This is a genomic window from Nocardiopsis ansamitocini, from assembly GCF_030268225.1.
Taxonomy (GTDB): domain Bacteria; phylum Actinomycetota; class Actinomycetes; order Streptosporangiales; family Streptosporangiaceae; genus Nocardiopsis_D; species Nocardiopsis_D ansamitocini.
Genome location: NZ_BSQG01000011.1, coordinates 1 through 99,123, shown reverse-complemented (window position 1 = coordinate 99,123; position 99,123 = coordinate 1). Strand labels below are relative to the sequence as shown.

Below are 99,123 nucleotides of genomic sequence, written 5' to 3'. Positions count from 1 at the left end.
AGGACCCCTATCAGCAGCCTTCGGGCGGTTATCCTGCTCAACCCTCCGGGCCCTACCCGGGGCAGGACCCCTACCAGCAGTCCTCCGGTGGTTATCCGAACCAGCCGTCCGGGCCGTATCCGGGCCAGGACCCCTATCAGCAGCCTTCGGGCGGTTATCCTGCTCAACCCTCCGGGCCCTACCCGGGGCAGGACCCCTACCAGCAGTCCTCCGGTGGTTATCCGAACCAGCCGTCCGGGCCGTATCCGGGGCAGGGCCCGGGTCAGCCGAACGGGCCGCAGTACCCGCCGCCGGGCCAGGGCCGGACCGGCATGTCGGGCTGCGCGATAGCCGCGATCGTGGGTGCGGTCCTCGTGGTGATCATCGGCGGATGCACCGTGGCGGCCGGGATGATGCTCTCGGGCGACACCGAGCCCACTCCGTCCCCGTCTCCGGTGGAGACCTCCGCGACACCCGTTGATCCGCCCTCTCCCGAGCCGGTCGAGACGGATTCGCCCTCCCCCGAGCCGGAACACACCTACGCCACCGACGCGCTCACCGAGTCGGTGTTCCTCCTCGCGGTCCGCAGCAACGAGTACGGCGCGTACTGGGAGGATGAGAGCGACGGCGACCTCGTCGACCGGGGCCACACCGTCTGCAGCCGGCTCGACGACGGCGACACGCTGACCCTCCTGGCCCTGGAGGCCATCGCGGAGGTCGGCGCGGACGAGGACGCCTCGGCCGCCCACGGTGCGCTGCTCGGCGCCGCGATCGTCAGCTACTGCCCCCAGCACGAGGACCAACTCGACAGCTTCGCCGAGTAGCCGGCCGTACGTTGCGGCCCCCTCGCCGTTCGGCAGGGGAGAAGACAGGGGAGGCAAACGGCGAGGAGCCGCCCTCGGGGGCCGCCGCAAGGCGTCCTCCCGTGAGCAGCCCCTCGAAAAGGAGTCCTGCGCGGTCAGTGCTCCGCGGCCTTCTCCGCGCCCGCGCCGGTGAGGGAGCGGACCTCCATCTCGGCCTGCTTCTTGTCGTTGCTCTCCTTGGAGAGCATCGTGCCCAGCCAACCGAGGAAGAAGGCCAGCGGGATGGACACCAGCCCCGGATTGGCCAAGGGGAACCAGGCGAAGTCCGCGTTCTTGAACATCGCGGTCTCCGAGCCCGACACCGCCGGCGAGAACACGATCAGGGTGATGGTGACGATGAGCCCGCCGTAGATGCTCCACAGCGCGCCCTGGGTGTTGAAGCGCTTCCAGAACAGCGTGTACAGGATCGTCGGCAGGTTCGCCGAGGCCGCCACCGCGAAGGCCAGCGCGACCAGGAAGGCGACGTTCTGTTCCTTGGCGAGGATGCCGCCGAGGACGGAGACCGCCCCGATCACCAGCGCGGTGATCCGGGCGACCCGGACCTCGCTGTTCTGGTTCTCGACCTTGCCCTTCTTGATGACGCTCGCGTAGACGTCGTGGGCGAACGACGCCGACGCCGTGATCGTCAGACCCGCGACCACCGCGAGGATGGTGGCGAAGGCCACCGCGGCGATGAACCCGAGCAGCAGCGGTCCGCCCAACGCGAGGGCCAGCAGCGGCGCGGCCGAGTTCACCCCGCCCGGCGCGTCGTTGATCTGCTCCGGACCCACCAGGGCACCCGCGCCGTAGCCCAGCACCAGGGTGAACAGGTAGAACAGGCCGATCAGCGCGATCGCCCACACCACCGAGCGGCGCGCGTCCTTGGCGGTGGGGACGGTGTAGAAGCGCATCAGCACGTGCGGAAGGCCGGCGGTGCCCAGCACCAGCGCGATGCCCAGGGACAGGAAGTTCAGCTTGGAGATCTCGTTCATGCCGTACTGGGCGCCCGGCGCCAGCAGTGCCTCTCCCTTGCCGCCTTCCTGCGCCACCGCGTCGGCGAGCACGCCGGAGAAGTCGAAGCCGTAGATGGCCAGCACCCACACGGTCATCGCGCCGGCGCCGGCGATGAGCAGTCCGGCCTTGATGATCTGCACCCAGGTGGTGCCCTTCATCCCGCCGATCAGCACGTAGAGGATCATCACGACGCCGACCGCGGCGATGATGGCGTTCTGGCCGGCTTCGCTGCGGATTCCCAGCAGCAGGTTGACCAGCGCACCGCCACCCGCCATCTGGGCCAGCAGGTAGAAGAAGGAGACCGCGAGGGTGGAGATGGCCGCCGCGGCGCGGATGGGCCGTTGGCGCATCCGGAAGGCCAGGACGTCGCCCATCGTGAACTTGGCGGTGTTGCGCATCAGCTCGGCCACGAGCAGGAGCGCCACCAGCCAGGCCACCAGGAAGCCGATGGAGTACAGGAAGCCGTCGTAGCCGTTGAGCGCGATCGCGCCGACGATGCCCAGGAACGACGCTGCCGACAGGTAGTCGCCGGCGATCGCCATGCCGTTCTGCGGTCCGCTGAAGGAGCGTCCGGCCGCGTAGTAGTCCGCGGCGGTCTTGGTGTTGCGGCTTGCCCGGAACACGATCACCAGGGTGATCAGGACGAACGCACCGAAGATGCTGAAGTTCAGGACCGGGTTGATCGCTTCCAGGCCCTGTGCGGAGTGCAGGGTCGCGCTCATTTGGCCCCCTCCTCGACCTGGTGCCGGATCTTGTCCGCGATCGGGTCGAGGCGGCGCCCGGCATAGCGCACGTAGAGCCCGGTGATGATGAACGTCGACACGAACTGCAGGAGCCCGAAGACGATGCCGATGTTGATGTTGCCGAACAGGGGAATCGCCATGAAGTCGTGCGCGTAGTCGGCGACCAGCACGTAGAGCAGGTACCACCCCAGGAAGAACGCGGTCATCGGGAACACGAAGACCCGTAGTCGGCGCCGCAGTTCCTGGAACTCCGGGCTCGCCTGCACCGCCTCCCAGTCCGGTTCGGGCCCCTGCCCGTCAGGGCGGCCGTTCTCGGTATCCGTCACCACAGACCTCCGCATCACGTCACATGTGTGTCGGGGGACACATGTGTTTCGCGACACATTAGGGAGGTCGGTGTTCGGTGGGCCAGGAGAACCGGTCCGAACGACGCCAGGCGCGACGAGCGGCTGACGAACGGCACCCGGGTCATGCCGAGCGGTCGTCCCCGGGCGGCTGGGGGGGATCCGCGGTCGGGCCGTGGGGAGGAGGCTCGTCGAGGTGGAGCCGCAGCATCGCCTTGCGGGCCCACGGAGAGGGACGCCCGAACAACGAGACCACCACCATCGTGGCGAACGCCAGCGGTACGGCCCACGGTGCGGGCTGGGTGATCAGGATGCCCTGCCAGCCGTCCACCTGCGGGCCGGCCAGCGCCAGCACGATCGCTCCGGAGGTGCCCAGGAGACCGGCGAGCATACCGCTCAGCGCCCCCGTCCTGGTCAGTCCCGACCACCAGATGCCCAGGACCAGCAGCGGACAAAACGTCGCCGCGGTGACAGTGAAACCCCAGGTCACCAACACTCCGGCATCCAAGCGTGCGGAGGGGAGCGCAAGCAGGACCATGGCCGCGGCGGCCAGCAGCACCGTGATGCGGACCCTGCGCAGCCCACCCGGTACCAGGTCGTGGGCGATCGCACCGGAGACCGCCAGCAGCAGGCCCAGCGAGGTGGCCAGGAACGCCGCGAACGCACCCGCGGTCAGGAGCGCGCTGAACGCGGTCCCGGCCCACCCGGTGTCCACCTGGGTGGGCAGCGCCACCACCACCGTGTCGGTGGTCCCCGACAGGTACAACTGCGGGACCAGCACGTGCCCCAACGCCCCGTAGACGCCGGGGAAAAGGTAGAACATCCCCAGCAGCGCCACCGTGATCGCCGCGGTGCGGCGCGCGGAACGTCCGTCCGGGCTGGTGTGGAAGCGCATCAGCACATGGGGCAGCCCCATCGTGCCCAGTACGGTGGCCGTCAGGATGGCCAGCGTCCCCAGTAACGGGTAACCGGCGTTGTTGGTGTTGAGCAGTGGGCGCTGCCACTCCTCGCCCCCCAACGGCGCGGCGCCGCGTACCGCGGGCACCTGTCCGCCCTTCTCGAAGACCAGGGTCTGACCTGCTTGGACGTCCAGTCGTCCCGGTGTCAGCACGCTCTCCTGCCCGTCCGAGGAACGCACGACCGTGGGCGTGTCCACCTCCAGGACCACGTCGACCTGGAAGGACACCGGGGTGTCGCGGTCGAACCGGGTGAACTCGACCGGGTGCACAGCGGAGTGGCGCACCTCCGGGCCCACCTGCGCCACCAACCAGATCGCCGGCACGATGAACAGCAGGAGTTTCACCACGAACTGGAATGCCTGCACATACGTGGCCGCACGCATCCCGCCCAGGGCGAGCGTCGCGCTGACCACGGTCCCCGAGATCACCACGCCCACCCAGTAGGGGGTGCTGCTCACCGCGCTCAGCACCAGGCCCGCGGTGCGGAACTGGGGCACCAGGTAGAGCACGCCGATCACCAGCACCACCAGCGCGCTGAGCCGCCGCAGTCCGGGAGAGGCCAGCCGCGCTTCGGCGAAGTCGGGCACCGTGAGCGCACCCGAGCGGCGCATCGGCGCGGCCACCAGGATGAGCATCGCGATATAGCCCGCCGTGAACCCCACCGGATACCACAGGGCACCCACGCCGTCCTTGACGATCAATCCCGCCACACCGAGGAACGACGCCGCCGACAGGTACTCACCCGAGACCGCAGCCGAGTTCAGCAGGGGCGACACGCGTCGGGAGGCGACCAGGAAGTCCGAGGTGGTGCGCATCGCGGCCACACCGCGCAACCCGATGAGCAGCGTCACCAGCACCAAGGGGGCGACCGCCATCAGCGCTACCATCAGCGCTCCTCGATCCGCTCGGCCCCGCGCAACTGCCACCAGGAGAGAAACGCCATCAAGGGATAGGGCAGCACCGCCAGCATCAACCAGGACACCGGCACACCGGCAAGACGCACACTGTCGAGTTCGGGCCAGGCCCAGAACACCAACGGCAGGCCCACCAGCAGGATCAGCACCAGAAGCAGGGAAACCGCGCCGAGCGCCCGCTGCCGGCGGTACAACTCCGCGGCCCGTTCGGCGTCGGTGGATTCGAGCCGGGGGACCCGCCAGCGCCCGCGGGCCCGACCACGCGAATGGGCGAGCCGGGTCTGTGGGCTGGTCACCGCCACGCGTCTGGCGCGGTTGGGCATCAGGCCGGCCGGTCGGGGCGTTCGAGTTCGCCGCGCTGGGCGGCCAGCAGCAGTTGTTCGCGCAGCTCGCGGGAGTGCCGACGGCTTACCGGCACGTCACCGAGGTCGGTGTGGGCCAGTAGCCCGCCCACCGAGTCGCTGCGCAACTCGCGCACCGCGTCCAACGCCAGCAGGTAACCGCGGTGAACCCGGACGAACCCGCTTCCTTCCCAGTACTCCTCCAGCCGGGAGATGGGCATCCGTACCAGGTGCGCCCCGCCGGGAGTGTGCAGTCGCACGTAGTCGCCGTTGGCTTCGACGTATTGGACATCGCCGCGTCGTACGTAACGGGTGCGTCCCGCCGTCTCCACCGGGAGGGCGGCCATGGCGTCGGGTACCCGTGCGGCCGGCCCGTTCTCGACCGGCGCCGCCACCAGCCGGGCCACCTTGGCGACCGCTGCCGACAACCGCTCGGCGGGCACCGGTTTGAGCAGGTAGTCCACCGCGCCGATGCCGAACGCATCGATCGCGTGCTCCTGGTGCGCCGTGACGAACACGATCTCGGGCCGCTCGGTCATCCTGGTCAACAGCGAGGCGAGCTCCATCCCGTTCAGGCCGGGCATGGAGATGTCCAGGAAAACCGCGTCGAAGCGGTCACCCTGGATGATGCGCAACGCACTCACCGGGTCCTCGGCGGGCACGACCTCGGCCACTTCGGGCACCTCGCGCAGCAGCCGGCACAGGTCGGCCAGCGCCAGCGGCGTGTCGTCCACGGCCAGGACGCGCAGTCCGCCACCCGTTGCTGTCATCACGGCATCACTCCCGGCTGGAATCTCGGTACGCGTACGACCACCCGGGTCCCGGCGTCCACCGCGGTCTGTACGACCAGGCCGTACCAGGCGCCGTAGACCTGACGCAGTCTGCGGTCCACGTTGGCCAGGCCGACGCTGTCGGGGCGGCCCTTCCCGGCGAGGATGGCCCTGGCCCGATCGGGCTCCATGCCAAGCCCGTCGTCCTCCACACTGATCACGCAATCGTTGCCTTCGGCCTGCCCGGCCACCTGCACCGTCCCGGCTCCCGAGCGCGGCTCGATGCCGTGCTTGATGGCGTTCTCCACCAGGGGTTGCAGCACGAGCACCGGAACAGCCACCCCCAGGACTTCCGGCGCGACCCTGACCTGCACGCGGAGCCGGTCGCCCAGCACGGCCCGCTGGAGGGCCAGGTAGGTCTCGATCGCCTGGAACTCGTCGGCGACCATCGTGTAGTCGCCGTGGCGCGCCAGGCTGTAGCGGGTGTAATCGGCGAAGTCGAGCATCAAGTCACGGGCGCGGTCGGGTTCTGAGCGGACCAGCGAGGCGATCACGGTCAACGCGTTGTAGACGAAGTGCGGTGAGATCTCCGCGCGCAGCGCCCGCAACTCCGCCTGGGCGGCCCGGTCCGCGGACTCCTCCAACAGGTAGCGCTCCAGCGCGTCGGCGACCCAGTCCGCGGCCTCGCGCACCGCCGAGGAGCGTGCGTCCCCGGCGGACACCATGACCCCGGCCAACTCGTCGCCGGCATGAACCGGGACCGCCAGCAACGGAGGTTTTCCCTGGGCGTACTCGGTGTGCAGCACGCTCTCGACCAGTGGTGCCACGGCGGCCTCGGCAGCGGGGCGCCCCGACCACACCAGGGCGCCCGACAGGTCGCCCAGCGCGACCCCGTCCACCCCCAGCAGCCGGCGCAGCCGACGGGCCGAGCAGCGGACGCCGGGACCGTTCAGGCCGTCCCTGAGCCCGTCCGCCACCGCACGTGCGGCACGCAGCGTCGCCATGGGTGCACCATGCGGAGTCGAGGAGCGCCACGATCGGTGCGGTCTGCCGCCTTTCGGGTGATCGGTGCGCGCCTGCATGGGTGTCCCAGCCTCGGGAATGTGATGAAGGAAATAGTAGATTGCGGGCTGCGGCACAGTGGGCCCGCGGTGACCGTTCGTCCCGTTCTGGGTGCCTTTTGTCGCGCATGGGGTACGCCTGATCGTGCCGGTCGTGTGCTGACGGCCTCTCGCGCCCTACGGTTGTCGTTACGGTATCGAGCATCACATATGTCGGGAGTTGACATGAGCAACGAGGTGTTGTCGAACCTGATGGGCGAGAGCGATTCCTTCCCCCCGGATCAGGACTTCGCCGCGCAGGCCAACGCCACCGCAGCGCTCTACGACGAGGCAGACGCGGACCGTGAAGAATTCTGGGCCTCCCAGGCGGGACGCCTGCACTGGGACACCAACTGGTCCCAGGTGCTGGACTGGTCGGACGCCCCCTTCGCCAAGTGGTTCGTCGGGGGCAGGCTGAACGTCGCCTACAACTGCGTGGACCGTCACGTCGACGACGGGCACGGCGACCAGGTCGCCATCCACTGGGTGGGCGAACCCGGGGACTCCCGCGACATCACCTACGCCCAGCTCAAGACCGACGTCTCCAAGGCTGCCAACGCCCTCGAATCGCTGGGGCTGCGCCCCGGCGACCGGGTGGCCATCCAGTTGCCGATGATCCCCGAGGCCATCGTCTCCATGCTGGCCTGCGCCCGGCTGGGCCTCACCCACAGTGTCGTGTTCGGCGGCTTCTCGCCCGCCGCGCTGCGCTCCCGGGTGGACGACGCAGCCGCTCGGCTGGTGATCACCTCCGACGGCCAGTACCGCCGCGGCAAGGCCGCCCCGATGAAGGAGAACATCGACGAGGCGCTGGCGGGCTCCGAATCGGTCGAGAAGGTCCTCGTCGTCAAGCGCACCGACACCGAGGTTCCCTGGACCGAGGGGCGCGACCTGTGGTGGCACGAGCTCGTCGACGCCCAGTCCGGCGAACACACCCCCCAGGCATTCGACTCCGAGCACCCGCTCTTCATCCTCTACACCTCGGGGACCACCGGGAAGCCCAAGGGCATCCTGCACACTTCCGGGGGATACCTGACCCAGGCCGCCTACACCCACAACGTGGTCTTCGACCACAAGCCGGGCAAGGACGTCTACTGGTGCACCGCCGACATCGGCTGGGTCACCGGGCACTCCTACATCGTCTACGGGCCCCTCGCCAACCGCGCCACCCAGGTCGTCTACGAGGGCACGCCCAACACCCCGCACGAGGGGCGGCATTGGGAGATCGTGCAGAAGTACAAGGTCTCCATCTACTACACCGCGCCCACCCTGATCCGCACCTTCATGAAGTGGGGTGCGCAGATTCCTCAGGGCTACGACCTCTCCAGCCTGCGCGTGCTCGGCTCTGTCGGAGAGCCCATCAACCCCGAGGCGTGGCTGTGGTACCGCGAGAACATCGGTGCCGGGAAGGCCCCGATCGTGGACACCTGGTGGCAGACCGAGACCGGCGCGATCATGATCTCTCCGCTGCCCGGGGTCACCGCCACCAAGCCCGGCTCCGCACAGAAGGCCCTCCCCGGCATCAGTGCCAAGGTCGTCGACGAGACCGCGACCGAGGTTGCGCACGGCTCAGGCGGTTACCTCGTCCTGGACAAGCCCTGGCCGGCGATGCTCCGCGGTATCTGGGGCGACGAGCAGCGTTTCCGCGACACCTACTGGTCCAGGTTCGCCGACGAGGGCTGCTACTTCGCCGGGGACGGCGCCAAGTACGACGCCGACGGCGACATCTGGCTGCTGGGCCGGGTGGACGACGTCATGAACGTCTCCGGGCACCGCATCTCCACCACCGAAGTGGAGTCCGCCCTGGTGTCGCACCCCAGCGTCGCCGAGGCAGCAGTGGTGGGCGCCTCCGACGAGACCACCGGCCAGGGAATCGTGGCCTTCGTGATCCTGCGCGGCAACGTCGTCGCGGACGAGGCGGGCAGCGAGGAGGCCATCGCGGCCCTGCGCAACCACGTCGCCAAGGAGATCGGCCCGATCGCCAAGCCCCGCCAGATCATGGTGGTGCCCGAGCTGCCCAAGACCCGATCGGGCAAGATCATGCGTCGGCTGCTGCGCGATGTCGCGGAGAACCGCGAGGTCGGAGACGTCACCACTCTGGCCGACTCCTCCGTCATGGGGCTGATTTCGGCCGGGCTCAAGGACGGCAAGTCCGCGGAGTAAAACTGCCGCCGCCCGGGAGCACAGGGGGCGTGTCGACCCGTAAGGGCGGCGCGCCCCCTGAGCGTTTTCACCAAACGTAGCCGGAAAAATGCTCTCTGTTTTCGGATCGCGTACAAAAACAATAAAAAGCCAACTATTGACAGCCAATGCCACACGAGTTCAGGCTTAGCTCGTGAACCTGTCAGACAGCTTGGTGTCAGGGTGACGTGCGCAAACGACCGGTCAGCGGATGCCGGCCGGCGGCCGACAGTCGTGACCTGAGAAGGAGTGTTCGCCGATGGAGCCAGGGTGGCCGCGATGCCGTCCATCGCGGCCACGCAAGCGATTTCTCTGAAGCAGGGAAACTTCATGGAAGCTCTGACCGAAGTGATCGAAGTGGTCAACAACCACTTCTGGACCTTTCTCGTCATCCCGGTGCTCGTCATCGTCGGCCTGTACTTCAGCGTGCGGTCCAAAATGGTGCAGGTCAGGATGCTGCCGCAGATGGTGCGCAGCATCGCGGCCAGTCCCGAGACCGCCCCTGACGGCAGGGCGTCGATCTCTTCCTTCCAGGCATTCGCGATCTCGGCCGCGGCCCGCGTGGGTACCGGAAACGTCGCCGGTGTCGCCATCGCCATCAGCCTCGGCGGACCGGGCGCGGTGCTGTGGATGTGGATCATCGGCCTCGTGATGGGCGCCGCCGCGTTCGTGGAGTCCACCCTCGCCCAGCTGTACAAGATCCGCGACAGCACGGGCTACCGAGGCGGTCCCGCCTACTACATGCAACACGGGCTCAACGCCCGCTGGCTCGGTGTCGTCTTCGCCGTCGTCATCATCTTCACGTTCGGCTTCGTGTTCAACATGGTCCAGGCGCACAGCATCACCTCGGCGCTCTCCACCTCCGTGGCCACGGCCAACGGCGGGACCGCCCCCTGGCTGGCCCCCCTCGTGGGCGTCCTGCTGGCGCTGCTGACCGGCGTCGTCGTCTTCGGCGGCGTGCGCCGCATCGCCGGCGTGGCCCAGACCGCCGTCCCCTTCATGGCGTTCATCTACCTGCTCATGGGCATCGTGGTTGTCGCGATGAACGTCGAGCGAGTGCCGTCGGTGTTCTCCGACATCGTCACCTCGGCGTTCGGCATCCGCGAGATCGGTGCGGCCGGGGTCGGGGCCGCGATCATGATGGGTATCCGACGCGGCCTGTTCTCCAACGAAGCGGGCATGGGTTCCGCGCCCAACGCCGGCGCGACCGCCGCGGTCAGCCATCCGGTCAAACAGGGCCTCGCCCAGACCCTCGGAATCTACTTCGACACCATGATCGTCTGCTCCATCACCGCGTTCATCATCCTGGTGTCCAACCCCGCCTACGGCGAAGGCGCCGGTGCGGAGCTGACCCAGACCGCGCTCCAGGCCAACCTGGGCACCTGGTCACTGCACCTGCTCACCTTCATCATCTTCCTGCTGGCCTTCACCTCAGTGCTGGGCAACTACTACTACGGCGAGTCCAACCTGGGCTTCCTGTCGGGCAACCCGCTCTACATCACCGTCTACCGCTTCCTCGTCCTCGTGATGATCTTCCTGGGCTCGGTGGCCTCCCTCGAACTGGTGTGGAGCCTGGCCGACGTGACGATGGGCGTCATGGCCATGATCAACCTGGCCGCCATCGTCCCGCTGGGGGGATTGGCGATGCGGCTGCTCAAGGATTTCAACGACCAGCGCCGCCAAGGGCTCGACCCCGTCTTCACCAGGGACCGCCTCCCCGGTGTCCGGGGAGTGCAGTGCTGGGAGCGCGAGCGTGTCCACCGAAACGACAAGACGGAGGAGACGGAGGAGACCGAGGCGGTCTGAGCCGCACCGGTGCTTCTCCCCGACCGGGCCGTGGAAACACCACGGGAACCCGCTCAGGGTCGGTTCAGGGGTAGGCCAGGGGCGTTCCCGATGTGATCTCCGGCCCTCAGAGGGCAGGCTTGGAACCATGAACGAGAACTTCGGCAAGAAGAGCTTCCGACGGAGCAAGAGCCAGCGCGTCCTGACCGGTGTGTGCGGCGGGATCGGCGCCTTCACCGGGGTGGACGCCAACATCGTCCGCCTCGCTTTCGCCGTCTTCACCCTCCTGGGCGGCAGCGGAATCCTGCTCTACCTCATCGCCTGGTTGCTGATGCCCGAGGAAGGCGCCCAGTCATCGGTCCTGGAGCACATCATCCGCAACTTCCAGGGCAAGGAGAGCAAGCTGTGACCTGGAGTCTGCGGGCACGGGGCGGGCGCGTCAGGCGCCTGCCCCGGGAGGTCCTGGAAAGGCTCGCACGATCGGGCGAGGGCGGCACGGGGACGGCCGACGAAGGAGAGCGGAGCCCGGGAAAGCCTACCCCCGGCCAGCACGGCGGGTCCGGGGGATAGCGCGCTACGCCTCGTTGACGCTTGGCTCCGGCCGGTGCATCAACTCGATGGTCCCGCGGGACAGCCGGGACCACGGCGCGATCAGCACCAACGCGCAGAGCGAGCCCAGAACGCCCGCCGTCACGATGACGGCCTGGATACCGACGACCCCCACCAGCAGGCTCGCAATCGCGATCCCGATGCCCTGTGCCACCTGCAGGCCGGCGGCGACCAGCCCGAACGCCAGCCCGCGGCCACCGGAGGGTACGCACAGCACGAAGGCCGCGTTGGCCACGAACTGGTAGGCCGCGGCCATCCCGGAGACGACCAACGCCACCACCATGACCCACAGCGGGGGCTGGACCAGCCAGACCAGCAACGGCAGCGATGCGATCATCGCAAGCGGCCCGATCATCCGCATCCGGGTCTGCGGACTGATCAGCCTGGTCAGGACGAGGCCGCCGAGCACGGCGCCGATCGACGGGCCCGCCATGATCAGGCCGGCCGCGGCCGTGCCACCGCCGATCTCCGCCGCCAGCGGGTTGGCCAGACCGTAGGGAATCATGTACAGCCCTGCCAGCCAGGCGAACAGCGACAGGGTCCGCAGGCGGGCGTCGCTGAAGACCAGACGCGTGCCCTCCTGGATGAGTACCAGCAGTCCGGGCCGCCTGTCGTCCTTGGCCTTGGCCGTCAGCGGAGGGTGCGCTCGCACCCCCACCAAAAGGATGAGCGCCGACAGCAGGAAGGCGAACCCGTTGTAGACGACGGCCGTTCCCGCGCCGACCATGACCATCACCGCGCCCCCGGCGACCAGGCCGACGAGAGTTCCTGCCTGCTGGGTCATCCCGATGATGGCCGACCCGGCCACATAGCGCTCGCCCTGGACGACCTCGGTCATGAGCGCAACCCGCGCCGCACCGTGCGGGATGGTCGGCATGATCGAACAGAAGAGCAGCACCCAGATACCCCACACGGGCATTCCCGGGATGCCGATGCACATCACCAAGCAGGCGCGGATCACGTCGCTGATCACCATGACCCGGCGCCGCGGGAAGAGGTCGGCAAGACCTGAGAGCAGAGGGCCGGCGATGATCGGCGGCAGGAAGGTCAGGGCCAGGGTCAGACCGGTCAGAAAAGCAGAGTCGGTCTGTTGGAAAACCAGTACCGTCACCACGATGTTGAGCAGGTAGTTGCCGGTCATCGACAGGGCGTGCGCCAACCACAGGGCCTGGAACTCCCGGACTCGCATCACATCGCGGTAGCTGCGGCGCCAGTCCGGTGAAGAGGCGTTTGGGGATTCGGTGTCGCTTTCGGGGGGTGTGGTTTCGTGTGCACCGTTGTTCTGGCGCGGGATTTCGAACTCGCGGCTGTCCGTACCCGGATCGCCCACCCTGACGGCCCCCTCGATTGTTTGCCCTGAAGTCACTCTCGGTTTCTGCTTGGTAACATAACGTTCCTGATCTGCGGCTGCTTACGCAAGCCGTTTGGTCAAATTCGTGTCTGAGTCGTTGTTATAGCTGGACGGCGACCGCTTTTGCGGTCATGATCTCCGCTCCCTTCCGGCCGACCGAGATCCACCGCCGTCCGGCCTCTTCGCCCCGGTCTCAGGCCCAGCCGAGCTCGTGCAGACGGTCGTCGTCGATCCCGAAGTGATGAGCGATCTCGTGCACGACAGTGATCCGAACCTCGTCCACCACCTCCTCCGCCGTCGTGCAGAACGCGCAGATCTCACGCCAATAGATGAAGATCTGGTCCGGCAGCACGCCTGCGTACCCGTCCCCCCGCTCGGTGAGCGGGATGCCCTCGTAGAGCCCCAGCAGACCGGGCACCGGGGGATCCTCGGAGACAGTGATCACGACGTTGTCGATATAGCGAGTCAGTTCTTGGGGAATGGTGTCGAGGGCGTCGGCGACTAGCTCCTCGAACCTGGCACGGGATATTTCGACCACGTCTCGTATTGTGCGGCATGAGGGCGCGCGCGAGCGGCGCCTCGGGGGTGTGGGGCCTGGTCGGCCCCGGGCCGACGGCTGCGAGGGCGGCGTCGGACTGGAAGGGAGATGCGGTGAAGGTGGGGGCGGTCCTGGCCAGGATCCGGTCGGCTGTGCGGCCCACGCGGGTACGCGCGCTTCTGCGCAGGGCCAGGGACGTGCGCCAGACCCGGACCTGGCAGGTCACCGCGGTGCTGGTCGCGACCCTGGCCGGTGGATGGATCGGCCTCTCCCTGGGAGGCCACGTCCTGACGCCCATCGGTCCCGCCGACGTCAACCTCAGCGTCAGCCCTTCACTGCGCGGGGAGACCGTCCTCAACGTCGCCCCCCTGGGAAAGCTGTCCTTCGAGACGCACGCCACCCCACTGCGCTTCGAGGCCACCATCGCCGAGATCCGGCTCGCCGCCGCCCAGGAACTGTTCGAGAACCCGGAGGCGATCAACCGGCTCGGCGCCAGCATCGGATCAGATCTCAAAAAAGGCGTCACCGCGTTGGCGGTCCAGACCGTGCTGTTCGCCATCGGCGGGGCGGCCGTCGTCGCGCTCCTGGTCTTCCGCGACTGGCGGCGGACCCTGTTCAGCGGCCTCACCGCCCTCGCCACGCTCCTGGGAGCGGCGGGGCTGAGTTACGCCACCTTCAACCCGGGAGCGATCGCCGAGCCTCGCTACACGGGCCTGCTGGCGGGCGCACCCCAGGTCGTCGGCAGCGCAGAGGACGTCATCAACCATTTCTCCGAGTACCAGACCCAGCTCGCGGGTCTCGTCGGCAACGTTTCACGGCTGTACGAGGTAACCGCCGCGCTGCCGGTCTACGACGACGGGGGCTCCACCATCCGGGTGCTGCACGTCTCCGACATCCACCTCAACCCGGCCGCCTGGAACGTCATCCGCTCGCTCACGGAGCAGTTCCAGGTGGATGTCATCGTCGATTCCGGGGACCTCACCGATCGGGGCAGCACCGCCGAGGACGTCTTCGCCGACGAGATCGCCGGGCTGGAGGCCCCTTACGTATGGGTGCGCGGCAGCCACGACTCGATGGGGACCCAGCGTGCGGTGCAGTCCCAGCCCAACGCCGTGGTCCTGGACGACGACATCGAGGAGGTCGCCGGACTGCGGTTCTACGGAGCGGGCGACCCACGCTTCACCCCCGACCGCGCCCTGGGCAACCCCACCAACGCCGAGGTGGTCAGGATCGGCTCCGAGCAGGCGCGCAGCATCGTCGACGCGGAGCCTCCCGTGGACGTGGCGGTCCTACACGATCCGCTCCAGGCGCGTGGCTTCAGCGGCGTGGTCCCGTTGGTGCTCGCAGGCCACGGCCACAATCGCCGCAGCGATGTCGAGGAGACCGGTACCCGGTTCTTCATCCAGGGGTCGACCGGCGGTGCCGGGCTGAGCAACCTCGATCGCGGGTCCGACACGCCCACGCCGTATGAGGCATCGGTGCTCTACTTCGACGCCGAGACCAAGCGTCTGCAGGCATGGGACGACGTCACCCTGGGCGGGCTGGGGCTGACCTCGGCCCAGATCGAGCGGCATATCGAGGAGGACCCGGATCGCCCCATCACCACGGCTACCGCGTCTCCCGCCCCCATCCCTTCCGACTCTCCGGAACCGTCCGGGTCGCCTTCGGGCGCACCTTCCCCCGCGGCCTCCCTCTCACCTGCGGGTTCGCCCCAGTGAGCGGGTTCGCGCAAACCACTTTGGCACTTGCCCCCAATCTCCCCTATAGTTAAGCCCGTCCCCGACGGCAGACGAAACCGGGAAATGACGATTAGTCGTCGTCGAGGCCCCCATCGTCCAGCGGCCTAGGACGCCGCCCTTTCAAGGCGGTAACGCGGGTTCGAATCCCGTTGGGGGTACTAGCTCGGTTCGAAGTACTGCTGAGGGTCTGGCAGAATAGAGAACAGAGCGAAGGACGCGAAACACCTGATAGAATCGGGTTAACGCGAACAAAGCGGAAAAAAAGAATAGCAAGGTCCTGTGGAGCAGCTTGGAGTGCTCGCCACCCTGTCAAGGTGGAGGCCGCGGGTTCAAATCCCGTCAGGACCGCTTGATACACCGTGTGGTGTACCTGAGGCCAGGTAGCTCAGTCGGTACGAGCGTCCGCCTGAAAAGCGGAAGGTCGCCGGTTCGACCCCGGCCCTGGCCACACAGAAGAACATGCGAAAAGCCCGAGACCATTGCGGTCTCGGGCTTTTTTGATGAGGGCGTGGTCAACCCGGGGTGTACCCGGTTTCCGGCAGAAGCAGCTCCGCTCCAGGGCCACGTGCCGCGGCGGGGCCGGCCCCAGTCTCTTGACGGCGGATACGGCATCACTGGCACCCTTCAGGGCGGATCGGTAAAGTCTCCCCCCACATCACGCCGACAGAAAAAGATGATGTGACTTCACCTGCTCTCTCCCCCGAAGCCAAAGCCGCTCTCCTGGAGCTGCGTCAGTGGCGAAGAACCCGACCGGTTGAGACCGCATCCGCAGAGGAACGCGCGCGGTCCCTCGACCAGGTGGTCGACATCTGTACTCGACTTGCCCGCTACGGACCCCCGGCCGTTCAGGAGCAGGTCCGAGCCGAAGCCGAGCGGCACCGCCGCGAAGCCCGGGCGCTCAGGGAAGAGGCAACGCTCCCGGACACATGAGCGGCGCTGTACCGGGCCCGGGGCAACGGTCGCCCAATGCGCCGGGGCCGCGTCTCGCGCCCACTGCCGACGACGAGTGGTCACGCCCGCTGAGCAGCGGTGACGGTTCGGGAGAAAAGCCGCCGTTCACCGGGAGGGCGAAGTGCTTGTGGCCGGGGGCGGCGAGAACGGCGGATATGCCGGGGCCGCCCGCTGGTGCTTTCCCTCGTCGGCCAGCGCGGCCCGGACCGTGGGGTAGACGGAGAGGCTGAGGTCCAGATTGGTGATGCGCAGGACCAGGGCCGTTTGGGCGGGGGGTTCGGCCAGGCGCAGCCGCACGCCCAGTTCGGAGGCGCGGTTCTGCGTGGTGACCAGGACCGAGAGGCCGGATGCGTCGCAGAACAGCACGCCGGACAGATCCAGGACCAGCAGTCCGGTGTCGGGGCGCAGGAGGTTCGCCAGACGTCTGCGCAGCGCCGGGGCGGTGCCGTTGTCGATCTCTCCTTCGATCCTGGCGACGGTGCGACCGGGGCGGCGCGTGACCGACAGCCGCGCCGTGCAGAAGTACCCGGTGCCCTTCGTGGATTCGAGGACCTTCACAGCGCTTCCCGAGGACGCGGTAGGGCCGACGAACCTCCGGTGGAGCCGTTGCTCCCCAGGTGTCCGCCTTCGGATTCCCATGCCGTCTCTTCTGCGGTCGCGGCGTCCCGGAGGCGGTTGACGTTGGCCAGGATGTCCGGTGCGTGGACGGTGTTGCCGTTCATGCCTGCCATGGCCGCGGCCGCGTGTGCGGTTGCCGGCTCGGTGGTGGCAGGAACGACCATCAGGTCGAGTCGGTCACCGGAGAGGGAGGTCGCGATCAACAGGTCGTGCGGAAAACCGGTGAACCAGAAGACGCGGACGGTGTGGCCGGCGACCTCCACAACCTTGGGGTGATCGTCCCAGTCGTCGGGGCCCACGAGGATGTGGGTGGTCGAATCGAGCCGGTCGTCCAGGGCGCGCACAAGGCCGGGGAGTTCGGTGTCCAGTCGGCGGGAGCGGGGCCACCAGCTTCCGTCCAACAGGGGCCGGTGCGATGTCGCCGGCTCCAGCCACAGCCTGGGGGCCGACGGTGCCGGCCCGGAGCCCGTTGACGTGTGTTCTGCGACTGTGCTGTTCACAGTGTTCCTCCCGTCGTCTGGAAATTGTCCGTGCAGGGACAGCTTCGCTGTGGTCGTCGACCAACGGGGGAAGAGAGACCAGTGGCCCGGAGGTTCTGGTCGGGGGCCTGGTGGCCGGTTGTGCGTGGGGGCGTCCGCGGGTGCGGGACCACGGTGGGAAGTCCTGCGACCGTGGAGCATGACGCCCCCTTCAAAGCGGATCGGTGCGGCGGGTCCCAGCCGGGGATCGCCGACGTCTCCTGTCTACTCCGACACTACGCTCATCGTCGCCTGATGAGGAGGTTTCCGCAGAACAGATCGTGTTTGTTGGGTCTGTAACAGGTGGGGCGGCGAACTGTTCGGACGAAACCGCCGCCCCACGGTCACGTGTCGTTCTTTGCGATCGTCCCGGTGTGGAGGGCGTGACCCTTGTGCCCGATCCACCGTCCCGGCCCTCTGAGCCCGGTCTCCCGGAAGAACTGGCGACCGCTGAGGAAGGCGATCCCGGGAGCTGCCAGCAGTCCCAGGAAGAGTAGGGCGCCGCTCGGTCGGCCGTCCGGTCCCGGGGCCAGGGCGAGGTAAGCGGTGACCGCGCAGCACAGGGCGGTCACGATGAGGAGTACCGCCCACATCGCGCGAAGGGCCCGGGTGCGGCTTGTGCTGAACAGTCGGTACTCCAGGGTCATCCCGCAGGTTCCGCACGTGGCCTCCGCCCGTGCCGTCCGTCCGGGCTCACGGGTGATGGGGATGGGCCAGATCTCTGGCTGCGGTAGGGCGACGGTCGGCCCCGGTCCGGAGGACACGGTATGGGCGAGGTGGTATCCGGGGTCGGGGCGCGTGGAACTGGGCATCGCGGTTCCTCGTTTCTTCGGGGGTGTCCACTGTCGTGGTCCCGGCTGCACCGCAGGCTGCTCCCGGGGCCCGACCGCGCGGTTCTCGTCGTGTCGTGTTTCAACGGCTCGTCCCCTACCCCGTTTCGGGCGTGGAATCCGAGTGCTGTCGACCTCCGGGAAACCCGGCCGAGTCGGCGCGGGCAGCGGTGGTCGTGTCCACCGGGACGCCGACGGTGCCGGTAGGGGCATGTACCGGTGCCGGACGGGCGTGGGGCGGCAGTGGTGCGGCGGGACCGTTGGCGGTCGGTGTCCACCAGTGGTGCGGGGTGTTTGCGCGTGCGGCTGTGGGGGGTGCTGCTCGCGTCCGTGGGCTAGTCGGGCAGCTGCTCGGAGATCTGGCCGATCCACGTCGTGACCTGGCTACGGTCGTAGCCGCGCAGCACCACGTCGAATGTCGTGTCCGCGGCCTCGGCACGGCCGAGCGGGGGGACGTCGGAGGCCGCGTCGACGGTGTCCTGGGCGCGCTGGACGAACTCGTCGACCTGGTTGCGGTCGTAGCCGCGCAGGACCACGTCGAAGCCCGGGGGCTCCCGTTTCGGGCGCGGCGCGGCTGGTTCTTCCTCGGTCGCGTGTGCGCCGGTGTTGGCGGCGAACCACGCTTCGACCTGGCCGCGGTCGAAACCGCGCAACACTACGTCGAACTCGATCCGGCCGTGGAGATAGTGCGCCCACTCGGAGGATTCGGCGGGTTCGTTGCTCCGGGAGTCCAGAACCGCGGCGACGGCGGTGGTGACCTGGTTGCGGTCGTAGCCGCGCAGCACCACGTCGAACTGCGGACTCTGCACGTCGTCCTGTTCAATGCTGACCATCTGCACCCTTTCCGGGTTTTTCGACAATCCAACCACGTCCCTGGCGACAGGCACCTGAGAGCAGGCGCCCGTCCCGTCCGCCATGCTGTCCTGGCCACAACCGGACGGTTGGAGGCGGTGGAGGCCGGAGCCGAATTCGCGGGCACCGGTCGGGAGGAGAGAGCCTTCGTGAGGGGGAGCAGGCGGTGGCGTGCCCGGCAACAGGAGCTCGGAGGTCAGTTCGAGAGGCAGAGGGGCATCGGACGGATACCCGGATGGTCGGGCTGCCTCGTCCTCCGGTGCACCGTGCTCGGTGCGGCGTCACGGTCCCCTGCGACTCCCAGACAGGCCGGTGGCCCCTCCGAGGCCGTCGTCATTTCCGGGTGGAGGCCCCACCGGGGCCGCGCTGCGAGCCGGTCCGGTCATTCGGCGGGGTCGTCGTCGCCCTGCTTCCCGGTCATCGCGGCGCCGAGCGCGATACCGATCCCTGCTCCGAGAGCGATCCCGATGCCGATGCTGTCCAGGGCGGTTCCCAGGGCGATCCCGATGGCCACCCCCAGGAGCATTCCGACGCCGAGCGCCTGGTTCTTCGCCATTTCGCCTGTTCTTTCTCGTAGCCGGCTTCCACCTGTCTCCGACGCCCTGACCAGCAGAACGGTTGCATCGAGGTTGCTCCGGGCCGGGCCAGCGGGCAGCATCGTGTCCAGACGACCGGTGGAGTAGGGGAAATTGAGCTATCGATATGCGACCGAGCGCGCCGACCACGGTGACCTGGCCGGTGGCCGGGTTCTCCGTTCGGCTCCCGGCTACCCCGGTTTCCCGGTGAGGCTGGCCTCGGAGCTGGCCCAGCGGGCCATGGCCCGCTTGCCGGAGCGCCCGCTGACGCTGTGGGACCCCTGCTGCGGGGGCGGCTACCTCGCCACGGTCACCGGTCTACTGCATCGTGCCCGCTTGGGGCGAGTGCTCGCTTCCGACATCTCTTCCGACGCTGTGGCGCTCGCGGGGGAGAACCTGGGGCTGCTGTCGGAGGAAGGGCTGGCCCGGCGTGCGACCCAGGCAAGGGAGCGGGCGGCCGCCTTCGACAAGCCCGGTTACCTGGCCACCGCCGAGAGTGCCGAGCGGTTGGCCCGCGACCTCGTGGAGCGCGGCGGTGATCTCGCACATACGGTGTTCGAGGCGGATGCCTTCGCTCCGCCGTCCCCCGGCGGGCCCGTGGACCTGGTCCTCACCGACGTGCCCTACGGCGACCTCACCCATTGGTCCGCGGTGCCGTCCGGTGCCGACCCCGTCACCGCGCTGTTGCGTGCGCTCGCCACCGTCCTGCCCGGTCACGCGGTCGTCGTCGTCACCGCCCGGACGCGCAAGATCGTCCTTCCCGAAGGCGTCGCCGCCCTGGAACGGATACGGGTGGGCAATCGGGCCGCGGTTCTGGTGCGCGCGGCGGAACTGCGGTGATCCCGGGCCGTGGGCGCGGTGGCCTTCCCGGGTGCCGTGTCAATGGTTGTCGAGGGCGGCGGGGGCAGGGGCGCGTCCGGTCCGTCGCGGTCGGGTCACCCCGGTCATACGCAAGCGGGCCGCGCGCAGGGTTTCCACGGTCAACGGGTAGTCGTACAGCAGCGTTTCGTAGTGCCCCAGGGTCTCCAGCACCGTCGTGAACGGGATGCCCCGGGGTTCCAGTACGTCGTGCATCCAGTGCAGGAACCGCACGAAGAGCTCGGTGTTGGCGACGTAGAGCGAAACGGCGAGGAAGTCCACGAGGTGCCCCAGGTCCTCGACGGTGCGGTCCCGGGCCTCTACCCGGTGGAGCCCCAGCTCCGGGTGGTCCTCTGTCAACCGCTGGACGGTTTGGGCGATCAGCTCGCCGCGGCGGCGCAGCAGACTGGCGTACTCCGAATGCGAAGGAAGCACCGTGGGGGAGGTGTGCACGTTGGTGCGGGGATGCACGCCCCGTTCCAGCACCTGGGCGGCCTCGCGGGCGCTTCCCGCCCAGGCGTCGGCGTCCAGCAGGCGGGCCCAGGTGTCGTCGGGACCGAAGCCCCGTCCGCCCACCAGTACCGGCAGGCCCATCCGCCGGCATGCCTGGATCATCCGGTGCGCTTTGGGCAGCCGGGTGGACAGCGAACAGCTCAGCGCGACGACCTGCGGATTGTGTTCCTGGAGGTAGGTGATGAGCCTTCCCTCCGGAACGCTCGTACCGAGAAAGGCCACCTCCCAGCCGCGCAGGCGCAGTACATCGGCCACCAAGCGGGCGGGGAGCGCGTGCCACTCGCCGTCCACGCAGGCCACGACGATCCGGCCGAGGCTGGGTGGCGGCACGCGCTGGTGCAGCACCTCGGCCACGAGTGTGTCGAGTACCCGTTCGCTCACGTGAGTGGCCGCGTGTTCACGGGCCACCGACCATTCGTTGGTCTGCCACAGCCAGCCCACGCTCAATTGTGCGGAAGCGATGACGTCCAACAGGATCGACTCGATCGGCCACCCTTGTGCCAGGGAGTCGCGCAACAGTGCGAGGGCTCCGGCCTCGTCGGCCTCGCCCAGGCGTTCCAGGTATCGCACGGAGAGCCGGCCGGCCTCGTCGAGTCCGTCCGATGGGTGAAGCGCTGCTCCCGAGGAGCTCAATGGGTCCCGTCCGCCTGGATGGCCAGGATCGCTATGTCGTCGTGCACACCGTCGCGCAGCCAGTCCCCGACGACCTGTTCGATTCGCTCGGCCACCGCGCCCGCGGGCATCCCGGCGCAGTCGGCCAACAGCGCGTGCAGACGTTCTTCGCCGAACATCTCCCGCTCCGGCAGGTCGTTGCGGGCCTCGGTCACACCGTCGCTGTACAGCAGCAGCATGTCGCCGGGGGCGAGCGTGAAGGAGGTGGTCGCGAACACGGCGTCGGGGATCGCGCCGACGATCATCCCGGGAACCGCGATCTCCTCCACGGTGGCGTCGGCGTGCAGCACCAGCGCCGGCAGATGTCCGCCGCCGGCCAGGACGACATCGAGCCCGCCGGAGCCGTTGTGGGTTGCCTGGCCGAGCGCCAGGGTGGTGAACCGTTCGTTCGCGTTGTCCACGAGGACCTGGTTGAGCATTTCCACGAGTGCGCGAGGTCGCCGCTCCACCAGTTTGAGGGCGTTCAGCGACTGGCGGACCAGGCCGGACAGCGCGGCGGCCTCGACGCCTTTGCCGCACACGTCGCCGAGGAGGAAGTCGATGCCTTCGGGCGAGGCGGAGACCTCGTAGTAGTCGCCGCCGATCAGTTCCGCGCCGAGCGCGCAACGGTACGCCGACCCCAGGGAAACACCGTGGGCCCGGGGCAGGGGGAGCGGGATCAGGCTCGCCCGCAGGGTCTCGGCGGTACGCGACTGGTAACGGTAGAGCAGGGCGGCGCTCACCGCGGCACCGACCCGGTCGCAGTACTCGCGCAACAGGCCGATGTCGTGGTCGTCGAAACCGGCGTGCCCGAACGCGCGGACGAACAGCATTGCTCCGATCACCCCGGTGCTGCCGTGCACCGGCAGTGCCACCATCGCCCCGGGAGGGGTGGAGGATTCGGGGAGCAGGTCGGCGGTGTCGCTGGGCCACGGCTCGGTCAGGGGTGCGTCACCGCTCAGTACCGCCGCCAGCCACTCCAGCCGGTCCGCTGCGCTCACGCGGAGGTGTCCCGAGGCCGGGGTGCTTGCGGTGTCCGAGGCGCTCCAGCGCGACCAGCCGACGCCGAAACCGGGTTCGACGGTGAAGTGCAGGCAGGTGGTGGCGATCTCGGGGACCGGGATCTGTACGGAGTGCTGCACGACGCGCTCGTACTGGAGGGAGGCGTTGAGGCGACGGGCGGACTCGCTCAGGAACTCCGCGCTCGGCGGTCCGGTCCGATGCGACTCGGAGGCCCGCAGGTACCAGGCGCTGCGTCCGCCGTTGAGGGGGCGCTGCCGTGCGGTCAGGGAAACGCCGTCGAGCACGCCGTGGAAGACGTCCGGGCCGCCGCTGAGGTGTCCCAGCAGGCTGCGGTGCACGTCGCCGCCGATGTGTACCGAGGGCAGCAGTTCCGGGGCGGTCCCGTGCAGGCTCTGCACCACTCCGCGCCGGTCGCACACAACGACCGCGTCGCTGACCCCCGACAGCACTTCGTTGAGGATGCGGGGGGCTACGGCTCCCAGACGGGCGTGGTCGACGCGTGGACCGATCGGGTCGACCGAGTCCCTGGCATGGCTCGGAGGAGTCGTCTTGGAAGAGTCGGAGTAGTTCATGTGCCTCCGTCACAATGGGGGTCGGAGCGCATCCGCCGGGCTGTGGCGCCGTCGGTGGGAACGGGGGACCGGGGCGGGCCGAGCACGACCGGGGCGTACCGCTGAGCGCGCCTGCCCGGTGGTGGCGACGATTAACATCGGACCGGGCACCGTTAGCAATCCGTTACTTTCTTGGAAGGTGTCGGTCGGCCCGGTTCGCCCCGGTCCCCTGTTGCTTCCCGTGTCCTTGCAGACCAACGGGGCTTGTGTGGCGGGTGGCGCGGAGGGGGTCGAGAGTCCGGCCGGTCGGTCCGGGGTGCCTATATCGGAGTGGCCGAAAATTGCCTTTTCGGGATAAGTGCGTATCGGGTTGTCAAGAGCGCAAGTAGGCTTTTTTCGGTGACTTTCGGTGATATTGAAGCGGAGACCCCTTGACCGCGCGGGAACGTGTCCGAAAGCTCGTCGATGCGCGCTGGTTCCAGTCGAGCATTATTACGCTCATCCTGGTCAACGGGGTCCTTCTTGGGGTCGAAACCTCGCCCGGGCTAATGGGCAGGCACGGCGATCTGTTGCACATGGTGGACTTTTTCGTCCTCGGGGTGTTCGTCGTCGAGCTGGCGCTGCGGATGTTCGCCTACCGCGGCGACTTCTTCCGTGATCCCTGGAACTGGTTCGATCTCATCATCGTGTGCATCGCCCTGCTGCCCACGTCCGGTCCTTTCGCGGTTCTTCGGGTGCTGCGCGTCCTTCGGGTACTGCGGTTGCTCTCCGTGATTCCCACTCTCAGACACGTCGTCGCGGGACTGCTGAAGGCACTGCCCGGGATGGCCTCGATCGCGCTGCTGGTGGCGCTCCTGCTCTATGTGGCGGCTGTGATGGCCACCCGGTTGTTCAGCGACATCTCGCCGGAGTACTTCGGTGACCTCGCGACTTCCCTGATCACGCTGTTTCAGATCATGACCGGTGACAGCTGGGGGGAGATCGCCAAGACGGTGACCGATTCGCATCCGCTCGCCTGGATCTTCTTCGTCGGCTACATCCTGGCGTCCACCTTCATCGCCCTCAACCTGTTCATCGCAGTCGCCGTCGAGGCGTTGGAGCACGAGTCCGAAGCCCATCCGCGCAAGAGGGCCGTTCGCGAGGCGGATCCCGAGGACCAACAGGACGCCATCCTCGCCGAACTGCGTGCGTTGCGCTCCGAGGTGGCCGAGCTGCGCCGGAGTGCGTGAGGCCCCGGAACCGTTCCCCGGAGCGGCGTCCGCCGCTCGCCCCGAATCTGACTTTTCGTGCGCGCGATGCGTCTACCTGCTGTTTTGCGTACCCTGATCGATTTGGTGCATGGCACCTCCCTCTTTCTGGAATACCCCTTGGGGGTATACGGTTGACTCGGATGAATGAGACGTCGCCGGGTGTTGCGCACAGAGAGGGTGAGGAAGCGTCATGAATGTCGCGGTCAGACTGGGGGTGTACGGGGTGGGGCTCGTCGTCGCGTTCGGCGGGGCGTTCGGAGCGGGTCGGCTGCTCGCTCCGGCGTTGCCCGCCGTCAGCACGAGTGAGCCCGCGCACCAGGGCTCCCACGTCGAGTCCGACACCGCGGGCGACAGTGGCGAGCACTCCGCAGCCGTGGGCCTCCAGACGGCTGTCGACGGCTACGCCCTCGACCTCGTCGGAGCTCCGGACACGGTCGGCGAATCAGCCCCGCTGCAAATCCGGATCACCGGTCCCGACGGCGCCCCCGTCACCGATTTCGCCGAGGTCCACGAGAAACGGCTCCACCTCGTCGTCGTCGCCAGGGACGGCACGGGCTACCAGCACCTGCACCCCGAACTCGATCCCTCCGGGGTCTGGAGCGTTGCGCTGACCCTGGAAGAGGCCGGCCCCTACCGTGTCTTCGCCGACTTCCGCCCGACCGGTCACGAAGGCCTCGTCCTGGGCGCCGACCTCGCCCTGCCGGGCGACTACCGGCCCGCATCCCGGCCCGAACCCGCTCCTACGACGCGCGTCGGCGATTACACCGTCGAACTGGACGGGGAACTGGCCACCGATGCCGAGAACACGCTTGCCTTCACCGTCAACCGCGACGGCGAGCCGGTCACCGACCTCCAGCCCCACCTGGGCGCCTACGGCCACCTGGTGGCCCTGCGCGTCGGGGACCTCGGCTATCTTCACGTCCACCCCGGCCCCGATGCCGATCCCGGACCGGAGATCGCGATGGCCGTGCAGGCCCCCTCTGCCGGCGACTACCTGCTCTACCTGGACTTCACGCACGAGAACAAGGTGCACACCGCGGAGTTCGTGGTGTCCGCCGACACAGAGGAGAGCCGATGAGCAGCGATTCTGCTACCCGGCAGCACCCCGCCACGCGGATCGAGTTGGCGATCGGCGGCATGACCTGTGCCTCCTGCGCCAACCGGATCGAACGCCGCCTCAACAAGCTCGACGGGGTGACCGCCAGCGTCAACTACGCCACCGAGAAGGCGAGCGTGCAGTACGGCGACGACATCACCCCCCGGGACCTGGTCACCCAGGTCGAGAAAGCCGGGTACACCGCCGAATTGCCCAGCCCGCCCGCTCCTGACACGGACGCCTCCGCTGCTGAGGACGACCCCACGCACGCGCTGCGTACCCGTGTCATCGTCAGCGCCGTCCTGAGCGTGCCCGTCATCGCCATGGCGATGGTGCCGGCCTGGCAGTTCACCTACTGGCAATGGGCGTCGCTCACCCTGGCCGCGCCCGTGCTGGTCTGGGGCGCGCTTCCCTTCCACATCGCCGCCTGGAAGAACCTCCGGCTCGGCGCGGCGACCATGGACACCCTGGTCTCCATGGGCACCATCGCGGCGTTCCTGTGGTCGCTGTACGCGCTCTTCCTGGGCACCGCGGGCGAGCCGGGAATGATCCACCCCTTCGAGTTCACCGTCGCCCGGACGGACGGCAGCGCCAACATCTACCTGGAGGTCGCCGCCGGCGTCACCACGTTCATCCTGCTCGGCCGCTACTTCGAGGTCCGTTCCAAGCGCAGGGCAGGGGCCGCGCTGCGCACCCTGCTCGAACTGGGGGCCAAAGAGGTCTCGGTTCTTCGCGGCGGCATCGAGGAACGGGTACCGGCGGATTCCCTGGTCGTCGGCGACCGTTTCGTGGTCCGTCCCGGCGAGAAGATCGCCACCGACGGCGTTGTCGAGGAGGGGACCTCGTCGATCGACATGAGCATGCTGACCGGTGAGTCGGTCCCGGTCGAGGCCGGTCCCGGTGCCACCGTCGCCGGTGCCACCGTCAATGCGGGCGGACGGCTCGTCGTGCGCGCGTCCAGGGTCGGTTCCGACACCCAGTTGGCGCAGATGGCCAAACTCGTCGAGGACGCCCAGAGCGGCAAGGCGGAGGTGCAGCGACTGGCCGACCGGGTGTCGGGCGTATTCGTGCCGGTGGTGATCGTCCTGGCCCTGGCCACCCTGGGTTTCTGGCTGGGGGTGGGAGGGTCGGCGGACGTCGCGTTCACCGCGGCTGTCGCGGTCCTCATCATCGCCTGCCCGTGCGCTTTGGGCCTGGCCACTCCCACCGCCCTGCTCGTGGGGACCGGGCGCGGTGCCCAACTGGGCATTCTCATCAAGGGCCCGGAAGTCCTGGAGACCACCCGCGGTATCGACACCGTGGTGCTGGACAAGACCGGCACCGTCACCACCGGGCAGATGACACTGGTCGACGTCCACGTCACCCGGGGAGAGACGGCCGAGGAGGTGCTGGCCCTGGCCGGCGCGGTGGAGAACGCCTCCGAGCACCCCATCGCCCGTGCCATCGCCCGGGCGGCGGTCGACCGTACGGGGGAACTGGGCCCGGTACAGGAGTTCGTCGGCATCGAGGGGCTGGGCGTGCGGGCAACGGTGCGCGGCCACGCCGTCGTCGCCGGCCGCGCCGCGTTGCTGGCGGAGTCGGGGCAGGAGCTGCCCGCGGACCTGGAGCGCGCGAAGGCCGAGGCCGAGGCCGCGGGGCGAACCGCCGTCGCGGTCGGTTGGGACGGTCGGGCCCGTGCCGTTCTCGTGGTCGCCGACGCCGTCAAGCCCACCAGCGCCGAGGCCGTGCGGAGGCTGCGTGCGCTGGGCCTCACCCCGATCCTGCTCACCGGCGACAACGAGGCCGTGGCACGTGCGGTGGCTGCTGAAGTGGGCATCGACGAGGTGATCGCCCAGGTTCTCCCCGCCGACAAGGTCGACGTGGTCAAGCGGCTGCGGTCCGAGGGCAGGACCGTGGCCATGGTGGGCGACGGTGTGAACGACGCGGCCGCGCTGGCCGAGGCCGATCTCGGACTGGCCATGGGCACCGGCACGGACGTCGCGATCGAGGCCGGTGACCTCGTCCTGGTCCGGGGCGACCTGCGCGCCGCGGCCGACGCGATCCGGTTGGCGCGGCGCACGCTCGCCACGATCAAGGGCAACTTGTTCTGGGCCTTCGCCTACAACGTCGCGGCTCTGCCGCTGGCTGCGGCCGGGCTGCTCAACCCGATGATCGCGGGCGCCGCCATGGCCTTCTCCAGCGTCTTCGTGGTCAGCAACAGCCTGCGGTTGAGGGGCTTCAAACCGATTGACCAGGGGGCCGGTCCTCGCCGGTGATCCAGGTGTAGACGGCCGCCGCAGTGGCCTCCACCGGGGTGCGCGTGGTGTCCAGCAGTGCCATCGGCGGGGCCATCTCCGCTGCGGCCTCGTCGATCCAGGCCGCGTAGTCGAGCATCTCCGCGATCCGGGGTTCGTCCCAGCCACGCCAGGCGGGGCGGACCCGCAGCCGCTCGGCCAGGACTTCGGGGTCGCAGGTCAACGACAGGTAGCGGATCTCGGAGAACAGTGCGCGTTCGGGCAATGGCTCGAACTCCGGGGGGACGACCGTTCCGCACAACACGGCCGGGCGCCCGCTCTGGTGGATCATCGAGATCATCCGCAGCCAGGTCGAGCGGAACAACCGGTGGTCGTCGGCCGGATCACGCAAGCCCCCCAGCCACAGGACGTCCTGTTCGAGGACGACGTAGCGGTCCGCCAGCCACGGCGTGAGCAACCGGGCGATGGTGGACTTGCCGGTGCCGCTGGGCCCGGTCACACAATGCAGGGGACGCCGAAGAAACGGCTGGCGGTGGCCGCAGTCGATGCAGCAGACCACCGGGCCGTCCGGATCCACGACGGGGATGTCGGTGCGCGCGCCGCAGCGCGCGCAGATCAACAGGTTCACGATCGGTCAGTCGAACAGGTTTTCCAGGAAGCCCTTGCGGCGGTTCTTGTGCCCGTAGGGCCGCGGGGAGTCGGAGTAACCGTAGCCGCCGCCCTTGTAGGGGCCGGGGGAGTCGGGGCGTCCGCGGTAGGGGCCGGGGGAGTCGGGCCGGTACCCCTGGGCCGCTCCGCCGTAGGGCGGGGGAGGGGGCGGCGTGTAGTGGCGCTGCTCGGCGGAGACGATCTGCTCCAGCTCGCCGGCGTCGAGGAAGATCCCACGACAGCGCTCGCACTGGTCGATGTGGATTCCCATGCGGTCAAAGGTACGCATGTGGTTCTGGCACTTGGGACAAATCACGGCGCCATCGTAGGGAGTCGGTTGTCGCCTCTGGTTAAGGATCGCGAAGTCCTCCCCGCCGTACCTCTTCGGCTGCCAAAGTCGCAGTTCACCGCCTAACTGCCGAGCCGTCGGACGGCTGCGGGCGGACGGCGTCCCGACTTCTGGGGCTCTTGTCATGCCTTGCGGCCTTTTACACTCCGATGGTGGCGTCGTCACAGCGCTGCCGCGCCCCCCGGCCTCCCAGTAGAGGAAATCATGAGTACTGAGCACCCCGAGCCGGACCTTCTCCTCGTCGGTCGGTACCGGCTGTCCCGGCTCATCGGCGAGGGCGGCATGGGGCGTGTCTGGGAGGGGACCGACGAGCTGCTGGACCGTCCGGTCGCCATCAAGGAACTCACCATCAACGAGCACCTGCCGCAGCAGGAGATCGAGATCCTGCGCACCAGGATGATGCGTGAGGCCCGAAGTGCGGCCCAGCTCAGCCACCCCTCGATCATCACCGTGTTCGACGTGGTCGAATACGAGGGCTTTCCGTGGATCGTGATGGAGCTGGTCCGGGGCAACTCGCTCAGCGAGATCATCAAGACGCGCGGCACGATCTCTCCCGCGCGTGCAGCGGGCATCGGTCTGCAGATGGTCTCCGCGCTTGCCGTCGCCCACCAGCGTGGCATCGTGCACCGCGACATCAAGCCCGGCAACGTCCTCGTCGCCAAGGGCGACCGTGCGGTTCTCACGGACTTCGGCATCGCGCGGCTCGAAGGTGCCAGCAGCCTCACCCGGACCGGGAACCTCCTTGGTTCCCCCAGCTACTTGGCGCCCGAACAGGCGCGTGGGGAGGCGGCCGCCCCCTACACCGACATGTGGTCGCTGGGCACCACGCTGTACGCGGCCCTGCACGGTTCCCCGCCGTTCCAGCGCAGCAGCCCGATGGCCACGCTCACCGCCGTGGTCACCGAGGACGTTCCGCCCGCGCTCGCCGCCGGTCCGCTGCGCCCCTTGCTGGAGGCGCTGCTGGACAAGAACCCGGGCAACCGTCCCACCGTCCACGAGGCAGCCGAGATCCTTCAGGAGGTGGTGCAGAGCACCCCCCGGGACGAACCCGAACCTCTGCCCGCCCCCGCCCCCGCCGCGGAACCCGTGACGTTCGAGCCGGCCGAGGCCACCACGGCCCTGCCGCTCCCGCCGCCGGAGCCCGAGCCGGTCGAGCCGACCACGTCCGCCAAGCCCGCCCGGCGAGGCGACGGCAGTCTGCGCACCACGGGGCTGCTGGTGCTCGTCCTGCTCGTGGTCGCCGGGGTCATCGCCGCGATCCTGTTCCTGGTGCCCGACGGCGGTTCCCCCGCCGTGCCCGAGGGCGCGGGGCTTCCCGGTACCGCCGGTTCGTCGGTGTCGGCCCCGGCCGACGCCTCCGGGGTGCCGCCGGAGGCCTCTGCGGGGGACGACGAGGGGTCCCCGCCCGCGAGTGCCGCTGGGGAGGAAGGGGAAGCCGAAGCGGAGCGGACGGCGGAGCCCGACGACGGCTACGACGGCCCCGAACTGGTGCGCCATGACGACCAGACCGGTTTCGCCGTCGACGTGCCCCGAGGCTGGGCACAGGAGCGCCGGGGAAGCGACGTCTTCTTCCGCAACCCCGACGGCGGTTACCTTCAGGTCGCCCAGGTGGACAACCCGCAGACCGATGCCCAGGACGACTGGGAGGAGTACGCGCCGATCGGTTCGCGCGGGTTCTCCGGTTATGAGGAGATCGGTATCGGCCGGGTGGACCTGGACGCCATGGACCGCTACGAGAGCGCTTCGGACTGGGAGTTCACCTTCAACGGCAACGGCGGTCGGATGCACGCCGTCAACCGCGGTTTCCACACCAAGGAGAAGGGCTATTCGCTGTTCCTGGTCCACCCCGACGACGACTGGGACACCGGTGCAAAGATGCTCGACGAGATGTCGCGGTCGTTCGAACCTGCGGCCTGATCCGGCCCTGGCCCGGCCTCGACACGGCCGGACCGGCCCTGCATGATGCGGACATGACCTCGCAGCCGACCCACACCTCCGGCACAGGCGGCCCCGCGACGCCCGCCGTGCGCCGCCCCTTGTTCACCGCGCAGCTCCAGGCGGCCGCGGACACGCTGGGAGTCCGGTTGGAGTGGCGCTCCGACTCCTGGATCGCCCGGTTGAGCGCAGAGGGGACGACCAGGTACGTCATCGGTTACCACTTCCCCGTCAACAACGCCGCCTCCGCCCAGCTCGCCGGGGACAAGGCGGCGTGCTCCCTGCTCCTCGCCGAGGCAGGGGTTCCGGCGGTTGCGCACCGCCTGCTGCGTTTCGCCCAGACCGAACCGGACGGGTTCCTGCTCCGAGCGCTGGGCGACGACCGCTTCCCGGTCGTGGTCAAACCCAACTCCGAGTGCGGTGGCAACGGTGTCGTCCGCGCTGGCGGTGTCGGGGAGCTCACCGCGGCATTGAGCCTTCTGCAGGAGCGTTACCGCTCGGTCGCGGTGTCGCCCTTCGAGGAGATCGCCGAGGAGTACCGGGTGGTCATGCTCGACGGGTCGGTGCGGCTCGTCTTCCGCAAGGTCCGCGACGAGGCGGCTGCGGCAGGGGAATGGCGCCACAACCTCGGTCTGGGGGCATACCCGGAGATCGTGGACGACCCCGGTGAGACGGCGCCGCTGGTGGAGATGGCGGGGCGGGCGATGTCCGCGCTGGACCTGCGGCTGGCGGCCGTGGACGTGGTCAGTACTCCGCGTGGGCTGCGGGTGTTGGAGGTCAACAGCATGATCACGTTGGAGCGCTTCAGTCGGTTCAGCCCCGAGTACGCCGAGCGTGCCTCCGCCGTCTACCTGGAATGCGTGCGCCACAGCTTCACCGCCGCCCCGTGAGCGGTGTCCGGTTCACGGAGGCGGCCGGGGCGGCGGGCACGCATCAGCGGTTGAGGTACTTCACCGACGCCTCCGCGTAGCGTTCGCGGACCCAAGGGCTGGCGGGGGCCTCGAAACACTTCGGGGGTGCCAACTGTTCGGTCCAGAGCGGCGGTGCGGTGTCGCCGTTCAGCACCCATGCCGCCTGGCGGGCCGCCCCGTCGGCAACGCGTTCACCGGGTTCCAGGGCGAGCACCGGTACCCCGAACACGCTGGGCGCGATCTGGCGTACCGCCTCTGAGCGAGCCGCCCCGCCGATCAGGCGTACCTTCTCCACCGCGACCCCTTGCGCGCTCAGCGCGTCCAGGCAGGCCGCCATACCGCACAGCATCCCTTCGACCGCGGCCCGCGCAAGGTTCTCCCGGGTGGAGTTGGCCAGGGTCAGCCCGTGCAGTGCACCGGAGGAATCGGGCAGGTTGGGGGTCCGCTCTCCCTCCAGGTAGGGGACGAACACCACTCCTTGCGCGCCGGCCGCGGCCTTCAGCGCCAGATTGCTGAGTTCGTCCAGGCTGACGCCGAGCATCCGCGCGGCAGCGTCCAGGACCCGGGCCGCGTTGAGGGTGCACACCAGGGGCAGGAACGCGCCGGTTGCGTCGGCGAACCCCGCCACGAGGCCGCTGGCGTCGTCGGCCTGCTGCGCCGAACGGGCGAAGACGGTGCCCGATGTCCCCAGCGAGACCACCACGTCGTCGCCGGCGGACAGGCCCAGGGAGGCCGCCGCGTTGTCGCCGGCGCCCGGTCCGATCATCGCGTCGCCGACACGTCCCACGGCTGCGACGGGGCCCGCCACCCGCGGCAGCAGGGCGTCGTGGCCCAAGGCCCGCTCCAGCAGGTCACGGCGGTACTGGTTGGTGCGCCCGTCGAAGTAGCCGGTCCCCGATGCGTCGGAGCGGTCGGTGACGAGGGCGGCGAGGTCGGTGGAGCCCGACAGCTTCCAGGTCAGCCAGTCGTGCGGCAGGCACACCGCGGTGGTCCTGGCCGCGGCTTCCGGCTCGTGTTCGGCCAGCCAGCGCAGCTTCGTGACGGTGAAGGAGGCCACCGGGACGCTGCCCACGGCCCCGGACCAGAACTCCGGGCCCAACTCGGTGACGAGGTCGGCGGCAGCTCCGGCCGAGCGGGTGTCGTTCCACAACAGTGCGGGGCGCACGACCCGGCCCTGCTCGTCGAGGCAGACCATGCCGTGCTGCTGGCCGGCGATGCTCACGGCGTCGACGTCCTCGATCCCGCCGGCCTCGGCCAGTGCTTCGCCCAGCGCGGTCCACCACAGTTCGGGGTCGACCTCGGTTCCGTCGGGGTGGTTCGCCCGCCCCTGGCGCACCAGCCGGCCGGTCTCGGCGTCGCGGATCACGACCTTGCAGGACTGGGTGGAGGAGTCCACCCCGGCAACCAGCGCCATGGCTCACCATTTCCATCGACGAGTGGGGGTCCGGCGCGCATCAACCTACCCCGCGTCGCGGACCGATTACGAGGGGCCGAACCACCCGTTTGTCTGCCTTTTCCGCCCGCCCAGGTCGGCGGGGGGATGCGCGGGCGGTGCCGCGCGGGGGCGGCGCGCACGCGGCCGTCAACCGACCAGGGTCCGCGCCGTGGCCGCGTCGGTCACCATGGTGGAGACCAGACCGCTGCGCAGCATCACCGCGACCGCCTCGGCCTTGCCCGGCCCGCCGGCCACCGCGATGACCTCCGGAACGGCACGCAGTTGATCGGCGCTGACGCCGATCAGCCGGTCTTCGAGATCGGTGCGTACCGAAGCTCCTTCGGCGTCGAACAGCCGGCCGGAGATCTCGGCGCGTACACCGAGGGCCCGGTACTCCTCGCGCAGTCGCGGACCGAGGCTCTGGTAGACCGTGGAGCTCTGTTCGTCCCAGCCGCCTATGGCCACGACCGCCTTGGTCAGCAGCGCGAAACGGGAGAGGGCGGACGCGATTCCGGGGTCCTCGCGCAGGGCCCGGGCGGTCGTGGCGTCGGGGACGATCAGCGGTGCGTAGATCGGGTAGGCCGTGCCCCCCGACAACTGGGCGGCGCGTCGGACGGTCTCCACCGAACCCTCGTCCCCAGTGCGGTGGGAGAAGACCCCGCCGAGTTGCACGGTCGTGCAGGGGGCGAGGCGGGTCAGTTCCGCTCCCATGACGTTGATGGTGCGTCCCCAGGCCAGACCGAGGACGTCGCCCTCCTCGACGATCTCCCCGAGAAGGTCGGCAGCCACGCTTCCCAGTTGCCGGTGGGTCTGGGCGGGGTCGTCGGAGCCGGCCACGACGATGGCGCGGTCCAGGCCGTAGGCGGCGCGCACCCGGTCGGAGAGGTCGGCGTCGATCTGGGCGGGCAGCTGGATGGAGATGCGCACGATGCCGCTCTCGCGGGCGATGTCCAGTGCGCGGGCCACCTTGAACCGGCTCAGCCCGAACTCGTCGGCGATCTCCACCTTGGAGCGTCCGTCGAGATAGAACCGGCGGGCGATCGTGGAGACCTGGATGATCTCCGCCGGGCCTTTGGCCTTGGCTTTCTCCGCTTTCTGGACGGGCTCGCCCGGGGGCTCGGGCCGCTGTGGATCAGTTGCGCTCATTTGTTAACCAAGCCGCTCATTCGTGAATCATACGTTGACATCGCGTTTCGGATGGGTTTTCAATGGCATTAATCATATGTGTGATCTACCGCTCATATGAGCGGATCTAGTCGGGAGTAGACGTGCGCGCAGCGATCATCCAGCAGCCCGGTTCCATCACGGTCGGCGAACGCCCCGACCCCTCGCCCGCACCCGACGGGGTGGTGCTGCGGGTGGGAGCCTGCGGCATCTGCGGTACCGACCTGCACATCGCGGACGGCGAGTTCCCGCCCAGCCCCTACCCGCTGGTGCCCGGGCACGAGTTCGCCGGCGAGGTCGTCGCGGTCGGCGAGCACGCGCCCGGCGACCTGCGCATCGGCGACCGAGTCGCGGTGGACCCGTCCCTCTTCTGCGGCCACTGCCCGTTCTGCCGGGCGGGGCGCGGCAACCTCTGCGCCAACTGGGGGGCCATCGGGGACACCGTGGACGGCGCCTTCGCCGAGTACGTCGCCGCTCCCGCGGTGAACTGCTACCGGATCCCCGAAGAGATGACCTACCGTCAGGCGGCGGTGATCGAACCGCTGTCCTGCGCGGTGCACGGTGTGCGCCGCATCGGGGTGCGGCCCGGAGAACGCTTCCTCCTGGTCGGCGCCGGGACCATGGGACTGCTCCTGCAACAACTGCTCCAGCGCGGCGGCGCCGATGTCACCATGGTGGACCGCAACCGCGACCGCCTCAAGCTCGCCGCGGAATTCGGCGCAACCGCGACCGCCACCGACGTCGCCGACCTGCACGACGAGCGCTTCGACGCGGCCGTCGACGTCACGGGTGCCCCGCCCGCGATCGAGGCCGCCTTCGGCGCGCTCCAGCGCGGCGGTCGCCTGCTCATCTTCGGAGTCGCCGCCGACGACGCGCGCGTGGACCTTTCCCCGTTCCGCATCTACAACGACGAGATCACCGTCGTGGGCTCGATGGCCGTGCTCCACAGCTACGGTGCCGCCCGCGACCTCCTCGCCTCAGGGCAGGTGAGTGCGGAACCGCTGCTCAGCCACGCCCTGCCCTTGGCCGAATTCCCCGCGGCGCTGGACCTCATGCGTTCCGGGGCCGGCGTGAAGGTCCAGGTCGTTCCGGGTTTCGCCGGCTGACCCGTACCGCCCGCCCCCTGGAAGAAGGAGTACCCGATGCGCACCACGCTGCGCTCGCTCGCCGCGCTGGGCACCGGAGCCGTGTTGCTCTCCGGCTGCGCAGGCGCCGGCGCGCTCTCCGCGGGATCGGACGGCACCACGCTGGTCGTCGCCATCGTCGCCAACCCGCAGATGCAGGACGCCATTTCGTTGCAGTCGGAGTTCGAGGCCGCCAACCCGGGCGTCTCGGTGAAGTTCGTCAGCCTGCCCGAGAACGAGGCCCGCGCCAAGATCACCACCTCGATCGCCACCGGCGGAGGCGAGTTCGACGCGGTCATGATCAGCAACTACGAGACCCGCCAATGGGCGGAGTTCGGCTGGCTGGAGAACCTCCAGCCCCGAATCGACGCCACCGAGGGCTACGACGACGCCGACTTCATCCCCTCCATCCGGGAGGACCTGTCCTACGAGGGCGACATGTACTCCGTCCCCTTCTACGGGGAGTCCTCCTTCGTCGCCTATCGCACCGACCTCTTTGACGAGGCCGGAGTGACGATGCCCGAGAATCCCACCTGGGAGGAGGTGGCGGCGCTCGCCGCCGAACTCGACGACCCGGAGGCGGGCGTGGCCGGCATCTGCCTGCGCGGGCTGTCGGGCTGGGGCGAGGTCCTGGCGCCCTTCAACAGCGTGCTCAACACCTTCGGCGGACGCTGGTACGACGAGGACTGGAACGCCCAACTCGACTCCCCGGAGTTTCGCGAGGCCGCGAACTTCTACGTGGACCTGGTCCGCGACCACGGCCAGGCCGGCGCGGCCAACAGCGGGTTCGGCGACTGCCTGAACCGCTACAGCCAGGGGCGGGCCGCCATGTTCTACGACTCCACCTCCATGGTCAGCACGGTCGAGGACGAGGCGTCCAGCACCGTCGTGGGCCGCAGCGCCTACGTCCCGGCCCCGGTGGCCAGGAGCGACTACGGCGGCTGGCTCTACGCCTGGTCCCTCGGGATCCCGGCCACGTCCGAGCACAAGGACGAGGCATGGGAGTTCCTGTCCTGGATGACCGACAAGGAGTACATCCGCACCGTCGGCGAGGAGTACGGCTGGCAGCGGGTCCCGCCGGGCAACCGGCTCTCCACGTTCAAGACACCCGAGTACCAGGATGTCGCCGCAGCCTACGCCGACCCCATGCTTCAGGGCATCGAGAACGCCGACCCCGAGAACCCGTCGGTCCGGCCGGTTCCCTACACCGGCATCGGCTTCCTGGCCATTCCCGAGTTCCAGGACCTGGGCACCCGGGTCAGCCAGCAGCTCAGCGCGGCCATCGCCGGACGCGTCACCGTCGACGAGGCGCTCGAGCAGAGCCAGCGCTACGCCCAGACCGTGGGCGACAGCTACCGGGAGGAAGGCCGATGAGCGCCGCGACCGACACGGAGCCCGCCCGGCGGACCCGCGCCACCCAGCGAGCCCAGGGCTGGGCGCTGCGTGCACCGCTGCTGCCCGCGCTGATCTTCACCATCCTGGTCACCCAGCTGCCGTTCCTGGTCACGATCTTCTACTCGCTCCAGTCCTGGAACCTGCTGCGCCCCGACTCCCAGACCTTCGTCGGCCTGGCCAACTACCTGGCGGTCTTCACCGACGCCCAGTTCCTCGGTGCGGCGCTCAACACCATCGTGTTCACGTCGGCCTGCGTCCTGGTCGCCATGGCGCTGGGCATCGGCCTGGCCCTGCTGCTGGACCGCAAGTTCCTCGGCCGCGGGGTGGCCAGAACCCTGCTGATCACGCCGTTCCTGATCATCCCGGTAGCCACCGCGCTGTTGTGGAAGACCACCATGTTCGATCCGGTCTTCGGCCTGATCGGGTTCGTCCTGACGCCGTTCGGACTGGGTGATGTGGACTGGGTGTCGCAGTATCCGATCGTCGCGGTGGTCACCGCCCTGGTCTGGCAGTGGACCCCGTTCATGATGCTGCTGGTGCTGGCCGGACTCCAGAGCCAGGGGCGCGACGTCATCGAGGCCGGGCAGGTGGACGGTGCGGGCCGGTGGCAGATGTTCGTCGGGATCACCCTGCCGCACCTGCGCCGCTACATCGAGCTGGGCGTGCTGCTGGGCTCGATCTACGTGGTCAACACCTTCGACACGATCTACATGATGACCCAGGGCGGTCCCGGTACGGCCAGCGCCAACCTGCCCTTCTACATCTACCAGCGGACCTTCCTCGGGTTCGACATCGGCCAGTCGGCGGCCATGGGCGTGGTCGTGGTCGTGGGCACCATCATCGTGGCCACGCTCGCACTGCGGCTCATCTTCCGCTCGTTCATGTTCGCACAGGAGGGGATCTCGTGACGACCGCCGCTCCCGCTCCGCCCACCGCGACGCCGGCCCGGAAGTCCGGTGCGTCCGCGCCGACCCCGGCCCGGCCGCGCCGCCGTGGCGGCCTGGGCCCAGCAGCTCTGACCATCCTGACGTGGGCGATCGCCCTGCTTTTCGTGTCCCCCGCGTTGTGGCTGGTGCTGACCGCCTTCAAGCAGGAGAGCGATGCGGCCACCGATCCGCCCACGTTCTTCTTCGAGCCGACCCTCGACCAGTTCCGTACGGTGTTCGCGTCGGACTTCCTGCCCTATCTGGGCAACTCCCTCGTCGCGACGTTGGTCTCCACCCTGCTGGTACTGCTGCTGGGGGTACCGGCCGCCTACGCGCTCTCCATCCGGCCGGTGAAGCGGACCCAGGACGTGCTGTTCTTCTTCATCTCCACCAAGATGCTGCCGGTGGTCGCGGTGGTGGTCCCGCTGTACGTGGCGGCCGCCCGACTCTCGATGCTGGACACCGTCTGGACCCTGGTCATCCTTTACACCGCCATGAACCTGCCCATCGCGGTGTGGATGCTGCGCTCCTTCTTCCTCGAGGTCCCCAAGGGCATCATCGAGGCGGCGCAACTGGAGGGGGCGGGGCTGCCCCGCGTGCTGTGGTCGGTCATGCTGCCGATCATGGCGCCAGGTGTCGCGGCGACCGCGCTTATTTGCATGATCTTCTCCTGGAACGAGTTCTTCTTCGCGGTGAACCTGACGGCTTCCCAAGCCGCCACCGTTCCGGTCTTCATGGTCGGTTTCATCACCAGCGAAGGACTGTTCTGGGCTCAGCTCGCCGCCGCTGCCACGCTGGCCTCGCTGCCCATCGTCGTCATCGGCTGGGTCGCCCAGCGCCAACTGGTACGCGGACTGTCCATGGGCGCGGTCAAGTAGGCCGCCCCGCCGGCAGGAGACCCCGCCGCCCTTCCACGCGGCGGGGTCTTCTCCGCTCGGGCGGGAGCGCACCGGAGAACCCGGGCCGGGGATGGAGCCGTCCCCCGGCTTTTATCCGCAAAGGTCCCTGAACAGGGGGATTCGTGGACGGATCGCGACGCTTCTCAGCCCCATATCGCAGTAATCGCCCATGCGGCGAAAAATGACCGAACGCGGCCATAATCGGTCACTCTGTGCAGTCAAACAGCCTGAGTTAGGGAAAGGTGGGTCCGTCCCCGGCCAAACGAACAGGATCTCCTCTCCTCTATGAATCAGAATGCCGAATCGTCTGTTTCAAAGGACCTCGACAGTCCCCTGCACCAGAACGCCGTTCCAATGCCCGACTTCTCCAAAGGGGGTGACCCCGCCGATTTCGTCGAAGGGCTGAGAGCGACGTTCGGCCCCCTCGCCCCCGTGCTGTTCGAGGATGACGTCGCGGCCTGGCTCGTCCTGGACTACGAGGCCCTCAGCCAAGTCCTGGGCGACCACGTCGACTTCCCCCGCGCTTCGGGAAAGTGGACCGAACAGGTCGAAGGCCGCTTCCGGCCCGGCATGGCCATCCACCCGATGTTCTCCGACCGGGGCGGGCTCAACGCCCTGTGCCTGGACGGCGCCAAACACGAACGCCGCCGCGAAGCGATCGACTGGGCACTGCGGGTCCTCACCCCCAAGCGTGTCACCACCGATGCCGCCCGGCTCGCCAACAACGCCATCGACGCCTTCAGCGAGCGCGGCCAGGCCGACCTCGTCGCGGACTTCGCAGCGGTCGTTCCCGGCCTCATCCTCAACCGCTGGTTCGGCATGACCGAGCAGGAGTTCGGCCAGGTCGTGCAGTCGATGACCGAGCAGTGGAACGCCGGAGCCGATTCGACCCAGGCCCAGCAGCGCCTGGTCAAGCACGGGACGAAGGTCGCCGCAGCCAAACGCGCCGCACTGGCCAAGGGCGAGGTGGGACCGCACGACGACCTGATCGCGGCACTCATCTCGGCACCACAGGGCCTGAGCGACATCGAAATCGCCTTTGACCTCGAACTGCTCATCGGCGCGGCCTTCGAGCCGGTCAAGAACCTGACCGCGAGCGTGCTGCGCCTGCTGCTCACCGACCACGCGGCCCGCGCCGAGGTCGCCTCGGCCTACACCCCGGTCGAGGCGGCGATCGACCAGGCCCTGTGGCGCGACCCCCCGATCGCGGCCATGCCCGGACGCTTCCCCACCAAGGACGTCGAGGTCGCCGGCCAGCCCGTGCGCGCAGGCGAGGGGCTCGTGCCCTGCTATCTCGCCGCCAACCGCGACCCCAAGCTGGGGAGCCATCAGCTCGACAGCGTCAACCAGGCGTACCTCTCGTTCGGCAAGGGCGTCCACGCCTGCCCGGCCCGCGACACCGGGCGCGGAATCGTCACCTCGGCGATCTGGGCGCTGCTCCGGCGTCTGCCCGACGTCCGGCTCGCCGTCCCCGCGGAGGAGATCACGCTCGGCCCGTCGTTGTACTCGCGCGGACCGCAGAGCCTTCCCGTCACCTTCACCCCCGTCACCCCCCGAGAAACCACTGGAGAACAGCAATGGGACGCCTCCCCTACGTCCTCGACACCCGCTCCCTCGACATCCAGGCCCAAGCCCGCGAGCTCCGAGAGCTCGGGCCGCTCGTCCCTGTTCAGCTTCCTTCAGGGGTGGTGGTCTGGGCGGTAACCGGCCATGCCGAGCTGGAGACCGTCCTCACCAGTCGGTCCTTCTCCCGTTCGTCGGACAACTGGCGGGCGCTTCAGGAGGGGGAGATCCCCGAGGACTGGCCGATGATGGGCAACGTCCTGCTGCGCAACATGCTCACCTCCGACAATCTCGACCATCGTCGGCTGCGCGGTCTCGTCGCCAAGGCGTTCACCCCCAGACGGATCGAGGAGATGGAACCGGCCATCGAGTCCATCGTCACCCGGCTGATCGAACAGCTGCGCGCCGCGGACGGTCCGGTCGACCTGCGGGCGGAGTTCGCGTTCCCGCTGCCGATGCTGGTGCTGTCGGAACTGTTCGGCATCGGCGAGCAGGACCGGCCCCGCCTGGTCGCCCTCGTACGCAAGGGGTTCGGGTCGGCGGTGATGACCCCGGAGGAGGGGGCCGCCTTCTACGGCGAGATCCATTCCGTGTTCAGCTCGCTCATCGAGGCCCGTCGGGCCGCGCCCACCGACGACCTCGCCTCCGCCCTCATCGCGGCGCGCGACGAGGGCGACCAGCTCACCGACGCCGAGTTGGTGGACATGCTGTTCCTGTTCGTGGCCGCGGGGTTCGAGACCACGGAGGGCGCGATCTGCAACACGGTTCGCGCACTGCTCACCCATCCCGAACAGCTCGAACTCGTCCGCAGCGGGAAGGTCGGCTGGGACGCGGTCGTGGAGGAGGTGCTGCGCTGGGACACCAGCCTGTTCACCCTGCCCTTCTCCTACGCGCTGGAGGACACCGACCTGGGCGGCGTGCACGTGGCCAAGGGCGACGCCATCCTCCTGTGCTACGGATCGGCCGGACGCGACGAGCAGCACCACGGCTCCGCCGCCGACACCTTCGACGTCACCCGGCCGCCTAGCCGCCATCTCGCCTTCGGTCGCGGACCGCACCATTGCATGGGCGCCCCGCTGGCGCGCAAGGAGATGACCATCGCGCTGCCCCGCCTCTTCGAGGAGTTCCCCGACCTGGCCCTGCACGGCGATCCCGCCCGCCTGGACCCGGTGGCCTCCATCATGACCAACACCGTCCAGACCCTTCCGGTCACCTACTCCCGCTAGCTCGCACCGGCTGGTCCCGCGCCCGCGCCACGGGCGCGGGACCAGCGGTCCGACTGGCAGCTACTCGGCGTTGAAGTGCCGGGACGCCCGATCGATGGCCGTCTCCACCCCGCCCACACGGTCGGCCAGCAGACCCACCGCGCCCACCGCGCGGGTCATCGGGTCGTCCTCGGCGCCGCCCAGGGCCTGCGCGCGCAGGAATCCGGCCTTCACCTCCGACCAGCGGGCCTGCTGCTCCGGGTCCAGCCGGCCGCGCAGCTCCGCCAGTTTCAACAGGTTGGCCTCCGCACCCGAGGCCAGGGTCTGCGCCTCGCCCAGGTAGTGGTCGTCGATCGCCGCCTCCAGCTCGGCGTCGTTCATCACGGGCACGATGCGCTCCGCCAGTTTGTTCATGTTGCGGTAGGAGCCCTGCAACTGGAACGGCGGCTCGGTCCGCGCGGAGTCGGCCTGTGCCGCAGAGGCGATGTAGGCCCGGTTGTTGGCCAGCACCACCTCTTGCACCCGCAACAGTTTGCGCAGTACCGAAAGGATCTGGTCCAGCTCCACCGAGGAGTAGGGGTGCGCCAGCCGGTCCGGGCGCACCCCCTCGTCCCCGCGGGCCAGCCGGACCAGAAGCCGTACGTCCTCGCGCTCTCGGGTGGACAACGGTGCCAGCACCGGGTTGGAGGTGAGCGCGTTCTCGATGTAACTCAACGCGAACAGTTCCTCCCGTCCGCTCAACACGTCGCCCAGGTTCCACACGTCGGCGCGGTTGGCGAGCATGTCGGGCACCCGGAAACGCTTGCCCGCCTCGGTGTAGGGGTTGCCGGCCATGCACACCGCGAAGCGTTTGCCCCGCAGGTCGTAGGTGCGGGTGCGCCCCTCCCAGACGCCTTCCATCCGGCGCTGGCCGTCGCACAGCGAGATGAACTTCTGCAGCAGCTCCGGTGAGGTGTGCTGGATGTCGTCCAGGTACAGCAGCACGTTGTTGCCGGCCTCCAAGGCGAAGGAGATCTTCTCGACCTCCTGGCGCGCCGTGGCGTTGGGCGCCTCGGCAGGGTCCACCGAGGTGACCGCATACCCCAGCGACGGTCCGTTCACCTTCACGAACACCAGGCCCAGCCGACTGGCCACGTACTCCATGAGCGTGGTCTTGCCGTAGCCGGGCGGGGAGATGAGCAACAGCAACCCCATCTGGTCGGTGCGCTTGGCGTCACCGGCCGCCCCCAACTGCTTGGCGAGATTGTCGCCGATCAGCGGCAGGTACACCTCGTCCAGCAACTGGTTGCGCACGAACGCGCTCAACACAGCGGGCTGGAACTCCTCCAGGCGCAACCGCGTCCGCTCAGCCGCCACCAACTCGTTGCGAAGCCGCTGGTAGGCACGGTAGGCCGGGACCCGTTCGGTGCGAAACGCCCGGGTGCGGGAGAGCGTCTCGTCCAACCGCAGCGCGATGCACCGCTCGTGCACACGAGGATGCGCGCCCAGCAGCCCCTCGGCCCGGGCACCCAGTGCACCCGTCTGCTCATGACGCTCCAGCGCGTCTCCGGTCAGCTGTACGGCCACGGCCTCGGCCAGGTCGACCTCTTCGCCCGGTTCGCCCTTGGCAGCCAGGTAGGCGCTCAACCACGCCTCCACCAGCTGATGCCGGGAGGCCAGGTCGGACTCCAGCGAGGCCAGGTCGGCCTCGTAGTCCCGCCGTGCTGCCGAGGACGCACCGCCCAATGCCCGGTCGAACCTTTCCAGCAGTGAACGGGCGCCGGTCCCGGTGGCGAACCCGGACGGGTCCGCGGCCAGCTCCTCGAACAGGTACTCGCCCGCCTGGGCGGTGTCGGAGCGGTAACCGGTCAGCGCTTGTGCGTCCAGGAACACCTCGACCGCCGCGGACAGTTCCGCGGACAGTTCCGCGATGGCGTTCGACCGGCCGAATCCGAACACCGCGCGGGCACGCGCCAGCGAGCGTGCCCGCACCGTCCACCCCTGCCTGACGGTTTCTTCGGTGCCGAACGCCCAGAACAGCTGGGCGGCGGCTCTGGCGCCGCGCGGGTAGCGCAGCAGCCCGGCCGAGGCGTGCAGGTCGAGCAGGACGGTCAGGATCACGGTGGCGTCATGGTCGTGCACACCCCGCTCGTAGCCTTCGTCGTAGCGGGATTCAGCGGCCCGACGCACCACCGCCGCCAGTTCGCCGCTCGCGGCGGCCTCGTGCAGTGCCGCGAGGTCGTGCTCGCCCTCTCCTGCCTCGGCGTCGGCCAGGACGGAGGCGGCCAGGAACTCCGCCCGGTAGACCTCGGGGGTCTCCGAGACGAGGTGCTGCTCCCAGAACGGCCGGGTCGCGTCGAAGCCCTCCGCTCGTACCGGCGACCGGTAGTCGGTCCCGGTGATGGTGAAGGCCATGCGCCCGTTGTGCGGGACCAGCGTGAGGTCCAGGGGCTGGGTGTTGACGGCGAAGCGGTGGCTGCCCAGGCGGATCGCCTCCCCACCGTCGGTGAACAGGTCGAGCTGGTCACGCAGTGCCCGCCCGGCCTCCTGGCGAGCCGACTTGATCCGCCCCTCGATCTCCTCGGCACGTACCTGGTCGCCGAGCGCGCGCAGTTCACCGGCCGTCGAACGCAGCTTGGCCACCATCGCGTCGGAGGCGAAGTAGGTGTTCACCTCGTCGATGGACCCCAGGCCCGCGACCCGGCGGCCCACGCTGCCCAGGATGCGTTCGGCGGACTCCGCGAGCCGGTCGGCCCGGCGGGTGCGCTCGTCCAGCAGGGCCTGCTTGCGCGCGGAGAACGCCTCGTAGACGTCCTCGCGTTTGGCCTCCAACTCGTCGAGGAAGTCGTCGAACTCCCCGAAGCGCGACTCCAGGTTCTCCACCTGGAGCATCAACCGGCCCAGCTGCTCGTCGCAGGCGTCAGGGGTGTCGGCCGCGGCGATCGCCCCGGTGACCGACTGGCCCAGTAGCGCGAACTCCGCTGCGAACTGGGCGCGGCCTTCCGTGGACAGCAGCTCGCGGCGACGGGCGGCCAGGGTCGCACGAGCCCGGTTGACCGACCCCAGGACCTCCCCGATGCGCTCCAGAATGTGCGTGCGCGCCGTGGCGTCGGCGATGTCGAGGGAGCCCACCACCTCGGTGACGATCTCCAGGCCCTCGGTCTGCTCGGCCAGGCGCTCCTGGACGGGGGCGGCGTCGGCGACCGTCGCGATCGCTCCCGCCTCCTCGACGAGCAGATCCACGTCCCGGTGGTAGCCGGTGAAGGCGTCCTCGCCCTGCAGGAATTCCACCGCCCGCTTCCCCGCAGCGGACAGGTCCCCGGTGAGTTGGGCGGCCATGCCGTCCAGCCGGTCGACGTCCACGTAGCGCAGTTCGCGCAGTGTCTCCAGGTGTCCTTGGGCGCGGCGCAGTTCGGCGAGCCGGCGTACCCATTCGTCGGCGCTGGCGGGTGCCTCGCCGCGTACGCGGCGCACGAGGGCGGCGACCGTCGACTCGGCCGCTTCCAGGGACTGCGCGGCCTGCGCGGTGAGCGTCTGGACCTTCTCGAACTCGTCCAGCACCTGCTCGGCGGTGGTGCGCACCTCGGCGAGCGGTTCGCCGAGATCGTGCAGTTCCTCCTCGCCCAGCCAGTGGTACTGGTCCGCGGTGCGCCGACAGGCCGCGATCAACCCCTCGAACACCGGGGTCGAGGGGGCCATGTCGTCGACCATGCGGGTGACCGACAGGGCGTCGGAGATGCCCCGCACCAGGTCGGCGTTGCCCACCCGTTCCAGCGGCCCGGTGCCGCTGGGCTGCGCCGCGGCAAAGGAGTCGGACTGGTACGGCGACTGCCACACCTGCATCGGGTGCACCCGGGTGGGCTCCTGGGAAGCGGAGCGAAAGACCACCATGGTGCCGTCGTCGAAGATCGAGTAACCGTGGCAGGAGACCGGGGCGGCGACCTCTTTGCGGATCACGTTGTAGGGCAGCAGCAGGATGCGGCCGTCCGCGGGGGAGTGGAAGACGTAGAGCACGTCCTCCCCGTTGGGGGAGCGGATCAGGCGCTTGAACTCCAGGTCCGTGACGTCGGTGTCGAACGTCCGGGCCAGGCCGGTGGACAGGTAGTAGCCCCCGGGGAAGATCAGCCCCTGGTCCTCGGGGAGCCGCTGGCAGGCCCGCCCGATGCCGTCCAGGCGCGCCACGTCCTTGGTCCTGGTGTTGAACACCAGGTGGCGCCACTCGGTCTCCTTGTAGGGCCGGATCCGCAGCAGGATGAGCGGCCCCACCCGGGCGTGGAACACGTCGGCGTCGGCGAGGCTCTGCAACGCCTCGTCCACCGGCTCGCTGTAGATGCCCTCGCCGGTCTCGGTGTTGTTCTCCACCTTCACGGTGAGGTCGCCCCCCACCGTCTCCACGAACAACTCGTCGTCGATGGAGATGTGCGGGTGCCGTCCGGTGACGTGGTCCTCCCGGGTGGCCTCCACCCAGGAGAAGTCCTGCTGGGGTGGGAACACGTGGTCGCGTTCGCCCTGGTTGTCCAGATAGGAGACCGCTCCTTCGGGATCCAGGCGCCACCGCAGCACCTTGACGTCGGAGCGGCTGGGCCCGGTCTGGAAAACCGCCAGCAGCCTTCCTTCCACCTGGCGCAGCTGGATCAGTCGGGTATCGCGGAAGTAGGTGTAGAGGTCGAAGAAGTCGCGCCGGAACCGTTCGTCGCCGAGCAGTTCCGGCATCTCGCCCGGACCGGGGTCGTCGAAGGAGAAGCCGTCCGCACCGGACTCGAAACGGTGCAGCGAGAAGACGTCCTCGACGTGCGTGCCGGTCTTGAGTCCGATGTAGACGTTGTAGCCGAACAGCATGAGACCGCCGCCCACCGACACGATGTCGCGCGGCACGCAGTTGTGCTCGGTGCGGATGCGCTCGGTGCCCAGCAGCTTCAGCTCGGTCCCGCCGAAGACCTCCAGACGTCGTTCGTTGAGGGACTCGGCACGCCGGGCGAGCTCGGCCGCCTGCTCGCCCAGCCGGGCCCGGAGCACCTCGAAGGTGCCCATGTCGAGCCCGGCCCGGTCGTCGTTGTTTGTCTCCTGGACGAGGTCGGTCACCGGCGCGTCACCGTTTCACGGCGCGGGTGTCGAGTTCGGACAGGGGCGCATCGGCGACGCCGATGCGCCGAGCGGACTTCAGAAGGTCCTGGAGCCCGTCCGTGTTGGGGCCGCCCGCGTTGATCAGCTTCAGCAGCAGGGCGGACACGGTGAGGTTCTTGATGTCGCCGGTGTCCACCGATCCCAGTAGCCGGGAAAGGTCGGCGGGCAGGTCGGCGGAACCGTTCATCCACGGGCCGGCCAGGGACTGGGCGACCTCGGAGTGCGCGACGAACCCGTCCACGGCCTTGCCCATGCCGATGGAGTTGACGATCCGGTCGAAGAACATCCCGTCGCCACCGACGATGTCGATGTCGGCGCTCTCCAGGCCCTTGCCCAGCACACCGGCCTGCGCTTCGGCGACCTGGCGCTGCACGTCGATCCCGGCGAGGCGGATCTCCTTCTCCGCGTCCAGGCGCAGGCGGTACTCCTCGTGTTCACGGGTGGCGGCGTCCAGCGTGGCCATGGCTTCGGCCTTCTCGGTGATACCTTCTGCCTCGGAGCGCAGCTTCTCGCGGTCGGCGACAGCCCGGGCACGACCGACCTTCTCGATCTCCTCCGCCTCGGCCAGTGCCTTCTCGCGGTTGACCGTGGCCTCGGCGCGGCCGATCTTCTCAAGGGCCTCGGCGTCGCGTTCGCGCACCTGGACCTCGGCAAGTCCGTCGGCGGCTGCCTCGGCCTGACGGCCCTCGGCCAGGCGGACACTGGCTGCGGCGTCCATCTCGGCGGCCTGCCGGCGCGCCTCTGCCAGGGTGAGTTCCTCGCGCGCCTTGTGTGTGGCGGCCTGTTCGGCTGCCTCGGCCGCCTTGATGTCCTTCACCAGCTGCTCCTGGGCCTCGCCCTCGGCCAGGATGATGGTGGCCTGGCGCTGGCGCTCGGCCTCCTCCACGACCCGCAGCTTCTTGATGTTCTCTTCCTGCTCGGCCACGGTCTTGTCGACCGCGATGCGCTCCCGGATGGCTTCGGCGATCTCGCGCTTCTCGGCCTCCAGTTCCTTGTCCTTGGAGATGCGCGACAGCTCGGTTTCGCGTTCGCGGGAGATGACCTCCAGCATGCGGTCCTTCTCGATGCGCTCGGTCTCGATGGCGATGACCCGTTCGCGGTTCTTCTCGGCCACCGCGATCTCACGGTCCCGGTTCTCACGCTGCACGCCGAGTTCCTGTTCGGAGCGGATGCGTGCACCGTGCGCCCGCAGCTGCTCGTCGGCGCGCACGATCTCGGTCTCGGCCTCGGTCGTGGCGTTCTTGGTCTCGATGTCGCGCTTGCTGTTGGCGGCGTTCTCCGCGTCGCGGCGCTTCTGCGCGTAGATGGCCTCGCGCGCCTCGACGTTCTGGCGCTCGATCTCCTTCTCTTCGTGGCGCTTGTGCTCGTTGGTGCGGATGTTCTGCGCCGCGGTCAGCTCGGTGATCTTGCGGATGCCCTGAGCGTCCAGGATGTTGGCCGCGTCGAGCTGGGCCATCGGAGTCTGTTCGAGATAGTCGATCGCGGCGTCCTCAAGGCTGTAACCGTTGAGGTCGGTGCCGATGAACTCGATGATCCGGTCGCGGAACTGCCCGCGTTCGGTGTAGAGCTCCTCGAAGTCCAGGTGCTTGCCGACGGTCTTGAGCGCCTCGGAGAACTTCGCGTTGAACAGTTCCTGCAGGGTGGACTGGTCGCTGGCGCGCTCGGTGCCGATCGCCTGGGCCACCTTGATGACGTCCTCGGTGGTCTTGTTGACCCGCACGAAGAAGGTGACGCGGATGTCGGCGCGGATGTTGTCCCGGCAGATCAGACCCTCGTGGGCGGTGCGCGTGATCTCCATCGTCTTGACCGAGATGTCCATCGTCTCGGCCTTGTGCAGGACCGGAAGGACGACGGCGCCGGTGAAGGTGACGTCCACCTTCTTGACCTTCGAGACGATCAGGGCCTTGCCCTGTTCGACCTTGCGAAACAGTCGGCTGATGGCGAACAGCAGCCCCAGGAGGACGAGCAGGAGGACGGCGATCAGCACGCCGATCCCGGTGGTGATGGTTTCCATCCGTGGTCCTTGCGATCGGTGGTCAGGGGATTTCGGGGCCGGTGGGCGGGCCGTGCGGTGGGCGGGCCGCGCCAAGCCGGGGCGCTCAGGTCGCGCGGTGCGGGTCGAGTTCGGCGTCGTAGGCCGTGACCCAGAAGAACGCGCCCTCGCGGTCGTACTCGAAGATGAGCGCGGACGAGCCGGCGGTCAGGGGGTCGTCGCCGTTCTGGCGTACCTGGATCAGGGCCGAGGAGCCATCGGAGGCGGTGACTTCTGCCTGACCGAACGCGCGGTCCACCCGCCCGGTGCGGATCACGCACATCCGGCCGATGAAGTCGCGTTTGGAGGGTTCGCGTCCGTCGGGGACGAAGCGTCGCCACAGTACCCCCAGTGCAGCGGCGGCCGCCCAAGCGCAGACCAGCGCGATCACCAGGACGAGTACCGCGGCGGCCAGCGTCAACGGGGAGCCGAGGTCGATGCCGTCCAAGAGCGCGGTGCCACTCAGGCTGGCGAACCACGCCACGGAGATGACGAGGGACAAAGTCACGGTGATCGGTACCCCTCCGAGGCCGATGCCCGACAGGAAACCGGTGAGGCCGCCGTCGGCCAACCCCTCGGTGTCGGGATCCAGTGAGTCCACGCCGAGTCCGCCCAGGACCACGAGTGCCCAATAGCCGATGACGACGAGCAGGGCGAAGCTGAACAGGACAGTAGGGAAGCCTAGGGCGGCCGTGAAGAAGTCACGCATACAGACCTGTCAGCCCCTCTACCGCGTTGGTCGGACCATTGGGCCTTTCGCGTTTCCAGTTCCGGGTCGGCCGTACCCGGGAAGGGGGTCCCTGCCGAGAACCGCTCCGCGGTCCGGGAGTGGAAGTGGTCATCCGCCCGGTCGGGGCCGATCGAACCAACGACCCCGGACCGAGCGGACAGCGCCCGCATTTTCCGTCCCCGCGAATTGCTCGGTGACGTTTACACACTCCTTATGACGCCGGAGTGTGCCGCTTGGTTCCGGGAAAAATCCAGATTGCTTCGTAAATCCGATCAAGGCCGGCAAATCGGCACAGTTCGGTACGCCTGCCGGCCATCGGACGGTGCCGGCATGTGGACACCGCAGGCTCCGTGCGCTGGGAAGGCCGGACCGCCGCCCCGGTCCGGAGAGGGGACGGGTTTTGCCCGTTCGGGGAAAGGCCGTGGTGCTAGCCCCGTGCGCCGACGGGCAGGAGCGCTCAAGGAAATCCGATCAGGCCCGTCCGGGCCGCCAAACGGGAGGACCGCGTTATGACCCACCTCGTCGTGTTGGGCGTGGCCGACAAGGAGACCGCGGAGCGGGCGCTGGACATCGCAGGGGACCTGTCCCAGCAGGAACTGCTCCAGTTGGAGGACGCCGCCTACGTCTTCAAGGACGACAAGGGCAAACCGCGGGTCCACCAGACTCTCAACACCACCGGAGTGGGGGCCGCCGGTGGCGCACTCTGGGGGACGCTGATCGGCCTGCTCTTCCTCAACCCGCTCCTCGGCCTGGCCGTCGGCGCCGCATCCGGTGCCGTTGCGGGCAGGCTCACCGACATCGGGATCAACGACGACCTGATCAAACAGATCGGCGGTCAACTGGATCAGGGCAGGGCCGCGGTGTTCCTCCTGGCGCGCTCCGCCACGGTCGACCGGGTGGTCGAGGCGTTCCGGCCGCTGAATCCCGCCGTTATCCAGACCAACCTCAGCAAGGAGAACGAAGAGGATCTCGTGCGCGAACTCCAGCCTTCCTGACGCGGGTGTGCCGCACCGCCTTTCCCCGGGGTGCTCCGGTTGCTCACCGGTGCCCGATCCTCGGGCGTAGCGCCGGAGCCCGGTCCGGTGGCGAAAAACTGCCTAAGGTCGACCTCTACCGACAGGTGTCGGTCGCCACCGGAACGAAGCTGGTGTTCGTCGCCGGCCAGGTCGCCCGTGATGCCGGCGGCGGCAGAGCCGGCGAAGGCGACTACGCCGCCCAGGTCGAGCAGTGCTCCCTCAACGTCGGTATCGTGCTGGCCGAGGTCGGTGCCTCCTTCGACGACGTCGCGAAACTGACCGTCTACGTCGTCGAGCTCACCCCCGACAAGATGCCCTTGTTCGTCGAGGGAGCCGCGCGGGCCGTGGCGAAGCTGGGCGTCACCGCGTTCCCGCCGCTCACCGGGGTGGGTGTCGCCGCGCTGGCCGAGCCCGACATGCTCGCCGAGGTCGAAGCCACCGCGGTCGTCGACTCAACGCAGGACGACGACCCGTCCCCGACGGCACAGGAGGGGCGGTCGGGTCGAAGTGGCGGGGAACCGTCCCTCCTCACTCCGCGATCACCACCTCCAGGGTGCGCGGACCGTGCACCCCCTCCACCCGGTCCAGTTCGATGTCGCTGGTTGCCGACGGCCCACTGATCCAGGTGAGGGGCCTGCCCGGGTCGAGTAGGGCCACGGCGTCGGGTACGTCGCCCACCACCTGGTCGGCGCGCACTACGCACAGGTGGTAGTCGGGCACCAGGCTGATGGCGCGCCGCCCCTGCGCGACGCCGGCGTCCAGCACGATCGTCCCGGTCTCGGCGACCGCCAGCGCACAGCCGGTGACCACTCCGTCCACCCCGTCCAGTTCCGCGACCGCCAGCGCCTCGTCGGCGACAGCGACGACCGACGAGGCGGCCGTCCAACGCGTGGGCAGGTCGGGCGGGACCACGATCCGCCGCACTCCCCGGCGTTTCAGGGCCTGGGCGACGGCCTCGGCCACTTCCGCGGCGGGCACCCGGTGCACCACCGCTCGATAGTCGGTCAGCCGGTCCACCAGTAGCCCGATCAGTTCGCCCCCGGTGTGTGCCCGGACGTATCCGCGCGTCACCACGACGTCCTCGGGTTCCTCCCCGCGCGGCACGTCCGCCAACGCCGCACGCACCTTGGCCAGGATGCGCTCCCGCGCCCCGTCGCTCACCGCTGCTGCCCCCGTCCGCGCCCGGCCCACCAGTCCCGGAACGACTCCTCCGGGATGTCGGGGATGTCCCGGGTGTCGGTCCAGGCCGCCCCCGGTCCCGGCAGGTGGCGTTTGGGAACGAGCCCGCGGGCCTTGCCGGCGGCCCGCTGGGCCAGACCCAGCCGTTTCTCGTCGCCGAGAACCCACCCGGCCGCTCCCATGGCAACGCGTTCAACGGTGGTGCCCTTGCCCTCGACGACCTTTCCGCGCAGGTGAACCAGCACCTCGGGGATGTCGATGGCAACCGGGCAGACCTCGTAGCAGGCGCCGCACAAGGAGGAGGCATAGGGCAGAGAGGCATCCAGTTCCGACGACGTCCCGCGCAGCTGTGGGGTGAGGATCGCGCCGATCGGCCCCGGATACACCGAGCCGTAGGCGTGCCCGCCCGCCCGTTCGTAGACGGGGCAGATGTTGAGGCAGGCCGAACAGCGGATACAGCGCAGCGACTGGCGCCCGACCTCGTCGGCCAGGACGTCGGTGCGTCCGTTGTCCAGAAGCACCAGGTGGAAGTCGCCGGGACCGTCGCCGGGTGTGCTCCCGGTCCAGGTGGAGGTGTAGGGGTTCATCCGCTCCCCGGTGGAGGAGCGCGGCAGCAGTTGCATGAACACCTCCAGGTCCTGCCAGGTGGGGACGAGTTTCTCGATTCCCACCACCGAGATCAGCGTCTCGGGCAGGGTCAGGCACATCCGCCCGTTTCCCTCGGACTCCAGTACGACCAGGGTTCCGGTCTCGGCCACGGCGAAGTTGGCCCCCGACACCGCCACTTTGGCGTTGAGGAACTTGTCGCGCAGGTGCACACGTGCGGCCTCGGCGAGCGCACGTGGCTCGTCGCTGAGGTTCGCGGGGGCCGGAACCCCCCACTCGGCCATGGTGCGGTTGAAGATCTCCCGGATCTCTGCGCGGTTGCGGTGGATCGCGGGAACGAGGATGTGGGAGGGGCGGTCCTCTCCCAGCTGCACGATCAGTTCGGCGAGGTCGGTCTCGTAGGCGGTGATCCCGGCTTCGGCCAGGGCTTCGTTGAGTTCGATCTCCTGGGTGGCCATCGACTTGACCTTGACGACCTCGGTTTCGCCGGTCGCCCGGACCAGTCGGGTGACGATGGCGTTGGCCTCGGCGGCATCGGCGGCCCAGTGCACGTGACCGCCGGCGGCCGTAACCGCCTCCTCCAGCTGTTCCAGATAGACATCCAGGTGGCGCAGGGTGCGGTCCTTGATCGCCTTGCCCGCCGCGCGGAGTTCGGCCCAGTCGTCGAGTTCGCTCACCACCGCTGCCCGCTTGCCGCGGATCGTGTGGGTGGCCTTGCGGAGATTGTGGCGCAGTTGGGCGTTCTGCGTGGCGGCGGAGGCCGCCTCGGGGAAAGCGGGCATGCCGACGAACGTTCCGCTCACAGTGCGGGCTCCTTCTCTGTCGAGGCGAGGATCTCGGCGAGGTGCATGACCCGCACGCCCGCGCGCTGGCGGTCGAGGGTGCCGCCGACATGCATGAGACAGGAGTTGTCCACGGCGCACAGCACCTCGGCGCCGGTGGCGGTGACGTGGCGGGCCTTGTCCGAGCCCATCGCCGCTGATACGGCCTCGTTCTTCATCGCGAACGTGCCGCCGAACCCGCAGCACTCCTCGGCCCCCTCCAGTTCCACCAGTTCCAGGCCGCGCACCGCACGCAGGAGCCGGGTCGGTCGGTCCCCCAGGCCCAGCATGCGCAGGCCGTGGCAGGTGGGGTGGTAGGTGACGCGGTGTGGGAAGTAGGCGCCGACGTCGGTCACCCCGAGCACGTCCACCAGCAGTTCCGACAGGTCCAGCACCCGTGGTGCCACAGCCGTGGCCGCGGTGTCCAGGCGACTGCCCGGTGCGCCGATACGCGGGTAGTTGTCGCGCACCATCGCCGCGCACGAGCCCGACGGCGCCAGGATCACGTCGTAGTCGGCGAAAGTCTCGACGAAACGCACGGCCAGTCTCTGGGCGTCGCGACGGTAGCCGGTGTTGTAGTGCATCTGCCCGCAGCAGGTCTGGGCAGCGGGGAAGACCACCTCGTGGCCCAGTCGCTCCAGTAGCCGCACGACGGCCTTCCCGGTTCCGGGAAACAGGGTGTCGTTGACGCAGGTGATGAAAAGAGCGATGCGCATGGGCCTCCTCGCCGGTGCGGGAACCGACGCGTTTCGCAAAGTCATCGGATCATTATCAAAAACATTGGTAGTTAAGCACATGATCAGGCAGAAAATCATGCTTCTATCCACAATTGGTCTGATCACTTTGCTTCTTTGGTCGTGCGGTCCGGCTGATTCGACGGCGGCTGCGGTGCCCGATTGCGCCTTGGCGGGTGTCCCCTGATCGCCCCTGGGCAGTGGGGGCGGAGCGGGCGGCTGTCACCTGCGGGCGGGGGAGCGGCTTCTCGGTGGGCGGTCGGATGGTTCGCATTTCACCTACCTGACCGAGAGGGCGGCGGCCATGATCGGTCGAAAAGGCAGTAGGTCAAAGGACTGTGGCCTGACCTGGCGCAGGCGTCACTTCCTCTCGGGTCGAGGTTGTCCAATAAGCCGCCAACGAAGGTAATTATTACTTTCAGTGCTTTCTTGGATGCGAAGGGTTAATTCTGCGGTTCGAGGTCATTTACTCCATTGGTGATCGCCGCCGTACCGCTCCGGTGGAGTCGGAGCGCAGGAGGCGCACAACGGGATGACAGATAGTCAGCCCGCGAAAGAAGGGAAACACCAGTAATGAACCGTAAGACTCTGGCCCGCATCGCCTTCACCGCTATCACCGTTCCCACGCTGGCCTTCGGTGCGCCGGCGCTGGCCATGGCCGACAGCTTCTTCAACCAGGACGCCACCGGCGCCGGACGGGGCGGGGCCTACTCCCACAACGTCACCGCCTACGCCAAGTCCGGCAACAGCTGGGGTGGCGGCGGCTGGGGAGGCGGCTGGGACAACGACCGTTGGGGTGGCGGCCGCGGCGGATCCTACTTCCACGAGTCGGGCACCAAGGCCGGCCCTCGCGGCGCGGCAACCTTCGGTGTCACCAGCTTTGCCCGTTAACTGAAGTAGCACTGATGCGGACACGGTGGCCGCCACGTCGGTCACCGTGTCCGCTCGGTCTTTGCATCGCCCTACCGACCGTCGCATCCGCGACGGCCGGACTTTCTGTTCCGGGACCTTTTCTCGGGGCCGAGCCGCACCAGTAGAAAGCAGACAGCCATGACCGCAGCCCTGACCAGGGTTTTCGCCGTTTCCCTCGCCGTTTTGACCTTCACCTTCGTTGCCCCGGCAGCGGCCATGGCCCAAGCGTCGTTCGAGACCAAGTCCAGCAAAGCGGACCGGAACGGGGCATCGCTGACCGTCCTGCGCAGCTCGGTCGCCGCAGACGGCACCGTCTCCTTCTACGAGGTCACCTACCGTGCGGGTCGCTCCGGCGCGACCGTCACGAGCGTCAAGAGCGCTGCCCGGTGACCGGCCGCCGGGTACGGCCCACCGGTCGTCTCTTCGGTGCGGCGGCAACGGCCGTGGCTGCGACGACCCTGTCCCTTTGCTGCGTGGGTCCGGTGGCCGCCGACACCACCGGACCCGAGGCGGGCGAGGCGGTGGCCGACGAGCCCACCGCTTCCCAACCGGAAGGGGACGGTCAGGGGTTCGAGGTCTGGACGCCTCGGGGCAAAGTACCCTGCACGATCACCGGTCCCGACCTGAACGATCTGCGCGATCTGCTCCTGTCCGACGACCCGGTCAGCGCAAGCGCTCTGCGCGACCGGGTCAAACGGCCGACGCTGCTCTGCGGAGCGACCCCGGCGCCTCCTGTCGCTCCCGCACCCGGACCCCAGGAGGAACCCGCCCTCGAAACCCCGGTGGATCCGGTGCCCGCTCCCGGTGCCGGGCCCGGGTGAGACCCGGAGGGCACCCCCCGTCATGCCGCAGCCGTGAGTCGTCACCGCGCGGTAGCGTTGGCCATTCCCTGCCGTCGGCGGGAGCGGGTGAAGCCAGAGAACGGCTGCAGTTTCGTCATTCGCGGCACCGGAGGTCATTTCACATGCTGAGACGCAGCACCATCAAGACGATTGTCAAGCGCGCGCTGCTCGGCTTGTTCGCGGCTCAGATCACAGTGATCGCGGGACTCATCGGCATCGACAGTTGGCGCAAGCGGTTCCGTCCGCAGCGCGGAGGTTTCCCCCGAACCAAGCCGAAGTCGCTTCCGGTGGGCGAGACCGTCGCCACCACCTACACCTACGGTGAGGACGTCTACAACGACATGCTCGCCGCGATCAGGGGTGCTCAGCGCCGGATCCTGTTCGAGTCGTTCATCATCAAGGACGACGCGGTGGGCCGGGAGTTCAAGCGTGCGCTGATCGACGCCACTGAGCGCGGAGTCGACGTCTTCGTGATCTACGACGGGTTCGCCAACCTCGTCGTGCCGCGGAAGTTCTTCCGTTTCCCGCGGCCGGTCAACGTCATCTGCTATCCGGTGTTTCGCCCCGGTGTTCTGCTGTTCAACGTGCGCAAGTCCGGTCGCGACCACCGCAAGATCCTCACCGTGGACGGCCGCACCGGTTTCGTGGGCGGCTACAACGTGGGCTCGGTCTATGCCACGCAGTGGCGCGACACCCACCTGAGAGTGGCCGGTCCCGCAGTGTGGGAGCTGGAGAACGCCTTCTCCGATTTCTGGAACACGCACCGAAAAGCCGGACAGCCCTGGCTGGACCCGATCGGCGCCGCCGACTGGAACCCCACGATCCGCGCGCACCGCAACATTCCCGAGCTGCTCATCTATCCCATCCGGGCGCTCTACCTGGAGGCGATCGACCGCGCCAGGGATCACATCTACATCACCCAGGCGTACTTCATCCCCGACCACGAGATCCTGGGGGCGCTGCTGGCCGCAGCCCGGCGCGGAGTGGACGTGCGCATCCTGGTGCCGGAGATCTCCAACCACGTCGTCGCCGACTGGTTGTCCCGCGGTTTCTACACCACGCTGCTGCGCGGCGGGGTGACCCTGTGGCTCTACCAGGACGCCATGGTGCACGCCAAGACCGCCACCATCGACGGGCAGTGGAGCACGATCGGCACCGCCAACGTCGACCGGCTGAGTCTGACCGGCAACTACGAGATCAACGTCGAGATCTTCGACAGCGGCGTTGCCTCCCACCTGGAGGACGTGTTCACCGCGGACAGTGCCAACGCCCGTCCCCTCACCGAGGAGGAGTGGCGCAGGCGTCCGCTTGTGGCCAAGTTCAGCGAGTTGGTCCTCGTCCCGTTGCGCCCCCTGCTCTGATCCGAGGTCGGTGCGACTCGGCCTGCTGGGTTGGCTGCCCGGGACGAAACGGTGCGGGCAAGGGTGCGCGCGCCGCACCATACAGCTCACGCTTGTGCGAAAAGCTTTCGTCTGGGCCTTGGGCGCCATCGATGACTGGACCGGATCTGGGCGAAGCCGTGCCACCGGGCCCCACCTGCTGGAAGGACACTGTTCCCGGGCCCGGGAACAGTGCGAGAAGTGGGCCGGTTCGCACAGGGAACTGCTCGGCTTTGCCCGCCACACCGTGAAGACGGCAGCCCCGGGCGATCCCCGGACCGTGGTTCTTCCGATCGCCCACTTCGAGATTCTTCGGCGCCGGTTGGACGACACCACCGAGCCCGCGTCGAAGGGCGCCAGTGCCTATTTCGGCCACCCGGCCCACGCGGCGGAACTGGCGTGGGCGGCGGACTGCTGGTTGAGCCGGGCGTGGGCGCACCCCACGAACGTGGGTACCGCCCACCTCTTCGGCGCGGCCCTCTACTACAGCGGTGACCTCGACCGGGCCAGGTACGTGCTGGGTGGGGCCGGTAACCGTATGCCCGAGCACCTTCCCTGGGGCCTTGTCTCCCCCCTGCCAGGTCGCACCTACCGCAAGGTGCGCCGGGAGCTTGGCCTCAGGTGACCGTGCCCCGCATCCAGCGGAGTTTCACCGTACGGAGGCAGGGTCAGAAGGCTCGGGGCACCAGCCGTTCCCGTCGCGTCGAGAGCAGCCGGCGCGACGATGTCGAAACGAGGCCGCTCCATGACCGAATTCCGTGACCACGACGCCGACGCCAAGGACCGCCAGCTCGACGGGGTACGCACCGACTCGCGCGGTGACCTCACCACCGACAACGGGGTGTTGATCGACGACACCGACAACTCGCTCGGCGTGGGGGAGCGGGGGCCCACGCTCCTGGAGGACTTCCACTTCCGGGAGAAAATGACCCGTTTCGACCACGAGCGGATTCCGGAGCGGGTCGTGCACGCGCGCGGGGCCGGCGCCTACGGCTACTTCCAGCCCTACGCGTCCCTCTCCCGCCACACCAGGGCGCACTTCCTCAGTGATCCGGCCGTGCGGACGCCGGTGTTCGTCCGGTTCTCCACGGTCGCGGGATCCCGTGGCTCGGCCGACACCGTACGTGACGTGCGCGGATTCGCGACCAAGTTCTACACCCAAGAGGGCAATTACGACCTGGTCGGCAACAACATCCCGGTGTTCTTCATCCAGGACGGCATCAAATTCCCCGACTTCGTGCACGCGGTCAAGCCGGAGCCGCACAACGAGATCCCGCAGGCCCAGTCCGCGCACGACACCCTGTGGGACTTCGTGGGCCTGCAACCCGAGACCATGCACATGATGATGTGGATGATGTCGGACCGCTCGATTCCCCGCAGCTACCGCACGATGCAGGGGTTCGGGGTGCACACCTTCCGCCTGGTGAACGACCGGGGAGAAGGCACCTTCGTGAAGTTCCACTGGAGGCCGGTGCTGGGCACGCACTCGCTGGTCTGGGACGAGGCACAGAAGATCCAGGGCAAGGACCCCGACTTCAACCGGCGCGACCTGTGGGATGCGATCGCGCAGGGCCGCTATCCCGAATACGAGCTCGGCGTCCAACTCGTCCCCGAGAGCGACGAGCACAAGTTCGACTTCGACCTGCTCGACGCCACCAAACTCCTGCCCGAGGAGGAGGTCGCGGTCACTCCGGTGGGCAGGATGGTGCTCAACCGCAACCCCGACAATTATTTCGCGGAGACCGAGCAGATCGCCTTCCACACCGCCAATGTGGTCCCGGGGATCGACTTCACCAACGACCCGTTGCTCCAGGCCCGCAACTTCTCCTATCTCGACACCCAGCTCACCAGGCTCGGCGGGCCCAACTTCCAACAGATCCCGGTCAACCGTCCGGTGAACGAGGTCAGCAACAACCAGCGGGACGGATCCGGGCAGCAGCTGGTGCACCGGGGGCACACCAGCTACCACCCCAATTCGTTGGGCGGCGGATGCCCGGCGCTTGCCGACGCGAACGCCTACCGCCATTACCAGGAGCGGGTCGACGGGGTGAAGATCCGCAAGCGCAGCGACAGCTTCCAGGACCACTACTCGCAGGCGACCCTCTTCTACAACAGCCTGGCCGACTGGGAGCGCGCGCACGTGGTGGCGGCGTTCCGCTTCGAACTCGGCAAATGCGAGGACCTCCGGGTCCGCGAGCGTGTCGTGGAGAACCTCAACCGCGTCGACCACGGACTCGCCGTTCAGGTGGCGTCGGGAATCGGTGTCGCCCCGCCGGCCACGGCCCAGGTGACCAACCATGGTCGCCGCTCACCCGCGCTCAGCCAGGCCGGCCAAGCGGCCGACACCGTGTTCGGCCGCCAGATCGCCGTGTTGGTCGCCGACGGGGTGGGCGGCGACGCGGTCGCGGCCTTCCGCGACGCCATGACCGGGCGCGGGGCCGTGGTGGAACTGCTCGCACCTGTCGACGGGCAGGTCAGAGCGTCCAATGGCTCGTCCCTGGCCGTGGACCGTGCCATGAGTACCGTCGCTTCGGTCCTCTACGACGCGGTGCTCGTGGCGGGCGGGGCCGACAGTGTCGCCACGCTGGGCAGCGACGGCGGCGCCCTGTTCTTCGTGACCGAGGCGTTCAAGCACGCCAAACCGGTGGCAGCCCTCGACGAGGGGGTCGACCTGTTGGGCCGGCTCCCACTGCCCCGGCTGCGCACGGCAGCCGACGGCGACGGTGTCGTCGTCGACCAGGGGGTGGCCACTTTCCGGGGCGGGGACGGCCGCGAACTGCACGAGGCATTCGCCCGACTGGTCGCCGCCCACCGGGTCTGGGATCGCGACGTGGCATCCGTGCCCGCCTGAACAGGGACGATCCCGTGCGGCTACGGCCGCTTCCGCGTTCGCCGCGGGGCGGGCGATTCACCGGGGACGCCGGTGGTCGCGCCCGTCCCGCGGCACCGGTGCGCTTCTCCGGGGCGATGCGGGCGAATGGGCGCAATGAACAAGCTGCTTGGGTTGATTAATTGCATGAAAACGCTGGTCAGACGCTTAATATCGCTATTGTTCAGCGTTGGCGGCGGATTCTATGTTTTCTCTCATGAGCCCAACGTCCCTGCTGGTCGAGACGCCCGACCGCATCGCCGTCGCCCGCCACTACGTCATGTGCCCGCCCGACTACTTCGACGTCCAATACGCGATCAACGCCTGGATGGACCCGGGAATCCCGGTCGACCGGGGGCTCGCCGCCGCGCAGTGGAACGGGCTGCGCGACGCCTACCTGGGGTTGGGGCACCGGGTCAGTCTCCTGGAGCCACTGTCCGGCCTGCCCGACATGGTGTTCACCGCCAACGGTGCGACCATCGTGGACGGGGTCGCCTACGAGGCGCGTTTTCGACACCCCGAGCGTGCACCCGAGACCCTCGCGCATCGCGCTTGGCTGGCCGGCGGGGTGGCCAGGGCCGTGCAGGCGAGTGCCGTGAACGAGGGGGAGGGCGACTTCCTGGTCACCGAGCGCTGCATTCTCGCGGGCACCGGCTTTCGGACCGAGCCCGCCGCACACCGGGAGGTCCAGGAGCTGTTCGGGCGTCCCGTGGTCTCGCTCCAACTGGTGGACCCGCGGTTCTACCACCTGGACACGGCGATCGCGGTCCTGGACGACGGTCGCGCCTCGGACCGGCCCGACATCGCCTACTTCCCCGGGGCGTTCACCCCTGAGGGGCGTGCGGCACTGACCGGTCTGTTCCCCGATGCACTGGCCGTCGGGGAGGAAGACGCCGCGGTCCTGGGACTCAACGCCGTCGGCGACGGTCGCAACGTCGTCCTGCCGGTCCAGGCCGGCGGCCTCGTCGCCGACCTGCGCGAGCGGGGATACCACCCCGTCCTCGTGGACACCAGCGAGCTCGCCAAGGCGGGCGGCGGCCCCAAGTGCTGCACCCTGGAAGTGCGCGAGCCCCTTTCCCGCTGATCACGGGAGTGTCCACGCCTCGTTCCCGGTCGAGGCGTGGACGGTCCGACGAACAGTGCGCTAGTCTGTGACCAGAAAAACTAAATTGGTCATGGAGTCAATATGGTGCGGGCAGGGATCGAACGGGCCGGGCGGATCCTGGATGCGGCAGCGGGACTGATCGCCCGCTACGGCTACGACAAGACCAGCGTCAGCGACATCGCGCGCACCGCCGGGATCGCCAAGGGCGCCGTCTACCAGGAGTTCGCCAGCAAGGAAGCGGTCCTTGAGGCATTGCTGCTCCGCCAGACCCACCGGTTGGCCCGGACGACCACCGAGGCGGTCACGGCCGACCCCCAGGGCGGCAGGCTTTCGGCGATCTACCGGCATGCACTGGAAGCCCTCGCTGCGGACCCCCTCATGCGGGCGCTCTACACCGCTGACAGCCAGACCCTCGGTGACCTCGTGCGCGGGTACGGCCCCGAGCGCTATGCGCCCCGGCAGCGATGGGCAGTCGCGTTCGTCGTTCGCATGCAGGAAGCCGGACTGATCCGCACCGACCTCGACGCGCAGTCCGTCGCGCACGTCCTCGCCATCATCTCCACCGGTCTGATCAGCATCGAATCCACCGTCGGCAGCGAGGCGGCGCCTCCGTTGGAATCGACGCTGGACGCCGTTGCCGCACTGCTGGCCGGAGGCTTCGAGGGCGACGCCGACGCCGATCCGACCGAGGGCCGGCGCGCTTTCACCGATTTCATCGCCACCCCTCTCTCCGGGGACGGCACCCAGTCCCCCGAACCCACCGGGTAGCTCCAGGAGGCCCCAGCCATGCCTTTGACAAGCGCGACCGCACACACCATCACGACCGCCCACGGGCCGCTCCGCTACTACCGGGCCGGGAACACCGGCCCCGCTGTGATCCTGCTGCACGGCGCCATGCTCGACACCGCCCCGCTCGTCTGGGGGGCTGCCATCCCGGCCCTCCAGGACGGATACCGGGTGTTTGCCCTGGACTGGCCGCGCCACGGCGGGAGCCGTCCCTGGCACGGCCCCACCGGCCAGGCCGGTCTGGAAGAGGCGGTGGCCGAGCTGATGGACCACTGCGGCCTGGCGAGCGCCAGGCTGGTGGGGCTCTCCCTCGGCGGCGGTATCGCCGCGGGGTTCGCGGCTCGCAACCCCGACCGCGTCGAACGCCTGGTCCTCGTCGCCCCCGGCGGGATGGAAGGCAGACGGGTGGCACAGGGCTCGACGTACCTCTATCTGCGCACGCCCGGCCTGCTCCGGCTCACCACGGCGCTGTTCGCCCACAGTCCTGCCCTGATCCGCGTCTCGCTTCGAGCCGCCCTGGTCGAAGGCGCGGACCATCCCGACTTCGCCGAGATCGTCGCACTTGCCGAGCAGGAGATGCGGAGCAAACGCGAGGCCGGAGAACTGGTCATGGACGACTGGCAGATCTCCTCGTACGGGTGGCGCCGAATGCGCACCGACCTGCGCCCACTGCTCAGGCACATCGCCTGTCCGACGCTGGTGGTGCGCGGTGACCGGGACTCCGTCGTTCCGCTGAGCGCCGTCGAGGAGACGGCCCGGCTCATTCCCGGCGCGGATCTTCTGCGCGTCCCGGATGCCGGCCACCTGCTCCCCCGGGACCGCCCGGAGGAGTTCCACGCCGCACTGCGCGCCTTTCTCTAGGGCACAGCCGTACGCGGCAGGGGCCCGCATACGCAACGGGGCCTCGCGGTCGTCCGCGAGGCCCCGCTCCCCACCTGTGGGTCCGCTTCGCCGCTCATTCCCCGCGGCCCTGCTATTCGAACCGCGAAAAGCAGTGCCACGGATCATCACGGGTCCGAACCCAATGTGACCGCATAATCGCGGACTATGCGGCCTGCAGTACGGTGCAGCCGGTAATGCTCAAACCACTTCCGAGAAGGGGGACATCGTTGCCCGCCGTCTCGATCTCCATTCCCTGGAGAAGCAGGACGTCCGAGAGTGCCATGAAATAATCACCTCCTCAGGTCTACTCGAAATCTGATAGTCCAGTGTGCGAGTCGCTGTCCCGAGTTAACCGGACAGCGTGAACAGAAATTACCCGCCACGCGGCGAAAATGGAAGTCGGGTTGTTCTCCGGCCGTATTTATCCCGCTGGGGAAGTCGACTGTTAACCGCTCGGGGAATCATTTTCCAGGCCGTGCCGGTCGTGTTCAATGGCCAGAGCCCCCGCGTGTCTTCACGAACTCGGTGATGGAGGAGATGACGTAGTCGAGCATCTCGTCGGTGAGTCCCGGATAGACACCGGTCCAGAACGTCTGCTCCGTGATCAGGTCACTGTTGGTCAGGTCGTCGGCCACGCGGTGGGGGCGGTCGATGTACGCGGGGTGCCGTGTCAGATTCCCGGCAAACAGCAGGCGGGTACCGATCTTTCGGTTCTCCAGGAACTCGACCAGTTCCGCTCTGCTGAACGGTGCCGCTGGCGAAACAGTCATAACGAAACCGAACCAGCTCGGATCGCCGCGCGGTGTCGCCTCGGGAAGCAGCAGCCACGGCAGGCCGTCGAGACCCTCGCGCAGCCGGCGCCAGTTGCGACGCCGGGCCGCTGAGAACCCGTCGAGTTTGGTGAGTTGGCTCAGACCGAGAGCCGCCTGAAGATCGGTTCCCTTCAGGTTGTAGCCCACGTGGGAGAAGGTGTACTTGTGGTCGTACCCGGCCGGCAGCGTGCCCAGCTGGTAGGCGAACCGCTTGTGGCAGGTGTTGCTCTCCCCGGGTTCGCACCAGCAGTCCCGCCCCCAGTCGCGCATCGACTCCACGATCCGGGCCAGAACCAGGTTCGAGGTGAGCACGCAGCCGCCTTCGCCCATGGTGAGGTGATGGGCCGGATAGAAGCTCACCGTCGACAGGTCGCCGAAGGAACCCGTCAGTCGCCCGTCGTAGGTGGAGCCCACGGCGTCGCAGTTGTCCTCGATCAGGAACAGGTCGTTGTCCTCGGCCAACTGGGCGATTTCGGTGGCCTCGAACGGGTTGCCCAACGCGTGCGCGATCATGATCGCCCGGGTGCGCGGACCGATCGCTTGAGCCACCCGATCGGCGGTGGTGTTGTAGGTCCGCAGCTCGACGTCCACGAATACCGGGATCAGCCCGTTCTGCAGGATCGGGTTGACGGTGGTGGGGAACCCCGCGGCGACCGTGATCACTTCGTCGCCGGGCCGGAGCCGGCGTTCTTCCAACAGGTGCGACGTCAGCGCCGACAGGGAGAGCAGGTTCGCCGACGAACCGGAGTTGGTCAGGTGGGCTTTGCGCCGGTTCAGCCTGCGGGCGAAGATGGACTCGAATTTGCGCGAGTTCCTGCCCGCTGCGATCCGCATCTCCAGGGCGGCCTCGACCAGAGACACCCGGTCCTCTTCGTCGAGAACCGCGCCGGATGACCAGATCTCGGTGACACCCGGAATGAACTCCTGTTCCTGCTGGGTCTCCCGGTGGTAGGCGCGGACCTCGTCGAGGATCCGCGCGGCCTGATCGCTCATCACCATCCATATCCTTCCCTGCCGAATCGGTCCGTCAGCCCGGAAGAGGACCGTCTGTGCGCTGTCTCCCCTGCCGAAGAGTGTCAAAGGCCGGCACCAGGTGCCCGCCGGGGCCAGGCGTCATCGGGGCCGTCGTCCCGCTTCCTGGCCGCGAGAGCCACGGCGCGAAGCGGTCTCCCGTCGCTCTCCCGGCCCCGCGCCGTCCCGGCGCTCGGGGCGGATCGGTGTCTCCCGCCCCGGTGCCCGGTCTTTCTTTTCCGGCGTGCCTCCGCAGGACATGCCGGGGACGTGAGACGGACGGATGGGCGGTGCGCACGACGATCGTCGATCGTGCCGGACGCGACTGTGCCGTGGCCAAGAATAGGGGGACACCGGCGCCGGCCCACTGGTGTGCGGGAAGGTCGGATGGTGCCGGGGGTGAGCCGTTCGGGGCAGGTCACCGGCGGTAGTGCGCGGGCGGGGACGAAGGGCCTCCAGGCGTCGGAGCCGCTGGTGGGGAGGCGTGGGGACATCAGGGGCAACGTGTGGTCCACCGGCTGCGGGGGCGGACCGGGTGTCCCGCCGGCGGGACCCGTCGGGAGGAGGGCCAATTTCGTTTCGGGTGCCTATTCTTGCGCGTTCGGACGCATTGGCCTACTTTTGATGGCAGCTGAAAGGGCAGTTCTGCTTTCTTCGGTTTCTCAAGGGGTCTGCTTCCGATAGCGTGGTGTGCTCCTAACTTATCCTTTCGCCTTCGATTATTGGCCCGGACCCTGGGGTGCGGGCGATTTTCGCGGCGTCCTAGTGATTGAGAAAGAGGTGGCATGATGACGCTTTCCGACATCCTCTCCCTTCAGGAGTTGGAAATCGAGTCCGACCAGGTTTTTCTGGCCAACAGTGGGGCCAGTTACTTCAACTGCGGTTGATCGGTCACCGGCGTGCGCCGCGGTTGCGCGGCGCACGCCGACTCCTTTGGTGCCAGTCAATATTTCGTAGTCGAGGGTTTCCAGACGTGATAATTCCGCACACCGAAGCGCTCGGGATCCGGCTCACCGCCGCTCAGACCCGTACCGGTAGCGCCGTTTTCGAGGAACTGACCGGTCTGGGGTTGGAGAAGCTCCCCAGCCGCGACGCCTTCACGTCCATGTCGCTCTGGCCCAACGGTCCGCACCAGCAGGTCTGCGCCCAGTTCGAGATCGTGCACCCGGAGTCGGGGAGGATCGTCGGCTACACCTCGTTGCACGAACTCAGCCCGCACAGCGGTTACGTGAAGTGCAGCGTGGCGCTCGACCCGTCTCGCGGCGGGCCGGGAGCCGCGACCGCCGCGACCGCGCTGACCGCCAACTACGCGTTCTCGATGTGGAACATCAGGAAGATCTACTTCTGGACGCTCGACGACTCGATCGCCGCGCTGGACGGCACCCCGATCGACGCCGTCAAAGAGGTCGTGTTCCCCGAGTACGTGAAGGACGGCGACCAGTTGAGGACGGCGAACGTCTTCGCCGTCTACCGGGAGCAGTGGGAGACGGCAGGTGTTGAGTTCGTCCGGACGCTCGCCGCGGGTCCGCCCGCGTCCTGACCACGCAACGGCCGGTCACGTCGATAAACGGCCGGAGGCCGGAGCTGTTGCCCGACTCTTGAGGAGGTTGGCCCGGTGACCCACTCGGGTGTGCCCGGAGGAAACGCCGCCCCTGCCGTGTCCGCGCGCGGCCTCCACAAGCGCTACGACGAGGTCGAGGCGGTCAAGGGCGTCGACTTCGAGGTCGAGCCGGGCGAGATCTTCGGTTTTCTCGGCCCCAACGGTGCGGGCAAGTCCACGGTCATCAAGATGCTGTGCACCCTCCTCACTCCGACGGGCGGATCCGCTTCCGTCGGGGGTTACGACGTCGTGCACCAACGCCAGGAGGTCCGCCGCACCATCGGGCTGGTCTTCCAGGAGCAGACCCTCGACCGCTACCTGACCGGACGGCAGAACCTCCGGTTCCACGCCGAGATCTACGCCGTTCCCAAGCACCTGGTGGAGGAGCGGATCGACCGCGCGATCGAGACCGTCGGCCTGGGCAGCCACAAGGACCGGATCGTGGGGACCTATTCCGGTGGCCTGCGCCGACGCCTGGAGATCGCCCGCGGCCTGCTCCACTCGCCCCGCGTGCTCTTCCTCGACGAGCCGACGATCGGTCTCGACCCGCAGACCAGACAGGCCATCTGGGAAGGCATCCGCGAGATCAACGAGCGCGACGGCGTGACCGTTTTCATGACGACGCATTACCTGGAGGAAGCCGAGAACTGTCAGCGGATCGCCATCATCGACGAAGGCTCCATCGCGGTGCTGGACAGCCCCCGGGCGCTCAAGGAGAGCGTCGGCAAGGACCGGGTGGAGATGGTCTCGGCCGAGGCCGACGCCCTCGGTGCGGTGCTGCTGGACCGGTTCGGGATCGCTCCGCAGATCGAGGGGGAGAACGTCGTCTTCACGGTCGCCGAGGGCGAGGAATTCGTTCCGCGCCTGTTCGCCGACCTGAAGTTCCCGGTCCGCTCCATCAGGGTGACGCCGCCGTCCCTCGACGACGTCTTCCTGGAGTACACCGGCAGCACGATCCGTGCGGCCGAGGCGCAGGCGGAACACAGCCGGGAAGCCCGCGCAGTCGCGCGATGATCGTGTGCCGGGCGCAGCCGCCGGGGGAAGCGGTGCGCAGGTGCGGGAGAGGTGGGGATTCGTGCGCGTGGTGATCGCGGCCCAGGCCGAGCGGACGCATTTTCTGGGGATGGTTCCCGTGGCGTGGGCGTTGCGGGCGGCCGGGCACGAGGTGCGGGTGGCCAGTCAGCCCGAACTCGAAGGTGTGGTCACCGGTGCCGGACTGCCCTTCGTGCCCGTGGGCCGCAACCACTCTTTTCCGAGGATGGTCAAACGCGCGGCCGGCGGCCGGACCGCGGTCTTCGACATGGGTGAAGACCGCGACGAGGTTCTCACCTGGGATTACATGAGGGATGGCTATCGCCAGATGGTGACCTGGTGGTGGCGCATGGTCAACGAGCCGATGCTGGGCGACCTGGTGGCGTTCTGCCGCCAGTGGCGTCCGGACCTGGTGATCTGGGAGCCCACGACGTTCGCGGGGGCGATCGCGGCCAGGGCCTGCGGGGCCGCCCACGTCCGCTTCCTCTGGAGCCTCGACCTGTTCTCCCGGATGCGGGGGTTGTACCTGCGGCGGATGGGCGAGCAGCCCCCCGACCAGCAAGAAGACCCCCTAGCCGCCTGGCTCACCGCCCTCGCCGCACGCTACGGCCTCGATTATGACGAAGAACTCGTCCACGGCCAGGCCACCATCGACCAGGTTCCTCCCTCGCTGCGGATCGATCCGTTGTCCGACGCCAGGTACCTGCCGATGCGCTACGTCCCCTACAACGGGCGCGCCGTCGTCCCCCACTGGCTGCGCACCCCACCCCACCGACCCCGCATCTGCCTCACCCTGGGCACCAGCGCCTCCGAACGCTTCGGCGGCTACACCGTCTCCGTCACCGACATCCTCAACGGACTCGCCGACCTCGACGCCGAAATCATCGCCACCATCCCCACCGCCCACCACCACACCCTCGGACCCATCCCCCCCAACACCCGCCTCGTCGACTACGCCCCCCTCCACGCACTCACCCCCACCTGCCACGCCATGGTCGACCAGGGCGGGCCGGGGACCGTGTTCACCTCGCTCACCCACGGGGTTCCCCAGGTCATCGCCCCAAGGGACCGGTTGTTCGACGCTCCGCTGTTGGCCCGGGAGGTGGAGCGGGCAGGCGCGGGGTTCGCGCTGGACTCCGCCGACGCCACGGGGGAGACGGTGGGGGAGCGGGTACGACGGCTGCTCGGGGAGCCGGGGTTCGCCCGGTCGGCCGACCGCCTGCGCCGGGAAATGCAGGACATGCCCGCCCCCGCCGACCTCGTCCCCCTCCTCCACGACCTCACCGGCTGAAGTCTCGCCCCGGAGCGGGTGCCCGCGGTCGGCTCAGTCCTCTTTCCGGTGCTTGACGGTGAGGCGTTCCAGTTCCGCCACGAGAAGGTCCGGTGTGGGCATGGCCAGTACCTCCTGCTGGAGTCGGCGGACGCCCGCGGCTATCTCCGCGGAACCGAGCACCTCGTCCAGCCGCTCCCGGACGCCCCCGGCGGTGCACCCCGCCCAGGGGAGCACGCTGCCCGCGGAGGCGTCGGCCAGGGCACTCGCCAGTGGCGTCGCGTCGAACAGGTCCGGCTCGGGGACGATCACCTGCGGCACCCCGTGCAGCAAGGACGTGCAGTACGTGTCGAACCCTCCGGGGTGGACCACCGCGGAGCACGTGGGAAGCACGATGTGGGAGATGCCCTCTTCGATGACGCGCACACGGTCGGGGAAGGGGGGGAGTGTCTCCCGGTCCGCCGGCGGAAGGACCAGCAGCACTTCCGCGTCCAGGCCGATCGCGCCGGCCAGCACCTCCCGCAGGACCGCCTCGCTGCGTTCGGGGTCACCGGCCCGCAGCGCCCGCCAGTCCACGAGCACGCGTCGCTGCTCGAGTGGGGTGCGCAGCCATCCGGGCAGGACGGTTGCCCCCTCGTAGGGGACATGGCGCACGCCCACCTTCTCCTCGACCACGGGCTCCCCGGCCCTGAGGGAGGCGGGAATGGGGCCGATCGAGAACTGCCCTCTGATCAGGTCCTCGGAGAAGGGGACGTCGTAGCGCTCGGCGCGGGAGGTGAGCCATTCGCGCAGCGGGTCGGCATGCTCGTGCGCGGGCTGCTCCGCCATCGCCTCCAGGTAGTTCCGGCGATTCTGGCCGACCAGGTCGTAGCTCCACAGGAAGCGGGCGTGGGCGGCACCGCACGCCTCGGCGGCCACTGCCCCGGCGAAGGTCATCGGCTCCCAGATCACCAGATCCGGCCGCCACTCCCGACAGAAGGCCACGAGTTCTTTCAGCATCGGTTCGTTGATCACCTTCCACCACCAGACGACGAACCGGAGTTGCGCCTTCTTGAGGCGGTCCCACGTCAGCTCCTCCGGCCGGTCCTCGGCCAGGTTGAAGGCGGATTCCTGGTAGTCCTGGTACTGCTGGGTCGCCGGCGAGTGCAGCAGTTTCCTGGACATGTGGTCCTCGCCGACCGGGAGTACGGTCAGGCCGGTGCTTGCGGCCGCGTCGGTCAGCTCCGGCTGGCTGGCCACTCGCACCTCGTGACCCGCGGCCCGCAGCGCCCATGCCAGTGGCACCATGCTGAAGAAGTAGGACCTGTCTGCGTATGTCGCTATGAGGATGCGCACGGTATTTCCTTTTCCTGGTACGCGTTCGGAGAAAGTCATCCGCAATGAAAAGGTCGGCCATTGAGTGCCGTCGGCGTTGTTGCCGCCTTTAACTTGGGGAGTTCGGGCTGCCGGTCCAGGTTTTTCGCGTGGGTCGGGAAGGGGTGGGGGCGTATAGCTCCCTGGCTCGGTGAACATACCATCGTGCAGGAACGGTGCCGAGTCTGGACAAAACCCGAGAGACCCCGTGTACGGTTCGGTGAAACCCACCGCTCTGTCCGACCAGGAGTTTCTGTGAAGGGTATTGTTCTGGCGGGAGGAAACGGGAGCCGTCTCCGGCCGAGTACGAGTGCGGCGTCTAAGCAGTTGTTTCCCATCTACGACAAGCCGATGATCTACTATCCGATCGCGGTTCTCATGCTCGCTGGAATCCGTGAAATTCTGGTGATCTCCGCCCCCGAATCGATTTCCCCTCTGCAACGGGTGTTCGGAGACGGAAAGCGGCTCGGTCTCGATATCGGTTACCGGGAGCAAAAAGAGCCGCGAGGAATCGCGGAGGCTCTGCTCATCGGCGAACGTCATATCGACGGCCGACCCAGTGCGCTGGTACTGGGCGACAACCTGTTCCACGGCCCCGGATTCGAGGAAGCCGTCCAGGAGGCCGCACGCACGGTGGACGGATGCGTCCTCTTCGGACACAAGGTCTTTGATCCGTGCCGCTACGGGGTCGGGGGGTTCGACCGGTCCGGGAGGTTGATCTCGATCGAGGAAAAACCGGAACGCCCCGATTCCGACTACGCGGTGACGGGGCTCTATTTCTACGGCGCCGATGCGGTCGAGGTGGCCAAGGAGGTTCGTCCGTCGGCGCGCGGCGAACTTGAGATCACCGATGTCAACCGGGCTTACCTTGCCCAGGAAAGGGCGCGTTTCGTGACGCTGGAAGACAGTGTCGCGTGGTTCGACGCGGGAACGGAGGAGTCCCTCTTCGAGTCCGCCTGCTATGTCCACTCGGTGCTGAAGGGACAAGGCGAGCGCATCGCCTGCCTCGAAGAGATCGCGTTGCGTATGGGATTCATCGACGCGGAGGCGTGTCACAGGTTGGGAGAAGAGATGAAGGACTCGCCGTACGGTCGATACGTGATGGAAAAGGCTCGGCGCTCGAATGGCACACGGTAGAGGTGAGAGCACATGAGAATGCTGGTCACTGGCGGCGCTGGGTTTGTCGGATCGAATTTCGTCCGACGCGTTCTCGCGGGCGCGTATCCGGGGGTGGACGCCTCCGAGGTCGTGGTCCTGGACAAGCTGACCTACGCCGGAACATTGGGGAGCCTGGAACGCGTAATGGAGGACCCCCGGCTCAGATTCGTCTCCGGGGACATCTGTGACACCGCTCTGCTCGACGAGGTGATGGCCGGTGTCTCGCTCGTCGTCCACTTCGCGGCCGAGACGCATGTCGACCGCTCCATCGCTGACGGTTCGGAGTTCCTGCGCAGCAATGTGAACGGGACGTTCGCCCTTCTCGACAGCGCGTTGAGGGCGAAGGTCGACAAATTCGTCCTCGTGTCGACCGACGAGGTCTACGGGACGATCACGTCGGAGTCCTGGGACGAGCAGGGCCTGCTGGAGCCCAACTCCCCCTACGCGGCAACGAAGGGCGCGGCCGATCTCATCGCCCGTGCCTTCTACAAGACGCACGGTCTCGCGGTGTGCATCACCCGGTGCTGCAACAACTACGGGCCCTACCAGTTCCCCGAGAAGCTGATCCCGCTCTTCGTCACGAACCTCCTGGACGGCGAGACGGTCCCCCTTTACGGGGACGGCAGCAACGTGCGCGAGTGGGTGCACGTCGACGACCACTGCGCCGGTATCGCCCTGGTCGCGCAACACGGTGACCCGGGGCGGATCTACAACATCGGCAGCGCCGTGGAGATGACCAACGAGCAGGTGACGGCACTGGTCCTAAAGGAGCTGGGGCACGACTGGTCGATGGTGCGCTTCGTCGAGGACCGCAAGGGACACGACCACCGCTACTCCCTCGACCACACGAGGATCCGCACCGAGTTGGGCTACCGGGACCAGGTGCCCTTCCGGCAGGGGTTGGCCGACACCGTGCGCTGGTACGTGGACAACCGGAGCTGGTGGGAACCGCTGAAGAAGCGGGTGGGTTCCACCTCGGCTTGAGGCCGAACGGCAGGGGATCGCTTCCGGGCCGCATCCGGGACCGTCCCGCTGGCGGGACACCTCGGCGGGTGCGGCGTCCTCCCGCCGGGCGGGCCGGTGAAGGGTGTGGCCCCTCCCGTGCCTGCGCTTTTCGCCTCGGCACCACTGCACGACGGATATGACAAAGGAGAGTCCATGACCTGCCTCGACCGAGGGGAGACGGTGGTTCCGCGATTGTGCGCGAAGGGCCGTGCGCACCGGAGGTCGGTCGCGTGACGTACGACCGACTCTCGCCGGCGGACTTGTTGGCCGGCGACTTCCAGGCGCCCGAGTTCACCGAACGCCCCTGGACGGTGCGCTGGGACGAACTGGACGAACCGGTCGAGGACTTCGTCATGAAACGGTTCCCGCCGGTACTGGACTTCTTCACGTCGGGGACCACCGGAGAACGCCGACGCTGGCGGCGCAGTCGCGAGCAACTGTGGGCGGAAGCGTCGCTCCTGGCGGCCATGATCGGACCCGACCGACCCGAGGCGGTCCTGTCGTTCGCTCCGCCCCGGCATCTCTACGGGGCACTCGTCAGCCTCCTCGTCCCCGCGAAGCTCGGGCTTCCTGTTTGGTACCGCCCGCAGTTCGCCGCCATGCCGCCGCAACCGCACCGGCGCTGGGCCGTCATGGCCATCCCCTGGACCTTTCGGATTCTGCTTCAGCGAGCCTCCTGGGTTCGTTCTCTCGAACGGGTCAGCGTTGTCCACAGCACGTCCGTGCTCCCCGCCACCGCCGCCGACCTGCTTGCGAAGTTCCCCGAAACCGCCTCGCTGCTGGAACTGTTCGGCTCCACGGAGACCGGTGCCATCGCCACCCGCAGGTGGAGCGGCGGGAACCCGCCCTGGGAGCTGTGCCCGGACGTCGAGTTCGCGCTGCCCCGCCCCGAGAGTACAACCGAGGGTGAAGTTCCGCTAACTGTACGCAGTCCACGGCTGGCTCGCTTTCCGGACGGCCGCGCACCGGATTCCTGGGAGATGGACGACCGGGTGCGGATCATCGACGCACGCAGATTCGGCTTCGCCGGTCGGCGCGGCCGGCTCGTCAACGTCAATGGACGCAGGATCGACCTCGAACTCATCGAGGAACGGCTGCGGTCCTCGGTGTCCTGTGCGGACCTGGCCTGCACGCCGGTGACCGACCCCCTCATCGGCGAGCACTTCGACCTGCTGATCGTTCCCGGCGGCGGCCGTACCGGAGCCGATCTCGACCTGGCCGCCGCCCTGGCGGAACTGGAATGCCGTCCCCGCAAGGTGGTTCCCGTCGACCGGATCGACCGCTCCGAGACGGGCAAACTCCGGCGGGTGCAGATGCAACCGATCTCGAACACGGGAGTGCAAACGTGACGACGGGTACCCGGCGAAATCTCGCCGCGATCGCGCGAGCTGCGGATTGGGACGCTGAACTCGCGGAGTGCGAAGAGGAGGACGCCGCTCGGATGCGCGGCGGGATGACCACCCTGGCCAAGACGCTCGCGGACGGGAAGCCGGTCTACGGGGTCACGAACGGATTCGGGCCGCTGGTCGCCTTCCCCGCAGCCGAATCGGCCCAGGAACAGGGCAGCGGGCTCATCGCCCATCTGGCGACCGCCCAGGGCAGTCCCCTGCCCCCCGACGTGTGTCGCCTGGTGGTGTGGTTGCGCCTGTCCGGGATGCGACTGGGCCACTCGGCGGTCTCCCCGGAGTTCTGGTCGCTTCTCGCCAAGTTGTGGAACAGCGGTTTCACCCCGGCGATCCCCCGGGACGGGACGGTCAGCGCGAGCGGCGACCTCCAGCCCCTGGCCAGTGCCGCGCTCGCCTTCAGCGGAAGCGGGGAGGCGTGGGTGCGCGACGACGCGGGCGCCTGGGTCTGCCTGCCCGCCGAGCGCGCACTGGAAGCGGTCGGCGCCGAGCCGGTCGAGTGGTCTGCACGCGAGGCGCTGGCCTTCGTCAACGGCACCGGGGTCTCGCTGGCACTCACCATCGACAACCACCGGCAACTCTCCCGTCTGGTGCGCGCGTCCGCCCTCCTGACCGGCAGGATGGCGCGCCTGCTGGGAGCGGATCCGCAGGCCTACCACCACGGCATCGGCGAGGTCAGAGGCCAACACGGTCAGATACGGGTGGCCCGGTGGATCAGGTCGCAGTTTCCCGAAGGGGCCGAGCGGGGCCCGGGGCGTCCGCTTCAGGAGCCCTACAGCCTCCGGTGCGCCCCCCAGGTCCTCGGAGCGGTGCAGGACCGGTTGGACGCGGAAGAGGAGATCCTTGTCCGTGAGGCCGGCGGGACCACGGACAACCCCGTCTGTTACGAGGGAGAGGTCCTGCACGGCGGCAACTTCCATGCCATGCCGGTCGGTCTGTGCTCCGACCAGTTGGGCCTGTGCCTCCAACAGGTGGCCTACCTGGCCGACCGGCAGCTCGCGCTGCTGTGCGCTTCCGAGACCAACGGTGGGCTGCCCCCGATGCTCACCCCACGGCCCGGAGCCGGCAGCGGACTCGCCGGTGTGCAGGTGAGCGCGACGTCTTTCGTCTCCCGGATCAGGCAGTTGGTCGTGCCGGCCTCTCTGACCTCCCTGCCCTGCAACAACGGAAACCAGGACCATGTCCCGATGGCGCTCAACGGTGCCAACGCCGTGGCCGAGGCGCTCGGGCACGCCTGGCTCGTCATCGGATCGCTCGGGGTGGGCCTCGCCCAGTACGCCGCACTGGTCGGCCAGGAGGCCGAGCCCGACAGCCTCTGGGCCGAGCTCGCCGAGATCAGCCCACCGCTGGACCGGGACCGGCCCCTGGCGGCAGAGGTGCGCGCGGCCCGCGACGCGATCGCCGCAGCCGCGCGGCGATGGGTCGACGGCACCGACGAAGACCAGGAGCGATGAGTGGGTTCCCCCGAGAGGACGCAGGCCATGGACTACACCGGGATCGACAATGAGGCCATCTGGAACCGGTTGGGTGACGACCATCCGGTGGTGGGCCCCGTGTCCGGGGCCACCATCGACCGACTGCTGCGCATGGTCGAGCTCAAGTCCGACGCGACCGTGCTCGACATCGGTTGCGGTCTGGGCGCCTGGTCGCTGCGCGCACTGGAGTTGCACCCCGGCTCCTCGTGCGTCGGGGTGGACCTCTCCGCGGCGCACATCGCCCGGGCCACCCGGGAGGCCGAACGCCGCGGTCTGGCCGACCGGTTCAGCGGACACGCCGTCAACGCCCGCGCGTTCACGCCCCAGGACCCCAGCGACCTCGTGATGTGTGTGGGACTCACCGAGGTCTTCGGCGGCCTGGACGGCACCTTGAAGCACCTCCGCGCCCAGGTGCTCCCCAACGGCTACGTCCTGTTGGGGGAGAGCTTCTGGCACCGCCCCCCGAACGAGCAGACCCTCGCCGCGCTCAGCCTCGACGAGGACCCCCACACCGACCTAAACGGTGTGCTCGAACAGGTCACCGCGGCGGGATGGATGCCCGTCCACGCCCAGGTGAGCACGGCCGAGGAGTGGGACAACTTCCTCTGGGCGTGCGTCCGAGGTCTCGTCGACTGGGGCTTCAACGAGCAGGACCCGGCCGCCCGGACCCGGATCCTGCGCTACACATCGGACTATCGGGAGAGCTGGCTGCACAACCTCCGCGGCACGCTCGGTTTCGTCCTTCTCCTGCTTCGCCCGGTCGCCCCGTCGGAGACCTTCCTCGTGGCCCGACGGCCGGAATGGGCCAGATGAGCGGAGGGTCTGTCCGGCCCTGAAACTGCTGCCGGTCGGCGTGCGGCGACGCTGCGCCGGCCGGTCCGGTGTGCGGGGAAGCGGCGAACGGACCGGTCCGTCGCCCCGTGGCCCTCTAGAATGGCGCCGATGGATGAATTGCGCGGGAAACAGGCCGTCTGGCGTTTTGGCAGTGAGTCGATCGCCATCCGCTACGCCACCGGGTGGTTCAAAGACCCCCTGTTGAAGAAGCTCGGCCAGTGCGAGGTGCCGATCGCGGCCATCGCCTCGGTGGATTTTCGGCCAGGAGCCGGGAAGAAGAAGGGGTGGGTCCTTCAGCTGCACCTGCGGGAGCACGCCGACCCCTACGCCACTGCGGGCGCGATGCTGAACGAGAAGGCCCAGCCCTTCCGGCTGACCGGTCCGGCGAAGACCGAGCTGTTGGCCGAGTACTACTCCGACCAGATCACCTTCGCGATCGAGAACGCCCTCGACGACGCAACGGCTACGGACCCCGCTCAGGTGGCCACCCGCCTCGTTCCCAAGCTGCCGCTGCACATCACGACGGAGGAGGGAACCGCCACCTTCGACGGTGCGTCGGTGCGGCTGGTGTGGTCCGGTTCCGCGGCCACGACGCGCAAGCGCAAGGAACAACGGCGCGAGTTCCCCCTCTCCCGCGTGGCCGCAGCCGAATGGGTGCCCTCCGACGGGTGGGAATACGGGTACCTGCGCGTGGTCGAGCACGGTTTCGCGGCCAAGGAAGCGGTCAAGCCCAAGCACGACTTCTCCTGCCTGTTGTGCGAGGAAGGGCGGGAGGGAGCGGCGACACTGCTGATGGCGGCCACCATCACCGCCTACATCTGGGCCGGAACGGCCCAACCGGCCCGCCAGTTGGGGGCCGGGCCGGAGGCCCTTCCCGCGGGGGAGCCCGGAACCGGTGACGGTGACGAGGAGGACGCTGTCTACGCGCAGATCGAGCGACTGGGCCGCCTGCACGCCGACGGTTTCCTCACCGACGACGAGTTCGCCGCCAAGAAGGCCGAGCTGCTCGACCGGCTCTGAGCCGTCCGCCGAACGCCCCGCAGGAGCAGACCTTCGGGGCCACCCTGCAACGGCGTCGTCGTCCCCGACGCAATGCTCCACGGCGAAGCGTTCCTCGCCGTGTGCCCGGCCGAAGCGTCCGGCCGGTACCGTTCCGGGGACGTCGTGGCCGGTTGCCCCCTGTCGGTCGACCTCCGGTCCGAGCCATGGCTGCTGCCGGGAGCTGGAGCGGCACCGGACACGTGAATAGGGTGTCCGCACGGATGCCCGGCGATAATGCGCGGGATCTGCGGCGGGCATTATGCGCAAGAGGACCCGTCGGTCCGTTCCGCCTCTTTGAAAAGAGGCCACTGTTCACGTGCCCGACCCGAAGAGATCGGTCCCCGCTCCGGGGCCGGGGTTTTCGGTTTGTCGAATGGAGAACACTCGTGCTCGATCGGGTAGAGGTCTACACGCAAGCGGACCCGCTTTTCTATGAAGACCCGCGCCGGTGGACGGGCGGCCCGGCTTTTCTCGGCGACGGAGAGTTCTCGATCTCCGGCCTTGACTGTCCCAGTGGGTGGGTAAGCGGTGATCAGGGGGTCTGGCGCTACCTCTTTCCAGAGGGCGCAGACCTTCCGGAACAGGGCTGGAAGATTCACGTCTCCGCAACCCTGGACAACGCCGAAGAGATCTGCGAAGCGGTCCGAGAGTACTGCGTTGCCCGGCGAATTCCGTTCAAGTATCTGATGAACCGGAGAATCCAGTTCGTTTTCTCCGCCAAATATGCGCCCCGGGCATCCAGCGGGAAACTTGTCACGATCTATCCACGTGACGAGAAGGAACTGGAATCGATTCTCGTCGGGCTCTCCGAGAAGATCGGCGGCGAACCGGGCCCCTACATCCTCAGCGACCTCCGGTGGGGCCAGGGGCCCCTCTACGTTCGCTACGGCGGGTTCGCCGAGATGCGGTGCACCGGTGCGGACGGGGAACTGGTTCCCGCGATCCGGCGCCCGGACGGCGCCCTCGTCCCCGACCTCCGCCAACCCGCCTTCTCCCCACCGGCCTGGGTCGAGATGCCGGACTTCCTGAAACCGCACCTGCGCACCGGGCAGAACGGCGAGGCCCAACAGCCCTACCGTGTCCTGAAGGCGCTGCACTTTTCCAACGGGGGAGGCGTCTACCTCGCGGAACGCCTCACCGACGGCATGACCGTCGTGTTGAAGGAGGCCCGTCCGCATGCCGGTCTGGACGGGAACGGCGACGACGCCGTCGCCCGGCAGGAACGCGAGGAGAAGGCGCTCACCCGACTCGACGGGATCTCGGGCGTCCCGGGCCTTCTCGACAGTTTCCCCCTGGGCGGGCACCGCTTCCTGGTGCAGGAGTACGCGGAGGGGCTCCCGCTCTACTCCTGGTGTGCGGCCTTCCACCCGTGGGTCAACAAGGCGGACCCCGACGACGAGGAGGTCGCCGACTACACCCGCAGGGCACTGCGGATCATGGACCGGCTCAAGGAGATCGTCGGCGAGGTGCACAAGCGCGGCCTGGTCTTCGGTGACCTGCACGTCAACAATGTGCTCGTCGATGCCGACGACACGGTGACGCTCATCGACTTCGAGCAGTCGTTCGACGCGGCGGACGCCCAATGGAAGCCGGGGCTCGGCGCACCCGGCTTCAACGTCGCGCAGCGGCGCGGGACCGCCATCGACGACTACGGAATGGCCGCCCTGCGCCTGGTGGTGTTCATGCTGTTCAGTCCGATCACGGTCCTTGACTCGGCCAAGGCCGCGGAGTTCGTCGCGATCGTGCGCCGCAACTTCCCCGTCCCCCCGGAGTGGGCGGACGAGATCGAAGCCGAGATGGTGCCGGAAGGCACGGCCGCCGCCTCCGGGCAGTGGCCGCCCGCCGCGGCCCCGTCGCCGGCGGCGATCGCCGCCGGGGTTCTCGCCTCGGCGACCCCCGAGCGTCGGGACCGCCTCTTCCCCGGGGACATCCAGCAGTTCGTCTCGGGTGGCTTCGGTTTCGCGCACGGCGCGGCCGGCGTCCTCTGGGCACTGGACACGGCGGGCCACGGCCGCCACCCCGACCACGAACAGTGGCTGATCGACGCGGGGCGGCGACTGGTCCGGCCCAACCCGGGGTTCTACGACGGTGTGGCCGGTCTCGCCTACGCCCTCGACCACCTCGGATACGGGGAAGAGGCGGCCGACCTGCTGGAGCGGCACGCGGATGCTCCCAGCGGGGGCATGTCCCTCTTCTCGGGCCTCTCCGGGGTCGGTGCCACCCTGTTGCACTTCGCGGACAGCCACGGGGACGCCCGGTATCGGGAGCGGGCCGTGGCGCTGGCCGACCGGCTCGCCGGCTTCGTGGAGAACGGTCCCCCGGAGGGCGCGGAGCGGGCGAGCAGCGGGCGGACCGCAGCCCTGCCCGTCGGCCTCATGCGCGGGTGGTCGGGAATCGCGCTCTTCTTCGTCCGTATGTATGAGCAGACCGCCGACCCCGCCTGTCTCGACGCCGCGGTCCGTGCGATCCACCGGGACCTCGACCACTGCGTGACGTCGGATGACGATGCCCTGCTGGTCAAGGACAAGGGGGCCCGAGCCCTGCCGTACCTGGAAGCAGGCGGCATGGGGATCGCCCTGGTGGCGGGCGACCTGTTGGCCCACCGGGAGGACGCCCGGGTGCGCGAAGCCGTTCCGGGCCTGTGCCGTTCGGCGCTGGCCCGATTGACCGTGCGGGCCGATCTGTTCTTCGGCAAAGCGGGGCAGCTCGTCACCCTGGCCAGAATGGGCGGTGCGCCCGAGGCGGTCGAGGAGCGCGCCCGCGAGTTGGCCGCCTACACCCTGCCCTACCGCGGCCACGTCGCTTTTCCCGGCGGCCGTGGTATCCGTTTGTCGATGGACCTGGCGACCGGGGGCGCCGGCATACTCCTGGCCCTGGCCACAGCGCGCGGACAGGGGGCGCCGTTCCTGCCCTTCTTCTCCGCGCGGGGCTGCGAGAGTTCTGCGGGAGGCAACGCGTGACATCGTCGGACACGGCCGTCCAGGCACCGGACTACGGGTTCTCCCACGACCTCAGGGTCGTCAAGGTCGTCCTCCAGCGCGATATCTTCCGCTTTCTCCACGACGTCGGACGAGCGGTCTCCATGCTCTTCCAGGGCGTGATGATGCTCTTCGTGATCGGCGTCGGATTCGGCTCGCTCGTGCCGAGCGCACCGGGTGGCGCGGACCTCACGACGGTCATGTTCCCCGGTGTCATCACGATGGTGGTGATCGGCACCGCCATGTCCTCGGCGGCGTCGATCGTCTCGGACCGGGAGTTCGGCTTTCTGCGCGAGATGCTCGCGGCCCCGGCCCGGAGGATCGCCATCGCGTTGGGCAAGGTGCTGGCGGGAGCGCTGCTGGCGACGTTCCAGGGGTGTCTGATCCTGGCCATGGCGGGTTTCGCGGGCATCCCCTACGCGCCCTCGCTGCTGCTGACGCTCGTCGGCATGATGTTCCTGGTGGCCTTGACGACGTCGGCTCTCGGTGTGCTGATCGCGACCGCGGTGAAGAGTATCGAGGCTTTCATGGGGGTGTCGCAGATAGCGGTCATGCCCCTGGTCCTGCTCTCCGGTGCGCTCTTCCCGGTGGGCAACCTGCCGGCCTTCCTGGGAGCGGTGACGCTGGTCAATCCGGTCACCTATGCGGTGGACCCCATGCGTCAGGCGGTGTTCGCGCACGTGGAGACCACTCCCGAGACGGAGGCGTTGTTCAACCCGGGGATCACCTGGTTCTCCTGGCAGGTGCCGTGGACGCTGGAGGTGGCGATGGTCGGTGGTGCGGGGCTGGTGTTCCTCGTCCTGGCGGTCGCCCGGTTCAGGCGGGCCGAACACTGAGCCGTCCCTGAGGGGCTGGTTCCGGGGGCCGGCCGGAACGTCCGGCGATCGCCCGCGGTGGCGATCCGGAGGTTCCGGCCGAGGCACGTGGTCGAAGGATCGCGGCGCTCATCCCGTCCCCGGCGCGGTCCGGCGTCCGACCGGGGGCGTTCCCGGCTTCCCCGTCCCCTATTTCCGAGCGGGTCGCGCGCCGATGTCTCGCTGTCCCAGCAGTCGGCTGTGCGACGCCCCAGTGAAAGGATGGGCTCCTCGCCGGGAGGGGGAATCGGCGACGAAATGGCGAATTCGCAGGTCAGGGCGCCACTTTGGCAAATTATTGCGATCTGTAATGCTTGTTAGTATTCAGGGTTGAAAATGAGTACTGCGGGGAATTATCTTATATATAGATGATTTGTCCTGATTGCTGACTGCGGGGCCCATGAGAGCGGATGCTGCAATCCAGGTGGAACGATGACCCACGTGACGCATGTGCACCTGCTCGGTGAGGTCGCGGTCCGGGTCGAGGGGCGGGAAGTCAACCTGGGGCCGGCCAAGCAGCGCGCGGTCTTCTCGGTGCTGGCGATGCACGCCAACCGCGTGGTGAGCAGGGACGAACTCATCCAAGGGGTCTGGGGCGCCAAGGTGCCCGCCACCGTCGAGAGCAGCATCTACACCTACGTGGCACGTCTGCGCCGTCTACTCGAACCCCAGCGCAGCGCCAGATCGCCCTCGGAGGTCCTGATCCAGGACGGTTCGGGCTACCAGTTCCGGACCTCCCCCCAACTGATCGACGTGCAGTTGTTCGACCGTCATCTGCAGCAGGCGCGGTGCCACGGAAGCGGGGGCAACCTCGACGACGCCGTGGCCGAGCTCGACGCGGCGCTGTCGCACTGGAAAGGGCTGGCCTTCGCAGGCTTGTCCGGTCCGTTCATCGAGGTCGAGCGCAACCGTCTGGACGCCCTCAAGTTCACCGCCATGGAAGAACGCCTCTGGGCGCTCATCGAGCTCGGCCGGCACCAGGAGGCGATCGGGGAGCTCTCGACGCTCGCGCTGGTCCACCCCCTGCGGGAGAAGGTCCGCAGCCTGCTGATGCGGGCCTACCACGAGAGCGGCCGAAGGGCCGAGGCACTTGCCGAGTTCCGCGACATCCGGACCCGGTTGGTCACCGAACTGGGCATCGAACCCGGGGTCGATCTGCAGAACGCGCACGAACGAATCCTGCGTGAGGACACCTCGCGCAGACAGGCCGTCACCCCTTCCGCGTTGCCGGTCACCCGCAACGGGCGGATCGTCCCCGCGCAACTGCCGCGGGACATCTCCGCCCTCCGCGGTCGTGAGGAAGAGCTGCAACGGTTGCGCAGGCTGGCCACCCACCCCGAAGCAGCGGACAAGACGCCGGTCTTCGCGATCGACGGTCCTCCAGGGGTCGGCAAGAGCGTGTTCGCGATCCGCTTCGCCCACCAGATCTCCACCGATTTCGCGGACGGGCAGCTGTACCTCGACATGCGCGGGTTCTCCGAGAACTCCGCTCCGCTGACGGCCACCGACGCCAAGGAGATCCTGCTCGGCGGCCTGGGAATTTCCGTCCCCGCCGGGATGGACACCGATCCCCAGCAGCAGGCCGGTTTCTACCGAAGCGCGCTGGCAGGAAGACGCCTGCTCATCGTGCTGGACAACGTGCGTTTCGTCGAGCAGGTCCGGCCCCTGCTCCCGGGCGGTTCCTCCTGCCTGGTGCTGGTGACGAGCCGCAACCGGCTCTCCGGGTTGGCGGTCCGCGACGGAGCCTCCCTGATCACTCTGGACGGCCTCTGCGAATGGGACGCGGTCGCGGTCATGGAGGAGGTCATCGTCAGAGGCGGAGGCACACCACCGTCCTACGAGCGTCTCGGGGCGATCGCGCGCATGTGCGGTTACGTCCCCGTCGCCCTGTGCGCGGCCGCAGAGAAGATCGCCACTTCGGGGCCCGATCCCGTGGAGGAGATGATCGTGCAGGACGGCCTGTTGGAACTCCTCGACCTCGGCAGTGATCCCCTCACCTCCATACGTTCGGCGCTGCTGTCCTCCTACCGGACCCTGTCCCCGCAGGCCGCCAGGATGCTTCTGGCGCTGGGGCGGGCCGACACCCCGGACTTCGACCTGTCGGCCGCGGCGAAACTGGCCTGCACCAACTCGCCCGAGACCTGGCGGGGCCTGAACCTGCTCAACCGCTCCTCCCTCGTCCAGCAGGGGACGGACGGCCGTTTCCGGATGAACGCCCTGGTGCGCGCCTACGCGCGTGCGCTCAACGCCAAGGACATGCAGGGCTTCGACTCGTCGGTGTGCTGACCGATCGGACCGGGACGGGGCCTCCCCCGTCCCGGTCCGATCGCTGAGGTCAGAGCACCGTGACCTCCGGGACATACCTGATCCACCGGCCGCCGGCGTCGCGGAACCCCTGCTCCTTCGCGATCACCTCGTCGGCGTGGTTCCACGCGAACAGCACCGCGTAGTCGGGGTAGGGCAGCGCGAAGTCCTCGGGCTTGCGCACCGGGATGTGCGAACCGGGGGTCAGCCGTCCCTGCTTGGCCGGAGTGCTGTCGCAGATGAACTCGACCAGGTCGGAGTCGATCCCGCAGTAGTTGAGCACGGTCGCGCTCTTCGCGGTGGCCCCGTACCCCACCACGCGTTTGCCGGCGTCGCGCAGCGACCGCAGCTTCTCCAGGAGGCGTTCCCGGGTGGCTTCGACGTTCGCCCCGAACCGTTCCAGCGTTGCGGTCGAGGTGAGCCCCTGCTCCCTCTCCTCGCGCAACAGTTCGGCGACCGCTGCGGACACAGGACGCGAACCCGCGTGCGCCACGGTGTAACGGACCTCTCCGCCATGGGTCGGCAGGCGCTTGACGTCGACGAGTTCCAGACCGAACCGGGTGACCATGTTCGCCACGGAGCTCGCGCTGAACAGGAAGAAATGCTCGTCGTAGATCTGGTCGAAGGACGTCCGCTCCACGATGTCGGCGAAGTAGGGGTCCTCGAAGACGAAGGAGCCGGTCGGGGAGAGCAGCGCCGCGACGCCCTTGAGCACCGAGTCCACGTACGGGATGTGCGAGAACGTGTTGGCGGAGTAGATGACGTCGGCCGTCCCGTGCGCCTCCAGGGTCTCCAGCGCCGTCGACTCCTCGAAGAAGTCCTTGCGGACGGTGATGCCCTCGGCCGCGGCGAGGTCGGCGACTCCGCCCGAGGGCTCCACCCCCAGGTGTCGGACCCCGGCCGCCGCGATGACCTTGAGCATGGCGCCGTCGTTGGAACCGATCTCCACGATGAACGGGTCGGGGCCGCTGAGCTCGGCAGCGAGGAACCCCTTCGCGGTTTCCTCGAAGTGCGCCTGCATGACCACCGAGCCCGACGAGTGGTACGGGTAACCGTTGTGGAACATGCGGTCCCGGGGGACCTCTTCCATGAGCTGAACCATCGTGCAGTCCGCGCAGGCGCCGACCGCCAGTCGGTAGAAGAACTCCTGTTCGTCGCTTCCCGGCTCCCTGAACGCGTCGGCAAGGGGCTGGCGCCCGAAGTCGAAGAACTCGTTCACGACACCGGAACAAATGCGGCATTCGGATGTGGTGGGCAACATGCACTCCTCGGCTGCTCGGGATTTTCTGCTATCGGAGGGAGAACACCCGTCCAGGAGGTCGGGACGGGGCGTGCGGTCATGTCCCGCCGGCAAGACATCTCCGGGGGGCACCCGGCTTACTTCGGGGCGCTGTCCGGCTGCTCCAGCCACCACGGGTTCGCACGGGCCCAGTCGACGAACCGGGTGATTCCGTCCCGGAGGTCGACCGTGCTCTTCCAGCCCAACCGGGTGGACATCTTCGTGGTGTCGGGCACCCGTCGATCGAGGTCCTGGTAGGCATCGCCGAAGTGTGCCCGCGTGGCGGTGTTGTCGAAGTCGATGTCCAGGCCGGTCAGCTCGATGACGAGTTCGACCGCGGCCCTGATCGACACCTCGTCGGAGCTTCCGACGTTGAAGCACTCGCCCAGGGAGTCGGTGCTCGCACCGATCGTCACGGTCGCGTCGATCGCGTCTTCGACGTAGGTGAAGCTTCGGGTCTGGCGGCCCTGGTCGTAGACGACCGGGGCGATGCCCCTCAAGGCCCGGTGCACGCTGCGGCTCACCAGGAACGCCGGACGCTGTCGCGGTCCGTAGAGGTTGAAGTAGCGGATGATCGAGGCGTTGAGGCCGTGCTGGCGCATGAACGCGAACGTGAGGTGTTCGGACAGCGCCTTGCTCGTCGCGTAGCTCCAGCGGTCCGCGGTGGTTGAGCCCAGGAGGCGGTCGGCGTCCTCGGTCCAGGGCACGTCGGGGTTCTTGCCGAACACCTCGCTGGTGCTGGAGAACACGACCTTGGCGTCCGCGCGTACCGCCAGGTCCAGCACGGCACGCGTCCCGGAGAAGTTGACGTCGATGACGTCCAACGGACGTTTCAGGTACTGGTCGACGCCCACCAGCGCGGCGAGGTGGTAGACGGTGTCCACCCCGGGGGTGATCACCCGTGCGAGCTGGTCGGCGTCGCGGATGTCACCCGTCACGTACCTGACGTTGGCCTCGTCGCCGGTCTGGTCGCCCGGGCGGTCCTGGGAGTCGAAGACCACCACGTTGTCGCCGCGGCGAACGAGACTGTCCACGAGGTGGCTGCCGACGAATCCGCAGCCTCCGGTCACTACGACATTGGCCACAGGGCTCACCTTCCGATTCCGCGGTAGACGAATCCGGATGCGCGCAGCGCCTCCACCCGTTCGGCGGAAAAGTGCGCGCGTCCGTCGACGATGACGCAGCGCTCGGCGGCATGGCCGCGAAGCGCGTTCAGATCCAGATCCTCGAACTCCCGGTGCCATGCGAGCACCGCCAGGCAGTCGGCCCCTTCGACGGCTTCCTCGACCGAGGAGGCCAGTCCGACGCCGAAGATCGTTTTCGCGTCCGCCGGGTCCACGAGGGTGTCGAAGAGGGCGACATCCGCCCCTGCCTCGATCAACTCCGCGACGACAGGGGCGGTCGGTGTGGAGCGCACGTCACCGGTGTTGTTCTTGAAGGCCAGTCCGATGACCGCGACCCTCGACTCCTCGGGCCGTTTCCCCAGTTTTTCCAGTTCGTCCACGATGAGACCGGCGGTGTAGGCCGGCATCGAGTCGTTCACGGCGCGGGCGGTGGCAATGGTCTGCAACTCGACCCCCTTGTCGCGTGCGGCCCGCCAGACCATCCAGGGGTCCTTGGTCAGGCAGGATCCGCCCACCCCCACACCGGGGAGCAGGACGTTGACACTGCCGGCTCCCTTGGGAACCGCGTTGGTCGCCTTGATGACCTCGATGGCGTCCACACCCATGGCGGAGCAGAACTGGGCCAGTTCGTTGGCCAGGGCAATGTTGTGGTCGACCCACCAGTTGTTGGCCAGTTTGACCACCTCGGCGGTTTCCATCGAGGAGCACGGGACCGGGGTGACCCCGATGGTGCGGCGCCAGAATTGTGCGGCGGCCTCGGTACTTGCCGTGCACCAGCCGCCTACGACGATCGGCAGGTTGCGGAGCTCGGAGAGCGCGGCACCCTGGGAGAGGCGCTCGGGACAGAACGCCAGCCCGAAGTCGGTGCCACAGGTGAGGCCCCCGGCTTCGAGCAGCGGGACGACGAGTTCGCGCATCGTTCCCGGTGGGACCGTGCTTTTGACGATGACCAGCTGCCCGGGGCGGATGTGGGGCCCCAACTGTGCGCAGGCGCTGCGCAGTTGCGCGTCCATCAGCAGGCCCTGTTCGCGGATCGGGGTACCGACCGCCACGATGACGACGTCTGCGGACGAGACGGCCTGGTAATCCGTGGTGACGCGGAGCCGTCCCGCACTCACGCCCTGGGCGAGGAGTTCGGGCAGGCCCGGATCCTTGAACCGGCATGTCCCCACCTCCAGTTCCTCGACGAGGAGCGGGTCGGTGTCGACACCGACCACATTCATACCGGTGTCCGCCAGAGTGGCGGCCAGGCATGAACCGACGTAGCCCAGACCGATGACCGCGGTCGTGGTGTCCTCCCGATCTGGCAGGAAACGCATAGGGAATCCTTTCGGCTCTCAGTTCGCTGCTGCAATAGGACAGGGACCTTCGCGGTGACGGAATTTCGCTGGAACCCACCTGCTGGGCGCACGGATGCTAACCGGTTTCGCGGTGAGAAGTCTTTGGGTGGTGGTCGGAGATTGGCGGGGCCCGACGGTCGGGAGCGCACGGAGAATATATCCGGTGTATTCCCGGGAGGGTGGGGCTGCGCCTCCGATGCCTGCTGCATTGTAATAGCAGTTCGAGGGCGGGGAAAGACTGATTGCGGTGATGATATCCGCGGTGGAGTTCCTCTCCGGGCGTGGTTCCCCTCCGGTGGTGAACGGTAGGGGAACCGAGAGATGGCAGCCGCTCGGAGCTCGGCAAACGAGGAGGATCTGCTGTGCGGTGGCCGATGCGGGGGCCCAATGCGTTCTTCGCCCGGCCTGCGGGTGTTCGCGTGACGGTCGCGGAGTGGCGTACCCTGCGCGAAATACGGTATTGCTTTCCAGCGGTGGGTGGCCATTCCTTCGGCGCCCTGCTCCGCCGGATAAACGTGACGGCAGTAAATCCCGCTCTGCCGTCATGGTAATCGGGTTGTTTGAAGTCCCCGTTCCTCGGGATTTTCGCTGTGTTCCATCGACTTCGATCGCCGGTTTTCACAACAAAGACTTGAGGAGTGGGGATTCGTGCGCGTGGTGATCGCGGCCCAGGCCGAGCGGACGCATTTTCTGGGGATGGTTCCCGTGGCCTGGGCGTTGCGGGCGGCCGGGCACGAGGTGCGGGTGGCCAGTCAGCCCGAACTCGAAGGTGTGGTCACCGGCGCCGGACTGCCCTTCGTGCCCGTGGGCAAGGACCACACCCTGCGTGCGACGCTACGGCGCCTCAGCAAGCTGCCGGGGGCAGGCGGCGGTCTGGACTGGGCGGACGACCGCATCTGGGACCTCCCCTGGACGCACCTTCGCGTTGAGTACCGCCAGATGGTGTCGTGGTGGTGGCGCATGGTCAACGAGCCGATGCTGGGCGACCTGGTGGCGTTGTGCCGCCAGTGGCGTCCGGACCTGGTGATCTGGGAGCCCACGACGTTCGCGGGGGCGATCGCGGCCAGGGCCTGCGGGGCCGCCCACGTCCGCTTCCTCTGGGGAGTCGACCTCTTCTCCCAGACCCGGGCGGCCTTCCTGCGGCGGATGGGCGAGCAGCCCCCCGACCAGCAAGAAGACCCCCTAGCCGCCTGGCTCACCGCCCTCGCCGCACGCTACGGCCTCGACTACGACGAAGAACTCGTCCACGGCCAGGCCACCATCGACTTCGTCCCGCCCGCGCTCAAGGCCCCCACCCCGCCGCCAGGCCCCCACTACCTCCCCACCCGTTACGTCCCCTACAACGGGCGCGCCGTCGTCCCCCACTGGCTGCGCACCCCACCCCACCGACCCCGCATCTGCCTCACCCTGGGCACGAGCACCGCGGACTGGTTCGGCGACTACACGGTCGCGGTCAAGGACGTGCTGTCGGGGCTGGCCGACCTCGACGCCGAGATCATCGCCACCATCCCCGCAGCGCAACAACACAGCCTGGGGCCGGTCCCCGCAAACACGCGCCTCGTCGACTACGTCCCCCTCCACGCACTCACCCCCACCTGCCACGCCATGATCACCCACGGCGGGCCGGGGACCGTGTTCACCTCGCTCACCCACGGGGTGCCCCAGGTCATCACGCCGCATCCGCGGCTGTTCGACACCCCGCTCCTGGCGCAACGAGTGGCCCAGGCGGGCGCCGGGCTCGTGCTGCCCCCCGCTGTCGCAGACGCCGACGCGGTCTGTCGGGGCGTGGCGCGCCTGATCGCGGAACCGCGATTCGCCCGGTCGGCCGACCGCCTGCGCAGGGAAATGCAGGACATGCCCGCCCCCGCCGACCTCGTCCCCCTCCTCCACGACCTCACCGGCTGAAGCCCTGTCCACCCCGTGGACAAGGGGGTGGGCGGCCAATCGGAACAGGAACGGCGATGACGTGGGAGTACCTGTCGGTAGCGCGTGGGAGCCTTCCCAGCGGTAGGGCGGTCCGGCGCAGTCAAGCGGCGTCTAGAAGCTGTCTAGACGTTGTCACGAAAGGCTCTGGCACAATCCCAACGAACCGGCTTTCACTTGGCTCTCTTTGGTGCCGAGGGGGGAATCTTCAGCCGTGGTTCGGGGGTATTCGATATCGAGTCAAGTCCTATTCAGGGCGTCTTGGGGAACGTCGCTCCACACGGTCGTACGCGCCCGTATGCGAAAAACGGAGAGAGGACTCGTGGCACGATGGCGAAATCAGCGGTGAAAACGCTCAGGCCGGAATCGGCAAGGGAAAGCCGTTCGGTCCGACGCGAGGAAAGAGTTTCTCTGGGGGACAACGGTAAGTTCTCCTTCGGAGACAGAGGGTATTCGACGCGAAGAACCACCCTTTCGATCCCCGACGGGATGCCGTTGGGTGTGTGGGAGCGGCTGGGGCGGCACATCTTCGTCATCTCCGACGCATCCGCCTGGTGGCTGGGGGACTGGCTCATCTACGGGCAGCACCACTACCCGGACCGGTACAAACGCGCAATCGGGGCGACGTCCCTGGACTACCAGACCCTGCGCAACTACGCCTGGATCGCCCGCAAGTTCACACCGTCGCGCCGACGGGAGAACCTGAGCTTCCAGCATCACGCCGAGGTGGCCGGCCTCGCCGAACTCGACCAGGAGAAATGGCTGGCCGAGGCGGAGGCCGGGGGGTGGTCCAGGAACGAGCTCAGGCGCAGGATCCGGGGCGAGGCCAAGGGCGTGCGCAAGAGCGAGGAGCTCACCTACCTCCAGCTGAGCGTTCCGACCGACCGCAAGCAGAAGTGGCAGCTGGCCGCGGAAGGCGCCGGGATGGGGCTCCAGGAGTGGGTCGAGTCCAATCTCGACAAAGCCGCAGTGGCCGCGCTGGAAGGCAGGTAAGCGAATCCTCGTCAGAGGTTTCGTGGTTGACGCGGCTCTCGAAGAGGTAAATCTTTCTGCTCTCCGAGGCTGATTCTCCCGTGGAACCGGGAAAATTCACCGACGATTTTCGAAAGTGGCGTATTCATGACCGCTTATGTGTGGGGATACCTGAATGAGTACGAGAAGGAGCGCGAGGACATCCTCGACGCCGTAGACACTGTCTTCAAATCCGGGCAGTTGATCTGGGGGCCGTTCGTCGACTCCTTCGAGGACGAATTCGCGGAGTATCACGGGGTTCCCCACTGTGTTGGAGTCGACAACGGGACCAACGCCCTCGTCCTGGGGCTGAGGGCGATCGGGGTCGGCCCCGGGGACGAGGTCATCACCGTCTCGAACACAGCAGCACCCACGGTGCTGGCCATCGACCTGGTCGGTGCCAAGCCCGTTTTCGTCGACATCGACCCCGACACCTATCTGATGGACGTGGGGCAAGTGGGCTCGGTCATCACCGAGCGGACCCGCTGCATCCTTCCCGTGCACCTCTACGGCCAGTGCGTCGACATGGCGCCCCTCCAGGAGGTGGCCGCCGCGCACGACCTGCTCATCCTGGAGGACTGCGCCCAGGCGCACGGTGCGCGCTATTACGGACACATCGCCGGTTCCATCGGCAACGCGGGAGCCTTCTCCTTCTACCCGACCAAAATCCTCGGTGCCTACGGCCACGCGGGCGCCACCATCACCTCCGACCCCGAGGTGGACGCCAGTCTCAGACGTCTGCGCTACTACGGGATGGGCCGCGAGCGCTACTACGTCGTCGAGCCGAACGGGCAGAACGCCCGCCTCGACCAGGTGCACGCCGAGATCCTGCGGCGCAAGCTCACCCGCCTCGACGACTACATCGCGGCCCGGCAGGCCATCGCGGCCCGCTACGCGGAGGCACTCGCCGACACCGAACTGGTCCTCCCCGTCACCGCACCCGGCAACGAACACACCTACTACCTCTACGTCGTCCGCCACCCCCAGCGCGATCGCATCATCGAGGCGATGAAGTCCCACGACATCTCGCTCAACGTCAGCTATCCGTGGCCCGCGCACACGATGACCGGCTTCTCCCACCTCGGCTACGAGAAGGGAGCGCTGCCCGTGACCGAGCGGCTCGCCGACGAGATCTTCTCCCTGCCCATGTACCCCTCGTTGACCAGGCAGGAGCAGGACCGGACGATCGACGCCCTGCGCGAGACCCTGGCCAAACTGTGACGCGCTCCGAGACGGCCGCCCGCTTCGCCGCGTCCGCCGGCGCGCGGGACGGGGCGGCCGTCCCCGGGCCGGCCTTCCGCGACTGGTGGGAGGGGCGGCCGCGCTCCGGTGCATTCGAGGTGACGCGCATCCCCTTCCGCGAGCTCGACCGTTGGGACTTCGACCGGGACAGCGGGGACCTCGGCCACGAGAGCGGTCGGTTCTTCACCGTCGAAGGGCTGCGAGTGGACGACGGGGCCGGGACGGTTCGGACCCAGCCCATCATCAACCAGCCCGAGGTCGGCATCCTCGGCATCCTCGTCAAGGAGTTCGACGGGGTACTGCACTGCCTGATGCAGGCGAAGTTCGAACCGGGCAATCTCAACGTGCGCCAGCTCTCGCCGACCGTCCAAGCCACGCGCAGCAACTACACGCGGGTGCACCAGGGCAACCCGACGCCCTACGTGGAGTACTTCCACGGCCCCGCTCGGGGCCGTGTCCTCGTCGACGTGCTGCAGTCCGAACAGGGCGCGTGGTTCTGGCGCAAGAGCAATCGCAACATCGTCGTAGAGGCAACGGGAGAAGTACCCGAGAACGAGGACTTCTGCTGGCTCACCCTGCACCAGCTGCGGCGGTTGTTGCTCACCGACAACCTGGTCAACATGGACGCCCGGACGGTCCTCGCCTGCATGCCGCTGGCGCGTCCCCAGGAGGCGGCACAAACGTCCACCGACCCTTTCGTGCGGGCACTTCTGCGCTCCTACGACGCGGTCGACGACGCGCCCGAGGCCCGCAACACGCTCGGGGAGGTCATCAGCTGGCTCACCGATGCACGGGCCCGTTGCGAGCACACGACCCAGCTCGTGCCGCTGTCCGACATCACCGGCTGGACGCGGAGCGACGACGCGATCAGTGACGATTCGCGCGAGGTCTTCCAGATCATCGCCGCCCGTGTCCGGGCCGGCAACCGGGAAGTGCGGGAGTGGACCCAGCCACTGCTCGCCCCCTGGCAGCAGGGGCTCGCGGTCTTCGTGACCCGCGCCATCGACGGCGTCCTCCACGTCCTCGTCCGTGCCACGCCCGAGCCGGGGCTGCCGGGCGCGATCGAGATCGGCCCCACGGTGCAGCGCCGCTCCACGGCGGACACCCGTGCGGCCGACCCGTTCGCCGAGACGGCGCTCACCGACGACCCGGCCCGGATCCGCAGCGACGTGGTGCTTTCCGAGGAAGGCGGGCGCTTCCACCACGCCCAGACCCGTTACCGGGTGATCGAGGCCGGACCGGACGTCCCGCTGGAGACCCCCGACGGCTACTGCTGGGTCACCGTCGGCCAGCTCATGGACCTGGTCCGGCACAGCCACTACCTCACCATCGAGGCGCGCACCCTCCTCGCGTGCCTGCACGCCCTCTGGTGACGCCCGGGCCGTCCCCGACCCGGGCGGAACCGGCAAGCCGATCCCCAACGACACGCGAACGGAGGGCCATGCGGGTCCTGGTAGTGACGCAGGCGGAGAAGACCCACATGCTGAGCATGATCCCCCTGGCATGGGCGCTACGCGCAGCGGGACACGAAGTGCAGGTGGCGAGCCAGCCCACGCTCACCGACGCCATCCTGGAGACCGGGCTCCCGGCGTCCCTCGTGGGCGACAACCACGTCCTGTACCAGTACCTGACGTTCCACACGTTCCTACAGGACGCGTTCACCGGCGAGGAGGAGGACGAAGGCTTCGACATGGGAAGCGTGGACCGTCCCGAGACCCTGGGATGGGAGTACCTGAGGGACGGGTACCGGGACTTCGTCCCGTGGTGGTGGAAGATCGTCAACGACCCGATGCTCGACGACCTCGTGACGTTGACCCGCTCCTGGAAACCCGACCTGGTGCTCTGGGAGCCCACGGCCTTCGCGGCGTCGATCGCCGCGGAAGCGTGCGGGGCGATGCACGCCCGTTTCCTGTGGGGCATGGACGTGACCGGCCGTATGCGTGCGGCTTTCCTGCGCCGAATGGTCGAGCAGCCGCCGGAGGAGCAGGAGGACCTGCTCGCCGATTGGCTGGGGGAGCGCGCCGCCCGTTACGGGGTGGAGTTCTCCGAGTCGCTGGTGCGGGGCCACGCCACCGTCGATCCCTGCCCGAAGACACTGCGGTTGGAACCGGAACCACAGGCGCGGCACCTGCCGGTGCGCTACATCCCCTACAACGGCAGGGCCGAGGTGCCGGAGTGGTTGCGCGGGGCCGCCGAACGGCCCCGGGTCTGCCTGACCCTCGGCGCGTCGACGACACAGCGCTTCGACTCCGGCCGCATGCGGTCCATCGCCGAACTCCTGACCGAGCTCGCCCGATTGGACGCGGAGATCGTGGCGACCCTGCCGGCCGAACAGGCCGAAGAACTCGGTCCGTTGCCGGACAATATCCGTATCGTCCAATACGTCCCGTTGCACGTGCTCATGACCGACTGCGCCGCGGTGGTCCACCACGGCGGAGCCGGAACCTACCTCACCGCGCTCTACCACGGGGTTCCGCAGCTCATCCTCGCCGACCTCGTCATGCCGCGGTATCAGTTCGACGAGTCCCTGCTCGCCCGCGGCCTCGTCGCGCAGGGGGCCGGGCTGCAACTCCCCGGTACGGAGATGTCCGCGGGCGCGGTGGCGGAGGCCGTGGGCCGGTTGCTCACCGACCCGAGTTTTCGGCACCGGGCCGCACGACTGCGGGCCGAGGTGCTCGACATGCCCAGCCCCGTCGACCTCGTTCCCGTCCTTGAGGAGCTCGTCGCCGCGCACCGCACCGAAGGGGCCGTGACGTCCGAAGGACGGGACGCGCGCGTGCCCGGGCCGTCATGAGTGGTGGATCGCGGCCCCGTCCCCACCTCCTGGTTTTCTTCGTCGAGTAGTGAAGGTGACACCCCTTGTTCTTGCCCCACCTCGAAACGCCGCGGGTGAGGTTCCTGCCCGCGTCCAGAGAACACGGCAGCGATTTCTACGACTGCATCTTGAAGACCGGGTTGGAACCTCTTCCGCCCCTTGAGGATTTCCTCAGCATGTTCGACGACCTCCCCGAGACGGTCGCTGCCGCGTTCGCCGTCCAACTGCGCGGAAGCGGAGAGATCCTGGGGATCGCGTCGCTACGGGAGCGCGACCCGGCGGGGCACCTGAAGCTCGGCATCTCCATGGACGTGGACAAGCTTCCCTACGGGGTCGGCACCGAGGCGATGATGCTGCTCGTCAACTACGCCTTCGCCACGTGGGACGACATCCGCAAGGTCTACATCCAGACCACCGATGCCAGCATGCACCGCTTCAAGTCGTCCCTCTCCGCGACGCCGAAGGAGGCGACGTTCCCCAAGCACGTGTTCCTCATGGGGCGGCTCTGGGATATGCACTGCTATTCGATCTCCAGGGAATCCTGGAAACGTGAGGGCTCGGTCATGCTCGAACGGCTCGTCAACCGCGGCAAGCGGGCGGCACGTTCCTGAGGCGAGTACCCGGTCCGTGCGTGAGCGGCCGTGACCTCCGCGGACGAACGGGCGACCGCTGCGCCGCCACCGTCGTCAATGACAGTGAACCGGTGGTGCGTTATCGTCCGCAGGGCGATTCGACGGAGGCCACCGTCCCGCCGGCGGGACGTGGGAACGCCTCCGTTTTTCGGTGGCATCGTTTTCCCTGGCGGCGAATTTTTCGGCCGATCCAGGAGTGGTATGGAGAACCTCCCAATCCGGAGTGCAGATCGAGGCGGTCGATTATGAATTCCCCCTATACGAGGACGCGTAGAACCGAGCTTCGGCCGATCGTTTCCCAAACGGCGTCGGGTGTTCGGGAAATCGTGGAGAAAGAAGGTCTCGCGGGTCTTCCCGCCGCTTCCCTGGTTCTGGCCAGTGTCCCGGAGGAACCCGATGACGTCGCGGCACAGTTCCTGATCGCGAGCACGGTGAACGACTCGGTCGTCGGTTTCTGCTCCTTTTCCCGGGTCGGCGCCGGCGGGTCCCTCATGCAGATCGACGTGCTGATGGACCCCGAAACCGGCGCCCTCGGAATCACCCTTGAAGCCAACGTCCTCCTCGTGAACTACGCGTTCGCCCAATGGGAGGTCGACAGGGTCTGCTTCTGGTCGGCCGAGGAGGACTCGGAGATGTTCGGGGCGAACCGGGCGATCATCAGGGAGGAGAAGATCCTCCCCGAGGGAATTCGCAATCCGCTTGAGAACAAAAGCGCGAGGCTCTTCGTCATCGACCGGAGTTACTGGGAGAAATACGGGGCCAGGTTCCTGAAGTGGCTCGTCCGAATTCCGGCCGACCGCTGACTCCCTTCCGCAGATTCCGAAAGAAAAGAGTTGGTAGCGATGGCCGTAATCGACCGGGACGAACTGGTCTCCCAGATCAAGGTGCAGGCGTTCACCATTTTGATGTTCGCCTCGGCGGAACCGCAGATCGATCTGCCCGAACCGACCGGCATGACCGATCTGGACTCGTTCGCCGTCGTCCAGTTGATCCTCACACTCGAAGACAACTACGACGTGATGCTGCTGGAGGAGATCCCTTCCTTCTCCGGTGAGACCTTCGAGGACCTCGCGGACTTCATCATCGAGAAGGCCGCGGCAAAGGAAGGCGAGAAGGAGAGCGGGGAAGCCGATACTGCTGCCGCACAGCAGTAACCTCCCGGTTCTTTGCACGGGACGGACGCGGGGTGGTGCGCCGGGTGCCTCAGGGACCCTGCCGCACCACCCCGGCCCCGTCTATCGCGTGATGACCTTCTGTAGACGCCAGGCGCCCAACCCGAAGAGCACCGCCGCATAGCCGAGCAGTACCGCGATCTGGGGAAGCACATCGATGATGCCCCCGCCATGGCGCACGATCTCGCTGAACGCCTCGTAGCCCCAGGCGTGCGGGGTGACATAGGCCGCCGCGCGGACCACGCCGCTGAACGCGTCCAACGGGACCATCGTCCCGCCCGCGGCTGCCGCAGCCAGTCCGATCCCGAGGGCCGCTGAGACCGCGCTGCCCTCCGTCTTGAACACCGACCCCAGAAGCATCGCCGCGCCGCTCCCCACGAGACAGAACGCGGTGAGTACGGCTGCGGTCGCCACGAGGTCGCCCCACACGACGCCGAACAGCAGCGCCGATCCGAACAGGATGAGCAGCGCCTGGGTGAGCGTGATCACGAACCGTCCGAGGGCCTCGCCGAAAACGATGGTGCCCACGCCCGTCGGTGTGGAGTACATCCGCCGGGCGATTCCCGACTGCCTGGTCTGGACGATGCCGATGGCGGTCGTCAGCGAGGTCAGGAAGGTGAACAACAGCAGGATCGGCGGTGCGGCCAGGGCGTACTGGCTGACGTCCTCGGGAAAGACGGATTCCCCCGTCGTGACGGCGGCGACCTCGATACCGGGGATGTCGGCGTTCTCGGCATCGTCGAGCCGTGTGTCGAAGTCCCCGCCGGACTCCGCCTCGGCGAACCGTGCGGCTCCCAGCAGGGTCGCCTCCTGGGAGACCATCGAACGCACCCAGGTGGTCAGGTTCAGGGCCCCCCAGTCATCGGGGCGGCTCAGGACGCTGACCTCGGCGTCGCCTTCGCGTACCCGCTCGTCGTAGCCCTCCGGGACGATCAGGCCCGCGTCGACCGCGCCGCGCTCGACCAGGTCCCGCAACGCCTCCTCGGACCCGACCCGTTCCACCGTGGCGTGTTCGGTCCCCTCCAACGAGGCGACCAGCCGTTCGGCGAGGGGGCCCTCCGCGGCCCCGGTGACACCGAGACGCGAACTGTCCTGGCCGAACATCAGCCCTGTCGTGAAGACCATGAGCAACGGCAGGAGGATCACGAAGAAGATGTTCGTCCGGTCGCGAAAGACACGGCGCAGGTTGAGCAGGCCGATGGTAACCGGCTTCGTCATGAGTGCAGCATCCTTCCCATGCGGAACAGGGCCGCTCCGCCACCGACGGCGGCCATGCCCAAGAGGACGAGGACCGGCGTCAGCACGGTTGCCACCGATCCGTCCGCGGACAGGTTCGCCAGGCCGTCGAGGAACCATCGGTGCGGCGTGAAGTAACTGAGCGTCGACAGCGCGCCCAGTTGGGTGATCGGGAAAAGAGCACCTCCGAGCACTCCGAGTAGCATGGCGATCACCGAAAGCCAGTTCAGTGCCTGCTCGGAATTGCCGGCGAATCCCGCCACGCCGGCGGTGATCCCCACGGCGGCCAGAACCCCGGAGACGCTGAGAGCGGCCACCCCCAGGGGAGCTCCCCAGTCCGCGCCGAAGAGGAGACTCGACGCGATGACGAGGATGGCCATGCTGGCGATCCCGACGAGCACGGCACTGGACAACTTGGCGGCCAGGACCCCGGGGCGGGAGATCGGTGCCGCCAACAGGCGGGCCAACGTTCCGTTGCCGCGTTCCTCGAAAATGCTGTTCACGCTGAACATCGCGGCGAAGAACAAGAAGAAGAACGCCGTGCCGGCCGAGTAGTAGGTGACGGTGTCGAGTTCTCGGCGCTGGGCCGAGGCGTCCTCCTCCACCGTCACCGGCGCGGCGGTCTCGCCGGCCCGTTGGGCGAGTTCCGCGCCGTCGGTGTCGCTGCCCTCGGCGGCGATGGTGACGGCGAGTTGGATTCTGCGGTGTTCGCCGGCGAATGCGCGGCCGATCTCCCGGGCGACCTGGACGGCCTCCGGTGCGTTGGCGCTGCCGATCACCGTCAGTTCCACGGATTCGCCGTCGGCGAGGGAGTCGGAGAAACCCGAGGGGATGATGAAGGCGGCGTCGGCGTCTCCCGACTCCACCGACTCGATCCCGTCGTCTTCGGTGGCGGCGGTGGTGACGGTCAGCAGCCCGTCGTCCTCCAGCGGGCCCAGGACCCCTTCGGTGAACGCCGTCGCCACGTCGCCGCCGTCCTCGTCGACGACGGTGTACTCGGCGGTGAACCCTCCTTCGCCGCTACCGGACGATCCGCCCAGCAGTGCGTTGAGCATGAACGCCAGGCCGAGCGGGAGTGCCAGCGCGAAAAGCAGGAGGGTGCCGTCTCGGCTGCGCTGGCGCAGGTCCTTGATGAGAATGGTCAGGATGGCGGACATCGCTGTGCTCCTCGATTCCGTGGTCAGTCCCGCAGTGCCTTGCCGGTGAGGTGGAGGAACACCGCTTCCAGGTCGGGTTCGCGCACCTCGACCGAGCGGAGCACCGTCCCGGTCTGGGTCAGCGAGTCGAGGACCTGGGGAAGCACCGCACGTGCGTCGGCCACGAGCATCGTGATCTCGGAGCCCTCGCCGCTCACCTGCTTGGTCTCGGGGAGCGCCTCCAGGGTGCGAATCGCGCTTTCCCGCCCGCCGTCCATCCTGAGGACGATGGTGTCGTCCTCGCCGACCGCGGAGACCAGCTCCCGCTGGGTCCCTTCCGCCTTGATCTGGCCGCCGTCGATGACGCCCACCCGGTCGCAGAGGCGTTCGGCCTCCTCCATGTAGTGGGTGGTGTACAGGACGGCCACGCCCTCACCGGTCTGCTTCTTGACGTTCTCGAAGATCGCGTTGCGACTCTGCGGATCGACGCCGACGGTCGGCTCGTCGAGGATGAGCAGGCCGGGACGGTTCAGGAGACCGATCCCGATGTTGAGTCTTCGCGCCATCCCGCCGGAGAACGCGGAGACGGTCTCGCCGGCGCGGTCGGACAGGCCGATGACCTCCAGGACCTCCTCGCTCCTGCGGCGTGCGTCGGCTCTGGAGAGGCCGTAGAGCCTGGCGAAGAACCGGAGGTTGTCCACCGCGCTCAGGTCGGGGTACACCGCCAGCTGCTGGGGCACGAAACCGATGTGCGCCTTGCTCGCCTTGTCGGTGACGCTGTGTTCTTTTCCGTTGATGCGGATCGAGCCGGAATCGCGTTGCAGGATTCCGACGATGATCGAGATCGTCGTCGTCTTCCCGGCGCCATTGGGACCGAGGAGCCCGTATGTCTCGCCTTCGGCAATCGAGAAGCTCACGTTGTCGACGACCTTGGTCGAACCGTAGCTCTTAGAGATTCCTTCGACTTCCAGGAACGGCACGGTTTCTTTTTCACCATCCTTGGTTGGTGGCCCTTGACAGGGCTTTGCGGGGTGGATTCTTGCTGTGGAGTGCACGCCGTCTGCTTTTCGTCCGTGCGTTGGGCGGACGGGCCTGAGAAGGGGCACTCAATTACCTATTTGCTGTGGTCGTAGTGCAGTGAACCACACGGTGCGTCGAGGTCAGCGCGGGATTTTTGTCGTTACTTCCGGCGCCGCCGGTTGTCCACGAATTTCGGCCATGGCCTTTCGTGGGCAGGGCGAGCCGGCCGCCGCAAATGGGCTGGGTGCCCTTGTGGCGGGGGAACGGGCCGCACACGATAACGGATCTCCTGCTCAATGGATGTTGTTCTCAGCCGCCACCGCCCGTGTGCGGGGACGGTGCGGACGCCGATTTCGGATTGCCCTGCCGGAAATCGGCGGTGAGGTCGTGGAGGAGGGGGACGAGGTCGGCGGGGGCGGGCATGTCCTGCATTTCCCGGCGCAGGCGGTCGGCCGACCGGGCGAACCCCGGCTCCGCGATCAGGCGCGCCACTCCGCGCGCGACCGCGTCCGGGGTCGGGTCGGGGTGGACCACCGCTGCTCCTTGCCGTCGCATCAGCTCCGCGACGAGCGGCTCGTCGAAGGTCGGCCGCGGAACGATCAGCTGGGGAACCCCGTGGGTGAGCGAGGTGAACACGGTCCCCGTGCCGCCGTGGGTGATCATGGCGTGGCAGGTGGGGGTGAGTGCGTGGAGGGGGGCGTAGTCGACGAGGCGGGTGTTGGGGGGGATGGGTCCGAGGGTGTGGTGGTGGGCGGTGGGGATGGTGGCGATGATTTCGGCGTCGAGG

Annotated in this window: 84 protein-coding genes and 3 tRNA genes; 53 read left to right on the top strand and 34 right to left on the bottom strand. The window is 68.3% G+C overall.

Features of this window, described 5'->3' with window-relative positions; all coding sequences use genetic code 11:
* The coding region (locus QSJ59_RS21980) for a DUF732 domain-containing protein (RefSeq protein ID WP_285761635.1) at positions 1 to 803 on the top strand (803 nt) is incomplete at its 5' end.
* A gap of 134 nt (positions 804 to 937) precedes the next feature.
* On the opposite strand, the gene QSJ59_RS21975 is transcribed toward QSJ59_RS21980, so the two are convergent.
* The 6 genes from QSJ59_RS21975 to QSJ59_RS21950 form a co-directional block, all read right to left on the bottom strand.
* Positions 938 to 2,557, bottom strand: coding sequence for a solute symporter family protein (locus QSJ59_RS21975; protein WP_285761634.1), 1,620 nt, complete (start codon positions 2,555 to 2,557; stop codon positions 938 to 940).
* Positions 2,554 to 2,904: a DUF485 domain-containing protein gene (locus tag QSJ59_RS21970; RefSeq protein ID WP_285761633.1), complete on the bottom strand. Its 351-nt coding sequence runs from the start codon at positions 2,902 to 2,904 to the stop codon at positions 2,554 to 2,556. The genes QSJ59_RS21975 and QSJ59_RS21970 overlap by 4 nt, the downstream gene beginning before the upstream one ends.
* A gap of 142 nt (positions 2,905 to 3,046) precedes the next feature.
* The gene (locus QSJ59_RS21965) at positions 3,047 to 4,768 is read right to left on the bottom strand and encodes a sodium/solute symporter (RefSeq protein ID WP_285761632.1); all 1,722 of its coding nucleotides are present in this window, start codon (positions 4,766 to 4,768) and stop codon (positions 3,047 to 3,049) included.
* A complete protein-coding gene (locus QSJ59_RS21960; RefSeq protein WP_285761631.1) occupies positions 4,768 to 5,091 on the bottom strand; it encodes a hypothetical protein in 324 nt (107 codons plus the stop codon). The genes QSJ59_RS21965 and QSJ59_RS21960 overlap by 1 nt, the downstream gene beginning before the upstream one ends.
* Before the next feature lie 26 nt (positions 5,092 to 5,117).
* Positions 5,118 to 5,906, bottom strand: coding sequence for a LytR/AlgR family response regulator transcription factor (locus tag QSJ59_RS21955; protein WP_285761630.1), 789 nt, complete (start codon positions 5,904 to 5,906; stop codon positions 5,118 to 5,120).
* Entirely contained in the window at positions 5,906 to 6,910 is a 1,005-nt protein-coding gene (locus tag QSJ59_RS21950) for a sensor histidine kinase (RefSeq protein ID WP_285761629.1), read from the bottom strand. Before QSJ59_RS21950 ends, QSJ59_RS21955 begins: the two co-directional genes overlap by 1 nt.
* Before the next feature lie 282 nt (positions 6,911 to 7,192).
* Between QSJ59_RS21950 and acs the strand changes: the two genes are divergently transcribed.
* From acs to QSJ59_RS21935, 3 genes are all read left to right on the top strand, one after another.
* Positions 7,193 to 9,166, top strand: a complete 1,974-nt coding sequence (gene acs / locus QSJ59_RS21945) for an acetate--CoA ligase (RefSeq protein WP_285761628.1) — start codon at positions 7,193 to 7,195, stop codon at positions 9,164 to 9,166.
* Positions 9,167 to 9,514: 348 nt separating this feature from the next.
* Positions 9,515 to 10,990: an alanine/glycine:cation symporter family protein gene (locus tag QSJ59_RS21940; RefSeq protein WP_285761627.1), complete on the top strand. Its 1,476-nt coding sequence runs from the start codon at positions 9,515 to 9,517 to the stop codon at positions 10,988 to 10,990.
* Positions 10,991 to 11,117: 127 nt separating this feature from the next.
* Positions 11,118 to 11,378 (top strand): PspC domain-containing protein, encoded by a 261-nt coding sequence (locus tag QSJ59_RS21935; protein WP_285761626.1) that lies wholly within the window; start codon positions 11,118 to 11,120, stop codon positions 11,376 to 11,378.
* Positions 11,379 to 11,543: 165 nt separating this feature from the next.
* On the opposite strand, the gene QSJ59_RS21930 is transcribed toward QSJ59_RS21935, so the two are convergent.
* Both QSJ59_RS21930 and QSJ59_RS21925 read right to left on the bottom strand, forming a co-directional pair.
* The gene (locus tag QSJ59_RS21930; protein ID WP_432707520.1) at positions 11,544 to 12,767 is read right to left on the bottom strand and encodes an MFS transporter; all 1,224 of its coding nucleotides are present in this window, start codon (positions 12,765 to 12,767) and stop codon (positions 11,544 to 11,546) included.
* Positions 12,768 to 13,122: 355 nt separating this feature from the next.
* The gene (locus QSJ59_RS21925; protein ID WP_285761625.1) at positions 13,123 to 13,467 is read right to left on the bottom strand and encodes a metallopeptidase family protein; all 345 of its coding nucleotides are present in this window, start codon (positions 13,465 to 13,467) and stop codon (positions 13,123 to 13,125) included.
* 119 nt (positions 13,468 to 13,586) lie between these two features.
* Here QSJ59_RS21925 and QSJ59_RS21920 point away from each other — a divergent pair, with 119 nt between their 5' ends.
* The 5 genes from QSJ59_RS21920 to QSJ59_RS21900 all read left to right on the top strand — a co-directional run bounded on the left by QSJ59_RS21920 (position 13,587) and on the right by QSJ59_RS21900 (position 16,136).
* A complete protein-coding gene (locus QSJ59_RS21920) occupies positions 13,587 to 15,185 on the top strand; it encodes a metallophosphoesterase family protein (protein ID WP_432707522.1) in 1,599 nt (532 codons plus the stop codon).
* 106 nt (positions 15,186 to 15,291) lie between these two features.
* Positions 15,292 to 15,364 (top strand) — tRNA-Glu (locus QSJ59_RS21915).
* 115 nt (positions 15,365 to 15,479) lie between these two features.
* Positions 15,480 to 15,554, top strand: a tRNA-Asp gene (locus QSJ59_RS21910).
* A 26-nt stretch (positions 15,555 to 15,580) separates the two neighbouring features.
* Positions 15,581 to 15,654: transfer RNA gene (locus tag QSJ59_RS21905), tRNA-Phe, on the top strand.
* 230 nt (positions 15,655 to 15,884) lie between these two features.
* Positions 15,885 to 16,136 (top strand): hypothetical protein, encoded by a 252-nt coding sequence (locus QSJ59_RS21900; protein WP_285761623.1) that lies wholly within the window; start codon positions 15,885 to 15,887, stop codon positions 16,134 to 16,136.
* Positions 16,137 to 16,262: 126 nt separating this feature from the next.
* On the opposite strand, the gene QSJ59_RS21895 is transcribed toward QSJ59_RS21900, so the two are convergent.
* The 5 genes from QSJ59_RS21895 to QSJ59_RS21875 form a co-directional block, all read right to left on the bottom strand.
* Positions 16,263 to 16,715, bottom strand: a complete 453-nt coding sequence (locus QSJ59_RS21895; protein WP_285761622.1) for an STAS domain-containing protein — start codon at positions 16,713 to 16,715, stop codon at positions 16,263 to 16,265.
* Positions 16,712 to 17,275, bottom strand: coding sequence for a DUF5994 family protein (locus QSJ59_RS21890; RefSeq protein ID WP_285761621.1), 564 nt, complete (start codon positions 17,273 to 17,275; stop codon positions 16,712 to 16,714). The genes QSJ59_RS21895 and QSJ59_RS21890 overlap by 4 nt, the downstream gene beginning before the upstream one ends.
* Positions 17,276 to 17,637: 362 nt before the next feature.
* The gene (locus QSJ59_RS21885; RefSeq protein WP_285761620.1) at positions 17,638 to 18,105 is read right to left on the bottom strand and encodes a hypothetical protein; all 468 of its coding nucleotides are present in this window, start codon (positions 18,103 to 18,105) and stop codon (positions 17,638 to 17,640) included.
* A gap of 353 nt (positions 18,106 to 18,458) precedes the next feature.
* Complete coding sequence (locus tag QSJ59_RS21880) at positions 18,459 to 18,956, bottom strand: DivIVA domain-containing protein (RefSeq protein ID WP_285761619.1); 498 nt, start codon at positions 18,954 to 18,956, stop codon at positions 18,459 to 18,461.
* Between the two features lie 401 nt (positions 18,957 to 19,357).
* Positions 19,358 to 19,531, bottom strand: a complete 174-nt coding sequence (locus QSJ59_RS21875) for a glycine zipper domain-containing protein (protein WP_285761618.1) — start codon at positions 19,529 to 19,531, stop codon at positions 19,358 to 19,360.
* 133 nt (positions 19,532 to 19,664) lie between these two features.
* Here QSJ59_RS21875 and QSJ59_RS21870 point away from each other — a divergent pair, with 133 nt between their 5' ends.
* Positions 19,665 to 20,390: an rRNA methyltransferase gene (locus QSJ59_RS21870; RefSeq protein ID WP_285761617.1), complete on the top strand. Its 726-nt coding sequence runs from the start codon at positions 19,665 to 19,667 to the stop codon at positions 20,388 to 20,390.
* A gap of 39 nt (positions 20,391 to 20,429) precedes the next feature.
* Here the strand turns inward: QSJ59_RS21870 and QSJ59_RS21865 are convergent, their stop codons facing one another.
* Together QSJ59_RS21865 and QSJ59_RS21860 are read right to left on the bottom strand one after the other, a co-directional pair.
* On the bottom strand, positions 20,430 to 21,491 hold the full coding sequence (locus tag QSJ59_RS21865) for a cobalamin B12-binding domain-containing protein (protein ID WP_285761616.1): 1,062 nt from the start codon (positions 21,489 to 21,491) through the stop codon (positions 20,430 to 20,432).
* A gap of 59 nt (positions 21,492 to 21,550) precedes the next feature.
* Positions 21,551 to 23,167: a PP2C family protein-serine/threonine phosphatase gene (locus QSJ59_RS21860; RefSeq protein WP_285761615.1), complete on the bottom strand. Its 1,617-nt coding sequence runs from the start codon at positions 23,165 to 23,167 to the stop codon at positions 21,551 to 21,553.
* Between the two features lie 410 nt (positions 23,168 to 23,577).
* Between QSJ59_RS21860 and QSJ59_RS21855 the strand changes: the two genes are divergently transcribed.
* The 3 genes from QSJ59_RS21855 to QSJ59_RS21845 all read left to right on the top strand — a co-directional run bounded on the left by QSJ59_RS21855 (position 23,578) and on the right by QSJ59_RS21845 (position 27,747).
* A complete protein-coding gene (locus QSJ59_RS21855; protein WP_285761614.1) occupies positions 23,578 to 24,375 on the top strand; it encodes an ion transporter in 798 nt (265 codons plus the stop codon).
* A 211-nt stretch (positions 24,376 to 24,586) separates the two neighbouring features.
* A complete protein-coding gene (locus QSJ59_RS21850) occupies positions 24,587 to 25,474 on the top strand; it encodes a DUF8832 domain-containing protein (RefSeq protein ID WP_285761613.1) in 888 nt (295 codons plus the stop codon).
* Positions 25,471 to 27,747, top strand: a complete 2,277-nt coding sequence (locus QSJ59_RS21845; RefSeq protein WP_285761612.1) for a heavy metal translocating P-type ATPase — start codon at positions 25,471 to 25,473, stop codon at positions 27,745 to 27,747. The genes QSJ59_RS21850 and QSJ59_RS21845 overlap by 4 nt, the downstream gene beginning before the upstream one ends.
* On the opposite strand, the gene QSJ59_RS21840 is transcribed toward QSJ59_RS21845, so the two are convergent.
* Positions 27,710 to 28,354, bottom strand: a complete 645-nt coding sequence (locus QSJ59_RS21840) for an AAA family ATPase (protein ID WP_432707519.1) — start codon at positions 28,352 to 28,354, stop codon at positions 27,710 to 27,712. The genes QSJ59_RS21845 and QSJ59_RS21840 overlap by 38 nt on opposite strands.
* 6 nt (positions 28,355 to 28,360) lie before the next feature.
* Positions 28,361 to 28,690: a TFIIB-type zinc ribbon-containing protein gene (locus QSJ59_RS21835; RefSeq protein WP_285761611.1), complete on the bottom strand. Its 330-nt coding sequence runs from the start codon at positions 28,688 to 28,690 to the stop codon at positions 28,361 to 28,363.
* A gap of 237 nt (positions 28,691 to 28,927) precedes the next feature.
* Here QSJ59_RS21835 and QSJ59_RS21830 point away from each other — a divergent pair, with 237 nt between their 5' ends.
* A complete protein-coding gene (locus QSJ59_RS21830; RefSeq protein ID WP_285761610.1) occupies positions 28,928 to 30,640 on the top strand; it encodes a serine/threonine-protein kinase in 1,713 nt (570 codons plus the stop codon).
* Between the two features lie 53 nt (positions 30,641 to 30,693).
* A complete protein-coding gene (locus QSJ59_RS21825; RefSeq protein ID WP_285761609.1) occupies positions 30,694 to 31,548 on the top strand; it encodes an ATP-grasp domain-containing protein in 855 nt (284 codons plus the stop codon).
* A 43-nt stretch (positions 31,549 to 31,591) separates the two neighbouring features.
* On the opposite strand, the gene xylB is transcribed toward QSJ59_RS21825, so the two are convergent.
* Both xylB and QSJ59_RS21815 read right to left on the bottom strand, forming a co-directional pair.
* Complete coding sequence (gene xylB, locus QSJ59_RS21820; RefSeq protein WP_285761608.1) at positions 31,592 to 32,983, bottom strand: xylulokinase; 1,392 nt, start codon at positions 32,981 to 32,983, stop codon at positions 31,592 to 31,594.
* A 168-nt stretch (positions 32,984 to 33,151) separates the two neighbouring features.
* Positions 33,152 to 34,063, bottom strand: a complete 912-nt coding sequence (locus QSJ59_RS21815) for a sugar-binding transcriptional regulator (RefSeq protein ID WP_285761683.1) — start codon at positions 34,061 to 34,063, stop codon at positions 33,152 to 33,154.
* A 209-nt stretch (positions 34,064 to 34,272) separates the two neighbouring features.
* Between QSJ59_RS21815 and QSJ59_RS21810 the strand changes: the two genes are divergently transcribed.
* The 6 genes from QSJ59_RS21810 to QSJ59_RS24335 all read left to right on the top strand — a co-directional run bounded on the left by QSJ59_RS21810 (position 34,273) and on the right by QSJ59_RS24335 (position 41,301).
* Positions 34,273 to 35,274 (top strand): zinc-dependent alcohol dehydrogenase family protein, encoded by a 1,002-nt coding sequence (locus tag QSJ59_RS21810; protein WP_285761607.1) that lies wholly within the window; start codon positions 34,273 to 34,275, stop codon positions 35,272 to 35,274.
* Between the two features lie 36 nt (positions 35,275 to 35,310).
* On the top strand, positions 35,311 to 36,666 hold the full coding sequence (locus QSJ59_RS21805) for an ABC transporter substrate-binding protein (RefSeq protein ID WP_285761606.1): 1,356 nt from the start codon (positions 35,311 to 35,313) through the stop codon (positions 36,664 to 36,666).
* Complete coding sequence (locus QSJ59_RS21800) at positions 36,663 to 37,595, top strand: carbohydrate ABC transporter permease (RefSeq protein WP_285761605.1); 933 nt, start codon at positions 36,663 to 36,665, stop codon at positions 37,593 to 37,595. The genes QSJ59_RS21805 and QSJ59_RS21800 overlap by 4 nt, the downstream gene beginning before the upstream one ends.
* Positions 37,592 to 38,491 (top strand): carbohydrate ABC transporter permease, encoded by a 900-nt coding sequence (locus tag QSJ59_RS21795; protein WP_432707518.1) that lies wholly within the window; start codon positions 37,592 to 37,594, stop codon positions 38,489 to 38,491. Before QSJ59_RS21800 ends, QSJ59_RS21795 begins: the two co-directional genes overlap by 4 nt.
* Positions 38,492 to 38,797: 306 nt before the next feature.
* On the top strand, positions 38,798 to 40,216 hold the full coding sequence (locus QSJ59_RS21790; protein WP_285761604.1) for a cytochrome P450 family protein: 1,419 nt from the start codon (positions 38,798 to 38,800) through the stop codon (positions 40,214 to 40,216).
* A gap of 104 nt (positions 40,217 to 40,320) precedes the next feature.
* Positions 40,321 to 41,301, top strand: a complete 981-nt coding sequence (locus QSJ59_RS24335) for a cytochrome P450 family protein (protein ID WP_349497231.1) — start codon at positions 40,321 to 40,323, stop codon at positions 41,299 to 41,301.
* Between the two features lie 60 nt (positions 41,302 to 41,361).
* Here the strand turns inward: QSJ59_RS24335 and QSJ59_RS21780 are convergent, their stop codons facing one another.
* The 3 genes from QSJ59_RS21780 to QSJ59_RS21770 form a co-directional block, all read right to left on the bottom strand.
* Entirely contained in the window at positions 41,362 to 46,341 is a 4,980-nt protein-coding gene (locus QSJ59_RS21780; protein WP_432707517.1) for a DNA repair ATPase, read from the bottom strand.
* A gap of 7 nt (positions 46,342 to 46,348) precedes the next feature.
* The gene (locus tag QSJ59_RS21775; protein WP_285761603.1) at positions 46,349 to 48,397 is read right to left on the bottom strand and encodes an SPFH domain-containing protein; all 2,049 of its coding nucleotides are present in this window, start codon (positions 48,395 to 48,397) and stop codon (positions 46,349 to 46,351) included.
* 85 nt (positions 48,398 to 48,482) lie between these two features.
* On the bottom strand, positions 48,483 to 49,124 hold the full coding sequence (locus QSJ59_RS21770; protein WP_285761602.1) for an OB-fold-containig protein: 642 nt from the start codon (positions 49,122 to 49,124) through the stop codon (positions 48,483 to 48,485).
* Between the two features lie 530 nt (positions 49,125 to 49,654).
* On the opposite strand from QSJ59_RS21770, the gene QSJ59_RS21765 reads away from it, so the two are divergent.
* Positions 49,655 to 50,140 carry a DUF1269 domain-containing protein gene (locus QSJ59_RS21765; RefSeq protein ID WP_285761601.1) on the top strand — a complete coding sequence of 162 codons (486 nt, stop codon included), beginning with the start codon at positions 49,655 to 49,657 and terminating at the stop codon, positions 50,138 to 50,140.
* A gap of 125 nt (positions 50,141 to 50,265) precedes the next feature.
* The gene (locus QSJ59_RS21760) at positions 50,266 to 50,781 is read left to right on the top strand and encodes a RidA family protein (RefSeq protein ID WP_349497229.1); all 516 of its coding nucleotides are present in this window, start codon (positions 50,266 to 50,268) and stop codon (positions 50,779 to 50,781) included.
* On the opposite strand, the gene QSJ59_RS21755 is transcribed toward QSJ59_RS21760, so the two are convergent.
* The 3 genes from QSJ59_RS21755 to QSJ59_RS21745 are packed head-to-tail and all read right to left on the bottom strand — an operon-like array spanning position 50,690 to position 53,483.
* Positions 50,690 to 51,322, bottom strand: coding sequence for a LutC/YkgG family protein (locus QSJ59_RS21755; RefSeq protein ID WP_285761600.1), 633 nt, complete (start codon positions 51,320 to 51,322; stop codon positions 50,690 to 50,692). The two genes, QSJ59_RS21760 and QSJ59_RS21755, sit on opposite strands and share 92 nt — an antisense overlap.
* Positions 51,319 to 52,749 (bottom strand): lactate utilization protein B, encoded by a 1,431-nt coding sequence (locus QSJ59_RS21750; RefSeq protein WP_285761599.1) that lies wholly within the window; start codon positions 52,747 to 52,749, stop codon positions 51,319 to 51,321. The genes QSJ59_RS21755 and QSJ59_RS21750 overlap by 4 nt, the downstream gene beginning before the upstream one ends.
* Complete coding sequence (locus QSJ59_RS21745) at positions 52,746 to 53,483, bottom strand: (Fe-S)-binding protein (RefSeq protein ID WP_285761598.1); 738 nt, start codon at positions 53,481 to 53,483, stop codon at positions 52,746 to 52,748. The genes QSJ59_RS21750 and QSJ59_RS21745 overlap by 4 nt, the downstream gene beginning before the upstream one ends.
* A 591-nt stretch (positions 53,484 to 54,074) precedes the next feature.
* Between QSJ59_RS21745 and QSJ59_RS21740 the strand changes: the two genes are divergently transcribed.
* From QSJ59_RS21740 to QSJ59_RS21700, 9 genes are all read left to right on the top strand, one after another.
* The gene (locus QSJ59_RS21740; RefSeq protein ID WP_285761597.1) at positions 54,075 to 54,392 is read left to right on the top strand and encodes a hypothetical protein; all 318 of its coding nucleotides are present in this window, start codon (positions 54,075 to 54,077) and stop codon (positions 54,390 to 54,392) included.
* A gap of 159 nt (positions 54,393 to 54,551) precedes the next feature.
* Positions 54,552 to 54,803 (top strand): hypothetical protein, encoded by a 252-nt coding sequence (locus tag QSJ59_RS21735; RefSeq protein ID WP_285761596.1) that lies wholly within the window; start codon positions 54,552 to 54,554, stop codon positions 54,801 to 54,803.
* An 83-nt stretch (positions 54,804 to 54,886) separates the two neighbouring features.
* Positions 54,887 to 55,234 carry a hypothetical protein gene (locus QSJ59_RS21730; protein ID WP_285761595.1) on the top strand — a complete coding sequence of 116 codons (348 nt, stop codon included), beginning with the start codon at positions 54,887 to 54,889 and terminating at the stop codon, positions 55,232 to 55,234.
* A 143-nt stretch (positions 55,235 to 55,377) separates the two neighbouring features.
* Positions 55,378 to 56,616: a phospholipase D-like domain-containing protein gene (locus tag QSJ59_RS21725; protein WP_285761594.1), complete on the top strand. Its 1,239-nt coding sequence runs from the start codon at positions 55,378 to 55,380 to the stop codon at positions 56,614 to 56,616.
* 94 nt (positions 56,617 to 56,710) lie between these two features.
* Complete coding sequence (locus tag QSJ59_RS21720) at positions 56,711 to 57,259, top strand: hypothetical protein (RefSeq protein ID WP_285761593.1); 549 nt, start codon at positions 56,711 to 56,713, stop codon at positions 57,257 to 57,259.
* A 99-nt stretch (positions 57,260 to 57,358) separates the two neighbouring features.
* Entirely contained in the window at positions 57,359 to 59,485 is a 2,127-nt protein-coding gene (locus QSJ59_RS21715; protein WP_285761592.1) for a catalase, read from the top strand.
* 235 nt (positions 59,486 to 59,720) lie between these two features.
* Positions 59,721 to 60,587, top strand: coding sequence for a dimethylargininase (gene ddaH, locus QSJ59_RS21710; protein WP_285761591.1), 867 nt, complete (start codon positions 59,721 to 59,723; stop codon positions 60,585 to 60,587).
* Between the two features lie 102 nt (positions 60,588 to 60,689).
* Complete coding sequence (locus QSJ59_RS21705) at positions 60,690 to 61,376, top strand: TetR/AcrR family transcriptional regulator (RefSeq protein ID WP_285761590.1); 687 nt, start codon at positions 60,690 to 60,692, stop codon at positions 61,374 to 61,376.
* Between the two features lie 18 nt (positions 61,377 to 61,394).
* Positions 61,395 to 62,255 (top strand): alpha/beta fold hydrolase, encoded by an 861-nt coding sequence (locus tag QSJ59_RS21700; RefSeq protein WP_285761589.1) that lies wholly within the window; start codon positions 61,395 to 61,397, stop codon positions 62,253 to 62,255.
* Between the two features lie 509 nt (positions 62,256 to 62,764).
* Here QSJ59_RS21700 and rfbH read toward each other — a convergent pair.
* On the bottom strand, positions 62,765 to 64,081 hold the full coding sequence (rfbH, locus tag QSJ59_RS21695) for a lipopolysaccharide biosynthesis protein RfbH (RefSeq protein WP_285761588.1): 1,317 nt from the start codon (positions 64,079 to 64,081) through the stop codon (positions 62,765 to 62,767).
* An 803-nt stretch (positions 64,082 to 64,884) separates the two neighbouring features.
* On the opposite strand from rfbH, the gene QSJ59_RS21690 reads away from it, so the two are divergent.
* The 4 genes from QSJ59_RS21690 to QSJ59_RS21675 all read left to right on the top strand — a co-directional run bounded on the left by QSJ59_RS21690 (position 64,885) and on the right by QSJ59_RS21675 (position 68,022).
* Entirely contained in the window at positions 64,885 to 64,986 is a 102-nt protein-coding gene (locus tag QSJ59_RS21690) for a SapB/AmfS family lantipeptide (protein ID WP_285761587.1), read from the top strand.
* 86 nt (positions 64,987 to 65,072) lie between these two features.
* Entirely contained in the window at positions 65,073 to 65,639 is a 567-nt protein-coding gene (locus QSJ59_RS21685; protein ID WP_285761586.1) for a GNAT family protein, read from the top strand.
* Positions 65,640 to 65,714: 75 nt separating this feature from the next.
* Positions 65,715 to 66,713, top strand: coding sequence for an ATP-binding cassette domain-containing protein (locus tag QSJ59_RS21680; RefSeq protein ID WP_285761585.1), 999 nt, complete (start codon positions 65,715 to 65,717; stop codon positions 66,711 to 66,713).
* Between the two features lie 61 nt (positions 66,714 to 66,774).
* The gene (locus tag QSJ59_RS21675; RefSeq protein ID WP_285761584.1) at positions 66,775 to 68,022 is read left to right on the top strand and encodes an activator-dependent family glycosyltransferase; all 1,248 of its coding nucleotides are present in this window, start codon (positions 66,775 to 66,777) and stop codon (positions 68,020 to 68,022) included.
* A gap of 33 nt (positions 68,023 to 68,055) precedes the next feature.
* On the opposite strand, the gene QSJ59_RS21670 is transcribed toward QSJ59_RS21675, so the two are convergent.
* Entirely contained in the window at positions 68,056 to 69,336 is a 1,281-nt protein-coding gene (locus tag QSJ59_RS21670) for a nucleotide disphospho-sugar-binding domain-containing protein (protein WP_285761583.1), read from the bottom strand.
* Between the two features lie 273 nt (positions 69,337 to 69,609).
* On the opposite strand from QSJ59_RS21670, the gene rfbA reads away from it, so the two are divergent.
* The 9 genes from rfbA to QSJ59_RS21625 all read left to right on the top strand — a co-directional run bounded on the left by rfbA (position 69,610) and on the right by QSJ59_RS21625 (position 82,388).
* On the top strand, positions 69,610 to 70,491 hold the full coding sequence (gene rfbA / locus QSJ59_RS21665; RefSeq protein ID WP_285761582.1) for a glucose-1-phosphate thymidylyltransferase RfbA: 882 nt from the start codon (positions 69,610 to 69,612) through the stop codon (positions 70,489 to 70,491).
* A 12-nt stretch (positions 70,492 to 70,503) separates the two neighbouring features.
* On the top strand, positions 70,504 to 71,496 hold the full coding sequence (rfbB, locus tag QSJ59_RS21660) for a dTDP-glucose 4,6-dehydratase (RefSeq protein ID WP_285761581.1): 993 nt from the start codon (positions 70,504 to 70,506) through the stop codon (positions 71,494 to 71,496).
* Between the two features lie 251 nt (positions 71,497 to 71,747).
* A complete protein-coding gene (locus QSJ59_RS21655; RefSeq protein ID WP_285761580.1) occupies positions 71,748 to 72,866 on the top strand; it encodes an AMP-binding protein in 1,119 nt (372 codons plus the stop codon).
* Entirely contained in the window at positions 72,863 to 74,374 is a 1,512-nt protein-coding gene (locus tag QSJ59_RS21650) for an aromatic amino acid ammonia-lyase (protein WP_285761579.1), read from the top strand. Before QSJ59_RS21655 ends, QSJ59_RS21650 begins: the two co-directional genes overlap by 4 nt.
* Positions 74,375 to 75,208 carry an SAM-dependent methyltransferase gene (locus QSJ59_RS21645; RefSeq protein WP_285761578.1) on the top strand — a complete coding sequence of 278 codons (834 nt, stop codon included), beginning with the start codon at positions 74,375 to 74,377 and terminating at the stop codon, positions 75,206 to 75,208.
* A 129-nt stretch (positions 75,209 to 75,337) separates the two neighbouring features.
* On the top strand, positions 75,338 to 76,249 hold the full coding sequence (locus QSJ59_RS21640) for a DUF4429 domain-containing protein (protein ID WP_285761577.1): 912 nt from the start codon (positions 75,338 to 75,340) through the stop codon (positions 76,247 to 76,249).
* Positions 76,250 to 76,656: 407 nt separating this feature from the next.
* Positions 76,657 to 79,230, top strand: coding sequence for a class III lanthionine synthetase LanKC (lanKC, locus tag QSJ59_RS21635; protein ID WP_285761576.1), 2,574 nt, complete (start codon positions 76,657 to 76,659; stop codon positions 79,228 to 79,230).
* On the top strand, positions 79,227 to 80,084 hold the full coding sequence (locus QSJ59_RS21630) for an ABC transporter permease (RefSeq protein WP_285761575.1): 858 nt from the start codon (positions 79,227 to 79,229) through the stop codon (positions 80,082 to 80,084). The genes lanKC and QSJ59_RS21630 overlap by 4 nt, the downstream gene beginning before the upstream one ends.
* 450 nt (positions 80,085 to 80,534) lie before the next feature.
* A complete protein-coding gene (locus QSJ59_RS21625; RefSeq protein ID WP_285761574.1) occupies positions 80,535 to 82,388 on the top strand; it encodes an AfsR/SARP family transcriptional regulator in 1,854 nt (617 codons plus the stop codon).
* A gap of 49 nt (positions 82,389 to 82,437) precedes the next feature.
* Here the strand turns inward: QSJ59_RS21625 and QSJ59_RS21620 are convergent, their stop codons facing one another.
* From QSJ59_RS21620 to QSJ59_RS21610, 3 genes are all read right to left on the bottom strand, one after another.
* Positions 82,438 to 83,667, bottom strand: coding sequence for a class I SAM-dependent methyltransferase (locus QSJ59_RS21620; protein ID WP_285761573.1), 1,230 nt, complete (start codon positions 83,665 to 83,667; stop codon positions 82,438 to 82,440).
* 116 nt (positions 83,668 to 83,783) lie between these two features.
* The gene (locus QSJ59_RS21615) at positions 83,784 to 84,770 is read right to left on the bottom strand and encodes an NAD-dependent epimerase/dehydratase family protein (protein WP_285761572.1); all 987 of its coding nucleotides are present in this window, start codon (positions 84,768 to 84,770) and stop codon (positions 83,784 to 83,786) included.
* A gap of 5 nt (positions 84,771 to 84,775) precedes the next feature.
* Positions 84,776 to 86,128, bottom strand: a complete 1,353-nt coding sequence (locus tag QSJ59_RS21610) for a nucleotide sugar dehydrogenase (protein WP_285761571.1) — start codon at positions 86,126 to 86,128, stop codon at positions 84,776 to 84,778.
* A 669-nt stretch (positions 86,129 to 86,797) separates the two neighbouring features.
* On the opposite strand from QSJ59_RS21610, the gene QSJ59_RS21605 reads away from it, so the two are divergent.
* The 8 genes from QSJ59_RS21605 (at position 86,798) to QSJ59_RS21570 (ending at position 94,926) form a co-directional block, all read left to right on the top strand.
* Entirely contained in the window at positions 86,798 to 88,054 is a 1,257-nt protein-coding gene (locus tag QSJ59_RS21605; RefSeq protein WP_285761570.1) for an activator-dependent family glycosyltransferase, read from the top strand.
* A gap of 507 nt (positions 88,055 to 88,561) precedes the next feature.
* Complete coding sequence (locus tag QSJ59_RS21600) at positions 88,562 to 89,065, top strand: LmbU family transcriptional regulator (RefSeq protein ID WP_432707516.1); 504 nt, start codon at positions 88,562 to 88,564, stop codon at positions 89,063 to 89,065.
* Positions 89,066 to 89,191: 126 nt separating this feature from the next.
* Positions 89,192 to 90,304: a DegT/DnrJ/EryC1/StrS family aminotransferase gene (locus QSJ59_RS21595; protein ID WP_285761569.1), complete on the top strand. Its 1,113-nt coding sequence runs from the start codon at positions 89,192 to 89,194 to the stop codon at positions 90,302 to 90,304.
* Entirely contained in the window at positions 90,301 to 91,698 is a 1,398-nt protein-coding gene (locus QSJ59_RS21590) for an NDP-hexose 2,3-dehydratase family protein (RefSeq protein WP_285761568.1), read from the top strand. The genes QSJ59_RS21595 and QSJ59_RS21590 overlap by 4 nt, the downstream gene beginning before the upstream one ends.
* 68 nt (positions 91,699 to 91,766) lie before the next feature.
* Positions 91,767 to 93,119 (top strand): activator-dependent family glycosyltransferase, encoded by a 1,353-nt coding sequence (locus tag QSJ59_RS21585; RefSeq protein ID WP_285761567.1) that lies wholly within the window; start codon positions 91,767 to 91,769, stop codon positions 93,117 to 93,119.
* A gap of 65 nt (positions 93,120 to 93,184) precedes the next feature.
* Positions 93,185 to 93,751 (top strand): GNAT family N-acetyltransferase, encoded by a 567-nt coding sequence (locus QSJ59_RS21580; RefSeq protein WP_285761566.1) that lies wholly within the window; start codon positions 93,185 to 93,187, stop codon positions 93,749 to 93,751.
* Positions 93,752 to 94,098: 347 nt separating this feature from the next.
* Positions 94,099 to 94,575 (top strand): hypothetical protein, encoded by a 477-nt coding sequence (locus QSJ59_RS21575; protein WP_285761565.1) that lies wholly within the window; start codon positions 94,099 to 94,101, stop codon positions 94,573 to 94,575.
* A 39-nt stretch (positions 94,576 to 94,614) separates the two neighbouring features.
* On the top strand, positions 94,615 to 94,926 hold the full coding sequence (locus tag QSJ59_RS21570; RefSeq protein ID WP_285761564.1) for a hypothetical protein: 312 nt from the start codon (positions 94,615 to 94,617) through the stop codon (positions 94,924 to 94,926).
* Positions 94,927 to 95,007: 81 nt separating this feature from the next.
* On the opposite strand, the gene QSJ59_RS21565 is transcribed toward QSJ59_RS21570, so the two are convergent.
* The 4 genes from QSJ59_RS21565 to QSJ59_RS21550 all read right to left on the bottom strand — a co-directional run.
* On the bottom strand, positions 95,008 to 96,162 hold the full coding sequence (locus tag QSJ59_RS21565; RefSeq protein WP_285761563.1) for an ABC transporter permease: 1,155 nt from the start codon (positions 96,160 to 96,162) through the stop codon (positions 95,008 to 95,010).
* Positions 96,159 to 97,337, bottom strand: coding sequence for an ABC transporter permease (locus QSJ59_RS21560; RefSeq protein WP_285761562.1), 1,179 nt, complete (start codon positions 97,335 to 97,337; stop codon positions 96,159 to 96,161). Before QSJ59_RS21560 ends, QSJ59_RS21565 begins: the two co-directional genes overlap by 4 nt.
* Before the next feature lie 23 nt (positions 97,338 to 97,360).
* Entirely contained in the window at positions 97,361 to 98,296 is a 936-nt protein-coding gene (locus QSJ59_RS21555; RefSeq protein ID WP_285761561.1) for an ABC transporter ATP-binding protein, read from the bottom strand.
* 349 nt (positions 98,297 to 98,645) lie between these two features.
* On the bottom strand, positions 98,646 to 99,123 hold a 478-nt coding region (locus QSJ59_RS21550), incomplete at its 5' end, for a nucleotide disphospho-sugar-binding domain-containing protein (RefSeq protein WP_285761560.1).

Bases quoted from the DNA above. Each gene is read 5' to 3' on its own strand.
- QSJ59_RS21770 (WP_285761602.1), bottom strand. From the start codon at position 49,124: ATGCGTGACTTCTTCACGGCCGCCCTAGGCTTCCCTACTGTCCTGTTC.
- QSJ59_RS21700 (WP_285761589.1), top strand. From the start codon at position 61,395: ATGCCTTTGACAAGCGCGACCGCACACACCATCACGACCGCCCACGGG.
- QSJ59_RS21570 (WP_285761564.1), top strand. From the start codon at position 94,615: ATGGCCGTAATCGACCGGGACGAACTGGTCTCCCAGATCAAGGTGCAG.
- QSJ59_RS21715 (WP_285761592.1), top strand. From the start codon at position 57,359: ATGTCGAAACGAGGCCGCTCCATGACCGAATTCCGTGACCACGACGCC.
- QSJ59_RS21560 (WP_285761562.1), bottom strand. From the start codon at position 97,337: ATGTCCGCCATCCTGACCATTCTCATCAAGGACCTGCGCCAGCGCAGC.
- QSJ59_RS21690 (WP_285761587.1), top strand. From the start codon at position 64,885: ATGATGACGCTTTCCGACATCCTCTCCCTTCAGGAGTTGGAAATCGAG.
- QSJ59_RS21825 (WP_285761609.1), top strand. From the start codon at position 30,694: ATGACCTCGCAGCCGACCCACACCTCCGGCACAGGCGGCCCCGCGACG.
- QSJ59_RS21610 (WP_285761571.1), bottom strand. From the start codon at position 86,128: ATGCGTTTCCTGCCAGATCGGGAGGACACCACGACCGCGGTCATCGGT.
- QSJ59_RS21830 (WP_285761610.1), top strand. From the start codon at position 28,928: ATGAGTACTGAGCACCCCGAGCCGGACCTTCTCCTCGTCGGTCGGTAC.
- QSJ59_RS21880 (WP_285761619.1), bottom strand. From the start codon at position 18,956: ATGGTCAGCATTGAACAGGACGACGTGCAGAGTCCGCAGTTCGACGTG.
- QSJ59_RS21800 (WP_285761605.1), top strand. From the start codon at position 36,663: ATGAGCGCCGCGACCGACACGGAGCCCGCCCGGCGGACCCGCGCCACC.
- QSJ59_RS21850 (WP_285761613.1), top strand. From the start codon at position 24,587: ATGAATGTCGCGGTCAGACTGGGGGTGTACGGGGTGGGGCTCGTCGTC.
- QSJ59_RS21595 (WP_285761569.1), top strand. From the start codon at position 89,192: ATGACCGCTTATGTGTGGGGATACCTGAATGAGTACGAGAAGGAGCGC.
- QSJ59_RS21940 (WP_285761627.1), top strand. From the start codon at position 9,515: ATGGAAGCTCTGACCGAAGTGATCGAAGTGGTCAACAACCACTTCTGG.
- QSJ59_RS21765 (WP_285761601.1), top strand. From the start codon at position 49,655: ATGACCCACCTCGTCGTGTTGGGCGTGGCCGACAAGGAGACCGCGGAG.
- xylB (WP_285761608.1), bottom strand. From the start codon at position 32,983: ATGGCGCTGGTTGCCGGGGTGGACTCCTCCACCCAGTCCTGCAAGGTC.
- QSJ59_RS21565 (WP_285761563.1), bottom strand. From the start codon at position 96,162: ATGACGAAGCCGGTTACCATCGGCCTGCTCAACCTGCGCCGTGTCTTT.
- QSJ59_RS21735 (WP_285761596.1), top strand. From the start codon at position 54,552: ATGACCGCAGCCCTGACCAGGGTTTTCGCCGTTTCCCTCGCCGTTTTG.
- QSJ59_RS21930 (WP_432707520.1), bottom strand. From the start codon at position 12,767: ATGCGAGTCCGGGAGTTCCAGGCCCTGTGGTTGGCGCACGCCCTGTCG.
- QSJ59_RS21725 (WP_285761594.1), top strand. From the start codon at position 55,378: ATGCTGAGACGCAGCACCATCAAGACGATTGTCAAGCGCGCGCTGCTC.
- QSJ59_RS21740 (WP_285761597.1), top strand. From the start codon at position 54,075: ATGAACCGTAAGACTCTGGCCCGCATCGCCTTCACCGCTATCACCGTT.
- QSJ59_RS21965 (WP_285761632.1), bottom strand. From the start codon at position 4,768: ATGGTAGCGCTGATGGCGGTCGCCCCCTTGGTGCTGGTGACGCTGCTC.
- QSJ59_RS21885 (WP_285761620.1), bottom strand. From the start codon at position 18,105: ATGCCCAGTTCCACGCGCCCCGACCCCGGATACCACCTCGCCCATACC.
- QSJ59_RS21585 (WP_285761567.1), top strand. From the start codon at position 91,767: ATGCGGGTCCTGGTAGTGACGCAGGCGGAGAAGACCCACATGCTGAGC.
- QSJ59_RS21955 (WP_285761630.1), bottom strand. From the start codon at position 5,906: ATGACAGCAACGGGTGGCGGACTGCGCGTCCTGGCCGTGGACGACACG.
- rfbH (WP_285761588.1), bottom strand. From the start codon at position 64,081: ATGAGCGATCAGGCCGCGCGGATCCTCGACGAGGTCCGCGCCTACCAC.
- QSJ59_RS21790 (WP_285761604.1), top strand. From the start codon at position 38,798: ATGAATCAGAATGCCGAATCGTCTGTTTCAAAGGACCTCGACAGTCCC.
- rfbB (WP_285761581.1), top strand. From the start codon at position 70,504: ATGAGAATGCTGGTCACTGGCGGCGCTGGGTTTGTCGGATCGAATTTC.
- QSJ59_RS21625 (WP_285761574.1), top strand. From the start codon at position 80,535: ATGACCCACGTGACGCATGTGCACCTGCTCGGTGAGGTCGCGGTCCGG.
- QSJ59_RS21860 (WP_285761615.1), bottom strand. From the start codon at position 23,167: ATGAACTACTCCGACTCTTCCAAGACGACTCCTCCGAGCCATGCCAGG.
- QSJ59_RS21845 (WP_285761612.1), top strand. From the start codon at position 25,471: ATGAGCAGCGATTCTGCTACCCGGCAGCACCCCGCCACGCGGATCGAG.
- QSJ59_RS21600 (WP_432707516.1), top strand. From the start codon at position 88,562: ATGCCGTTGGGTGTGTGGGAGCGGCTGGGGCGGCACATCTTCGTCATC.
- acs (WP_285761628.1), top strand. From the start codon at position 7,193: ATGAGCAACGAGGTGTTGTCGAACCTGATGGGCGAGAGCGATTCCTTC.
- QSJ59_RS21975 (WP_285761634.1), bottom strand. From the start codon at position 2,557: ATGAGCGCGACCCTGCACTCCGCACAGGGCCTGGAAGCGATCAACCCG.
- QSJ59_RS21805 (WP_285761606.1), top strand. From the start codon at position 35,311: ATGCGCACCACGCTGCGCTCGCTCGCCGCGCTGGGCACCGGAGCCGTG.
- QSJ59_RS24335 (WP_349497231.1), top strand. From the start codon at position 40,321: ATGATGGGCAACGTCCTGCTGCGCAACATGCTCACCTCCGACAATCTC.
- QSJ59_RS21875 (WP_285761618.1), bottom strand. From the start codon at position 19,531: ATGGCGAAGAACCAGGCGCTCGGCGTCGGAATGCTCCTGGGGGTGGCC.
- QSJ59_RS21745 (WP_285761598.1), bottom strand. From the start codon at position 53,483: ATGCGCATCGCTCTTTTCATCACCTGCGTCAACGACACCCTGTTTCCC.
- QSJ59_RS21775 (WP_285761603.1), bottom strand. From the start codon at position 48,397: ATGGAAACCATCACCACCGGGATCGGCGTGCTGATCGCCGTCCTCCTG.
- QSJ59_RS21950 (WP_285761629.1), bottom strand. From the start codon at position 6,910: ATGGCGACGCTGCGTGCCGCACGTGCGGTGGCGGACGGGCTCAGGGAC.
- QSJ59_RS21620 (WP_285761573.1), bottom strand. From the start codon at position 83,667: ATGTTGCCCACCACATCCGAATGCCGCATTTGTTCCGGTGTCGTGAAC.
- QSJ59_RS21640 (WP_285761577.1), top strand. From the start codon at position 75,338: ATGGATGAATTGCGCGGGAAACAGGCCGTCTGGCGTTTTGGCAGTGAG.
- ddaH (WP_285761591.1), top strand. From the start codon at position 59,721: ATGAGCCCAACGTCCCTGCTGGTCGAGACGCCCGACCGCATCGCCGTC.
- QSJ59_RS21705 (WP_285761590.1), top strand. From the start codon at position 60,690: ATGGTGCGGGCAGGGATCGAACGGGCCGGGCGGATCCTGGATGCGGCA.
- QSJ59_RS21935 (WP_285761626.1), top strand. From the start codon at position 11,118: ATGAACGAGAACTTCGGCAAGAAGAGCTTCCGACGGAGCAAGAGCCAG.